Raw genomic sequence first — 109,949 nt, forward strand, 5'->3', positions numbered from 1 at the left:
CGGCCAGCTGAGCGCCGACCCGCTGCTCGCGCCCCTCGTGGCCAAGGCACCGGGCCGCCGCGTGCCGCGCACCGTCGACGAGGCGGAGTTCGCGGCACCCGCCCACCACCGGGATCCGTGCCTATGCGGTGGAACGCCGCCGGTAGGACAGGCCGGACCCGCGCAGCGCCGTGAGGAGCAAAGGCGCTGCGGCCAGGGCCAGTTCGAGCTCCTGTGGGCGGCACACGAGCACGACGCCCGCGAAGAGCACCGCGAGGAAGGGCCCGAGCTGCATGGTGACTGCCGTGTCACACAACCGTCGTGGTTTACCCCGCCCCCAATGAGGGATGCTAGCTTCGGGCCACTTCGGCAGGGCGCCATATGGCGGCAGGCCGGAGAAAGGGTTGGGAGGCATACGCCCTCCTGATCTGTGCGGTCAACGAATGCGAGGCAGTCCTGGTTCAGATGTGGAGTCCGGGCTGGGACTGCACTTGCGTTCGCCGAAAGTACCGTTCACTCATCCGAGACACCATCAATACAGTCCGTTAATGCGACAGTTGCGGTTCTCGCGCGAGCACCTTTGCCCAAGTGATCGCAATGTGTTCATCTCCGGTCGCATCTTGTCGCAATAGGGCGCATATATGCGGCACTTGGTGGCGCAGTCGGCGCACACCTATCCGGGGTGACTGTCGATGGTGACCTGCGGCCGACGGTCAGGACGGCGTCTGCGTCTGCGGCTGCTGGAGGCCCCGAAGGAGTAGGGCGACCAGGCGGCGGGGGTCGTAGCGGGGGTCGGTGTCGGGGCCGATGCAGAGGTTGCCGATGCCGCGCATCAACTCGTAGGGCTGCGTGCCGGGCCTGATCTCGCCTGCGGCGGCCGCGGCGTCCAGCAGCTGCTCGGCGACGGGCAGCAGGCGGTCGAGGAAGTAGGTGTGGAGCGCGGTGAAGCCGCTGCTGTCCGGCTGCACGGTGTTGGCAAGGCCGTGCTTGGTGACCAGGAAGTCGACGAAGACGTCGATCCACTGACGTAGCGCCTCGAGCGGCGAGTCGGTCTCGGCCAGCAGACGCGGACCGGCTTCGGCGCACGCCTCGACCTGGTGGCGGAAGACGGCGACGACGAGATCCGCCCGCGTCGGGAAGTGGCGGTAGATCGTGCCCATCCCGACACCCGCCTTGGCGGCGATCTCGCGGATCGGCGCATCGACGCCGGAGGTGGTGAACACCTCGGCAGCGGCGGCGAGCAGCTTCTGCTGGTTGCGCACCGCGTCGGCCCGCTTGCTCGGGGCCGGCACCTCTCCGGACTGGCCTGCAGTGGGCACTGCGCTCTCCTTTCCCTGGCCGCTGACGAGGCGGAACGGCGTACCGCTTGCGAAGCGGAACAGTGTTCCGTATCGTAAGCGGAGCAACGTTCCGGTTCAGTCTAGCCGAATCCGGCACTTCCTCCCTGCCTCATGCGCCACACCCGTACCGGGGAGATGCGCCACGCCCGGACGCGGGTGTCGGCGACGGCGGAGGCCCCAGAGGGAGAAATCCAAAGGGAAACTCGAAGGGAAAGACTCATCGTGAGTGCATCGACCTCCATGACCGACGCCACCCTCTCGCCCGTCCCCGTGCTTTCGTACGGCCCGGTGGTGCTGCCCGTCGCCGGGCGCCCCGCAGACCTGCAGGTACGCGTCACCCTGCCCGCGACCGGAGTCGATCTGCCGGTCATTCTCCTCTCCCACGGGCATGGCGGCTCGAACAACCTCTCCTCGCTCAACGGCTACGCCCCGCTCGCCAACCTGTGGGCCGCCCGGGGCTTCGTCGTCATCCAGCCCACCCATCTCAGCTCCAGGACGCTCGGCCACCTGCACGAAAGCACGCCAGGGGGACCCCTGTTCTGGCGCTCGCGCGCCGAGGACATGACGCACATACTCGACCGGCTCGACGAGATCGAGGCCACCGTGCCGCAGCTCGCCGGGCGCATGGACCGCGACAGCGTCGCCGTGGCCGGACACTCCCTCGGCGGCTTCACCGCCGCCCTCCTGCTGGGTGCCAGGGTCACCGAGGACGGGCAGGAGGCGGACCTCGCCGAGCCGCGCATCAAGCAGGGTGTGCTGCTCGCCGCACCCGGCAGGGGAGGGGACATCCTGACCGGCGTCATGGCCCAGCAGTTCCCGGTCTTCCGCAGCATGGACTTCTCCGCCATGACCACGCCCGCGCTGGTGGTCGCCGGGGAGAAGGACGACTCCCGGCACTTCACGGAGATGGGCCCGGACTGGCACGCCGATCCCTACCACCTCGCCCCCGGCAGCAAGACACTGCTCACCCTGTTCGGTGCGGAGCATCTGCTCGGCGGGATCAGCGGGTACGACGCCGCCGAGACCACCGACGAGAACCCCGGCCGCGTCGCCGCCCTCGGACGGCTCACCGCGGCCTACCTCCGCACCCAGTTCCACCCGGGCGACAACGCGTGGCAGGAGGCCAAGGAGGCGTTGGCCACCGGGCCCGACGCGTTCGGGCGAGTCGAGTCCAAGCGGTAGACCCGGACTGTCAACTGGGTTGGCGGGGCGGGCGTTTGATCGCCTGCCCCGCTTCGGGCTTCGGGCCCGGCGCCCCCTCGGTAGGGCTGCCCCGCCGCCCCTCAGTAAGGCAGGCCCTCCGACGCCGCGTGCAGGGCCGCGAGGAGGCACGCGGTGATTTCCTCTCCCGACGCCTCGGGGTCATTCGCGTACCGCTGGGCGAAGTCCTCCGCCGCCGCGCGCAGTGCGCCGTTGAGGGCTGCCGCGTGCACCTTCACCCTCAGGTCGTCGGCGTGGCTGCCGGAGCGCCGGGCGAGGAGTTGGGCGAGGACCGGCAGGGCGTCGTCGTGGGCCTGGAGCCACACGGAGCGCAGGGCCGGATCGGTGGACGTCATGCGGATCAGGTCGAGTATGACGGGGGTGTCGGCGGGCAACTCGCCGATCCGGCAGGTCTCGGTGAAGAAGTCGAGGAGGGGCATCTCCGTTGGCCAGCGGCGCATTTCGTCCATGACGAAATCGAGCCCCGCCGACAGAAGCGGCAGCACGCAGCTCTCCTTGGTGGGGAAGTGGCGCCACATGGTGCGCGCGGAGATCCCCACGGCCTGAGCGATCTGTTCGCCCGTCGTCGCGGCCACCCCCTGCGAGGTGAACAGGCGGACCGCCTCGCGGGCTATCTCGACGCGCAGAGCCGCCTTTCGCCGCTGGACGAGCGACGGCCTGACGGTCGCTTCCGCCCACTTTCCTCGTTCCGTGGATGGCGCCTCGCGCACTCTCGCTCCACCGCCCTCCGTCTCGATCACGGCAGCATAGCGAGCCGCCGAAATGGCGTACGCAGACGGCCAGATGACGCACGCAGACGTCTTGTCACAGACTGACACCCAGCCCTACTCTCCCGTAAGTGACCAGCGGGTAACCATGGCCGCCCCCTTGTCGGGGTTGCACTGTCATGCCCCTGACAAGTTGATGCCGATCCCTGCTCCCTCACTGATAAATCGCCCCCGCGAGCCCCCGAAGACCCGAAATCTCTAGGCCCGAGCCCCGCAAACCCCCTCGACTTCCGCCCCCCGCACCCGCCAAGGAGCCGTTCATGCCCCCACCCAGCAGACGCGCCCTGCTGACCGGCGCCGCAGGAATCGCGGCCGCGAGCGCCCTCACGCCGCCGGCCACTGCCTCCGCCACGGCCGCCTCCGCCGCGCCTGCCCGCGTACGCCTGAGCCGGGAGGAACACCGGGTCGTCATCATCGGATCCGGCTTCGGAGGCGGCGTCGCCGCGCTGCGTCTGGCCCGGGCCGGCGTTCCGGTGACCGTGCTCGAACGCGGCCGGCGCTGGCCGACCGGGCCGAACGCGGAGACCTTCCCCCGCGTATCGGGCCTCGACAAACGGATGCTCTGGTACGGCACTCTCCCGGCGGCCCTCAGGCCGCTGGCCAAGCTCATCGGCACCCCGCTGAACTTCGCGCCCTACGCCGGACTCCTGGAGCCCGTGCTCGGCGAGAACATCCTGAGCGTCTGCGCGGCCGGGGTCGGCGGCGGATCGCTCGTCTACCAGGGGATGACCCTCCAGCCGTCGGAGGCGGTGTTCAACACCTGGCTGCCCGAACAGCTCGACTACCGGCGCATGGACCGGATCCACTATCCGCGCGTCGCCAGGATGCTCCGGGTGGCCACGGCGCCCGCGGAACTGGTCGGATCGCCCCACTACTTGGCGGCCCGTGTGTTCGCCGAGCGGGTCCGCAAGGCCGGGTACGGCGTCGAGAAGATCCCCATGCCGATCGACTGGGACTACGCCCTGGCCGAACTGCGCGGTGAGATGAAACCGTCGTACACCAACGGCGACTGCGCCCTCGGCGTCAACAACGGCGGCAAGCACTCCGTCGACGTGACCTACCTTCACCGGGCCGAGGCCACCGGCAAGGTCACCGTCGCCACCCACCACAACGTCACGTCCGTGGCCCGCGACCGCGGCGGACGCTGGGAGGTGCGGGTCGACCGCACCGACGACACGGGCCGCGTCCTCGAGCAGAAGATCCTCTCGACCCGGGCCCTGGTCATGGCGGCCGGGAGCGTCAACACCAGCAAGCTGCTCGTCCGCGCGGCGGCCACCGGCGCCATCCCCGATCTGCCCGACGGGCTCGGCGAAGGCTGGGGCACCAACGGCGACCGCATCTACGCCTGGACGAACCTCCGGGAGGACTTCGGGGCCGAGCAGGGCGGCCCCGTGGTCTTCGGCAGCAAGGCGTGGGACGACCCGGCCACCGCGAACACGATCATCCAGGCGTCGCTGCCGCCGCTGGGCCCGGACACCAGGACGACCATGCTGGTCGGCTTCGGGGTCAGCCCCGATCGCGGTCGCCTGCGCTACGACGCCTCCACCGACTCCGTCTCGCTGCACTGGCCACGGGACGGCGACACCGCGAGCCACCGGCACATCCACCGACGGGTCACGGCGGTCTCCAAGGGCCTCGGCGTGCTCACGGACACCAACTCCCTGGTCAACAGCACCTGGCACCCGCTGGGCGGGGCAGCGATGGGCGCCGTGTGCGACCTCGACGGCCGCGTGCGGGGACAACGAGGGCTCTACGTACTCGACGGCGCGCTGATCCCGGGCACGACGGGAGCGTGCAACCCCTCCATGACCATCGCCGCCGTGGCCGAACGGGCGCTGGACGCCATCACCGCCCACGACATCGACACGATCATCTGAATCACGAGCGAGGAGCACATCATGAGCCGCACAAGACTCCCTTCGCGTTCTGCCCTGATGGCCGGCGTCGTCGCCGGCACCGTATGCGTGGGGCTTTCCGGAACCTCGACCGCATCGACCGCATCGACCGCATCGACCGCATCGGCAGCACCGGCCGCACCGGTCTCGGCCGCCGACGGAGAGCCCGTCGTCTCCCGCGGGGTCACCATCCCCGCCTTCTACAACCCGCCCGCCGAACTGCCCGCCGCCAACGGCGCGTTGATCCGCACCGAGGCCATGCCGCTCGGGCTGAGCATCCCCGGCCTGGACGGCCGCCCGATGCCGGGCACCGCGACCCGCCTGATGTACAAGTCCACCGACTCGGCGGGAAAGCCCGTCGCGGTGACCGGCGCCTACATCGAGCCCACGGCCGCCTGGACGAAGCCGGGGCCGCGCCCGCTGGTGGCCGTGGCCTCGGGCACCATGGGCCAGGGCGACCAGTGCGCCCCCTCGTTCGCCCTGCAGCACCCGCTGACCCTCAACGGCGAGACGGTGTCGGTCGGTTACGAAGCGCTGGCCATCTACCGCATCCTGGCGACCGGAGCGGCCGTCGTCCTCACCGACTACGTGGGCCTGGGCGCCACCGACCGCCTGCACACCTACGTCGACCGCCTCGACCAGGGGCACGCCCTGCTTGACGCGGCCCGCGCGGCGCGCGCCGTGCAGGGAGCCTCAATCACCGCCGAGTCCCGCACCGGCCTGTACGGCTACAGCCAGGGCGGCGGAGCCAGCGCGTCGGCCGCCGAACTCCACTCCTCCTACGCGCCCGACGTCAAGCTCGCGGGCACCTACGCGGGCGCGCCGCCGGCGGATCTGACGTCGGTCATGAAGGGCATCGACGGCAGCGCCCTGGCCGGCGCGCTCGCCTGGTCGATCAGCGGCTTCGCCCAGTCCGACCCCGACCTGCGCGCGGTCGTCGACGCGCACGTCAACGCCGCGGGGAAGGCGGCCCTGAAGGACGCCTCGACCATGTGTGTCGGCGACGCGCTGTTCGGCTACGGCTTCACCAAGAGCAACAAATGGACCAACGACGGCAAGTCCATCGGGGACATCATCGCCGCTGACCCCCGGGCGCAGGCCGCCCTGGACAAGCAGCGCATCGGCAGGCTCAAGCCCAGCGGCCCGGTACGTCTGGCGACCGGCGTCCACGACGACATCGTTCCGCATGCGCAGGCCAGGCAACTGGCCGCGGACTGGTGCGACAAGGGAGCCGACGTCACCTACGAAGCGCTCGCGCTGCCGAACCTCGGCGACAAGATCCTCACCAACCACCTCGTGCCCCTCATCACCGACCAGGGCGATGCCGTCTCCTGGCTGGCCGACCGGCTCTCGGGCAAACCGGCCCCCTCCAAGTGCTGGAAGATGCCGCTCCAGCCCTGACCTCCACCGACCCCGTTCCCGCTGCTCCGGGCGGGCAGGACACGGGGCGCACCACGAAGCCGGGCACGCCGCCAAGAAGGGAGAGCGGCGTGCCCGGCTTCGTTGTGCGGCCTGCTACTTGCTGGCGCAGTTGTTGCCCTGCGCCGGGTTGAGCAGCGCGAGGACGTTCGCGCTGACGCCGCACACGTTGATCGGGACGTGGACGGGGACCTGAACGGTGTTGCCGGAGAGGACGCCGGGCGAGTTGGTGGCGGCGCCTTCCGCGCCGGCGTCGGCGGCAGCGGCCCCGGCTGCGCCCAGGATCGCGGTGGCGGCCAGTGCGGCGGCGGCAAAGGCAGTACGAACACGCATGGTTGTGCTCCTTCAGGTGGAAGCGAACACTCCACTCGTTCTCCGGCCGGCGACCGCCGTAACGGCCGTGCCCCGAAGGAACCAGCCACATCACCCGCTCAGGCCAAGCGTCCCCGGGCCACCCGGCGCACCCCCGGGAGCGGTCGGCGCCGCTGTTAGCCTGCGCCCATGATCAAGGGGAGATCGTCCGGCCGGACAGGCCGGATAGCGGGGGGCAACCGAGCAGAGCGTGTGCTGATCGTGGCCAGCTTCGTGAACCGGGTCGGCAACGGACTCTTCAACTCGGCGTCGGCGCTCTACTTCACCTTGGTCGTGGGTCTGCCGGCCGTGCACGTGGGAGCCGCCCTCACAATTGCCGGCCTGATCGGACTGCTCGCGGGGATACCGGGAGGGCACCTGGCCGACCGGCGCGGGCCGCGCACGATCATGATGCTCGCTCTGGCTGTCCAGGCAGCGGCGATGTCGGCTCTCATGCTCGTCGAGAGCTGGGGTGCCCTCGCGGTCATCGCCGCCGTTGACCAGCTGGCCGCTGCCGCCGGCGGCGCGGCCTGGGGCGCCCTCGTGGTGCGGGTCGGCACCGACCGCCCGGCGCTGTTCCGGGCACGGCTTCGTACGTACGTCAATCTGGGCGTCGTCCTGGGGACCGTGGGCGCCGGCTTCGCGGTGGCCGCGAACACCCGTACCGCCTATACCGTGCTGATCCTCGGCAACGCGGCCAGCTTCGCCCTGTGCGCCCTGCTCCTGTTCCTGCTGCCCAACTACCGGGCGCTGGCGGCGCCACCGGCGCAGCAGCGCCGCTGGATCGCTCTCACCGACCGCCCGTTCGTGACCTTCACGGCCCTCTTCGGCGCGATGGGACTGCAGTACCCGGTGGTGTCCCTGCTGCTGCCGATCTGGATCTCGGAGCACACGCACGCACCGCGCTGGACGGTGGCCGCGGTCTCCGCGATCAATGCCGGAGTCTGCGTCCTGTTGCAGACCCGCATCGGATCCCGCATCGAAACCCCGCGCGAGGGCGGCAGAGCGTTCCGTACGGCAGGACTGCTCTTCCTGCTCAGCTGCCCGATGATGGCCCTGAGCGCGCACGCTCCGGTGTGGGCGGCCGCCGGGCTCGTCGTCGCCGCGATCTTCGTACACAGCCTCGGGGAGATATGGGAGTCCTCGGCCGGTTTCGCCCTGGGCTTCGGCCTGGCACCGGACCATGCGCAGGGGCAGTACCAGGGGCTCCTCGGGCTCGGTTTCAGCGCGGGGCAGGCGCTGGCCCCCGCCGTGCTCACCACCGTCGTGCTCGGCCTGGGCACGGCCGGCTGGCTGCTCCTGGGCGCTTTCTTCGCGGCCGTGGGCGCCGCCGGGCCCTCGCTGGAGCGCTGGGGCGCGCGCACCCGGCCGCGACAGGAGGCCGCGGCCGCTATCGGCGGGCGTTGAGAGCGAGTTGGTGCAGGTCTTCCAGGGCGTCGAGCAGGACGGTGCGCTGGTGCCAGTTGATCCAGCTGCCGATGGTGCGGCCGGTGGCCTCCAGGGCGCGGAGCTGCGCCTGGGTGAAGCCCAGCAAGGGGCGGGCGTGGTGGGAGGAGATGACACCGAGGACGGAGCCCTCGTCGTCGACGAGCGGGATGCTGTGGCAGGCCCGGCTGCCGGCCGAGAGGATCACCTGGCGTGTTTCGTCGTCGAAGCCGGCCGACGAGGCCACCTCCTTGACGGTGACCTGATGGCGGGCGGCGGCGGCGCGGGCGCACGCGGTGTTCCCGTCGACGAACGCGAAGTAGTCGGTGAACTGCCGGGACAGACCGGCGTGTTTCGTCATGCGCAGCACGCCGTCCTCGACCAGCTGCAGGTCTCCCATGTCCGTACCGGTGACGGCCAGGACGCGCTGCAGGGCGGCGCCCAGGACTTCGCCCTGGTTGGCCGCGTCGAGCGTGCCGGCCCCGAGCGCGGCCAGGTCGGGTATCGGATGGCTGGCCCGGCCGCCGAGCCACACCCGGGCGCCCGGCACCGGTCCGGGTGTCCTGGCCACCGCCGCGGCCAGCTGGTGCAGCTTGATGTTGGCCCGCTGGGATGCCTGGCGCAGCAGCGAGAACGCCGCCTCGGGGTTCGCCAGGCGATAGCGCTCGACCAAGACGCCCTCGGCCAGGGCGATTCTGGTGCGTGTCCGCGCCTGCACCTCCAGCTCGGACACCTGCTCGCGCAGGCGCTTGGCCGTCTCCCTCAGCTGTTCCGACTCGTCGGCGGGAAGGAGGGGCTGCCGGGAGGAGGGCCGGTCGTCGGGGGAGGGCACGGAGGGCATGTTCGTCACGTTGTCTCCCATGGCTGCACCCGCACCGTCTTTCTCATCGATTCCCTGGCAGCGCATCCGGCGCCGCGGCCACCTCCGGCTCGGTCCGCCGGATGGACCGCTGCTCTCGCACAGGGCGACCTTAACCCGGCGTGTCGCCGATGTGATGACCCCCCTGAAAGCCCGGCACCCGACGGAGCGGTGGCAGGTCGCGGGCGTGGCCGCGACGGTGCTCAGGGAGAAGCCGGTCACAATTCCGACGTACGTGGCCCTTGAGCGAGAGGTGTCTCTTGAGCGGGGTAGGCAGGAGAGAAAGCGAACGACGAGGGCTCTGTGATCGCCTCGCGGAGCGACTTTGGAGGGCACATGGCGAGGTACAGCTTTATCGCGGAGGCGGGACACCAGCTCGAGGTACCCCTGGCGACCGAGCCGGACAAGGCGGCCGCCCAGCTCAAGGGACGCCTGGAAGACCTGGGGCTGACGCATGACCACTTCCAGGTGAGCGTCAAGGGATCCAAGGTCACCGTCGCCGGGGACGCCGCGCTGCAGGAGCAGAAGGAGAAGATCCTGCTCGCACTGGGCAACGTCATCGGCGTCACGGAGGTCGAGGACCGGGTGGAAGCCGGGCAAGAAGGGCTTGCCCCGCGCTTCGTCACCGTCCACGAAGGCGAAACACTGGGCGACGTGGCCCTGCGCGTCTACGACGACCCCGCCGCCGCCAAGCGGCTCCTGGCCGAGAACCACCCCGTCGTGACCGACGCGAACGGCATTTACCCCGGTCTGGTCCTACGCGCCCCGGCGTAGGGGCGCTGCGGAGGCGACAAGCGTCGCGGCGGCGAGCGTGCCCCACAGCGCGGTGGCGCCGTGCGGGGCAAGAGCGGTGATGACGGCGGGAGAGACGGCGAGACCGAAGCCGCTGGAGAGCTCGAAGCGGGCGAGGGTACGGCCCGGGGCGTGCGGCGGGGCGAGGGCCGTGACCAGTGCCGTGGCGCTGCCGGCGTAGATGATCTCGCCGAGGGTGCACAGTACGGACACCGCGGCGATGGCGGGCGCGGCCCAGCCGCCCGTCAGCGAGGCGGCGACGAGGAAGCCGAGGTACGACACGGTCAGGACCACGCCGGCAAGCGCGAGGACGGAGCGCCGGGAGTAGCGCGACAGCAGCACGGTGAGCGGCACTTGCAGGGTGACCACCAGGACCGTGTTGGCGACGAAGATGCCGGCCGACCACGCCGGGGACGCGTGCAGTTGGGTCATCAGGATCAACGGGAGCGCGATTTCGGGGACGTTGAGGCAGAACACGTAGATCACGTTGGCGGCGAGCAGGGCGCGCATGCCGGTCGCGGGCTCCCCGTCCTCCTTCTCGCCGTCCTCGTTGCGGGCAGGGCCTGCGCTCGGGGCCCCGGCCGGATCCGCGCGCAGCCGAACCGACCAGGCCAGGCCCGCCGCGGCGAGGTAGCTGCAGCCCGTGACCGCGGCGAGAGCCTGCAACACCGGGGTGCCGCCCGCCAGCGCGGCGGTGGCGACGAGCGCGCCGACGCCCATGCCGGCGTTGCGCAGGGCGCGGCCCGCCGCCAGCGCCGCATCCCGCTGCCGGCCGCGGGAGACGGTGGCCACCAGGGCGGCGTGAGCGGCGGGCCAGGCCTGGTTGCCGACGCCGAGGAAGAGCGCCGCCGACCCGAACAGCCAGACATTGCCGACCGGGGCGGCCAGCAGGAGCACCGTGCCCGCCACCCGCACCAGCATCGACGCCGCGACCGGCGTGCTGCGCGCGCCCCGGTCCAGCCAGCTGCCCAGCGCGGGCATGCACACCAGACCGGCGACGACCCCGGCCGTCATGGCGCTGCCGGCCAGCGGTGCCGACAGGTGCAGCACGCTCACCCCGTACAGCAGCAGGAAGGGCCGCAGCAGGCCGGTGCCGAGCGCGTCCACGGCCAGGGCCACGGCGTAGCGGGGGCCTCCGGAGTCCCGGACGAGGGTGCGGGGTCTGATCTTGAGAGGGGTCGGCATGGGCTTACCGTGCGGCGCTCCGCCCGGAGGCGTCCCGTGGGTTGACGGACCCCGTCAGCCGACGTCCTGACCGGCGGCCCGGTCGGCGATGATGAAGGGATGACCTTGCGCATCGACATCACCGGCCTGCCGTCCGACGGGGTGCGCTTCGCCGCGTCGCCGCTGGCCGAGCTGACCGCGATGCTGCATGTCCTCGCCGCCCCCGCGCATCATCCGCAGCACGCAGGCTGGGCCGCGGACGTGCGCTCCGCGCTGCCGCCGGAGCTGGCCGAGCGGTTGCAGGAGGCGGAATTCCTCTGGCGCTCCTCGCAGGCCGACTTCCTGCTCCCCGCCCGCCCGCGGCCGACCCTGGCCGGGGAGCTGGACGACGTGGACCGCATCGACGACGACACGTATGCGACCGCCGCGCTGGTCACCACGTGCGGCAGCACCCGGGTCCGCAGCGCCGCGCGCTCACCGCTCACGGATACGGCCGCACGCGAGCGCGCCCTGGATCTGGCCCAGGCCCGCGGCGCGCGCCAAGAGGCCTTCGCCGAACGGCTGCTGGCGGATCCGGCCGCGGTGCGGGCGCGGGTGCGCCACACCCTCGAACAGTGCGCCGAGGCCTTCTTCGACGCCGCCTGGACCGGCGCCGCCGCACGGCTCGCCGCCGACCTGCGCCTGAAGAACGACCTGCTCAGGCACCAGGGCATCGGGGCGGCGCTCGCCTCGGTCTCCGGCGCGCTCGCCCTGGCACCGGACGGCGCGTGCATCGTCGTGGACAAACTGCAGGACAAGGCGACCGCCGCCCATCCCGGCGGGATCACCCTCATCCCCAGCGTCTTCAACAGCCCGCACCTGGTGGTGGTCCACGCCCCCGGCTGGCAACCGGTGGTGCAATACCCCGTGGCCGAGCCGGACCCGCCGCAGCCGGTGTCCCTGGAGACCGTCGAACTACGCCTTGAGGCCCTCTCCCATCCGCTGAGGCTGCGCCTGCTGCGCACCCTGGCCCGCGGCCCGCACACCACCGGCGAACTGGCCCACGCCTGGGAGCTGACCTCCCCCGAGGTCTCGCGCCACCTGGCCGTGATGCGCCGAGCGGGCCTGCTGACCGCCGAGCGCCGGGGCCGCTACATCCACTACGCCCTCAACCTGCCCGCGCTGACGGCCCTGGGCACGGATTTGCTGGCGGCGGTGCTGCGATAGGGGCGGCCCGCCGGAGTTCGAACCGGAAGCGCTGCACAAGACCGCGATGATCTGGAACTGTTCATCAAGGAGGTCATGCCGGCCTTCCAGTGAGCCTCAGCGCTGGGCCGCTGGTGAGCCTCAGCGCCGGGCCACCGAGGAAGCGGGCCACGCCACGTCATCCACCTCCAGCCACGGCGCGACGGCCACGCCCGCGGGCGTGAGCCCCGCGAACTCCCGTACCTCGCGGTGGAGATGGGACTGATCGACGTAGCCGCACTCGGCTGCGACGCCGACCGGGGAGCGTCCGGCGGCCAGCAGGTGGGCGGCGTGGTCGAACCGGACCAGGCGGGCGGCGCGTTTGGGCGGGATGCCGAGCTGGGAGTGGAAGCGGGCGGAGAGGCGTTTGCGGCTCCAGCCGACCTCGTGCGCCAGGCCCTCGACCCGCACCCGCCCCCTGCTGGCGTACGTCCGCCGCCAGGAGTGGGCGACCTCCGGATCGATCCGCGGCCGCTCGCCGAGCCGCCGGCCCAGGATGTCCGCCACGACGGTGAACCTCGCGTCCCACGACCCGGCGGCGCGCAGCCTGTCCTCGACGTGCTCCGCGTCGCGGCCCCAGACGTCCTCCAAAGACACCACCGTGCCGCTGAGTCCGGCCGACGCGCCGAGCACCGCCGCTGCCACCGTCGGCTCCAGCCGGATCTGGAGGCACGCGCCCCTGCGGGCACTGGCCCGCAGGGCACCGGGAAGCAGCCCGATGACGACACTGCCGCGGCCGGGCCGGCCACCGGCGTCGTAGAGGAGTTCTTCGTCCTCGCCCAGGTCGACGAGCACGGTGACGGACGGGTGCGCGACCATGGCGATCTCCATGTGTTCGGGCACCCGGTAGCGGAACCCGGCCATGGTGACCCCCGGCAGCCGAACTGCCGGGGGCGGCACCGCGATGTCGAACAACGCTCCGTCGAATGCTCTCGTCCCGGTCGCCGCCATCCAGCCAGCCTAGGCCTCGGAGGACGGGGCGTCAGCGCCCGCCGCCGTGAACTCCAGCAGCAGTCGGCCGGTCGTCTCCGGCGCTTCGAGTAGCGGGATGTGCCCGATCCCCGGCAGCAGTTCGACCCGCGCGCCGGGGACCGTCTCGTAGCGGTGCGCCGACGAAGGATCCCAGCGGGGGTCGGCACCGCCGGAGATCACGAGCACCGGGACATCGAGGGCGGCAAGCCGCTCGGGCACGCTCCGCTCGGCGAGGTAGGCGGCGTTCCCGCGCAGCACCGCACGGAACGCGCCGTACGTGATGCCCCGCACCCCGGCGACCAACTCGTCCGGGACCTCCACCGCGCGAGCGGTCGTCGCCCTGATCCCGCTGCGGATCCACGCGTCCGAACGCGCCGACCAGACAAGCCGCCCGACGGGCGGACCCAGCAGCACCCGGAGGATCCACGGCTGCGGCAGGAGCGCGTCCAGACTCGGCCCGGTGCTGATCAGCGTCAGTGAACTCACCAGGTCGGGGCGCTGCTCGGCAAGCGCGGTCGCGACATAACCCCCGCTGGAATGCCCGGCCACGGCCATGTGCCGCAGGCCGATGCCGTCGAGCAGCGCCGCCAGACGATCGACTATGGCGGGTACGTCGTACGACGTCGCGGGCGGGGACTGGCCGCAGCCCGGAAGGTCGATCCGGACGACGTGATGGCGTGCGGCCAGCGCCGGGATCATCGGGAGCCAGGAGCCGCCCGAGGCCCCTGAGCCGTGGATGAGCAGCAGCGGCGGCGCCTGCCGCGGACCGTCGTGCACCACGTGCATCCCGTGCGAGAGCTCAGCTTCATACGCATTCATGCCAGGGATGGTGCACTCCCCGCCGAGCGCCGGTCTTGTAGAAATGTCGCCCTCACCGCCGTCGGACGCGCGGCACGCCGGTCAGCGGCCGGTGGAGCCGTCGATCTGTTCGCGCAGGATGTCGGCGTGACCGGCGTGCCGGCCGGTCTCCTCGATCATGTGCACCAGGACCCAGCGCATCGAGGGTGCCTGGCCCCGGCGCGGGGCGCGCGGTGCGGGCAGGGCCAGATCCGGGCAGGCCTCGATGACCTGGTTGGCGCGCTCGACGGCGTCCTGGTAGCCGGCGAGCACGCTGTCGACGGTGTCCTGCGCGGACGGCCGCAGCGTGGCACGCCAGTCACCGGCGTCCTCACCCAGGAAGTAGAACCGCTCCACGTACGTCACATGCTTCAGCAGGCCGAGGAGGCTGGTGCCCGAAGGCACCCCGCCTGTGCGCACCTGCGGCTCCGGCGCGCCCGCCACCTTCTCCGCGATCGCGTTGCGCAGATAGTCGAGGAACCCCAGCAGAGTGGCCTTCTCGTCGGCGCCGGTCGGGGGAGGGCCGGTGTCCGTGGCCCGGGTCCGGGTTTGCTGCGTACGGGGGCGGGGGGCGCTCATGCCGTGATCCGCTGGACGAGCAGGACGTTGTCGGTGACGGTGGCCGTCTCACCGCCGGGTCCGGTGGCCCGGCGGCGGTGCATGTCGGCGCGCAGGACGGACCAGCGCCCGGGGTCGAGGGCGAGTCCGGCGGCGATCTCGGCGGGCGTGGGGTAGTGGATGTCGGGGTCCTGGTTCCATGACCAGGGCGCGGTGGAGCCGTGGTCGACGATCAGCAGGAGCCCGCCGGGTCGCAGGGCTGCCGCGGCGGTGCGCAGGACGTGGCTGCGGGGCAGTGCGAACGGGGTCTGGAAGTACTGCGCGGAGACGAGATCGAACTGGCCGCCCGGGAAGCCGACCGCCAGATCGTGCTGCTCCGCGGCGACCCGGTCCGCGATGCCGAGAGCGCGGGCGCGATCCCGTATCCGCTCGACGGCGGTGGTGGAGATGTCCACGGCGGTGACCTGCCAGCCCTGCTCGGCGAGCCAGAGGGCGTCACCGCCTGCGCCGCAGCCCAGGTCCAGGGCGGCGCCGGGACGCAGCGGGGCAGCGGTTTCGGCGAGCAGCGGGTTGACGCGGGCGGTTGCGGCGGGCCGGGCGCGGTAGTGCTGCTCCCAGAACCGCTCGGCGTCCGTGCCCGCCGTGCCCGTGTTGCCTCCGGTGCCCGGAGTGGGGCGTGGGCGTCGGGTGGAGTCCATGTACGTTGTCCCCTCGTCGGATGTACCCACAGCATCGGCAGCACGGTTTCGCCCTTGCAAGAAAAGTTGCGGATCCGCATGATCGGGGGCATGGGCAACCCCGCAGACCCCGTACATGCCGCAGACCCGGCACACCCGACCGACGCCGCGCACCCCGCAGACCCCACGGGAGACGTCCTGGCCGGCGTCGGAGCGCGGCTGCGCGCCCTGCGCCAGTCGCGCGGCGCCACGCTGGCAGCACTGGCAGAGGAGACCGGCCTCACCGCGAGCACGCTGTCCCGTCTGGAGAACGGCAAGCTCCGCCCCACGCTGGAGCAGCTGCTTCCGCTGGCCAGGGCACACGGCGTCCCGCTCGATGATCTCGTCGCAGCGCCGCCCACCGGCGACCCCCGCGTCCACCTGCGCCCCGTGCGCCGCTCCGGCCTCGTGATGGTGCCGCTGACTCCGCGGGCCGGCGGCATCCAGGCCTACAAGGTCATCTATCCGCCCGCGGGCCGGGCACCCACGAGGAGCCTGCAGACCCACGAGGGATACGAGTGGTTCTACGTCCTGGACGGACACGTCAGGTTCATCCTCGGCGAGCGCGAGTTCCGCCTCGGACCCGGCGAGGCCGCGGAGTTCGACACCCGCGTACCGCACTGGATCGGCAGCGCCGACAGCCAACCGGCCGAGCTGCTCGCCCTGTTCGGCGCGCAGGGCGAGCGCGCACACCTGGCCCCGTCCGGACACTGACCCGGCCCGGCCGCCGCTTCAGCCTGCCCACTTCCCCTCGTGCACGCCCCCTGCCTGCTTTTGCAGGACCCCCGCCCGCACGCACGACGTCATCACCGCGAAGTTGCGTCGCACTTCCTGCTCGCCGATCACGAACGGGCTCGGGCGGGTGCCCCGCTCACGCAGTGCGTCGATGTTGCGGGTGCCCATGACCAGGAACGGATGGGTGCTCAGCACGGAGTCGACGTGCTGCTTCCCTGCCGCCGTACGGAAGGCGGCCAGTGACGCGGCCATCTGCCTGCGTCCTTCGAGCGCGGCGGGCTGGGCCGTGCCGCCCCAGATCCCGGCGACATGCCGACGGCCGTCGAAGTCCCTGACCGTCACGGTGATCGACACCGTGCCCGGTGTGTGCCCCGGCGTGGGCAGCAGACGCATCCGCGTGGAGCCGAAGGAGAGTGTCGTCGGCCCGGAGACCGCGCGGTCGAGCGGCTTCAGCGCCGCCGGCAGACCTGCCTCGCCCGCCGCGCCTGCCACGATCTTCGCGCCGTACGTCTTCTTGAGGTAGGTCGCGCCGCCGTAGTGGTCCTCGTGCTCGTGGGTGAGGACGATGTGCGTGATGTCCTTCGGGTCGAGGCCCGCCGCGGTCAGGCCGGGGACGATGACGTTTCGCGCGTCGGAGTCGTTCCACAGGGCGTCGACGAGGACGATACCCTCGGTCGTCTTGATCGCGTACGCGCTCGTGCCCGGGTAGCCGAGGAACACGACGTTCTCGAAGATGTGCTCGCCGTTGTATCCGGTGTCCCGGTCGGCCAACTGCGCCACCCACTCGGGCGGGTTGCCCGTCGGTGACACCGTTTCGATCTGCCTGCACCACTCGACGCGGGCGTTCTGGAGGAAGGGCGTGGTGCGCGTCGCGCGGGTGGCGTCGTCGAGGGCCCGTCGTACCTCCGCCGTGGGCTCCCGCTCAGCGGAGGCCGCGCTGCCTGCCGCCGTGGTCGTGCCGGGCGGGGCCGCCGCACCGGCCAAGCCTATGACGACGCCCGCCATGACCGCGGCCGCGGTTCTCGATGCGTGACGAGCGCGACGAGTCGTACGTGCCGGACCCCTGGCTCTTCCTGGCCCCATCGCTGCCACTCCTTCGCCGGTCGGGGAAACCGCAGGAACCTGCGGTCGTCCGGACGCTAGTGAGGTGCGTGGGCCCTTTGGCATGGACGGTTTCTCCATCGATGCCCGCCGAGGCGGGAGAACTTCTCCCTGTCCCTGCCGCGGTGGCCTGCCTACGGTGAGCGGGCTCACCTGGCAAAACGGTGGTTCACCCAGCACCGGGACATGAGGAGTCGTCGATGACGGAAGCCGGGACACTGCGCCGCAGCGCACTGCGCAAGGTCGCTCGGAGGTTCATCCCCTTCCTGGGCCTCGTGTACTTCGTCAACTATCTGGACCGCACGAATATCGGCTTCGCCAAGCTGACGATGAGCGCGGACCTCGGGCTCACGGAGACCATGTTCGGACTGGCCTCGGGCCTGTTCTTCATCGGCTACCTGCTGTTCGAGGTGCCCAGCAACCTCGCCCTGCACCGCTTCGGCGCACGACGCTGGATCGCCCGCATCATGGTGACGTGGGGGCTGTGCGCGATGCTCCTCGCCTTCGTGCAGTCCTCCGGGCAGCTGTACGCGGTGCGGGTGCTGCTCGGCATCGCGGAAGCGGGCTTCTTTCCGGGAATCATGCTGTTCTTGACCTGGTGGCTGCCGCGGGCCGAACGGGTGCGGCTGATCGGCGTGTTCCTCGTCGCCATCCCCCTGTCCAGCGCGGTGGGAGCGCCGCTGTCCACCGCGATCATCACGTACCTCGACGGGTTCCTGGGACTCGAGGGCTGGCGGGTGATGTTCCTGCTGGAGGGTGTGCCGGCCGTCGTGCTCGGCGTGATCTGCTGGTTCTACCTCACCGACCGGCCGCAGGACGCCGCCTGGCTCACGCCCGACGAACGCCGTGCCCTCACCGCCGCCCTGGAAGCCGAACGGGCCGAGCTCGCACCCGCGGCGGAAGGCTCGCCCTGGCGCGCCCTGCTCAGCGGCAAGGTGCTCGCCCTGGGCGGCATCTACTTCGGGGTCGTGTACGGCCTCTACGCCCTGTCGTTCTTCGGGCCGACGATGGTCGCCGGATTCTCCGAGCGCTTCGACACCGAGTTCAGCCTGGTACAGACCGGCGCCATCGTGGCCGTCCCCTTCGTGGCCGGAGCGATCGCGATGGTCCTGTGGAGCCGCCACTCGGACCGCACGGGGGAGCGGCGCTGGCACCTGGCGGGACCGGCCGTCGCGGGCGGCCTCACGATCCCTGTCGCCCTGTACGTGGATTCGCCGTACGCGGTCATGCTCCTGGTCACCGTCACGGCCATCGGCATCTTCTGCGCGCTGCCGGTCTTCTGGCACTTCCCGCCCACGGTCCTGACGAGCGCCGGAGCGGCGGCGGGAATCGCGCTGATCAACACCCTCGGCAATGCTTCGGGCTTCCTCGCGCCGTATGTGACGGGGTGGGCCCGCGACGCGACCGGGGACCTCGACACCGGGCTGTGGATCGTCGGCATCGTGATGGTGGCGTCCGGCGTGAGCGCGGCCGTGCTGCGCGAGGGGCCGCGGGCAAAGGGCGGCGATACGGCGGCACTTGCGCCCTCGGCTAGCGAGGGAGCCGTCGGTTCGTGACCGGGCCCCGCAGCTGATGGGGTGAGGCCGCCCGTGCGCTACTAGGTCAGCCGTCCCGCCAAGTCGTGCAGTCGCAGGGCGAGTTGGATGTCCAGGGCCCGATCCGCTCCGCGCCAGCCCTCGCCGAGCAGGTCGTCGGCCCGATTGAGGCGCTGGTAGAGCGTGTTGGCGTGGATGTGCAGGTCCGCGCAGGTGCGGGCGTGGTGCTGCGCGTTGGCCAGGTAGACCGTGACCGTGGCCGCCAGGTCGCCGCCCCGCCCCCGTTCCCGGTCGTGGTCGAGCAGCGGGCCCACGGTCGCGCGGACGAACAGCCGGGCCTCGTCGGTGCCCGCCTGGGTGAACAGGGAACGGTAGGCGCCCAGTTCGGCGGGCTCGGCCACCGCGCCGTGCCGGCCCAGGGCCCGCAGCATCGTCGCCGTCTGGCGTGCCTCCCGGTGCGCCCGGCGGATCTCGCCGACGCCGGGCCCGCACGCGGCCACGCCCACAGGCCCGGAAAGACCGCGCGGCTCCACCAGCGCCCGGAGCGCGGCCAGGTCCAGGCCCGGCACCAGGAACGTGATGTGGTCGCCGAGCTGGGCGCTCCACCCCGACGTCTCCTGGGCCAGCCTGGCGATCTGGTCGGCCGTGTGGTCGGTGTCGCGGGCCTCCACGACAGCGACGGCCGCGATGGAGTCGACGTCCATGCCCGCGCCCAGCGCGCGCCGCCGTACACCGGCCTCGTCGGCCTCCGCGGAGAGCAGCGAGGTCAGCACCTCGCCGCGGGTGCGCAACTGCGTCTCCAGGACCGAGCGTTCCAGCGCGGCCACCAGCGCCACGGTGAGCGCGCCGATCGAAAGCAGCCGTACGTCCTCGTCGCCGAACTCCCGCTCCCCGGTGGCGACCAGTGAGCCGGCATGCCCGCCGCGTACGACGACCGGCAGCGCCACGCCGTGCTGTCCCTCGTGCCGGAAGGGGCGCGGGGCCTGCGGCTCGTCACCCGTCCAGGGCGCCGGGCGCACACACTCCGGCCCGGCGAGCAGAGCGCCGTGCGCGTCCAGGACCGACACGGTGAGACCGGTCGCACCGGTGATGGTCCGCGCTACCTCGCGATAGCCGCCCCCGCCGACCACCACGTCCGTGAGCCGGTCGCGCAGTTCCGCCTCCGTACGGCGCAGGGAGTCGCTGCGGCGCAGCGTCAGATTCGCCTCCCGCAGATCCGCGATGAGCGCGGCATTGCGCAGGGCCACCGCCGCGTGGGCCGCCAGGGCGGCGAGCAGCTCCACCTCGCGGTCGGTGAACCTGCGCGGGCTGCGGTCGGCGGCCAGGAGCACCCCGACCGGCTCGTCGTCGACGATCATCGGGACGCCCAGGATCCCGCCGAGCTGCTCGGCCGCCGCGGCCCGGTCGACGGCACCGGTGCGGGTGAGGGCCGGGTCCTCGCGGTAGCAGGTGGTGGACCTCGGCGCGCCGCTGAGCAGGACGAGCCCGCCGAGGCCCTCGCCCGGTTCGAGTTCGATGCCCCGCAGCGTCGAGCCCATCGAGCCGTCGACGGTCTCGATCCGCAGCCGCCGGTCGTCGTGGAGCACCATGATGTAGGCGAGGTCGACCGAGAGCAGCCGCCGCGCGTGCGCGGCCACTTCCCGCAGTACTCCACTGGACGCGGTCAGCGCCCCCAGACGACGGGCCAGATCGTTGAGCGCCGCCAGTTCGGCGGACTCCCGCTGCTGCCGTGTCATGCGCCGCAGGATCTCGCGGGCGTGCGCGGCGGAGTCCTCGACCTCCTCGGCGGGCCGGCCCTCGGCGACGAGCGCGAGGCGCAGCGCGTCGATCTCGTCGGGCGACGGAGCTTCGGACAGCAGCCGCAGCCAGCGGTTCTCGGTCATGTGCACCCCCTCATCATGCAGCGGATCCCGGGAGCCTACGGTGGAGAGTCTCTCCGTGGCGGGAGCAGGAGGGTGGAGATTGTCTCCGTACGGATCGCCACGCCGCCGTGTTTCGATCGACATCAGCAGCACCGCCCGCGCCGGCCCGGCAGTACTGCGCAAAGGAGACGGATACAGGTATGCATGCCACCGGAATGCCCGCCTCGGGGCGAACCCACCGAGAGGACACACGATGAGCGCCACGGTCGTTCGAGAGATCCTCGAACACATTCCCGCCGACCGGGTGCTCACCGATCCGGACAGCGTCGAGGCCTTCCGCAGTGACCAGGCGGCATGGGCGCCCAGCGGTCGCCCGGCGGCCGTCGTCCGCGCGACGTCCACCCAAGACGTCGCCGACACGGTCCGCGCCTGTATCCGTCACCGCACCCCCGTCGTCGCCCGCGGCGCGGGCACCGGCCTGTCCGGGGGCGCCAACTCCGGTGAGGGGCACGTGGTCGTGGCGCTGGAGGCCATGGACCGGATCGTCGACGTGAACCCCCTGGAGCGGTTCGCGGTCGTCCAGCCCGGCGTGATCAACGACCATCTGCGGGAGCGGGCCGCCGAGCACGGGCTCTGGTACCCGCCCGACCCCGCGAGCTCCCCGTGGTCGACCATCGGCGGCAACGTGGCCACCAACGCCGGCGGGGTCTGCTGCGTCAAGTACGGCGTCACCGGCGACTACGTCCTCGCCCTGGAGATGGTCAACGGCCTCGGCGAGATCGTGCGGCTTGGCCGGCGTACGGCCAAGGGCGTCGCCGGGCTCGACCTGACGGGGCTCGTCGTCGGCTCGGAAGGAACCCTCGGCATCGTCACCGAGGTGACCGTCCGCCTGAGGCCGCTGCCCCCGCCCGCGCTCACGGTCGCAGGCCACTTCGGCTCCGTCGTCGACGCGGGAGCCGCCGTACGCGCCGTCGCCGCGGCGGGACTCACCCCCTCGGCACTGGAACTGATCGACCGGCACTGCCTGCGTGCCGTGGACGCGTGGAAGAACATGGGCCTCTCGCTCGACGCCGACGTGGTGCTCCTCGGCCGGATCGACGAGCCGGGCGAGACCGGCGCCGCGCAGGCCGAGCGCATGGTCGAGTGCTTCCGCGGGGCCGGTGCCTCCTGGGCCGAGCGGTCCACCGACGAACACGAGGCCGACGCCCTGTTCGCGGCCCGCAGGCTCGCCTACCCCGCCCTCGAACGCCTGGGCCCGGTCCTGACCGAGGACGTCTGCGTGCCCAAGGAGCACATTCCCGAGATGCTGGGCCGCATCGAGAAGACCGCCAACCGGCACGACATCCTCATCGCCAACATCGCGCACGTCGGTGACGGCAACCTGCACCCCCTGCTGATCACGCAGCCCGGCGACGACGCCGCACGCACCCGCGCCCAGGCGGCCTTCGACGAGATCATCGCCGACGCCATCGCCCTGGGCGGCACGGTCACCGGCGAACACGGGGTGGGCCTGCTCAAGCGCCCGGGGCTCGCCGCGGAGATCACGCCGGAGGTCATGGCCATGCAGCGGGCCGTGAAGCAGGCGCTCGATCCGCACGGCGTGCTGAACCCCGGAAAGGTGCTGTCCTGAACCCGGCTCCGAACGACGCGACCCGCACCCCTGGGGACTCTGCGGATTTGGCTCCTGACGTGTTGACGGTGCGCCGGTAAGAGGGTTGCCTCTCGCGGAGGATGAGGTGCGGGAAGGTCCCGCACCAGAAGGGAAGACATCACCTCATGTCATCTCAGCGAGGACTCGGCGTGGCCGTCATCGGCACCGGGAAGATGGGCGCGGACCACGTACGCCGGCTCCATGAGGTCGTCAGCGGAGCGCGGGTGACGGCTGTCGTCGACATCGAGGCGGACCGGGCGAAGTCCCTCGCCGACGGGATCGACGGGTGCACGGCCTACACCGAAGCGGCGGCCGCGCTGGCGGCGCAGGACGTGGACGCCGTCCTCATCGCCTCTCCCGGCCCGGCCCACGAGTCGGCCCTGATCGAAGCCCTCGGCCGCGATCTGCCGGTGCTGTGCGAGAAGCCGATGACCCCGGACACGGCCTCCGCGCTGCGGATCCTGGAGGCGGAGCAGCGGCTGGGACGCCGACGCGTCCAGGTGGGCTTCATGCGGCGTTACGACGTCGAGTACGCGAAGCTCAAAAGGCTCCTCGACGGCGGCGAGTTGGGCAGGGCGCTGATGCTGCACCAGCGGCACCGCAACCTGGACATGCCGCCGGGGTTCACCGACGAGATGCTCATCAGCAGCTCGGTCTCGCACGAGGTGGATGCGACCCGCTGGCTGCTCGGCCAGGAGATCACGGCGGTCACCGTGCACAAGCCGACACCCACTTCGCACGCCCCGGCCGGCATGAACGACCCCCAGTTCATCCTCTTCGAGACGGCGTCGGGCGCCCTCGTCGACGTCGAGATCTTCGGCCACTGCGGCTACGGCTACCAGGTACAGGCCGAGGCGGTCTGCGAACTGGGCACCGTACGCATCGGAGACGAACCAGGTCCCCGCGTCAGCGCCGCCGGCCGCTGGGGAGGCCACGTCCCGCCGGACTACATCGAACGTTTCGAGGACGCCTACGACCGCGAGGTACAGGCCTGGGTGGACGCCACCCGCAGAGGCGAAATCACCGGCCCGAGCACCTGGGACGGCTATGCGGCATCGGCGGTGTGCGAGGCGGGCGTGAGGTCGCAGCGGGAAGGGGGTCGCGTCGCGGTCGAGATGGTGGGGCGGCCCCGGTTCTACCAGTAGCGGGACCTGGTTCCGCGGGCCGGAAGGCGGCAGGCATGACAGGTGGTCATGTGCGCCACCTGCCCGTTGAGTTCAGCCATCTGGACCCCCTGGCCGCAGATCCCGACGAGAAGGCTCCCCACCATGGACTTGGACGAGATGTTCGGCGAAGGCTGGTGCGTAACCCTCGCCCCCTACCCGCTCACCGAAACACTCCAGCGCATGGGCGTCGCCGACCCCGTCCCCTGCCCGGGCGACCTGGACCACACCGCGGAATTCCGCCGGGGCGACGGCGCCTTCGTCTTCGGCCGCGACATGCCCGGCGACTGGGCCCTCACCATCGAATTCGACAGCTGGAACGGCTGCGAACACGATGTCCTGCGTGCTCTCACCGTGGACGGCCGCACCGCCATCAGCGCCTACCGCGACCCCGACACGAGGACGGCCACCATCGCCCACGACGGCGCCGTCCTGGGCTGCCTCGACCTGTCCGGCGGCTACTTCGAGGGCCCCTCTGGCAACGTGGACACCGCCCACCCCGTGGTCAGGTTGCTCACGGCGGCCGGTTTCGACTCCTCCGATGCCTGCGAACCCACCGGCGAAGCCGCCACCGAAGAACTTGACGGCTGCCTCGTCCTCGCCGTGCGCGTCCTGACCGGCATCACCCTCACCGCAGCCGACTTCGCACCTCCCTGGAGCGGCGGCCTCTCCCGAGCCACTTATTGATCAGCTTCTCAGCGGTTGGGGGTGTCGATGTCAGCCCTCCATTTCGCTTCCTCCACGCACTTCTTGATGTGGTCTTTGATGCGGCGGTCCGCCTTGAGTTCTTTGGGGAGTTTCGTGTTGTCGTAGAGCCGTGAGTGGAGAAGCTGCTCGACCGACAGCCCCTCTGCCCTGCTGAGGTCCGCGTTCCTGAGATCCGCCCTCACGAGGTGCGCCAGTCCGAGATTGGCGCCCCGGAAGTCAGCGGCGCTGAGGACCGAGTCCGTAAGGTCCAGAGCCGTGAGGTTCGCTCTCATGAGAAGCGCCCCCGAGAAGTTGGACTCCCTGAGGTGGGCGGCTCGCAGATCCGCTCCTCTGAGGTCCGTCTTCTTGAGCTGGGCGCCGGTGAGGTCCACCATGCCCAGACGCATCTCCCTGAGGTTCGCTCCTCCCAGATTCACCCCTCTGAGCTTCACCTCCCTGAGATTCACGCCTCGCAGGTCTACCTCCATGAGGTGTGCCTCCCCGAAGTCCGCTCCCGTGAGGCGTGCCCCCGCCAGGACCGTTCCTCGCAAGTCGGCTCTTCTGAGGTCCGCGCCTCGGAGGTCGGCCCCCGTGAGGTCCACGTGTTGGAGGTTGGCGTGTTCCAGATCGGTGTTCCGCCAGTCAATGCGTCTGAGGTCGGCGATCGGCGTTCCATAGGGGTCCGGGCGGCGGCCGAGGACGGTCAGAGCGGCCAGGACGTCAATGGCCAGGACGGCCGGCTCGTCGTCTTCGCTCTCCGGTCCGGCGTCCGGCGCGGGTGTCTTCGCGTCCTGGTCCGACGCAGGGGTACGGATGAACGCTGCAAGGACTTCGACGATGGTTGCCTGGTCCTTTTCGCTGTCCTTCATGATGCGTTCGAGGCTGTAGATGCCTCCGAGGCGTTCGTGGAGGTTCTCGGAGCCGAGGAGTTTGATGCCTTCCACGTAGCGGCCGGTGACTTGTTCTTCCCGGCTGAGTTCGTGGTTCTTGTGGGTGTACCAAAGGCCCAGGCCACCGATGGCGCCGGCGGCGATGGCGAGCAGGGCGGTGCGGAGCCCGGTGATGATGATGCCGGCCGAGGAGACGAGGTTGCCGTTCTTGTCGCGGATGTGGTGGCCTTCGAGGAACCAGGGCCCCCAGATCAACCCGGCGACGAAGAGGGCGCCGCCCACCGCTCCTGCTGCCCAGGCCGCTCTCCGCTTGGTCTCCGGACTCATGGCTGCATGATGTCCCGGCTGCGAGGTGCCGGATACGGGGAACGGCTCTCTTCGTGACCGGAGTTGAGGCGGCGCGGGCAACAGAAGGGTGGTCTTCGGCCAGGGGCCCTGTCGAGGGCCGGCTACGGGCGGATCTCGAGGACCAGCTTGCCCGTGACGCGGCCCGTTTCGCCCTCCGCGTGGGCCTTGGCCGCGTCGGCGAGCGGGTACGTGTCCGAGACGTGGACCCGCAGCTTGCCCGACTCGACGAGCGCCGCGATCGCCGCCATGCCCGCCTGGTCGTGCTCCACCAGCATGTCCGTGGCCCGTACTCCCAACTCGTCGGCACGCGCGGCTACTTCGCCGAAGTTGCCCGGCAGGATCGACACCAGGATGCCGCCCGGCTTCAGCACCTCCAGGGAACGCAGCCGGTCGTCGCCGCCCAGCGGGTCGAGGACCACGTCGATGTCGCGGGCCTCCTTGACGAAGTCGGCGCTGCGGTAGTCGATGACCTCGTTCGCGCCCAGGCCGCGCACGAAGTCGTGCTTGGCGGCGGAGGCCGTGCCGATGACGTACGCGCCGCGCGCCTTGGCGATCTGCACCGCGACATGGCCCACTCCGCCCGCCGCCGCGTGCACCAGCACCCGCTGTCCCGCCTCCACCCGGGCGTTGTCGACCAGCGCCTGCCAGGCGGTCAGCGCGACCAGCGGCAGCGCGCCCGCCTCGACGTGGCTCAGCCCGGCGGGCCTGGGCACGAAGGCGCGGGTGGGGCCGGTCACGTACTCGGCGTGCGAGCCGGCGCCGTAGGGGTAGGGCAGCATGCCGAACACCTCGTCGCCCGGCTCGAACAGCGATACGCCGATGCCGACCGCCTCGACGACGCCCGACACGTCCCACCCGAGCGTGAAGGGCGGCTGTCCCAGGAAGGCGCCGAACCTGCGGTGCTTCCAGTCGGTCGGGTTGATGCCCGCCGCGTGCACGGCGACGAGGATCTGGCCGACGCCGGGCTTGGGGCGTGCGACCTCGACCTCCTTGAGTACGTCGGGGTCACCCAGGACGTCCTGGGTGATCGCCTTCATGGTGGGCTCTGCGTCTGCGGTCTGGGGTGTGGCGTTCGTGGTCATGGACTCAGCCTGCGGCAACGGCCTGACCTCGGCAATGGCAAGATTGCCATTAAGCGATAGGATCGTGCCATGGCTTCGATGGACTTCCTCCCCGACCGCCCGCACCGGGTGGTCGTCCTCGCGCTCGACGGCGTCTACCCCTTCGAGCTGGGCATCCCGAACCGGGTCTTCACGATGGTTCCCGGCGCGTACGAGGTGGTGACCTGCGCGGTGACGGAGGATCGCACGGTGGCCACCAACGCCGACTTCACCGTCACCGTCGGGCACGGCCCCGAGGCCCTGGACAGCGCGGACACGGTGATCGTGCCGCCCTACGACATGCAGCGCATCACCGCCGAACTGCCGGAGCCGGTGCGCGACGCCCTCGCCCGGATCAGGCCCGGCACGCGGATCGTGTCCATCTGCACGGGTGCTTTCACGCTCGCCGCGGCCGGTCTGCTCGACGGGCGGCCCGCGACGACGCACTGGGCCCTGGCGGATCATTTCCGGCGGATGTTCCCCCACCTCGACCTGGATCCCGATGTGCTCTTCGTCGACGACGGCGACGTGCTCACCTCGGCGGGCGCCGCGTCCGGGGTCGACGTATGCCTGCACGTCGTGCGCTCCGATCACGGCAGCGCGGTCGCCAACCGGGTCGCCCGGCACTGCGTCGTCCCGCCGTGGCGGGAGGGCGGCCAGGCCCAGTACATCGAGCAGCCCGTCCCGGACGAGGGTGTCACCGGCACCGCCGCCACCCGGGCCTGGGCCCTGGAGCACCTCGACCGGCCGCTCGCCCTGCGGGAGTTGGCCGCGCATGCCCGGATGAGCCCGCGCACCTTCGCGCGCCGCTTCCAGGAGGAGACGGGCACGAGCCCCGGCCGGTGGCTGATCCAGCAGCGCGTGCACCGGGCCCGGCATCTCCTGGAGGCGAGTGACCTGCCGGTGGACCGGATCGCGGCGGAGGTCGGCTTCGCCACCGGGACATCACTGCGCCAGCACCTGCACGCGGCCATCGGGGTGTCGCCGCAGATGTACCGCAAGACGTTCCAGGCGGGTGCCGCGATCAGCGGTGCTTAGGCGTGCCGAGGCGGTCTCGTCGCCGCATCGCGGCACGCAGAGTTACATGCATCGGCCAGCTATCCGGGACGGGGTTGCACTGGATTCGTTACTGCACGCAAAGGTGCGTGCACTGAAAGTAAGGAAGCACCATGGGTAACCGTCAGTCCCCGCAGGACAAGGCCCGCGCCCGCCGCGAGCAGGAGCGCAGCAAGCAGCAGCCCCGTCGGCAGGACGAGCAGAACGAGGTCGACAGGGTCGAGGAGAGCCGGCGCCCCGAGCCCGGCCGGAAGCCCGGCGGCGACATGGACTTCTAGGCTGACGGCCTGACCGCGGCGCCTCACCCGACTCCTTGCGGGGCGGTGGGGCGCCGCAGTCGTACCCCACCCGAACAGCCGGGGGAGTCTGCCCCTCGCCGAGGGGCCGGTAAATGATCCACCGGCCGACTTCACTTCGACGGCTGCACCTGCCGTGCACCGGCAAGGTGGCGACGGAACCACCCGACGAGACCGGCCTCCACCTCGCGGGCCACAGGCAGTTGCGGCGCGGGCTCGATGCCGGGTTCTTCGGCGAGCGGATGCGCGAGGCCGGGGATCGACAGCAGTTCGGATCGCTTGCCGAGCGCCTCGACCAGGTCCGACGCGTCGGCACGCAGCCCCGGATGATCCAGCTCGCCGCTCACGACCAGCAGCGGAGCGCGAGCGGCGATGGCATCCGCCCTGGCGACGAAATCCAGACCGTCCACGGCCTGTTCGGATGCCGGGTCGTACGGATAGTCGCCCGGGAACAAGTCGACGACGGACCGCATCCGGATGGCGGCGTTGACCACCGCACCGGCGAACACGGGAATGCCGGTATCGGCGAGGACCCGCAGCGCGACTGCCCCGCCCAGCGAACCGCCCAGGACGCCGATCGGGCCTTCGTCGAGGGGCAGTTGGGCACGGAGCGACGCCAGCGCGGCCGGGAACTCCTCCGTCGCCTGCCGCACGAACGGCTCCAGATAGGACATCAGGACGTCCTCGCGGACCAGCTCCAGACCGGCGTCCATGCTGCCGTCGACCATCCGCGCCCCGCACATCGGCATCCCGAGGTGCACCCGCCATACGGGCAGGCCGTTCATCGGAAGCGCGGCGGCGAACGCGGCGTCCGACCTCGGCGCGTCCAGCATGTGCCAGGTGACCAGCAGCGGCGCGGGCCCGCCGCCGCTCGGCGGCAGCGCGGTGAACGGCACACCGGCGGCTGTGCCCGTGATCGCTGAATCCATGCGGCCACGCTAGGGCTGCGGCCGCCGGCCGGAGGGCTGTATCTGCTACCAGCGAAGCCGGTTGTCGCCGGTGAAGCCGGTGGGCCCGGGGGAGGGGATCAGTTCAGGATGCCGACGTCGTAGAAGAAGCGGTAGCGGTCGGGGTCGTCGGGCAGGAACCAGTGGAAGCCCTCCAGGAGGAAGACCGCGACCAGGTTCACCGCGATCACCAGGGCGAGGAAGCCGAGCACGACCGGGCCCGCCGCCCAGTACACGCCCGATGTCGGCAGCGTGGTGTCGGCCGTGGAGTGGGCGAAGGCCAGCACGATGCCGATCGCCACCACCGAGGCCATGAACAGGATCCAGGCCCATACATACAGGTGCAGGCCGAGCACCGGCGCCCCGTAGCCCTTGTCGCCCGGCAGGATGTGCAGCATCGTCTGCCGCCAGGACGCGAAGGCCCCGCACATCACCGCGACCAGAGCGAGCCCCCAGCCCATCATGTAGTCGCGGCCCGTGATCGTGCCGGTCATGCCACGGCGCACGATGTACGCGGCGCCCAGCGCGGCGAGCAGCATGAACATGCGTTGCACCATGCACAACGGGCAGGGATAGTCCCAGGAGAGGAACTGCACGCCGAGCCCGCCGCAGACCACGCCGGTCCAGCCGACGGCGAAGAAGCAGGCGAACCAGTACTGGACCTTGCCCAGGACGTGCAGACGCTCGGTGCCCGGCAGCGGGGCCCTCAGGGCGCTCATCAGTAGCTCAGCCCCAGCCCCAGGCCGCTGGTGATGTGATGGGCGAGGAGGATGATCGTCAGGACCAGCACGATCCACCAGCCGCCGAGCAGCGCGGCACGTGAGCGCTGGCGGTGCAGCGCGTACAAGGTGGCCAGGAGGCCGCCGAAGATGAGGGTGTCCATGGGCGCGGAAGGTATCCGGGCCGATGACCTCACCGCGGCAGGGCGGCCGGGACGCGCCACCGGTCCACGAAAAGAGACCAACCCGGGCCCCGTGCGGCCCGATGTGCCGGAGCCCCCGGGCCGGTCAGGCGGTCAGGCGGTCAGTGCCGCGAGTTCCGCGTCGGCGCGCTCGGTGACCAGGGCGAGGACACGGCCGGCGGCGGCCAGGTCCTCGGCGGGGATCCCGCCCCAGATGCGCGCGGAGACGGGGCCGACCTCCGCACCGATGGCGGCGAACAGCTCGCGGCCGGCCTCGGTGGGGCGAAGGTGCGCACCGTCGGCGACGAGCAGCTCCTTGGCCAGCAACGCGTCGAGCGTGGCGCGGATGTCGGACGGGTCGGCCTTGAGGGACCCCAGGATCTGAGCGAGGAGATCTTCCGGTGTGAGCGGGGTGTCGGAGGTGAGGGCGGCGCGCAGCGTGACCTGCTCCTGGAACGTGACGCCGTGCCGGGCCAGGACGTGCTCCAGGACGCCGCGGGCGGCGTAGTGGGCCAGGGCCAGGTCGCGGGCGTTGGCGGCGGGCGCGGCAGCGGTCGATGTGGCGCTGGTTGATGCGGTGGTGGTCATGGTGAGGTCCCCTAGGTTCTCTCGTCGTTCGGTACGGATGGAGTCATCGGTACGGATGGAGCCAGAGGTGTGTCGAGCAGGGCCGTCAGCTCGTCGGTGAACGCGCGCGTGCGCGGGGTGTCGAGGCCGCCGAGGGGTTCCAGGAGCTGCTGCAGCAGTTCCTGGACGACCTCGATGGCCTGCCGCGTGATGGCCTCGCCCTGCTCGGTGAGCGCGAGTTGCACGGCGCGCGGGTCCCGCGGATCGCGGGTGCGCTCGATCAGGCCGCTCGACTCCAGGGCGCGCGCCAGCTTCGAGACATACAGCGCCTCCAGGCCGGTGTGGTCGGCGAGTTGGCGCTGACTTGGCCGTTCGCCGGTGCGCCGCATGCCGTACAGCGACGCGACCAGCGAGTACTGCGCGTGCGTGAGACCCAGGGGGGTCAGCGCGCGATCGACCGCGACGCGCCACTTGTTGGCGAGCCGCCATACCAGGAAGCCGGGCGTGGGGCCCGAAGAAGCCTTGCTCATGACGGATAGAGTACATGGCTACTATATCCATGGCTACTAAATACCGGAGCCCGGACCGCATGCTCAGGACGGGTGTGCCTCGCGCCAGGCCGCCATCGACAGATTCCACTCCTCGCCGTCGAGTGCCGTCAGCGAGGCGGGAAACAGGCCGTCCTCCTCCTTGGCGATGTGCCGGTGCAGTTCCTCGACGGCTTCCACGAGGGTGCGCACATCGGCGGGATCGGCCAGGTCCAGGGCGGGCAACAGGGCCGCGAGCTCCCGGTGTTCGAGCTCCAGGCTCGCGATGTAATCCTCGTACTCGGGATCCTTGCGCATCACATGGAACAGGCCGTTCTCCTCGCCGCGCCAATGCGATTCCAGCTCGCGGGCCATGACGTCCACGAGCGCCCGGGCGCGCTCCGTGTCACCGCGCTCCAGGGCGCGCACCGCATCGCCCGCGGCGTCGGTGACCCGCTCGTGCTCGGCGATGAACTCCTTGATCAGAGGGATCTCTCGGCAACCGCAGTAGTGGCACATGCAGTGTTTCTAGGCGAGGCCCGAGGACTTGGGCAGCACGCCACGCACGCGGGCGGCCGGTGTCACCCTCCGCTCGCGTGCGCACGTCTGCTCGGTTGTTCGTGGCCGGTGCGTCAGGTCCGATCGATGTGCACGTTGGTCGACTTCACGCGGGCGGTGGCCTCCATGCCGACCTCCAGGCCCAACTCCTCGACGGCCTCCCTGGTCAGCAGTGAGACCAGCCGGTGCGGACCGGCCTGGATCTCCACCTGGGCCGCGACGTCGCCGAGCTTGACGGCGGTCACGATGCCCGGAAAGGCGTTGCGGACCGAGGTGTAGGAGGCGTCTTCGTCCTCACTGCCGCTCTTGGCGAGCTCGACCGAGAAGGCGGCCAGATCCCGCCCGTCGACAAGTCGGCGTCCGCCCTCGTCACGATGGGTGTTCACTCGCCCGGCATCGGCCCACCGTCGCGCGGTATCCGGACTCACGCCCAGCAGACGAGCCGCCTGCCCGATTGTGTAACGCTGCATGCGCGCAAGGCTAGGCGGTGCGGCCGGTGCGCGCCTTGCCGGGGCGCCCGGAGAGCGATGTTCCCGAACGGCTCGCGGCCTTCGGCGGCTTGCTTTCGGGGACATCGGATCTGCCAGGCGCACCGGGCCGATGGGGTGGCGGATGCCACGCCTTCCATTGCGGGCCCGTTTCGGGGCATTAACGTGTGAATCGCCACAGGCCCGCAGCCTGACGGAGCATCACCGGCACAGCAGCACCGAACTCACCAGTGAGGCGTTTCTTCATGAGTCTGAGCATCCGCAACCAGATCGCCGGAACCGTCACCTCTGTCACCCCCGGCGAGGTGATGGCAACCGTCAAGGTCCGTCTCGACGGCGGTCAGTACGTCACCGCCGCGATCACCCTGGAGGCCGTCAAGGAGCTCGGTCTCGCCGAGGGGTCCGCGGTCAGGGCCCTCGTGAAGTCCACCGAGGTCTCCCTGGCGACGGGACCGGTCGACGGCCTGTCCATCCGCAACCAGATCCCCGGCACCATCACCGACGTCGCCACCGGCGGTGCCATGGCTGCCGTGAAGGTCTCCGTCCGGGGCGGCGAACTGACCGCCGCCATCACCAAGGACGCCGTCGCCGACCTGCGGCTGGCCTCTGGCTCCTCCGTCGTCGCCCTGATCAAGTCGACCGAGATCTCCCTCGCCGTCTGAGCTGTCGGAGCCCCCTGAGCCATCAGGGCCATCAGAGCCGCCCGAGCCTGTCCGAGTGGGCTGCGAACCGGAGAACCGGGTCCTGTTCTTCATCGACGTGGTGGTCGGGGTCCTGCTCCACCGGATGGGCATGACCGGCGAGCCGATGGCCGCCGCCGACCGACCCGATAAGCTGCCCGCTCGCCGATGAGCAACAAGGGGGAGCGATCATCCGCAGGGCTACGGGAATCAGGCACAGGGGAGTGGCGGCCGCCGCCGTGCTGGCCACCGCGTTCACGGCTGCGGGATGCGGCACGGAGTCCGGGGACTCCGCCGCCGAGGACGACCGGCCCAAGAGCTCCGCGACCGCCCTGACGTGGGAGTTCGAGCACATCGCGGACTTCAGCGGAGAGCTCACCGATGTCGCCGTGCTCGCCGGGGACGACATCTGGGCGGTCGGCACCGAGAACAACGGCAAGTCCACCGCCCGCCTGCTGCACTACGACGGTACGGAGTGGAAGCGCGAGCCCCTTCCCGAAGCCCTGGGGCCCACCGCCTACCCGCCCAAGCTCGAAGAGATCGGCGACGACGAGCTGTGGCTGCGGCCGCAGGGTTCGCAGGACCCCGCCGCCGTGAACCGCTGGGCCACGTGGGACGGCACCCGCTGGTCCGCCGTGCCGAACCCCCCGCCGGGCAATCCGGGGGACTTCGAGGCGGCGAGCGCGGACGACGTCTGGGCCCTCACCGGCGAGATGACCGCCCAGCACTGGGACGGCACCCGCTGGACCGCTACCCGGCTGCCGTACGAACCCGCCGACCTCGCCGTGGTGGGACCGGACGACGTCTGGGCGGTCGGCAGCCGCTCGACCGGGCCGGGCACCGAGATGAAGGGCGGCGGCGAGACGTACGGCCAGCCCGCATCGATGCACTGGGACGGCAGGTCCTGGAAGGCGGTGGACACACCGCAGGCCCGCTTCGAGGAGCCGCTGCCGCCCGAGCCCGACGCCGGCCTCGGCCAGGTCTTCGCGCTCGATGACGGTGAGGTGCGCGCCTACGGCACCAATTCCTTCAACCACGGCGAGGTCGAGCCCGAACCCGACGACGAGTTCCTCCGGCTGCGCTGGGACGGCTCGAAGTGGGCCGAGCAGAAGGAGGCGCCCGGCGGCTGCGCGCTGCGGACCCCGGTGGGCCAGGACGACAAGGGGCTGTTCCTCGACGGCAACTGGTACCTGACCGACGACGGCAAGTGCGTGAAGATCAAACGCCACCGCCTGCCCGTGTCGACCGGCGCCCGCAAGGCATCGAACCAGTCGCTGTGGCTGGAGGAGATCCACCGGGTGCCCGGCACCGACCAGTGGCTCGGCGCCGGGCACGTCCAGGTCAACCAGTCCGGTGACCCCTTCGGCGCCCCCGTCGTCGTACGCCTGAAGCGGGGCGGCTGATCCCCGGGCCGGTCCTGCCGGCCGGTCGGCTCGCCTACGCGCCGCCTCCGTACGTCCCGTACCGCGGAAGCCCCGTCGATTCGTAGACGTGGATCGCCAGGCCGCCCGGCGTCGTCTCGTTGCTCAGGAGCCGCAGCCCGGCGGGCGCGCCGCCGTCCGGGAGCAGGCGGCGGCCCTCGCCCACGATCACGGGGGCGATCGCGAGCCGCAGCTCGTCGATCAGGCCCGCGGCCAGCAGGGACTGAGCCAGCTTGCCGCTGCCGTGGATCTGCAGCTCGCGCCCTGGCTGCTCCTTCAGCTCGGCGATCTGCGCGGGGATGTCGCGGGACAGGATCGTGGTCGGGTCCCAGTCGGCCGTGGCCAGGCTGCGGGAGGCCACATATTTCGGCAGGCCGTTCATGGCGCGGGCAAACGGGTGATCGGTCATCTTCGGCCAGTCCCGCGCGAAATTCAGATACGTACGACGGCCGAACAGAAGAGCGTCCGCCTGGCCGAGCCAGGTGCCGGCGAGCCGCTCGAAAGCCTCGTCCAAGTGCGGCACGAACCAGCCGCCCCGCTCGAAGCCGTCACTGGTGTCCTCGTCCGGCGCCCCCGGCCCCTGGTAGACGCCGTCCAGCGACAGAAACTGCTGCAGTACCAACCTCATCGCGTACCACCTTCCTGACGGGGGACGTGGGTGTCCCTGCCCCCTTCAGACATCGTGGCGCACGAAGACTCATCGGTCCGGGCGCCCCCGTTTGCCCTGTGATGACTGGATCGAAGGAGCTTGGTATCTCTACGTACCGTCCGTCCGGCAGCGTCGTTGAACGAGGGCGGGGTACTCCTCCCTTTGCCAGGTCCACGGTCCATACTGGTCGGGCCCCGACCACTCACAGAACGACTCCATGTCAAAGAAAAACACCTCAACGACCACCGTCCCCGACACCGCGTGGCTGGGGCGCGGGCGCCACCTCGGGCCCGAGCCCGAGCAAGATGTCCGGCGCAACCTGATCGCCCTCAAGGCGGCCGGGGTGCTCGACGACTTCCTGGACCTCAACCCCCTCGAGGCGGCCCGCTCCACCGTCCTGCACCCGCGGGACGAGTCCGCCGACCCCGGCCCGTCGGCCCGCCGCCTCTTCGAGGCGCGCTGGCGCGTGGCCGACGACGTCACGGTGCGCGCACAGCTGACCCTGTACGACGCCGGAGCCCGTCGTAAGGAAGGCGAAGGCGTCACCTGGGTGCTCGCCGCCGAGGCGGAGCAGGTGTGGGACGCGCGCTGGCCCTCGCCCGCCCTGATGTTCTGGCCCGACAGCGACCGGGTTCCCTGGGACCACGACACGGCGGCCGACGTCCGGCTGCGCACGGTGAACTACTTGCCCAAGGACGACGACGAGCTGCGCCACCTGCTGCGGGACTGCACCCGGCAGAGCTGGTTCATCCATGTCGTGGTGCACGAGGCGATGACGCCGGACGTGAAGGGGTTGCAGCCGGTCACGGCGTTTCTGCCGCCGGGCCTGCGGCACCGGGTGATCGAGCACCGGGCCACGCCGGAGCAGGCGCAGATCGCCGATTTCGCGATGAAGCGTGAGCTGAGCGTGCGAATGCCGCGCGGCGGCGCCGTCGTGCTGCCCCCGGCGCCGCAGCCTTCGGGCTATGACGCGGAACGTTTCACCGTGCGCAGTGTCTTCCTCGACGGCTCGGAGCCGACCGAACTCCTCGACAGGATTAAGGAGTTCGCGGTGCTGCCCCGGCCGCTGCAGGCCGAGGCCGAGCGGGCCCTGACGCAGTTGCGCCAGGGCTGGCACCTGCTCACCGCGGACGAGGAGCTGACCCACGCGCAGGGCATGGTCACCAAGTACGCGGAGGCGCTGGAGGCCATGACCAAGTCCCGCGACCTGTACCAGCAGGCGGCCGAGGCGGCGCAGGCCGCGCTGGCCGAGGTGAGCGGCGGCGACGGCGTGCCCCGGTCGCAGTCGGCGGGGGCGGCCAAGGCGGACGGCTCGCCGCTGAGCGCCTTCACGAAGGCGTTCGGCCGCTTCCGGGACCCGAACAAGTAGAGGACGGGCGGCGGCGGAGATCTCCGCCGCCGTCGCCGTGACGCTCTAGGCGGCAGCGTTTCGGACAGAAGGGTGTCTTGGTCTATACCAGCCACCCCTGTCCCCGTATCCTCATCCGTGGCCAGTAGCACACCATCCCCCCACCCAGGTTGCGTGCTGGCGCGGGCCGCACCCCTTTACCTCTGCCCCCAGCAGCCGGGTGACCTCCCCCTTCGCCGCCTCCAGGAGGATCACGGTGAACGTTCGCACCAGAAGCTCGGCGATCATCGGCACCCTGTGCCTCGTCGCCTCCCTCGCCCTGACCACCGCGTCCGCCGACGAGTCCGCCGCCTCGCGCAAGGCCCCGAAGGTCGCGCTCACGAAAGTGACGACGGCCGCGCACCCCTCCGCCGGCGCCGCGGGCCCCGGCGGCACGGTTTGGATAGCCGAACGCGCAGGCACCGTAAGGGTGTTGAACAGTCAGGGGCTCAGCGAGCCCGTCCTCGACATATCCAAGGAGACCACCACCGACGGTGAACGCGGCCTCCTGGGCATCGCGTTCGACAAGAAGTTCGCGCACTTCTACATCTCGTTCACGAACCTCGAAGGCACCAGCACCATCGACGAGTTCGCCGTGAGCAAGGGCAAGATCCGTCCGGAGACCCGGCGTACGGTCCTCACCCAGACGCAGCCCTACGCGAACCACAACGGCGGCGACATCAAGTTCGGCCCCGACGGCTACCTCTACATCGCCCTCGGCGACGGCGGCTCGGGCGGCGACCCGCACGGCAACGGGCAGAACCTCGACACGCTGCTCGGAAAGCTCCTGCGGATCGACCCGCGCGGCGCCAAGCCGTACGCGATCCCGTCGGACAACCCCTTCGTGGGCGACCCGAAGGCGAAGGACGAGATCTGGGCCTACGGACTGCGCAACCCGTGGCGGTTCTCCTTCGACGCGGGCACCGGCGACCTGTTCATCGGTGATGTCGGCCAGAGCGCCTGGGAGGAGATCGACCGGGCCCCGGCCAGCAGCAAGGGCGGCGAGAACTACGGCTGGTCCCAGATGGAGGGCAACCATCCCTTCCGGGACGGCACCGAGCCCGCGAACCACGTCCCTCCGGTGTACGAGTACGACCGCACCGGGCTTGGCTGCTCGGTGACCGGCGGATACGTCTACCGGGGCAAGGCGATCCCGGACCTCAGGGGCCAGTACGTCTTCAGCGACTACTGCGACGGCACCATCCGCGCCCTGCAGATGAAGGACGGCAAGGTGACCGGCGCCGGCGACCTCGGAGTCAACGGCGGCGAGGTCATCTCGTTCGTGCAGGGCGGCAAGGGTGAGCTGTACGTGCTCGACATCGGCGGCAGTGTCTACCGCATCGACCCGGCGTGACGCTCATGAACTGCGGATGACGGACGCCGCACGACGATCACCGTATGACGCAGTCGCACGGGCCGTGCCCGCCTCCGGTGCGGGGGGAGGCGGGCACGGCGTGGTTCTCCGGGTACGCGGGGTCAGTTGCGTGACTCCGTCACGAGCTCCTGAGCCCCCGCGGGCGCGGGCTCAGGTGCGGGCGCGCCCTCGCTGAGGCCGAAGCGCCCGTGGAACCTGCGCAGGAAGCCGGGCGCGTACCAGGCCGAGCGGCCGAGCAGACGCATCGCGGCGGGTACGAGGATGCCGCGGACGGCGACGGCGTCGATGAGGATGGCGAGGCCGCTGCCCAGGCCGAACATCTGCATGAAGCTGAGCTCGGCCGTGCCGAAGGCGAAGAAGCTCACCGCCAGCAGGCAGGCCGCCGCGGTGACGATGCGCCCGGTGTGGCCGAGGCCGTTGGTGACGGCGGATTCGTTGTCCTCGCCCAGGTCGTGGAGTTCCTTGATGCGGCTGGTGACGAAGACCTCGTAGTCCATCGAGAGGCCGAAGGCGATGCAGAACATCAGCACGGTCATGGACACCTCCATGGGCTGTGCCGTGAAGCCGAGCAGCGAGGAGAGGTTGCCGTCCTGGAAGATCCAGGTCATGACGCCGAGGGTCGCTCCCAGGCTGATCATGTTGAGGAGCAGTGCGCGCAGCGGCTGCACGATGCTGCCGGTGAACAGGAACAGCAGGAGGAAGGTGGTCAGGGCGACCAGGGCCACGGCGAGGGGCAGCCGGCTTCCGATGGAGTCCTTGGAGTCGACCAGCTCGGCGTCCACGCCGCCCACCAGGGGGTGGGTTCCGGCGGGCGGGGCGAGCTCCCTGACCTTCTTGACCAGGCTCTGGGCGGCGTCCGACTTCGGGGACAGCGTGCTCACCACGCTGAGCTGCTGCGCGTCGGGGCGGCCGAGGGCCTTGTTGCCGGGGTCGGCCGCCGTCGAGCGTCCGCCGGTGTAGGTGCCCGCGCTGGTCTCGACGCGGACGACTCCTCCGAGCCCGGACAGGTCGGCCGCGTAGGCCCGGAGCGGGGCCTTGCCCAGGGGCTGGTCGATGACGACGTGGAGGGCCGCGTCGTCGTTGCCGTCGAACTTCTCCCGCAGGACCGATGAGACCTGGCGGCTCTGGGCGTCCTCGGGCAGCACGCGGTCGTCCGGGGTGCCGAAGGTGATGCCGAGGAGCGGGCTCGCCGCCAGGAGCAGGACCGCGAGCACGGGCAGCGCGGTGAGCGCGGGGCGCCGCATGACCGTTCCGGCCAGGCGTCCCCAGAAGGGCGGCCGGGAGGTGGCGCGGCCACGCCCGGCCCACGGCAGACGCCCGCTGTTGACCCGGCGCCCCAGGACGACGAGCAGGGCCGGCATGACGAACAGGGTGCTGACGGCCGCGACGGCGACGACGCCGACCCCGGCATAGCCGAACGAGCGCAGGAAGTACTGCGGGAACACCAGGAGGGCCGAGAGCGCCGCCGCGACCGTCGCCGCGGAGAACGCGACCGTGCGGCCCGCGGTGCTCACCGTCCGGCGCACGGCGTCCTCCACGCTTGCCCCGGCCGCGAGTTGCTCCCTGAAGCGGCTGACCATGAGCAGGGCGTAGTCGATGCCGAGACCGAGTCCCAGAGCGGTGGTCAGATTGACGGCGAAGACGGAGACATCGGTGACGCTGCCCAGGAGGAAGAGCTCCGCGAAGGTGCCCGCGATGGCGAAGAGTCCGATGGCCAGCGGCAGCAGGGCGGCGACCAGGCTGCCGAAGACGAGCAGGAGCAGGATGAGGGTCAGCGGCACGGCGATGGCCTCGGCCAGGACGAGGTCCTTGCCCGACTGCGTGCCCATCTCGCTGGTCACGGCGGCCCCGCCGCCGGACCGGACGGTCAGCGTGTCCTCGTAGGTGCCGGTGTAGGCGTCGATGACGCTCTTCGTGTTCTCGTCCCGCTCCAGGTCGTCGCCCTGCACGTGGGCGAGCACCATGGCGTGGCGGCCGTCCTTGGAGCGGAGATCGGGGCTGGCCGTGTCCCAGTACGAGACCACGTTCTCCAGGTTCTTCTCCTTCTTGAGGTCGGCCGCCAGGGCCCGGCCGCTCTGCCGGGCGGCCGGGTCATCGATGTCGCCTCGTGAGGCGCGCACCAGCAGGACCAGGTTGGTCTCCCCGCCGAACTTCTTGTCGATGACCTCTCCGGCCCGGGCTGACTGGGAGGCCGGGTCGTCGTAGCCGCCTCCCAGCAACTTGCCGAACGCGCCGGCGCCCAGGGCGCCCATGAGGGCCAGCGCCACGACGGCGACGACGAGTATCAGCCGGGATCGACGGATGGCCAGTTCGGCTATGCGTTCAAACACGCACGCTCTCCTTTGGTGTCCATGCGGTGAAAGCGACGCGCAACAGCCGGAGTTGACCACCGAGGGGCACTCTTCGTCGCCGAGGACGACGCTAGTGAGGCGGTACGAAATTTGGCAGTGTTAGATTTTCTTCACACCCCGTTCTCTTCACACCCCGCACAGGAAGCAGAGGAACATGCGATGACCCCGCCCTCCCTGCGCGAGCGCCGCCGGACCGCCGCCACGCAGGAGATCCTGGACGCCGCCGAGCGCCAGATCACCGAACACGGGCCCGTGGCCCTGTCCCTGCGCGCAGTCGCCCGCGACCTCCAGATGACCGTGCAGGCGCTCTACCACTACTTCCCCAGCCGCGACGCCCTCGTCACGGCGCTCGTCACCAAGGCGTACGACGACCTGGCCGACGCGGTGCAGGCCGCCGTGGACGGGGCGGCGGACGAGGCGAACCTGCCGCGCCTGGTGGTGGCGGCCGAGGGGTACCGCGGGTGGGCCATCGCCCATCCCGAGCGCTTCCAGCTCCTGTACGGAACGCCGTTGCGGGACTACGCGGCACCCGCCGAGGGGCCGACCACCCGGGCGTCGCGCCGGATGAGCGCGATCTTCGAGCGCGAGCTGTTCGCCGGGTTCAGCACGGCCCAACTCGCCGCGGCCGAGGGCCCCGTGTTGTCCTCCTCGCTCCGCGCGTACCTGGAACAGCTGCCGCACTTCGGGATGGGCCGTCTGCCGCCGCCCGCGACGGCCCTCTTCCTGAGCGCGTGGGGCCATCTGCACGGCCTCGTGACCCTGGAGGTGTTCGGGCACACCGCATTCCTCGACGGCCACCAGGACGAACTGTTCCGCAGGGCCATCCGGAACCTGCTGGAGGACATCCACCGCCGGATCCCGGCAGATGTGACCTCCGGACGAGGCCGCTAGGGGGCCTCTCCGGTCGTCGTGGCGAACCCCGGATCGACGTCGCCCAGCCAGGCGTCCTGAGCGTCGGCCAGCGGTCGGTCGAGGGGCAGCGGGACGAACCGGCACGCGAAGGCCAGGCCCGCGTCGGCTCCGTCGCCGCGGACGTGGTGCACCCAGGCATCGGGGGTGTCAGCCGCTACTTGCAGCAGGAAGAACGTGGTGCGGCGCGGCTGTCCCGTGTCGGGATGAGGCTTGTCCTCGACGGCGATCGGCCGGACCACGGCAGCTGTCAGCAGCCCGGTCTCCTCGGCGACTTCACGCAGCACCGCGTCCTGCGGTCCTTCGCCCGGCCTGACCCCTCCGGCCGGGATCTGGGTACCGGCGTCCGGCATGCCGACGTGGTCGAACACCAGGACCTCGGGGGCGGCACGGTGCCGGATCACGTAGGCGGCGACGCGGATCCGGGGTAACGGCACCGGTGTCACGACGGCGTGCCGGTCGGGGCGCGTTCGTCCAGGAGGTTCTGGGCGTGCAGGTCGGACCAGAGTTGTGCCGGGATGTGCGCGTCGAACGCGGTGAGGTTGCGTCGTACTTCTTCCGCCGTGCGCATGCCGACCACGACTCCGGCGACGGCGGGGTGGTGCAGCGGGTACGCCATGGCCGCCTGGGGGAGCGTCACGCCGTGCGCCTGGCATACGTCCGCGATCCGGTTCGCCCGTTCCAGCAGTTCCGGCGCGGCCGGAGCGTAGTCGTAGAACGCGCCCGCGTCGGGCCGGTCGGTGGCCAGCAGGCCGGAGTTGAAGACGGAAGCGGCCACTACGGACACGCCGCGTTCGGTGCAGGCGGGCAGCAGCGAGTCGAGCGCGCTGGAGTCCATCAGGGTGTAGCGCCCGGACAGCATGACCACGTCCGGGTCGGCCTCCTGGACAAGGCGGGTCAGTTTGCCGGGGTGGTACATGCCCGCGCCGATCGCGCCGACCACGCCCTCGGCACGGAGTTCGGCCAGGGCCGGGAAGCCGCTGTGCAGCGCGTCCTCGAAGTGCTGCTCGGCGTCGTGCAGATAGAGCACGTCGATGCGGTCGGTGCCCATGCGCGTCAGGGAGTCCTCGACGCTGCGCCGGATGCCGTCGCGGCTGAAGTCCCACACCCGGCGGTGGGTGGCCGGCACGGCGAAGCTCTCGTCCATCCGGCCGGCGGGATCCTGCGGGACCAGCAGCCGGCCGACCTTGGTCGAGAGCGTGAACTCCGTCCGGGGTTTCTCGCGCAGCAACTGCCCGATACGGCGCTCGGAGTGGCCGATGCCGTAGTGCGGTGAGGTGTCGTAGTAGCGGATCCCGCCCGCCCAGGCCGTGTCCAGGGCCTGCGCGGCGGTGGCGTCGTCCAGCGGCGCGAACAGGCCGCCGAGCGGCCCGCCGCCGAAGCCCAGTTCGGTGACCTTCACCTTGCTGCGGCCGAGCCGGTGGGTACGAGTCGTGTCCATGTTCCGTCCCGGTGTCGTGGAATGAGAGGTGCGGTCGGTGAAGACTCCGCCCGGCCCGAAGCGGCGGGAGGGGCCGGTCGTCACGCCAGCGCCTGTGTGATCTGGTACGTGGTCGCCTTGGCCACATGGGGGTTGACGTGGGCGTAGGCGGTGTAGGCGTTCAGCCCCGTGGCCAGGGCCCAGCCGCGGCCCCGGATCCAGGTCGCCTCGTCGATGGCCAGGGCCTCGCGGAAGGCCGGGCGGGTCTTCTCGCCCAGCAGGGTGTAGGCGATCACCAGGTCGCAGGACGGGTCGCCCACCCCGAGGCCCCCGAAGTCGATGACGGCGCTGAGACGCCCCTCGACGGTCAGCAGGTTGCCGACATGGAGATCGCCGTGGAACCAGATGGGGTCGCGGTCCCAGTCGGGCGCCTCCATCGCCGCGTCCCACGCCGCGGTGAGCGCCTGCCGGTCGAACACCCCGTCAACGGACCTGATGGCGGCGCGGGTCGAGGCGTCCCTGGCCCGCAGGCCCTCGGACTCCAGATCGGGGTGCGGGCCGGGGAGCAGCTCTGACGGTGGCGGCAGATGCTGGAGGGCGGAGAGGAACCCGGCCATCTCCACCGCCGTTCCCACCGAATCCGCCAGGCTGTCGTGACGGGCGGCATTTCCGGGCAGCCAGCGGGTGACCGACCACCGCCAGGGGTAGCCGAAGGCGGGTTCCCCGACGGCGACCGGTGAGGGGATCGGCAGGGGCAGGTGTTCGGCGATCCTGGGCAGCCACCGCTGGTCCTTCTCCGCCTGGCCCGCTGCCCAGTCCCCGCGCGGCAGCCGCACCTGCAATTCCTCGCCCAGCCGGAACAGGGCGTGGTCCGAGCCGCCCGGCACGACCGGGGTGAGGGGAAGGCCGGCCCACTGCGGGAACTGATCGGCCAGAAGGCGGCCGGCGAGGTCGGCGTCGGTGGCGGGCGGGGCGGTCATCGGGCTCTCCCTGAAAGGCGGGGGGCTGCTTCGGGCCGTGGTGCTGCGTCCGGGCAGATGCGGGGCGGCGGTTCGCTGGGGACCAACGGGCTCAACGGGCTCAACGGGCCCGACGGGCTCAACGGGCCCGACGGGCTTGACGGGTGCAAGGCGCTCGACGGGCTTGGCGTGGCCTGAGAGAGGTGCGCGGCGCTCATGTCTGCGGGCTCACGGAGTGGGTCCCCGGCCCCGGGAAGTGCGGTGGTCATTGCGACAGGGCATCGCGCACGCCCTCACCGCGCTGCCGGTGATGATGGCATCGCCTGCACAACTCCCTTTCCGGAGCGGGTTGTTCGACAACGAACCGCACCAAACGACACGTAGCGTCTCCCTGCGCCGGGAAGCCTGCCCAACCGCATCGCCGCTGTCAATACGCGCCGTGTCGTTTCCCCTAGGGTGAGCGCATGCCCGAACCCGCCGAAGCCCCCTCGCCCGCCCCCCGGCGCCGCGGCGAGAAGAGCCGCCGCGCCATCCTCGACGCCGCCCTGGACCTCTGCCAGGAGCAGGGCTACGGCCCGGTGACGGTGGATGCCATCGCAGCCAGGGCCGGGGTGAGCAAGAAGACCTTCTACCGCTGGTGGCCCTCGAAGGGCGCGGTCGTCCTGGCGGCCCTCGACGGGAGCGCGGGTTTCGCGCCCGACCTTCCCGACACCGGGGATCTGCGCGCGGACCTGCTGACGCAGATGAACGCACTGCTGCACGACCTGCTGGGGGACCGGCGCTTCGGCCGCGCCCTGATCGGGCTGATCGCCGACACCCACCGCAACACCGAACTCGCGCACGGACTCAAGGAAGTGCTGTTCCAGCCGCGCGTCGAAGCCGGTCGCGCGCGGCTGGCAGCGGCCCGCGACGCCGGACAGCTCCGCCCCGACGCCGATGTCGGCCTGGCCCTGGAGCTCCTCTACGGGCCCGTCTACTACCGGCTGCTGCTCCACCAGGGCGACCTGCACAGCACCTCCGAGCTCAAGGTGCTCGTCGACCATGTCCTGCGCGCGCTGGCACCACCTGACGGGCCCTGAAAGCGACATGCCGGCGGAAGGGACTCACCTGCGGGCGATCCCCCGTGCTCCATGGTCACCATCTGGTTACCCAGTCACCGAAAAGTGCGTTCTTCCACGTCAGCCGCCGCTCTCCTACGGTTTCCGGTAACCCCCGAAGACCACAAGGGTCTTGCCCGGGTGCACCGCGAGCCCGTGCGGGCGTCCACGACAACGGACGTCCACGACAACGGGCCTCCACGACAAGGAGACAGGCAGCATGGCCATCACCCTGGTGAATCCCGACGGGTTGCCGAAGATCGATGCCTACCGGCAGGTGTCCATCGCCACCGGGTCGAAGCTGGTGTTCATCGCCGGGCAGGTCGCCTGGGACGCCGACGGAGTCACGGTCGGCGCGGGTGACCTCGCCGCTCAGGTCGAGCAGTGCTACCTCAACGTCGCCACAGCCCTGGCGGCGGCCGGAGGCTCCTTCGCCGACGTCGCCAAGCTGACCGTGTACGTCGTCGACTGGACCCCCGACAAGATGCCCCTCTTCGGCGAGGGAGTCGCCCGGGCCGCCGCCAGGCTGGGGGCGACCCCCGTGCCGCCGGGCACGCTGGTGGGAGTGGCGGCACTTGATGTGCCCGAGCATCTGGTGGAGGTCGAGGCGACCGCGGTGATCGACTGATCCTCCCGTCGTCCCGGGGCCGTAACAAAATGATCTAGAGCCTTGGAACCGGTCGAACACTTCCGTTGTAGTGGCCATATGAAGTACGGATCGGCAGGCGAACGCAGGAGCGGCTTCCGGCGGCGAGGAGGGCTCAGCCTCCTTGCCGCCGTACTGGTGCTGGGCACCGTCACGGGCGCCCGGAACCACGAGGTCAGCTCGCTGATCCCGGACAGCGCCTGCCGCCCGACGGCGCAGGACGGCACGTCGGACCCCGCCGGCCGCGTGGGTCTGCCCGCCGCCGACTTCGACGACGACGGCCACCCCGATCTCGCACTGGACGTACCGGCCGACAACGGCGACGTGTCCGAGACGGGCCAGATCGCCCTGGTGCGCGGCTCGGCGCACGGCCCGCAGCCCGAACACCGGACGGTGTTCACCCCCAAGGATTTCCGGCTGCCCGAACACGACAGCATGGTCGGCGGCCTGTACGTCCCGATCGTCGCCGACCTCGACGGCGACGGCCACCCCGATCTCCTCGCGGGTGCCAGTGCCCATGTGCAGTGGGGCGGCCCCGACGGCCCAAGCCCCGACAACCCACCCGCCCGGGTCCGGCTGCCGCACATCGGCAAGGGCCAAACGGCGCTCGACAACAAGGCGGACGGCTTCTACACGGACCCGCCGGTGGCCGGGGACTTCGACGGTGACGGCCACACCGATCTGGCCACCTACCGCACGCGGGGCGAAAAGCGGCGGCTGATCGTGCTGCACGGCCCGTTCACCCGCACCGGAGAGCCCGCCCGGACCAGTGAGCGCGCCGACCCGGACCCGCGGGGGCGCGGCAGGGTGGTCGAGCTCCAGTTGATCGCGGCGCAGGTCACCGGCGACCGCGCCACCGATCTGCTCGTGCACGAGCCCGGAGAACCGGGCACGCCGCTGCTCCTCACCGGCGGCGCCGACACCGCGACCGGCCTGAGCAAGGAGCCCGAAAAGCTGCCAGAGGGCGAGAACATCGCCGTCGGCGACTTCGACGGTGACAACAGGACCGACATCGCCGTCGGCGACAGCGGCATCCCGGCCGACGAGGAACTGGAACCGGCCGACCGCAAGGGCAGGGTGGCCATCCGCTACGGCAAGGCGCCCGGGACTCCCGTCATCATCGAGGGCGGCGCCCGCAAGGGCGGCTTCGGCATCGGCCTGCTCGCCGCGGACCTGAACGGCGACGGCTGCGACGACCTCGCCGTCCAGAGCGCGGGCGACCACTGGGGAGCGGACGACAGCGTCGACATCCTGCGCGGCGGCTCCGCACCCGGCCTCGGCTCCGAGCCGTGGCGGCATCTGCAGCGTCTGCGCCAAGCGCCCGACCCCGACCCCTACGATCCGCAGCACTGGTCGGGCCAGCCCGTGGGCGCGGCCGATGTCGACGGCGACAAGAGCGACGAACTCATCCTGGCCACCGCCTTCCAGGAGGACCACGGCCGGGACTGGTGGTTCATCGACGATGCGGGAAACAACGTGGCATCCTTCGACGCTTCCGACCTGGCACGCTAGCCGTGCCGTTCGTACACGTGGGTGACGCGGCCGAGGAGACGAGCTGTTGATGACATTCCGACTGCACATGGAGCAGGCGGTCCTGCGCACCCTGGCCGACTTTCCCCGGGAACTGGCCTCCGAGATCTACGCGGTCACGTTCCGGATCGACAGCGTCGACCAGGACCCGCGGTTCCCGTACCTGGCGATCGGCTACAACACCGAGACCGAGGCGGCCCGGGCGCTCGCGCAGGGAGGCGGGTCCGAGCCGTGGGAGTCCCGCTGGCACTACGCCCACTTCCCGCCGTCAGGACTGGAAGGCATCCGTGTCGTCGGCCACGACCCCGCGCACGACCCGGTCGGTGCCGAGCTGCACCGGAGCGAAGCGATGGCCCGGGGCCTCTGGTACGAGGATGAGGACGAGGACGCAGACACGGGCGACAACCCGGAAAGCAGCCTCTCCGAGGAGGAGCAGGACGAGCGCGGCGAACAACTCACCGAGCAGTTCAGCGAGCTCTGTGTCGACCTCGCGCGCCAACTCCACACGGACGGGCGGCTCGTCGGCATCTTCGGGCGACCCCTGCCCGTGATCCTCTACGACATGTTCGACCCCGAGGCGATGTTCGCGACGACCCGGGCCGCCAACCCGCCCGAACTGGTCACGGAGTTCCTCAGCGAGGACCCGGAAGGACAGCCGCTGGGCTGAGCCCGCTCACGCCCTGCCGCGGCACCTCACCTCACGGCGCCGCGTCCAGGTCCACGCCGAGATCGTCCGTCTCCGTCCAGAAACCCTCGTCCGCGTCCTGGAGGCGGGACGCGGCGTGCTTCATGTGACGGCGTACGGCACTGCGGGCCGCCTCCGCGTCACCCGCCTCGATGGCCGCCAGGATCGCGTGGTGTTCCACGCGGACCGCCTCGATGAAGTCGCCGCGCCGCGCCTCGTTGGCCCGCGTGACGCGGATGCCGCTGCGCATGACCTCGCCCAGGTACCGCACGGTCGAGACCATCACCGCGTTGCCGATCGACTCCGCGATCGACTGATGGAACGCCAGGTCCTCGTCCACGCCGTCGCCGCCGGCCGCCACCGCCTCGTCGATCGCGGACAGCGCCTGCCGCATCCGGGCGATGTCCTCCGGCGTGGCGCGGGTGGCCGCGAGCGAGGCCGCCTCGCCCTCCATGGCGCGGCGGACCTCCACGATCTGCAGGACCTTGGACTTGGTGCCCGAGGCCTCGGCCTCCAGGTCGAGCGGCCGGGTGCGCCGGGGCATGACGAACACGCCCCGGCCCTGTCGCGGTTCGACCAGGCCCGCGCTGCGCAGCCGGGAGACCGCCTCGCGGATCACGGTGCGGCTGACGCCCAGTTGCTTGACCAACTCGACCTCGGTCGGCAGCTTGTCGCCCGCTGCCAGACGTCCGGACTCGATCTCCTCCGAGAGGATCGCGGCGACCCGGTCCGCGAGCCGTATGGGGCCACTCACCTTGGAGAACATGCTCGTCAGTCTATCCGTCAGGGCTTGCTCGCCCCGGCTGCGGGCAGGGCGGCGGCCGTGACCGCGTCGGGGTGGTCCTCGACGTACGCCCGCACGACCGACTCGAAGCTCTCGTCGGGCCGCAGGCCGAGCGCCGTGGCGCGCGCGTTGTCGAAGGCGGCGGGCCAGGAGCCCACGATGGCCTCGATGGCGGGATCGGGCGCCAGTGTCACCAGGTCGGCGACGGCGTTACCGGCCACCTTGCGCAGCGTGGCGAGCATCTCGGCGACCGTGACCGTCAGCGCCGGCAGATTGACCGGAAGCGCGCCTTCGAGCCCGCCGGGACCGCGCTCGGCCTCGGTGACGCGCAGGATGCCCTCGACGGTGCGCCGCGGCGAGGCCAGGGCGACCCGCAGACCGGGGCTGACCGGGCAGGTGGCGGGCAGCCCCGCGAGGGGTTCGCGGACGATGCCGGACAGGAAGCCGGAGGCGGCCGCGTTGGGCTTGCCGGGACGCACCGCGACGGTCATCAGGCGCGCCACGCGGCCGTCGACGAAGCCGCGGCGCGTGTACTCGGCGACCAGCTGCTCGCAGATGCGCTTCTGCGTGCCGTAGCTGGACTGCGGGGTGGGCAGCGTCGACTCGCTGACCACGGGCGGCAGCGGCAGCGCCGCGTCCGAGCCGTAGACCGCGACGCTGCTGGAGAAGACCAAGCGGACCAGCGGTCCGCCGGAGGCCGCCTGTGCGCGGGCGGCATCGAGCAGTGCGCGGGTGGTGTCCAGGTTGGCGCTCATGCCGAGGTCGAAGTCGGCTTCGCACTCGGAGGAGACGGCCGACGCCAGGTGGATCAGGACGTCCACCGGCTGCGCGAAGATCTCGTCGAGGCGCTCGCGCAGATCGCCCCGGACGACGTCGACCAGCGGGTCGGCCGTCACGGGCGCCTGGTCGGGCACGAACCGGTCGGCGAGGACCAGCCGGTCGACGGGTGCTCCGCACAGGGTGCGCTGATTCAGCAGGGCGTCGGCGACCTGCCGTCCCAGGAAGCCGAAGCCTCCGGTGATGACGATCCTCATGCCCGTTCTCCTCGGTAGTTCTTGAGCCAGCCGAGCCCCTCGCTCGTACCGGCACGGGGGATGTACTCGCAGCCGATCCACCCGTCGAAGCCCAGCTCGTCGATGACGTCGAAGAGGTGGCCGATGTCGAGTTCGCCCCGGTCGGGCTCGTGGCGGTCGGGCACGCCCGCGATCTGCAGATGCCCCACGCGGCCGGTGGGAAGGTCGCGGCGCAGGGTCGTGGTGAGGTCGCCCTCCACGATCTGGCAGTGGTACAGGTCGAGTTGCACCTTGAGGTTCGGGGCGCCGATCTCCTGCACGATCGCGTGCGCCTCGGCCTGCCGGTGCAGGAAGTAGCCCGGCATGTCACGGCCGTTGATCGGCTCGATCAGGAGGTCGACGCCGGCCCTCGCGGCCCGCTCTGCGGCCCGGGCCAGGTTCGCCAGGTAGGTGTCGCGGTGCGCGGCCTTTCGGGCGGGTGTCGTCTCCGGCGGCAGGAGACCGGCCATCACATGGACCTGTCCGCAGCCGAGCGCGGCGGCGTACTCCAGGGCCTGCTCGATCCCGGAGCGGAACTCGGCCTCGCGGCCCGGCAGCGAGGCGATGCCCCGCTCGCCGGACTCCCAGTCGCCGGGCGGCGCGTTGAACAGCACCTGCCGCAGGCCGTGGTCGTCGAGGCGGCGGCGCAGGCCGGCTGCTTCGTGGGCGTAGGGGAAGAGGTACTCGACGGCGTCGAAGCCGTCCGCCGACGCCGCGGCGAAGCGGTCGGGGAAGTCGTGCTCGGTGTACATCATGGACAGGTTCGCGGCGAACCTCGGCATGCTTGCTCCTGTGGTGGGGTCGGGACCGGCCCCGGTCATCGGTTGACGACGTCCTTCTTGGTGGTCAGCACGGCGGCCGCGCCGATCACCAGGCTGAGGGCCAGGACGTACATCGGGATGGAGGTGGAGCCGGTGGCGTCCTTGAGGCCGCCGATCATGTACGGGCTGACGAACCCGGCGAGGTTCCCCACCGAGTTGATCAGGGCGAGCCCGGCCGCCGCTGCGGTGCCGCCCAGGAACGCGGTGGGCAGCGACCAGAACAGCGGGGCGCAGGTCAGCACGCCGGCCGCGGCGAAGGACAGGGCGATCAGGGACAAGACGGTCGATCCGCTCCAGCCGGCGGCCAGGGAGAAGCCGACGGCGCCCATGAGGCTGGGAACGACCAGGTGCCAGCGGCGTTCGCGGCGCTTGTCCGCGGAGCGTCCGAAGAGGTTCATCGCGATCAGGGCGGCCAGGAACGGCACGGCGCTGAGCACGCCGATGGTGAGGTTGTCGTCGATGCCGGTGGACTTGACGAAGGTCGGCATCCAGAAGGTCAGCGCGTACTGGCCCATCACGAAGCAGAAGTAGATGAGACACATCAGCCACACCTTGGGGTCGCGGAAGCCGTCCCAGACCCGGCCGTGCTTCTGGTGCGCGGTGTCCTTGGCGATCGCCGCCTCGACGATGTCCTTCTCCTCCTCGGAGAGCCACTTGGCGCCGCGTACCCCATTGTCGAGGTAGAACAGCGTGGCGACACCGATGAGGAGCGCCGGAATCGCTTCGAGCAGGAACATCCACTGCCAGCCCTGCCATCCGCTGACCCCGTCGAAGCTGTCCATGATCCAGCCTGAGAGCGGGTTGCCGAAGATGCCGGCCACGGGGATCGCCGACATGAACATCGCGATGACGCGGGCCCGTCGGTGCGAGGGGAACCAGTAGGTGCAGTAGAGGATCACACCCGGGTAGAAGCCGGCCTCCGCGGCGCCGAGCAGGAAGCGCAGGACGTAGAACATCGTCTCGTTGGTGACGAACGAGAAGGCGGCCGAGACCAGACCCCAGGTGATCATGATGCGGGCGATCCAGGTGCGCGCGCCGACGCGCTGCAGCATCAGGTTCGAGGGGACCTCGAAGAGGAAGTAGCCGATGAAGAACAGTCCGGCGCCGAGGCCGTAGGCCGCCTCGCTCAGGCCCAGGTCGTCGGACATCTGCAGCTTGGCGAAGCCGACGTTGACGCGGTCCAGATAGGAGAAGACGTAGCAGAGGATCAGGAAGGGGACGATGCGGCGAACGACCTTGCGGAACACGGCGTTCTCGCGGGCGAGGCCCCGGGCCTCGGCCGTCTCGGTGGACGTGGACATGCGGAATCCTTACTGCGGCTCAGGGGATTCTCCGACGGGCGGGGCGCGGTCACCAGGAGGCGCCGAACACGGCCTTGAGTTCGTCGAGAGCGGGGGAGGGGAGCGGCTCGGGGCGACGGTCGGTCAGGAGCCAGAGGCGTGCCGTTTCCTCGAGTTCTTCGAGGACGGCGAGAGCGGATGCGGCGTCCGGGCCCCAGACCACCGGGCCCAGACGGTCGAGCAGGACGGCCCGGATGGGGGTGCGGTGCGCGGCACGGTCAGCGATGCGAGCGGTCACCAGGTCGGCCACGCGGGGATCACCCGGCCGGTGGTAGGGGATGAGCGGGACGTGCCCGACCTTCATGACGTAGTACGGCGTGAGGGGCGGAAGCACGTCGTCCTGGCTCCACACGCCGGCCAGGGTGAGCGCGACCAGATGCGTGGAGTGGGTGTGGATGACGAAGCGCGCCGTGGGGTCGGCGGCGTAGATACGGCGGTGCAGGGTGAGGGTCTTGCTGGCGCGGTCGCCCGCGATCTGCTCGCCCCCGGCGTCGACCAGGGCCAGGCGTCCGGGGGTCAGGAAGCCCAGGGCGGCGTCGGTGGGCGTGATCAGGTGGGAGTCGCCGATCCGCGCGCTGATGTTGCCGGCGCTGGCGTGGACGTAGCCGCGGTCGAAGAGGCTGGTGCCCACACGGACGATCTGGGCGCGGGCCGCGTCCACGGCGTGCGCGGGGTTCGCGTCGTCCACGGCCGGGGTCAGAAGGTTGCTCATGCGGTCTCCCCGTCGAGGCGGTCGAAGGACGTGGTGAAGAAGCCGGGTCCGCCGAAGTTGCCGGACTTCAGCGTGATGTGCAGCGTGTCCCCGCCGGGCAGGGCCGCCGCGCACCAGGGCACACCGGGGTCGATCTGCGGCCCGATGCGAAGTCCCGTCACGCCGAGGGCCTGGACGACCGCGCCGGAGGTCTCGCCGCCGGCGACCACGAGCTGACGCACGCCCAGCTCCACGAGCCCTCGGGCTACGCGGGCCAGCGTCTGCTCGACCAGCTCACCGGCCTCGGCGACCCCCAGATGCCCCTGGACGTCCTTGACCGCGTCGGGCGCCTCGGTGGAGTAGACGAGCACCGGTCCCTCGGCCAGCTGCGCGGCGGCGAAGGCCAGGGCCTGTCCGGCCACGTCCTCGCCGGCGGCGACCCGCAGCGGATCCACGCGGAACGCGGGCCGGCCGCCGCGCAGGAACTCCCGCACCTGACCGTTGGTGGCGCTGGACACCGACCCGGAGATGACGGCCTGGTGGCCGCCGGGCGCGGGCAGTTCGGCGGCGGCGGGGGACGGCTCGAAGCCCCAGTTCGCGGGCAGGCCGATCGCCAGGCCCGATCCCGCGGTCACCAGCGGCAGCCCCTTGACCGCCGCGCCGAGCCGTACGAGATCGTCGTTCGACACGGCGTCGACGATCGCGGCGCCGACACCCTGTGCGCGCAGCGTCTCGACGCGCCGCGCGATCTCGTCGGCGCCGGCGGCGACCACGCTGTGGTCGATGAGGCCCACCGGCCGCTTGGTCTGCGCGCCGAGCACGGACACCAGGTTGGAGTCGGTCATCGGCGTCAGCGGGTGATGGCGCATGCCGCTCTCGCTCAACAGGACGTCACCGACGAAGAGATGGCCCTTGAAGACGGTGCGCCCGTTGTCGGGAAACGCCGGGGTCGCGACCGTGAAGTCGGTGCCGAGCGCGTCCATCAGGGCCTCGGTGACGGGACCGATGTTGCCGGCGCGCGTCGAGTCGAAGGTCGAGCAGTACTTGAAGTAGATCTGCTCGGCGCCCGCCGCGCGCAGCCACTCAAGGGCCCGCAGCGAGGCCGCGACGGCGTCGGAGGCCGGGGTGGTGCGCGACTTGAGCGCGATGACCACGGCATCCGCGTCGAGCGGCTGTTCGGCGCCGCCCTGCGGTACGTCGATCAGCTGGATCACGCGCATGCCCGCGCGCACGAGGTTGTTCGCCAGGTCCGTGGCGCCGGTGAAGTCGTCGGCGATGCAGCCGAGTCGGACGGCCATGTCAGATCTCCCGCTGCTCGGCCCGTGCGGGCAGGTCGATACCGGGGAAGATTTTGATCACCGCGCTGTCGTCCTCACCGCCCAGACCGGAGGCCGATGCCTGGAGGAACATCTGATGGGCGGTGGCGGCCAGGGGCAGCGGGAACTTCTCCGGCCGGGCCGCATCGAGCACCAGGCCCAGGTCCTTGACGAAGATGTCGACCGCGGACAGCGGCGTGTAGTCCCCGGCGAGCACATGCGCCATGCGGTTCTCGAACATCCACGAGTTGCCGGCGCTGTGCGTGATGACCTCGTAGAGCGCCTCCGCGGGCACACCCGCCTTGATGCCGAGCGCCATCGCCTCGGCCGCCGCGGCGATGTGCACGCCCGCAAGGAGCTGGTTGACAATCTTGACCTTCGAGCCGGTCCCGGCCTCGTGGCCCAGGCGGTAGACCGTGCTGCTCATGGCATCGAGGACCGGATCGGCGATCGCGTACGCGGTGGGGGCGCCCGAGGTCATCATGGTCAGCTCACCGCTGGCGGCCCGTGCGGCGCCACCGGATATGGGGGCGTCCAGGTAGAGCACGCCGCGCTCGGCGAGGCGCCGCTCGAGATCGGCGGACCAGGCGGGGTCGGCCGTGGAGCACATGACGTAGACGGAGCCCGGGTGCAGCCGATCGGCCGCGCCGTCGGCGCCGAACAGGACCGACTCGACCTGCGCCGCGTTGACCACGACGCCGACCAGGACGTCGACGGAGGCCGCCAGCTCACCGGCGGTCGCGAAGGCGGTGCCGCCGTCGTCGGCGAAGGCCGCGGCGACCTCCGGGCGCAGATCGTGGACGCCCACGTCGAAGCCCGCGGTGCGCAGCCTGCGCGCCATGCCGAGGCCCATGGCCCCCAGTCCCACCACGCCCACGCGCGGTCGCGCCGGCCTGTCCCGGTCGTTCATGCCCATCCTCGTCTCGCTGTGAATCCGTGCGGCGATCGGGTCATATGATGACCTGAGGATGTGGGATAGCGCACTGTGATGCCGGTCACGCCGGTTGGTGAGGCGTGAGAGTGGGGCGCGGTTGGCCGAGGGGCGGAAGGGCGAGCCGAGCGCGGCTTGGCGGCGCGTGCTGAAGTGCGCCTGTGTGAAGGGCTCTTGACGCGTCGTCGGGCGCGGGCGAGGTGGGTCAGGCGCGGTCGGCCGCGCCGGGGAGGGGCCGTGCTGCGAGCCCTCCCCGGCGCGTGGCCGCGTCGCCGGGCAGGCTCAGATCGGCGACTGCCCCATCCCGGCGAACCACCGGGCCGCCACGGAGGCGACCTCGTCCAGCGCGCCCGGTTCCTCGAAAAGGTGCGTGGCATAGGGGATCACGCGCAGCCGGTTGAGGACACGCAGCCGATTGGCCGTTTCCCGGTTGAGTCGCAGTATCTCGGTGTCCAGCCCTCCCACGAGGAGCAGGACCGGGGCGTGCACACGGCCGAGCACATGATCTCCGGCCAGGTCGGGGCGGCCGTCGGGGCAGACCACCGTGTCCACGAGGCCGGGCCTCGCGGCCGCGGCGCCGAGGGCGGCCGCCGCTCCCGTGCTCGCGCCGAACAGGCCTACCGGCAGGTCGGAGACTTGCGGGGCGAGCCAGTCGATGGATGCGGTCAGCCGGTGCGTCAGCAGATCGACGTCGCGGTGCCGGTGGCCCGTGGCCCGGTCGGCGGCCGCTTCGTCGGCGGTGAGCAGGTCGATGACCAGTGTCCCGGTTGCGGCGTCGTGCAGCGTGTCGGCCAGGGCCCGGCTGCGGGGGCTGTGCAGGGAACTTCCGCCGCTGCGGGCGAGAACCGCGACGCCGAACACCGTGTCCGGCACCGTCAGTTCGCCGATGAGTGCCCCCTCGCCGTTGGGCACGGTGACAGTCTCGGACAGCATGGGGACCTCCGAATTCCGGGGACGGGTATCGCGCCGGGTACCCCGCGCGGCTTTCACTACGCTGCAGCGCCACTGAGCGCGCTGGGCCCCACTTGTATCTGGCCGACGCGCCCGTGAGCGGAATGTGTGCCGGCCCGGGTGTCGGCAGGAGTGTCGGCAGGTGTGACGGCAGGTGTGACGGCGGAAATGTCAGTCCGTTGCGTCGCGCCGTTGCGCTGCCGGGCCAGTGCGATGGCGCAGGATCGAGTCCCGGGCCGGTTTCCGGGGGTCTTGAAGGACCGCTCTCCCGGGCACCCGGATCTCACGGGCGCCGCAGGCCCGGAGCAGACGCGACAGGCAGAGACAGGCAGACAGGCAGAGCAGAGGCGACAGATCGGGAGCGAGAAGATGACCGACCGAAGCGGCAGGGAACCCGGATGACGGGGGACAGCGGGCAGCGCGGACGCAAGCGGACCACACGGACGCTTGTCCGAGAACTGCTGGACACCCACGGGCGGACCTTTGCCGAGGAAGCCGGGATCCGGCTGCGGGACACCCCACAGCCGCTCTACCAACTCCTGGTGCTCTCCGACCTGTTGAGCGCGCGCATCCGCAGCGCCATCGCCGTGGCCGCGGCACGCGAGCTGTTCGACGCCGGGCTGCGCAACCCGCGCCACATGGCCCGCGCCTCGTGGCAGACGCGGGTCGACGCACTCGGCCGCGGAGGCTACCGGCGCTACGACGAGCGCACCAGCACCCAGCTCGGGGAAGGCGCTGAGCTCATCCAGCGGGACTACGGGGGCGACCTGCGGCGCCTGCGCGACGAAGCCGACGGAGACGAGGCCGCGCTGCGCCGGAGCCTGCGCAAGGTGCCGGGCCTCGGGCCGGTGGGCGCCGACATCTTCCTGCGCGAAGTGCAGCGGGTGTGGCCGCAGGTCGCGCCCTGCTTCGGCGACAAGGCCATGCAAGGAGCACGGCGGCTGGACCTGCCGGAGGACCCGGAGAAGCTGGTACGGCTCGCAGGCGACGCGGATCCCGCGGCCCTGTCGGCGGCGCTCATCCGGGTGGCCCTGGACAAGCACGCGGCCGAGGAGCTGCTTGCGTCGTAGGCGCCCACGCCCACATCGCCGCTCCGCCCCTGCCCGCGTACGCGACACCGCACGCAGGCCGCTCTCGTACAGCCATGACATCGCAAGCCGCCACACACCACGAATGGAGTCCCCGTGACGCGTGCCGCCCTGTTCGACGTCGACGGAACGCTCGTCGACACCAACTACCTCCACGTCACCGCCTGGTGGGAGGCCTTCCGGCAGGCGGGCCACCGGGTGCCGATGCGCGCCGTGCACCACGCGATCGGCCTGGGCGGCAGCGACCTGATCGCGCACCTCCTGGGCGACGAGCGCGATCAGGACCAGGACGCCACCATCAGCGCCGCGCACAAGACGCTCTACGCCACCCACTTCGACCGGCTCGAAGCGTTCGAGAACGCCGGGCAGTTGCTGCGTTCCCTGGCGGGGGAGGGGTGGACCATCGTCCTCGCCACGTCCGCGGGCGGCGGCGAACTCGACGCTCTGCGTGCCGCCGTCGACGCGGACGACGTCATCACCGCGACGGCAAGCGCCGACGACGTCGACGAGGGCAAACCCGCCGCGGAGCCCGTCGCCCACGCCCTCGAACTGGCCGGGGCGAACGCGCGGGACAGCGTGTTCGTCGGCGACTCGGTGTGGGACATGCAGTCCGCACGCCGCGCGGGTGTCACACCGCTGGCCCTGCTCAGCGGCGGCATCCCCCGCGAAGACCTCTCCGCGGCCGGGGCGACGGAGGTGTACGACGACACCGCCCACCTGCTGTCCTCGCTGGGGAGCAGCGCGTTCGCCCGCTAGCCCGCAGCTCGTTAGCCCGCTAGACCTTCCAGGACCTGATCTGATCGGCGACGGCGTAGACGCTGATGCGGCTGTCGCGGATCTTCAGGATGAGGTCGGACAGTGCTCCGTAGGGCGGATCGATGCCCTCGCCCGACTGGTCCATGTACTGGGCCGCCACGAACGCCGCGTACAGGCTGTTGCGGTAGGGCAGGGGTTCCAGGCGGACGATCGTGTGCAGCAGGGCGGCCGCCCGCCAGGCGGCGTCCGGGTCGGCGGACTCCAGGGTCGGCAGCTTCGTCCTGTGCCGGGCCACCGCGGAGACCAGCGCGGAGTAGTCCGACACGGTCATGTCCTCGGGGGTGACGGCGAACTCCTGGACGTCCAGGAGCCAGGAGACGTCTACATACAGAACCATCAGGCGGCCGCGGACCCCTCGTGACGCGCGGAAGGCGGAACCTCGTCAGGGTTGGCCGCGTCGAACTCGGCCCGCAGCCGGTCGGCCCAGGCGGAGGCGCCGGCGACGAACTTCTGGCGCTCCATCTCGCGGACCCCGAGATCGTGCAGGTACTGCTTGAGGCTCTTGCCCTCGGCTGCCGCGGCCGCGCGGACACCCTTGAGCTCCTCATCGGTGAAAGTCACGTTCAGAGACGGCATACCACCAAGGTACCAACTAGGTACCTGACGGGGGAACGTCTTCTCCCTCCGCTTCCCCCTCCGTACCGGAACCGGACTGCGGCAGCAGCGGAAACAGCCGGGTGATCAGAGCCACCGGGCGGGCGCCGTCCGGGCGGGCCAGAGGGCGTTGTTCGCGGTCCTGGTAGGGGGCCAGCGCCCGGCGGACGGTGTCCGCGACCCGGCTCATCTCCTCGGGCGTCAGATAGGCGATGGCGCTGAAGGCCTCGTCGCGGCGCCAGTCGCCCGGCGCCCGGTCGCGCTGGGCGAGCCAGCGCTGCCAGCTCTCGTCCTCGAGCCCCCGGGCCAGATCGCCGAACTGCTCCCGCTCGGACCCGCCCTCGTCGCGCCCCTGCTGCCTCAGGCGCCAGGGGCGCGCGCGTCCACCGTGGTGAGGGGCCTCCTCGATGTGGCCGTGGCGTGCGAGCTGGCGCAGGTGGAACGAGCAGAGCCCAGAGCTGTGGCCGAGCCGGGCGGCGGCCTCGGTCGCCGTGACCGTGCCGACCTCGGCCAGCAGCTTCATGAGGGCCGTACGCACCTCGTGCGGGGGCAGTGCGTCGCCGGTGTCCCGCGCCGGGCCGTTCGAGGTGTCCCGCGCCGGGCCGTGCGCGGGGTCGTACGCCGGGCCGTGCGCGAGGCCGGAAGCGTTGAGGTCATCTTCAGTCACTTTGCAAAGTCTGCTACTTTGCAAAGCCCTTGCCAAGGGAGTCTTGCCCGGAAGGAGACAGCGATGCCCGTGCGTCACGACCCCATGTCACTGCCCCCGGAGGCGGCACGCGGTTCCGTGCGGCGGATCACGGTGGTGGGGGAGGAGATCCTGAGCCGTCCGTGCCAGGAGGTGACGGAGTTCGGCACGGCGGAGCTGTCAGCCCTCATCGACGACATGTTCCTGACGATGTACGTGGCCGACGGAGCGGGCCTCGCCGCCAACCAGGTGGACGTCGACCTGCGTCTCTTCGTCTACGACTGCCCGGACGACGACGGCGTCCGGCACATCGGCCACATCATCAACCCCGTACTGGACCTGCCCGATCCCGGAAGCCGCCGGCTCGTCGAGGATTCCGAGGGCTGCCTGTCCGTGCCGGGTGCCACCATGACGGTCCCCCGCACCGACCGGGCCGTCGTCCGTGGGTTCGACAAGGACGGCGACCCGCTCGTCATCGAGGGCACGGGCTACTTCGCCCGGTGCCTGCAGCACGAGACCGACCACCTCATCGGCCACACCTATCTCGACCGGCTCTCCAAGCGGGACCGCAAGGACGCCCTGCGGCAGATGGAGGACCGCCGGGAGGACGTCTTCGCGCGACGGGAGAGGAAGGCCGGCAGCCTGGCGCGGCAGGACGGAGGCACACCCGGGCCGTGACGTTCTTCGGCCCGCTGCAGTAGCCGCCCCTGCGGTAGCCGCCCCTTGCGGTAGCCCGCTGCGGGCGGCTCAGAGCGTGGCGGAGGCGTCAGTGATCGCCTGGTCCAGGATCGACAGACCGAGTGAGAGCTCCTCCTCGGTGGCGGTCAGCGGCGGGGCCATCCGCAGGACCCCGCCCATGCCGGGGAGTTGGACGATGTTCATGTGCAGGCCGAGTTCGAGGCAGCGGCGGGTGACTTGCGCCCCCAGTTCGTTCGAGTGCTCCTTCGTCTCGCGGTCGGCGACGAGTTCGAGCCCGGCCAGCAGGCCACGGCCGCGGATGTCGCCGACGACCGGGTGCCGCATGGCGAGGCCCGTCAGCCCCTGGTGGAGGAACGCGCCGAGCGACCGCGCACGCTCGTCGAGCTTTTCGTCGCTCAGGACGTCGAGGACGGTGTTGCCGACCGCGGCCACCAGCGGGTCGGCGACGTGCGTCGTGAAGAACAGATAGCCGCGCTCGTACGCCTCCTGCTCGATCTCGGCGCTGGTCACCACGGCCGCCAGCGGCAGCCCCGCACCCAGGGTCTTGGACAGCGTGAGGATGTCGGGGACGACGCCGTCGCGCTCGAACGCGTACCAGGTCCCGGTGCGGCACAGGCCGGTCTGGGCCTCGTCGAGGATCAGCAGCATGCCGCGCTCGCGGCACTTGTCCTTCAGGGCCGCGAAGTAACCGACCGGGGGTTCGATGATGCCGCCCGAGCTGAGGATCGGCTCCACCAGGCACGCGGCCAGGCTGCCGGTCGACTGGGCGTCGATCAGGTCGAACGCGCAGTCCAGCTGGCGGCGCCAGTCAAGGGAGCCGTCCTGCGTGGTGAAGTCGGGCCGGTAGGAGTTCGGCACGGGGATGGCGAAGTTGCCGGGCGCGCCAGGACCGTAGCCCTTGCGCCCCGCGCTGTAGGTGGCCGACGCGGCGGCCTGCGTCATGCCGTGCCAGGACCGCGCGAACGACACGATCTCGTGCCCGCCGGTGACGAGCTTGGCCATCCGGATCGCGGCCTCGTTGGACTCGGCGCCGGTCGTCAGGAGCAGAGCCTTCTCCAGCGGCGCAGGCAGCGTCTCGGCCAGACGCCGGGCGAGGTCGACCACCGGGCGGCTGAGCATGCCGCTGAAGAGATGGTCGAGGGAGGCGACCTGTCGCTGAACGGTCGCGACGATCTCCGGGTGCGAGTGGCCGAGGATCGCGCTCATCTGGCCGGAGGTGAAGTCCAGGATCTTCCGGCCGTCCGCGGTGTAGACGAAACTCCCGGCGGCCCGCTCGATGATCTCCGGGGTGAACTCGGGTCCGTAGCGTACGAGATGCCTCTCGGCGTCTGACCAGAAGGCTGCGGCGGACGGTGCGGCGACAGTGGATGCGGCAGTGGAAGCGGTCATGCCGCCGACGGTAGGGGGCCGCCGAGCGACACGTCCATCTCACGATTCCGGCTTTCCTGTTCGGAAATCCCGCACAACAATGGGGGCGTGATGAATCCCTGGAGGCTGCGGCTGCTGAGCCAGCTCGACACGCTCGGCACGGTGCGGGCCGTCGCCCAGGCCGCCAATCTGAGCCCGTCGAGCGTGTCCCAGCAGCTCGCCGTGCTCGAAACCGAAACACGCACCCAGCTGATCGAGCGGACGGGACGCCGGGTGCGGCTGACCCCGGCCGGGCTGATCCTCGCCCGCCGGGCACGGGCGATCCTCGACCACATGAACAGCGTCGAGGCGGAGCTGCGCGGCTTCGGCGAGGAACCGGCAGGACTGGTGCGCCTGGGGGCGTTCCAGAGCGCGATCCACACCATGGCCGTACCTGCGGTCAGCCGCCTGGCACGCGAGCATCCGCACCTCGACGTCGAACTGCTCGAACTGGAGCCGCACGCCAGCATGCCCGCGCTGCGCGGCGGCGACGCGGACATCATCATCACGACCACGGACTTCGACGAACTGCCGCTGGGACCCGACATCGACCTCGTTCCGCTGGCCACGGAGCCGGTCGTCCTGGTGGTCCCGCCCGAGCACCCCGCGGCCGGGCGCGGCGCGGTGGACCTCGCCGCCTACGCCGACGAGGCGTGGGCCTTCGACATCCCGCAGTCGTACATGGCCAACCTCGCGCTGCGCCTGTGCCGTCAGTCTGGCTTCGAGCCGCGCGTGGTGTGCCGGTTCAGCAACTACATGATGACCCTGCAGCACGTGGAGGCCGGACTGTCGATCGCGCTGCTGCCCGGTCTCGCGGTCGACCACCGCTACCACGTCGCCACCAGGGAACTGGTCACGCCGGTCACCCGCACCATCACGGCAGTGATCCGCCGCGGCTCCCCGCCCCGCGCGGCGGTGCGCGCCGTCCTCGAGGCACTGCGGCACCACCCGGAACTGCCGTTGCCGCTGACGGGCGGCGAGTGAAGACGGCAGACGCCGCCGCTCGCGGCCGCCGACCGCAGGGCGGGGCCGATTGTCAGTGGCGGCTGAGAGTGTGGACGCATGGACAGGGACGAGGAGTTGCTGCGCGGCCGGATCTACGGCCAGGACCATGACGACCCCCGGCAGGGCCCGCAACCGGGTCGGGACTACGCCGAACTGGTCGGCGGGCCGCTGGACGGCCTGCTGCTCGACGTCACCGGCTGGACGAAGGGCGAGATAGACACCGGCGTCGCCCTGCCCACGGAGCTGGGACACTTCGGCGCCGGCGGACGGGCGTTGTACGACCCGCGCCCCGGCGACCGGCGGCGCTGGGACTGGGCCGGAGACACGCCCTGACCGGTGACACGCCCTGACCGGTTGCGGACTCCGGCGCGTACGGGCAGCCCGCGTCCGCACGCGCGTGTCGCTCATTGGGTCCGCCCGGCTCCTGGCTCGACGTCTTCTACGCCACGGTCGCCTGCAGCCAGTAGGCCCGCGCCGACCGGTGGTGGCAGGTGCCGCTGGAGATCCTGCGCCAGTACGTCACCCCGCCGCAGCCGCCCCTTCCCACCTGTCTGCCCACCTGTCCGCTCGGCTGTCCGTTCAACTGTCTGCTGCACCGCGAACGCATCGAGGAGATGCCCGCCCTCCTGACGTCCCGTGCCTCCGGCAGCAGTGGGGCCGGCCGGCGCTTGGTTAACCTGCACGGGTGACCACCGACCTGACCCTGCTGCCGCGTGTCGCCTATCGCGGGCAGGAGGTCACCGCGCCCCGGCTGCGCGGCCTCCTCGCGCTGCTCGCGGGCGACGTGCGCACGGGCCGCAGCACCGGGCGGCTCGTGGCGGGGCTGTGGCCGAACGCGCTGCCGGAGCGTCCGGCAAAGGCCCTGCAGGTCCTCGTCTCCAGGGCGCGGGCGCAACTGGGCGCCGACCTCATCGCCGGGACCCCCACCGGCTACCGGCTCACCCTCGCCGAGGAGCAGATCGACAGCTCCGCCCTGCTGATGCACGCCGCCGCCAGCGCGGAACGCGCCAGGGCCGGGGACCACGCGGCAGCGCTGTCGGAGGCCGAGGCAGGACTCGCACTGTGGGAAGGCGACCGCGACGAAGACGGCGACACCGACGACCCCGTAGCGGCCCTGCGCCGCGAACGCGCCCCTGTGCGCGGCACGCTCGTGCGCGCGCAGGCGCTCGCCCTCGCCGGTCTGGGACGGCACGCGGAGGCGGCAGGCCCGCTGGCCGTGGCCGCCGCAGAGCATCCGCGCGACGAGGAGGTGCTCGCCGGGCTGCTGCGCGGGGAGGCGGCGACGGCCGGCCCGTCCGCCGCACTGACCCGCTACGAGGCCTACCGGCGCGAGCTTCGCCAGGCGCTCGGCACGGAGCCGGGCGCCGGACTCAAGGCCCTCCAGGCGGAGTTGCTGCGCGGCGAGGCACCCGTGGTCAGGCACGGCGTGCCGCACGAGCCGAACCCGCTGCTCGGCCGGGAGGAGGACATCGCAGCGGTGGAAGAGCTGTTGGGCCACTCGCGCGCCGTCACCGTCATCGGCCCCGGCGGGCTCGGCAAGACCCGTCTCGCGCACGCCGTCAGCCGCCGGGCCGAGGAGCGCGTGGTGTACTTCGTGCCGCTCGCCGCCATCACCGCGGACCAGGACGTGGCCACAGAGGTGGCCTCCGCGCTCGGTGCGGGCGAGGGGCGGCACGGCGTCGTGAGCGGCCACGGCCCCGCCGACCCGGTCTCCGCCGCCCTGGGCGTGCTCGGCTCCGGGCCCGCTCTGCTGGTGCTCGACAACTGCGAGCAGGTCATCCGGGGCGCCGCCGGCCTCGTACAGGCCCTGGTCGCCGCGTCGAAGGAACTGCGGGTGCTCGTCACCAGCCGGGCACCGCTGGAGCTCACGTCGGAGACGGTGTACGCGCTGCCGGAGCTGGGTCTCGCCACTTCGGTCGAGCTGTTCACGCAGCGGGCCAGGGCCGCAAGGAGCGGCGTGGAGCTGACGCCGGACGCGGTGGAGGGGCTGTGCCGCCACCTCGACGGGCTGCCGCTCGCCGTGGAGTTGGCCGCGGCGCGGGTGCGGGCCCTTTCCGTACCGGAGATCGCCCGCCGCCTCGGCGACCGGTTCGCGCTGCTCCGCGGCGGGGCGCGGGACGTACCGGAGCGCCATCGCACCCTGCACGCGGTCGTGGAGTGGAGCTGGAACCTGCTCGGGGAAGACGCTCGCGCGGCGCTGCGCACGCTGTCCGTCTTCCCCGGCGGCTTCTGTGGCGAAGCGGCGGAGCAGGTACTCGGCGACAAAGCGCTGTTCCTCCTGGAGCAGTTGAGCGGCCAGTCGCTGCTCACCGTCGCCGACACCCCGGCCGGTGTGCGCTTCCGGATGCTGGAGACCGTACGGGAGTTCAGCGCGGCCCGCCGCGCGGAGGCCGGCGAGGAGGACGAAGCCGTCGGCCGGTTCCTCGCCTGGGCGCGGGACTTCGGGGTCGCCCACCACCACGTGCTCGTCGGTTCGCAGCCGCTGGCGGCCCGCGAGCGGATCCGGGCCGAGCAGGACAACCTCGTACCGGCCCTGCGGCACGCCCTGGCCCGCTCGGACGGCCCCGCCACCGCGGCCCTCACCGCCGTCCTCGCCGCCCTGTGGTCCACCGACTCCAACTACCCCCGCCTCGCGAGCCTCGCCACGGACACGGGGCCGCTCCTTTCGCACTACCGCCCCGCCCCCGAGTACGTCGAAGTCGCCCGCGCGGCGGCGGTGTTGTGCGCGGCGGGCCAGATCATGAACCTCGGCCCGCATGCCGTACGCCAGCTCGTCACCCTGCGGCGGCTTCCTCCGGCCCCGCCCGACACGCTGCCGCGCGCCATCGCCGTCGTACTGAACGCCCTGCCCGCGATGCGGCCTCCCGGCTACGACATGCTGCACACCCTCTGCGCGAGCGAGGAGCCCCTGGTCGCGGGCGTCGCCGCATGCGTGGCCAGCTACGTCTGGGAGTACGAGCACGACATCGACCGGGCGCTCGCCTCGGCCCGCGGGATGATCACCGCGCTGGGTCCGGTCGACAACCCGTCCCTGCAGCTCATGGGCCATTCCCGGCTGAGCGAGCTGAGCTTGCGCACGGGACAGGGGCAGGTCGCCTACGACAACCTCAGGGCGGCGCTGCGAACGCTGCCGCGGCTCGGCGACGAGCACGACTACATCGGCATCCGCTCGGCCCTCGTCCTCGCCTGCCTGCAGCGCGGCGAGCCCGACGAAGCCGAGTTCTGGCTGCGGGAGGCGGAGGGGGCCAACACCCCGCGGGACGACGCCTTCTACAGCCCCGACCTCGGTGCCCGCGCCGAGATCGCGCTCGCCCGCGGGCTGACGGAGACCGGGCTCGGCCTGTGGCGCAGCGCCCTGGAGCGGATGCCCGAGGCCGGGTCGCTGCACAGCGGCGACCCCTGGCTCGACCCGTGGGCGCTCCAGGTCCAGTCTGCGGCCGTGACGGCACACGCGCAGGCCGGCCGCCTCGAACTCGTCGCGGCCCCGGCCGACCGGCTCCGCCGACGACTGCGGACCCTGCTCACCGAACCGCCCCGATCACCGGTCGAGCTCCCGGTGATCGGAACGGTCCTTCACGCGCTCGGCATGGCGGGACTCACGTCCGGCGATCCCACTACCGCCGTACGAATGATCGCGCTGGCCGAACGGCTGCGGGTGCTGCGCGAATTCCAGCCCACGATGTCGGCGGAGAGCGCCCGGCAGGCGGCACAGAACACCGACGGAGCGACGTACGCCACCGCGGTGTCGCAGTACGCCGCCCTGACACGGGACGACTTGTGGCAGGCGGCGCGCACGCTGGGCGGATGCCCGGACGAGGTGGCGCGGAGAGTTGCCACGACCGAGACAGCCGCCCGTGCCTGAATTGCCAGCCGGGCGACGTACTGCGCTGGGTTCCCGATGGCGCCGATCAGGGCTAGTGCTGTGACCGTCAGTTATGCGGCCGTGAGACCGTCGTGCTCGTGAGCGAGACATGGATGGTCGTTGGCAGGCAGGGTGCGTTGGTGATGCTGCTCGACGGGGAAGGCGGTCCCGGTGAGCACGCCGTGGAGTCGGGGGTGCCGGGATCCAGTGAGGGCTTCGTTCTCTCCAACGGGCAGCACGACACGTATCCGAATGAGGACACCGTGCCCATCGGTGAGGCGTTCGCCATCGTGGGCCACATCATTGGCCGGGGATCGTGGCCCTCGGACGCGCGGTGGGTGGCCGATCGCTGACCGCGAGCCGCCGTTACGTGCTCTCGGGAGGGATCGGTGTGGCCTGGTGGTAGTACATCTGCCAGGGGGCGTTCGAGTCCTGCTTGCGCCACAGGGAACTGCGCCGGGCCCGCCTTTCGCCCTGCGTGGTCTCGTAGGTGAGGTGTACGAGGCCGGGTGCCAGGAGGACGCCGGTGAAGGCTGAGGGCTCGTAGCGCGGCCCGTCTCCGTCCGCGCCGTCCAGCTCCGGGAGCGCGTCCAGCATCTCCTCGTACGTCCACCGGCGTCCTGAAGCGCCGACCTCCGTGAACTCCGGGTCCAGCAGCTGCCGGGCACGTGCGCGCGAGGTACGCACGCCGGGGTCCATCAGGCGCAGCTCGCCTGCGATCGCCTCGCGTATCTCGTCCGTTTCCTGGCTCATGCGGGCATCCTCGCCCGGGCTGCCCGCCTCCTCGCAACCAGCCCGGGCGCAACCAGCCCGTCGGGCACCTATTCCGGGTCGCGGTTGAACAGCGACGTGGACCAGCGGTAGCCGAGCGCCGCCAGGCCCACGCACCACGCGATGGTGAGCCAGCCGCTGTTGCCGATCTCTGTGCCGAGCAGGAGGCCGCGGAGGGTTTCGATGGCCGGGGTGAAGGGCTGGTACTCGGCGATCGGCTGGAACCAGCCCGGCATCGCGTCGACCGGGACGAAGGCGCTGGAGACGAGCGGCAGGATCATCAGCGGCAGCGCGTTGTTGCTGGCCGCCTCGGGATTCGGGCTTGCCATGCCCATCCCCACCGCGATCCAGGTGAACGCCAGGGCGACCAGCGCCAGCAGCCCGAATGCCGCCAGCCACTCCACGACCGTGGCGTCGGTGGACCGGAAGCCGATGGCCACGGCGACGGCGCCGACGAGCAGCACACTGAGGATCGCCTGCAGCACGCTCCCGACGACATGTCCGATGAGCACAGAGCCGCGGTGGATGGCCATCGTGCGGAAGCGGGCGATGATCCCCTCGGTCATGTCCATGGACACGGACACCGCGGTCCCGGCTGGCGTGGCCCCGATGGTCATCAGCAGGATGCCGGGGACGAGGTAGGCGATGTAGTCGGAGCGATCGGCTCCGCCGCCTGCGATACCCACGCTCATCACGTCGCCGAAGACGTAGACGAACAACAGCAGCAGGACGATCGGCGTCAGCAGGATGTTGAGCGTGAGGGAGGGATAGCGCCGCGCGTGCAGGAGGTTGCGGCGCAGCATGGTGGAGGAGTCGCGTACGGCGAGGGGGAGGGAGCTCATCGGACCGTCTCCTTGGGCTGGTCGGCGGGCTGCTTGGAGGGCTGCTTGGTGGGACGGTCGGTGCCTCCGGTCAGGGCGAAGAAGACGTCGTCGAGGTCGGGGGTGTGCAGGGTCAGTTCGTCGGCCTCGATGCCCTCGGAGTCCAGCCAGTCGAGGATGGCGCGCAGCTCGCGCTGGGTGCCGTCGCTGGGGATCCGCAGGGAGAGGGATTGGCTGTCGCGGGTGGCCTCGCGCACGGCCAGGGCGGCGGACTGGTAGGCGGCGGGGTCGGCGAAGCGGAGGCGGACGTGTCCGCCGGGGATCAGCCGCTTGAGTTCTTCCGCGGTGCCTTCGGCGGCGATCTTTCCTTCGTTCAACACCGAGATCCGGTCGGCGAGTTGGTCGGCTTCTTCCAGGTACTGGGTGGTGAGGAAGACGGTCACTCCGCCGGTGACGAGTTCGCGGATGATGCCCCACATGTTGTGCCGTGAGCGCGGGTCCAGGCCGGTGGTCGGTTCGTCCAGGAAGATGATGCGGGGGTTGCCGACCAGGGTCATGGCGATGTCCAGGCGGCGCTTCATGCCGCCGGAGTAGGTGACGGCCGGCTTCTTGGCGGCCTCGGCGAGGTCGAAGCGCTCCAGCAACTCGGCTGCCGCCTGACGCCCTTCGCGGCGGGAGAGGTGGTGCAGATCCGCCATGAGGAGCATGTTCTCCTCACCGGTGATCAGGCCGTCGACGGCGGAGAACTGCCCGGTCACACCGATAGCGGCGCGTACGGATTGCGGGTCGGCGGCCAGGTCGTGGCCGCCGACCCGCAGATCCCCGGCGTCGGCGGTGACGAGTGTGGAGAGGATCTTGACGGCGGTTGTCTTGCCGGCGCCGTTCGGGCCGAGCATGGAGAAGACCGTTCCTTCGGGGACGGCCAGGTCGATGCCGTCGAGGACCGTCTTGTCCCCGTACGCCTTGCGCAGCCCCTTGGCCGTGATGGCGAGTGAGGGTTTCGTTGTCGTCATGTCGCAGAGGCTGCGGCAAGGCGCATTCAGCGGGGTTTCACCGCGGTTTCAGCGGGCTGGGACCGGGCCGGGCACAGGGAGAGTCCGCGGCCGAGCCGGTCACGGGTCCAGTGTTCGGCCTCTTCCAGTGGCCGGGCGCACCGTGAAGTCTGTGGTCATGGGGTGAGTCTCGCGTCTGCGTCCCGGTTCGCATGACGCTGGTACACGTAAGGCCGCCCTGCGAATCGCCCTACGACCGCCTTACGGCTCGCCCTACGACCGCGCCAAGTCGCGTACCAGGTCCGCCGCTTGATCCAGGAGGCCCAGCTCTTGCGCGCTCAGGTTTGGATCGGCGGCCCTCCTCGTCTTGGCCTGTACGAGGTGCGCGCCCGGCACGTCACGCAGCTCTCCGGCGTAGTCGAGACTGCCCAAGAGGACGGTCAGCATGGACCGGGCTCCTGCCGCGATCGGGATCGACGGGTCCACCGCGACCTGCGCGAGGATCAGAGCCGACATCGCCCAGTCCAGCCCCGGAGGCCCCTCCGCCGCGGTGGTCCAGTCGATCACGACGGGGCCCTGCGGCGTCAGCATCACGTTCTCCGGATGCAGATCAAGGTGAAGGATCCGGTCCTCGGGACGGACCGAGAAGCGGGCGGGTATCGCATGCAACTGGTGCAGCAGTCGCGCCAGGACGGCCGCCGCGTCCTCTTCCGTGATCGCACCGTCCATCCACGCCTGCAGCATCGTCACCCCGGACAACCGCTGCATCACCAGCTCGGAGGGTGACCGCACCGGGCGTCGTACGACCGGGACCGGGAAACCGTTCGTCTACAGGTGCGCCATCACGGCCGCCTCCGCCTCGGTGTCGCCGCCGCGGCGATAGCGGCGCAGGACCCAGTCGTCGTCGAGCGCGAACACCTCAGTGCTGCGCCCCGAACCCATCAGCTGACCTATCTGCATCGGGCGAACCTATGCCCGGCGCATGACGCAGCGCGACTGGCCGCTCCGGAGAGGCGTCAGAAATAGCGCCTGGAGCACTGCGCGGCAAGGCGCCAGGAAACCGCCTGGGCGGCCCTCTGTCGCATTTTCAGTGAACTTGCGCAGGGGGGATTGTCTTGCGGGGAGTGGAGCGCGCACAGCGACGTATGGAGGCCTTCTGGCCCCTGCGGTGAGAGGTGCCTCCGGTATTCTGGACAGCGTTCCGTCAGTCAATGGTCCCGAGGTTCGCGAGCCTCCTGGGTTCTATTTGGGCTGCCCGCCCCCTTCTTCCTCCGCCTTCCCCTCCCGTCTTCCTTCGTCTCCGTCAAGCTGTCCGGCCGCTTCCGCACCGAGGTGCGGGAGCGCGGTCCGCCATGCCCGAAAGAGAGCATCTGTGACCACTTTCGACACTCGCACCGCCGCCGATCTCCCCGGATCCCAGCAGCCCGGGCAGGTGGACGCGGTGGCGTACGACGCCAACACGATCGCTGTTCTGGACGGCCTGGACGCCGTGCGCAAGCGGCCGGGGATGTACATCGGGTCCACGGGGGAGCAGGGGCTGCACCACCTCGTGCAGGAGCTCGTGGACAACTCCGTGGACGAGGCTCTCGCGGGGGTGGCCGACCGGATCGACGTGACGATCCTGGCCGACGGCGGCGTACGCGTCGTCGACAACGGCCGCGGCATCCCGGTGGGGTTGCACCCGGTGGAGAAGCGGCCCGCCGTCGAGGTGGTGCTGACCGTGCTGCACGCGGGCGGGAAGTTCGGGGGCGGCGGATATGCGGTCTCCGGCGGCCTGCACGGGGTGGGCCTTTCGGTGGTCAACGCCCTGTCGACCCGCCTTTCGGCGGAGATCTGGACCGACGGCCACCGCTGGACGCAGGACTACAGCAACGGCGCTCCCGCCGCCCCGCTCGCCCGCCACGAGGCCACCACCCGGACGGGCACCTCGCTGACGTTCTGGGCGGACGGCGACATCTTCGAAACGACCACCTACTCCTTCGAGACGCTGTCCAGGCGCTTCCAGGAGATGGCCTTCCTCAACCGCGGGCTCACCCTGACCCTGACCGACGAACGGCCCTTCGCGCGCGCGACGGCCGCGGCCGACGAAGCCGGCGCCGACCCGGCAGCGAAGACGGTCTCCTACCGCTACGACGGCGGCATCAGCGACTTCGTCGCCTACCTCAACTCCCGCAAGGGCGAGCCCGTCCATCCCTCGGTCATCACCATCGCCGCCCGCGACGGCGAACGGCTGCTGTCGGCCGAGGTCGCGCTGCAGTGGAACGGCCAGTACACCGACAGCGTCTACTCGTACGCCAACGCCATCCACACCCACGAGGGCGGCACCCACGAGGAAGGCTTCCGCACGGCCCTGACCACCGTGGTCAACCGGTACGCGCGGGAGAAGAAGCTGCTGCGGGAGAAGGACGCCAACCTCTCCGGCGAGGACATCCGCGAGGGCCTGACCGCGATCATCTCGGTCAAGCTCGGCGAGCCGCAGTTCGAGGGCCAGACCAAGACCAAGCTCGGCAACACCGAGGCGCGCAGCTTCGTACAGAAGGTCGTCCACGAGCATCTGACCGACTGGTTCGACCGCAATCCGAACGAAGTCGCGGACATCGTGCGCAAGACCATCCAGGCGGCCACGGCCCGCGTCGCGGCCCGCAAGGCGCGCGACCTGACCCGTCGCAAGGGCCTGCTCGAAACGGCGGCGCTGCCCGGCAAGCTCTCCGACTGCCAGTCGAACGATCCGGCGATGTCGGAGATCTTCATCGTGGAAGGCGACTCAGCCGGCGGTTCGGCCAAGTCCGGCCGCAACCCGCAGTATCAGGCGATCCTGCCGATCCGCGGCAAGATCCTCAACGTGGAGAAGGCCAGGATCGACAGGATCCTGCACAACCAGGAGATCCAGGCGATCATCTCCGCGTTCGGTACGGGCGTGCACGAGGACTTCGACATCGCCAAGCTCCGCTACCAAAAGATCATCTTGATGGCGGACGCCGACGTCGACGGCCAGCACATCAACACCCTGCTGCTGACCTTCCTGTTCCGCTTCATGCGGCCCCTGATCGAGGAAGGCCACGTCTACCTCTCCCGCCCCCCGCTGTACAAGATCAAGTGGAGCCGGGACCACGTCGAGTACGCCTACTCCGACCGCGAACGAAATCTGCTCCTGGAACGGGCGCGGCAGGAGGGCCGTCGTATCAAGGACGATTCCATCCAGCGCTTCAAGGGACTGGGAGAGATGAACGCCGAGGAACTGCGCGTGACCACCATGGACCCCGACCACCGGGTCCTCGGCCAGGTCTCCCTCGCTGACGCGGCCGTCGCCGACGACCTCTTCTCCGTTCTGATGGGCGAGGACGTCGAAGCCCGCCGCCACTTCATCCAGCGCAATGCCAAGGACGTCCGCTTCCTCGACATCTGACTGACCCCCGGCCCGCCCGTACCCCTGTTGGACAGGAGAGCACCGCGTGAGCACCCGCCCCGTTCCGTCCGTCGGCAGCCGCCCGCAGGACGGCTCCGACTACACCGCACGCCACCTGATGGTCCTCGAAGGACTCGAAGCCGTACGCAAACGCCCCGGCATGTACATCGGATCCAGCGACAGCCGCGGCCTGATGCACTGCCTCTGGGAGATCATCGACAACTCCGTCGACGAGGCCCTGGCCGGGGCCTGCGACCGCATCGAGGTTGTTCTCCACGGCGACGGTTCCGTGGAGGTCGCCGACAACGGCCGCGGTATCCCCGTGGACGCCGAACCCCGCACCGGCCTGTCCGGAGTGGAGATCGCCTACACCAAACTCCACGCCGGGGGAAAATTCGGCGGCGGCTCCTACGCGGCCTCCGGCGGTCTGCACGGCGTCGGCGCCTCCGTGGTCAACGCGCTGTCCGCCCGCCTTGACATCGAGGTCGACCGGCACGGCCGCACCCACGCCGTCAGCTTCCGCCGCGGGGCGCCCGGCGCCTTCACCGGCCCCGGACCCGATGCCCCCTTCACTCCGGCCCGGGGCCTGCGCAAGGCCAAGAAGATCCCCAAGACGCGCACCGGCACGCGCGTGCGCTACTGGGCCGATCGCCAGATCTTCCTCAAGGACGCCAAGCTCAATCTCGACACGCTGCACCAGCGCGCCCGGCAGACCGCGTTCCTGGTGCCGGGCCTGACCATCGTCGTACGCGACGAGTACGGCCTCGGCGAGGGCGGCACCAAGGGCGAGGAGACCTTCCGCTACGACGGCGGCATCAGCGAGTTCTGCGAGTACCTGGCGGACGACAAGCCGGTCTGCGACGTGCTCCGCTTCACCGGCCAGGGCAGCTTCAAGGAGACGGTCCCGGTCCTGGACGAGCACGGCCAGATGACGCCCACCGAGGTCACCCGGGAACTCGGCGTGGATGTGGCGCTGCGCTGGGGCACCGGATACGACACCACGCTGCGGTCCTTCGTCAACATCATCGCCACCCCCAAGGGCGGCACCCACGTCGCCGGTTTCGAGCAGGCCGTCGCAAGAACGGTGAACGAGGTTCTGCGGGCCAAGAAGCTCCTGCGCGTCGCCGAGGACGACATCGTCAAGGACGACGCCCTGGAAGGCCTCACCGCGGTCGTCACGGTCCGCCTGGCCGAGCCGCAGTTCGACGGGCAGACCAAGGAGGTGCTCGGTACCTCGGCGGCCCGCCGCATCGTCAACACCGTGATCAGCAAGGAACTCAAGGCGTTCCTGACCTCCGCCAAGCGTGACGCGGCCCAGCAGGCGCGTGCGGTCCTGGAGAAGACCGTCGCCGCCGCCCGTACGCGTATCGAGGCCCGCCGGCACAAGGACACGCAGCGCCGCAAGACGGCCCTGGAGTCCTCGTCCCTGCCCGCCAAGCTCGCGGACTGCCGCAGTGACGACGTGGAGCGCAGCGAACTGTTCATCGTCGAGGGCGACTCCGCGCTCGGCACGGCCAAGCTCGCCCGGAACTCCGAGTTCCAGGCCCTGCTGCCGATCCGCGGAAAGATCCTCAACGTCCAGAAGTCGTCCGTCGCGGACGTGCTGAAGAACGCCGAGTGCGGCGCGATCATCCAGGTGGCGGGAGCCGGTTCCGGGCGTACCTTCGATCTGGACGCGGCCCGCTACGGCAAGATCATCATGATGACCGACGCCGATGTGGACGGCTCCCACATCCGCACCCTGCTCCTGACCCTCTTCCACCGCTACATGCGGCCGATGGTCGAGGCCGGCCGCGTATTCGCCGCGGTGCCGCCGCTGCACCGGGTCGAGCTGATCCAGCCGAAGAGGGGGCAGGGCAAGTACGTCTACACGTACTCGGACCGGGAGTTGCGCGACAAGCTGCTGGAGTTCGAGAGCGCGAACATCCGCTACAAGGACTCGATCCAGCGCTACAAGGGCCTCGGCGAGATGGACGCCGACCAGTTGGCCGAGACCACCATGGACCCCCGCCACCGCACCCTGCGCCGCATCAACCTCTCCGACCTGGAGGCGGCGGAAGACGTCTTCAACCTGCTCATGGGCAACGACGTGGCTCCCCGCAAGGAATTCATCACCGGCTCCGCCGCCACGCTCGACCGGTCCAGGATCGACGTCTGAGCAGCACCCGGTTCGTGCTGCACCAAGCTGCCGCCCATGCTCATGCTCATGCGCATGCCCCGGCGCCGCCGCGGCCGGTGAGCGGGGCGGTGGTCAGATCACGCGGAAGAGGTCGGCGGCGGCGTGGACGTCGGTGAGGTCTTCGACGGAGCGGAGGTTGTCGCACAGGGCCTCCAGGGCCGAGCCGGTGCCGGCCGCGTCCGGGGCTCCGATGGCCACGCCGAAGACCCGGAAGCCCAGCAGCCGCTTGGCCTCGTTCCAGCCGCGCGTCCATTCCTCGGTGACATCGCATTCGTCGTCGGTGAGCATCACGATGTCACCGCGCATACGAGCGGTGTCGTTGAACTCCTCCTTCAACAGCTCCGCGGCTGCGCTCAGCGGCCGCTGGTAGCTGGTGCCGCCGCCGAGGAAGGTCTCCGCGAAGTCGAGCATCTGCGTGACGCCCGCGGGCCGGTCGGCGGGGAAGCGGAAGACCTGGAGCTTGTCGGCGGCCGCGAACAGGATGCCGACGAAGTCACGCTTGGCACGGCGGGCCTGGTCGAGCAGTGCCAGGGCACACGCCTTGGCCCATGCCTCGCGGGTGATGCCGCCGGGCCCTGCCACGTACATGGAGTGCGAGGTGTCCACGCACGCGATGACGGCGCCCTTGCCGGTGCTCTGCTCTCCCTGGACGTCGTAGAGCATCAGCTCCCCGGCGGCGTAACGCGCGGCGAACACCGCACGCAGCCCGGGCAGCCCGAGGTTGGCCAGCTCGGAGGGGATGACGCGGGAGAGATCGTTGCCCAGCGTGACGCCGACCAGCTCGCCTGTGGCGTTCTCCACCTTGCGGGCGCGCTCACCGGCCGCCATCTGCCGGAAGCGGCCGATCAGTTCGGCCCATTGGGCGAGACGGCCGGTGCGCAGCCGCTCGGCGAGGCGGGCGCGCTGGTCGAACGGCATCCGTTCCAGCTCGCCGGGTCCCACGCCCCACGCCTTCATCAGCGCGGCTTCCTCCCGTACGGTCGCGGCGGCCTTGGCCGCGGCCTTGCGTGCGCCGGTACGGATGGCGGGGGCTGCCGCGGACAGTGCCTGCGCCGCCTCCAGGGCTGCCTGCCGGGCAGCTGCCTCACCGGCTTCGGCGTCAGCGATCGCCCGGTGGACGGCGTCCGTGGCCGCGGCCGGTACGGTGCCGTCCTCACCGGCGGCATCGGCGGCCTGCTGGAGTGCCTCGCCCACGGCGGTCGCCGCGCCTTCGGCCCCCCGCTGGGCCTGATCGGCCCGCTCGGCCTGCTCCCCGGCATCACGCAAACGCTCCAGCATTCCGCGCAGGGCGGCGGCCTGGGCGAGCACGGCCATGGCGGCGGCATAGGGGTCGCCGACCGTCTCCCGGTGCAGCTCGGCGAAGTCCGGTGACTCCATGAGCGCGGCGGCTATCCGGTGGTTGAGCAGCCGGGAAGGGGCCATGTCCGCGCGCTCGCGCAGCCGCGGGCTGACCTTGTAGGCGGCCAGGAACACGTCGGTCAGGAGATCGGTGGCGCAGGCGTGGTGCGTGCTCAACTCCTCGGCCAGCTCGCGCAGTCCGGCCGACTGCGCGTAGGTGTCGCGCCAGGTGATCTGCTCGAACCGATCGGCGACCACGGCCGCGGTGTGTTGGTCGGAAGCGGCAGGGGCAGCGGCAGGGGCAGGGGCAGGGGCAGGGGCAGCGGGCAGGCCGAGCCACTTCGCGCCCCGGCTCGCCAGCTCCTCGAGCCTGCTCGGTGATGTCTCGGCCATGGTCTCGATTCCTCGGCGCTCAGAGTTGGGCCTGCACCATGCTCGCGTCCAGGCCCAGAGCCTCGGTGAGCACGCGGGCGCGGACGGCGCGCTGGCGCCCGGTGACCCGGTCGATGGCGGCGGTGGAGCGGCCGGCCCCTGCCGCCTCTTCGCGCAGCTTCTCCAGGCGCTTGCCCGCCATGGCCAGCTTGTTGTGGGCCTGCTTGATGACCCAGTCGCTCAGCGCTTCGCGGGACTGCCCCGCCATGGCGTCGAGCTGGGCCTCCAGCTCCTCGATGGTGTCGGCCAGGTCGAGCGCTTCCTTGGCGTCCGGGTTGACGAGCTGCAACACCTCGCGCTCAACGGCGGGACGCTCGGCGGGGGAGTCCCACAGCACATGGGTCAGCACCGACAGATCGGTCTCGGCGACTGCCGACCGGCCGTCGAGGTAGGCGGACGCCTGGAGCAGCCTCACCGCCTGCCGCCAGCGGCGGTCGGAGGCGACGAGCTCCTTGCGGCGCAGGGCCGCCCGCAGCGTGCACACCGCGTCCACGATCACGTCGGGCACGTCGACGGCGGGGACGGAGTCGCTCACGGCTTGCTGCAACGCGGCGAGCTCCACGGTGGTCCGGTGCTGTGCCGCCGGGCGTCCGACGGCGGAGCGGACCAGCGCGGCGAAGTTCGAGGGGTCTTCCAGATAGCCGACCTCGATCCGTACGAGCAGCCGGTCGTAGATCGCGGCCGCGTCCTGCTCGGCGGGCAGTTCGTTGCTCGCCGTGATGGCCCCGATCAGCGGGCAGTGGATCGGCTCACCGCCGCTCTCGGGGTGGTAGATCCGTTCGTTGAGGTAGCCCAGCGTTTCGTTCAGGGCGGCCGTGGAGCACTTGAATATCTCGTCGATGAACGCGACATGCGCGGTGGTGGCGCGGCCGTCGTAGACCTGGCGGTACTCGCCGCGGGCCAGCGCGGCGACGTCGATGGGGCCGAACATCTTCGTTGGCGCGGTGAACTTCGACAGGAGGATCTCCCAGTACGAAGCCCCCTCGACCCTGCCCGTGAGCTCACGGGCCATCTCGGACTTCGCGGTGCCGGGCGGGCCGAGCACCAGCGAGTGCTGTCCGGCCAGCAGCGTGACCACCAGCGTGCGCACCACGTCGGCCCGCTCGTAGAAACGGTCCGCCAACTCGCCGCTGATCGCCCGTAGTCGCCGGGCGGTGTCGTGCGCGTCCGATGTCTCCTGCGGCTCTTGTCTGTCTTGCGGGTCCTGCGGGTCCCCCGGATTCTCTGTGCTCTGTGTGCTCTGTGTGCTCTGTGTGTCCTGTGCGCCCGTCGTCATCTTCAGCTCCCTGGAACAGCCTTCGCCCGAGCAAGATAACTCGAAGACCGGGACGGCTCGGGCGCCCCTGGGGTCCTTGATCCGTTCCTGTGATCGGTGACGACGATCTGCCTATGCTGGGCCGGTGAACGACGCCGTCATACTGCGGGTCAACGCGACCCCGTCCGCTCCCGCCCTCGTGCTTCGCCCCTGGGCTCACCAGGACGCTCCCGCGCTGATCAACGCATATCGGGACCCGTACTTGCGCCAGTGGACGAGCTCTCCCGTCGACAACGTCGCCGATGCCGCGCGGTGGGTGCATTCCCAACAAGCGGGGTGGGCCACGGGGATACGGCTCGACTTCGCCGTCCTCGAGGAACAACCGGACGCGCCCGAGGGACAGTTGGCCGGGAGTGTGGTCCTCAAGGAAGCCACGCCCGGTAAGTCGACCGCCGAGGTGGGCTATTGGACCGCCGCGCACGCACGCGGGCGGGGCGTCGCCGTCCGGGCACTGGAGGCACTGACCGGCTGGGCCTTCGACACCTTCGCGGCCACCGGGCTGGGGCGCTTGGAGCTCCTCCACCAGGAGGACAACCTGGCCTCGTGCCGGGTGGCGCAGAAGACGCGATACGAGTTCGCCGGAATCCTGCCCGCGTCACCGCCGGCTTTCCCCCGCGACGGCCACCTGCACGTACGGCACGCGGGCTGAGGAAGCAGGGCGCAGCGCGCCTCGCGACCCGGTTCAGCCGCCTTCCCCGTGGTTCATGAACCGGTGCGTGTCGACGCGACGGGCCATGGAGTACGGGTGATACCGGTCCACGAGGATGCGGCAGACGAACTCCGCGGTCCGGCTGTCGAAAGCGGCGTCTTCGCCGTCGAGGGCGCCCTCGCCTAACGTCTCGACCATGCGCTTGTAGTCACCGGGCAGCGCGATGCCCAGACGCGACTCCACCTCCGCCCAGTCCGTGTCCGGCCGCTGGGCGGGCTGTGCCCAGCAGGTGATCCGCCTGAGCCGCTCCACCCAGTCGACGTCCTCGCCCGGAGCGATCACCAAGGGCGTCGGCAGCTGCCGGTGAGCGATGGCCAGCACCGGACGCTCGGCGCCCTCTCCGTCCCGTCCCGTGCCGTGCCTGTAGCCGTCCGCCGGACCGAGCCGGGCCAGCAGATCGTCCACGGTCCTCTGGGTGAGCTTCATGGCAGGGCGTCCAAGAATCACAGCTCCCAGAAGTCGCAGCTCCCGGCGCGTACGGCGGTGGATATTGCGGAGTAGCGCTCGACGCGGGTAGGAGAAGAATGATGTGTGTCGATGAGAGGAGACGGTGTGGCGTCGGACGACAGGGACGTGGAGGGTTTGCTTGACGGGCTGTCGGTGGATGAGGCCCGGCCGGAGCGTCCGGTGCTGCTCGACGGGCAGGGAGAACCGCTGCGGACCTGGCGGGAGAACTATCCCTATAGCGAGAAGCTGAGGCGCAAGGCTTATGAGCGCCGGAAGCGGATCCTGCAGATCGAGCTGCTGAAGCTGCAGAAGTCGGTGCGCGATCAGGGGCAGCGTGTCGTGGTCGTGTGCGAGGGGCGGGACGCGGCGGGCAAGGGCGGCACGATCAAACGCTTCACCGAGCGCCTCAACCCCCGAGGCGCCCGCATCGTGGCGCTGGACAAGCCCACCGAGCGGGAAGCGGGCGAGTGGTACTTCCAGCGGTACGTCGCACAGCTCCCCGCCGCCGGGGAGATCGTCTTCTTCGACCGCTCCTGGTACAACCGTGCCGGCGTCGAGCCCGTCATGGGCTTCTGCACTCCACGACAGCACGAGGAATTCCTACGGCAGGCCCCGCTGTTCGAGAAGATGATCACCGATGACGGCATCGTGCTGGTCAAGTTCTGGTTCTCCGTGTCCCGCGCGGAGCAGCGCACGCGCTTCGCGATCCGCCAGGTGGATCCCGTACGTCAGTGGAAGCTCTCGCCCACGGACCTGGCCTCGCTGGATCTGTGGGACGCCTACACCCACGCCAAGGTGGAGATGTTCCGCGCCACGGACACCGTCCACGCCCCGTGGTCGGTGATCAAGTTCAACGACAAACGCCGCGGCCGCCTCGAAGCCATGCGGCACCTGCTGCTGCGTGTCGACTACGAATCGATGGACAAAGACGCGGTGGGGGAGGCGGACCCGCTCATCATCGGCCCGGCCGACACACTCCTTGAAGCGGACGAGGACCCGACGGACCTCTCCCCCAGCAGGCTCGCGGGGAACGACCGGGGGCCGGGGCAGCATCCGTGAAGGCAGTGGCGCCCGTGGCGAGCCTGCTCGGTGTTTTCGCCCATCCGGACGACGAAGCACTGTCAGCTGGTAGACTGCTCGCCCGCCACGCAACCGAGGGTGCCCGCACCGCAGTTGTGACGGCGACCTGGGCGGCAGGCACGGCGCGTGCCGCAGAACTCGCCCGGGCGCTTCAGATCCTCGGCGCCGGCCAGCCACGGATGCTCGGCTACGCCGACGCGCGCGTACCGCAGTCGGCCCCGGGCGCGCTGCGGTTCTGCGATGCGCCGATCGACGAGACGGTCGGGGAACTGGTCGCGCACATAAGGGAGTTCCGCCCGGAGATCGTGATCACGCATGATGCGTACGGAGGGCTGACCGGACACCCGGACCATGTGCACACCCACCGCGTGACCATGCTTGCGTTCCAGGCGGCCGGACTCGAGCGGCTCTACCCCGACGCTGGTGTGCCCTGGCAGCCGAGCGCCCTGTATCTGGCCACGCACCCTGACTCGGCCATGCGGGTGTGGGGCGGACATCTGGCCGCTATGGGCAAGGCCATGCACAGTGTTCCGGACGCGTGGGTCACCGAGACCGTCGACGTCAGGCCCTGGCTGAAGCGGAAGGTCGACGCGGTGCTGGCTCACCGCACCGAGGTGGAACGGGGAGCCGCCCCTGGTCTGATCGCCGGCCTCCCGGCTGCGGAGCGGGAACGGATGCTCGGCACCGAGTGGTACACCCGCCACGACCCCCTCCACCGCAGGGGAGCGTGACGCGGCCCGGCGGAGTGCAGCCGCCGGGCCGGGATGGTTGGCCAGTGAAAGGGCTCTAGCGTGCGGCGAGAGCCGCCAGCACCTGAGCGGCCGGCTTCGGGTGGACCAGCCAGTGCAGGTGGCTTCCCTGCAGGGTTTCTACGTCGAAGGGGTTGTCGGGGGTGAGGGCGTTGGCCTCGCGGATCATGCGGTCCTGCATGGCGAGGGGGATGCTGGTGTCGTCGGTCAGACGGACGTAGGTCTTGGGGATGCGGCCCCAGGTCGCGGCCTGGGTCCGGTCGGCGGACGTGCCGGCGTCGAGGTTCTCGTCGGGCTGGAAGGTGTTGAGGAAGTTCCGGAACTCGTCGTCGGTGAGGTCGGCGGCGAAGGCCTGCTTCATCCCGGCGAGCGGCTCCGGCGCGGCGGTGCGGAAGTTGACCCGGAGCAGGCCTAGTTCGGCCGGATTGCCGACGAGCGCCGCGGCGAAGGTGCCCGGGTCCACGCTCGCCATCTCCGGCTCCGCGTAGTAGTCGCCCACATTCAGGTCGACGGGACACCAGGCGGAGACGTAAGCGATCCGGTCGATCAGGTCGGGGCGGGCGTTGCCGACCGCCGTGATCGTGGCGCCGCCCCTGCTGTGGGCGACGAGGATCGTCGGGCCGTTCTCCTTCGCCCGCTCCAGGACGTCGATCACGCGGGCGGCATTGTCGGCCAGGGTGACCCCCTTGATGCTGCCCGGTTCGCCGGCAAGCGCGTCGAGATCCTGAGGAGCCTGGTAGGACGCGGGGTAGGTCGCCTCGAAACCGTGGCCCGGAAGGTCGACCGCCACGGAGCGGTGCCCGAGCAGGCCGAGTTCGGCCTGAAGCGGCGCGAACGAGAAGGAGTTCGCGAAAGCGCCATGAACAAATACGAATGTCGGCTGATTTGGCATGCCCGTAGCCTCCAATGGAACGATCTTCGGGACAAGCACAAATTGGATACTTGTGTACCGCAGCCCCCGGCGCGCCCGCGTGTGCTCGTTGGGGCCCCGCGCGGTGACCGGCGTGCTTAGCATGGGCGTCATGACCGTAGATCTGTTCGCGGGCATTCCCGTCCGCGACTACAACACGGCAGTGGCCTGGTACGGGCGACTCCTCGGCACGCCGCCGTCCTTCCTGCCCAATGACACCGAGGCGGTGTGGGAGGTCGACGAACACCGCTACGTCTTCGTCGAGGTGCGCCCCGATCACGCCGGACACGCCTTCCACACCCTCTTCGTCAGCGACTACGACTCCCGTCTCGAGCAGATCGCCGAGCGGGGCCTGAAACCGGAGACCCGCGAGACCTACGCCAACGGCGTGCGCAAGGCCACCTTCCGCGACCCGGACGGCAACGAGATCGGGTTCGGCGGGGGACCGCTGGACTGAGGTGGAGTGAGGTGGACTGAGGTGGAGTGATCGGGAGGCTGCGGTCGGGGCAGTACCGAGCAGCGCCGAGCAGGGCGGAACCTCAGCCCTCCGCACGTCCCGCCGGTGCCTTGGCGCAGAGATACGGGCGGGCCAGGAGCAGGCCCGTGGCGGTCAGGATGATGCCGAAGTAGACCGGCGCGAGGTGGAGCAGGTCGGTGTAGTGGATCGAACCGTGCACCACGACAACCGGCAGGAAGCCGGCCGCCGCCGCGGCGGCCAGGGTCCAGAACACCCAGGCCTCGCCCCGCCGCCAGCCCCACGCGCTGAGCAGCACGATGGCCACCGCGGCGGACATCAGGGCGCCGCCGAAGCCCGCGCGGTCGTGGGCGATGAACGGTACGAGCCGGGGGTTCACGGCTTCGAGGGTGTGCGCGTCGGTGCCCAGGAAGGTCAGGTCGCTGGGGACGAAGACATCGGTCAGGCCGGTCACGGAGATCACCGCGCCGCCGACGAACAGTCCCGCTCCCGTGAGGATCATCAGGAGCTGTCCGACCAGTGCCCGTCGGCGCTCCCGTTCCGGGCCCTCGGGTGCCAGGCGCCACCTGGGTCGGTCGGGGGCGCGGCGCACCCCCAGCACGAACATCGGGAACAGCACGAGGGCTGCCGCCGTGTGCAGCGGCTCCACGAAGCCGATGACCAGGAAGTAGAACAGGGTGGGGAAACCGATCGCCCCCGAGAGCAGGAAGGCCTGGCGGGCCCAGGGCCAGCCGCGTCTGATCCCGCCCGCGGCGAGGCCGGTGTAGAGCGCGCCGATCGACACCATCGTGCCGGCCATGGTGATCCGGTCGTGCTGGAGGAAGTGCACCAAGTGGTGGTTGGCCGCGTGCAGTTCGTGCAGCGTCATGCCGAGGTAGTCGTGGTCGTACCAGAGCAGCACCGGACCCAGCGTGATCGCCGCGGCGCCCAGTCCCGCGACCGTCATGCCGAGCCCGACCAGCAGGGCCCACCACCAGGCGGGCCAGCGGAGGGGTGAACGGCCGACGTCCCGCAGTGCCGGGGCGGGCTCCGTGGGTGTGGCGGCCTCGGTGACCCGCGCGAACCAGCCGGGTCCGGCGGCCACCAGGACTTCAGGCCGGGCGAGTACGACGGTGCCTGCTCCCGCTTCGAGCACGGTTGCCGCGGCGGTGACCGATGGGTCGGACACATGCATGACGTGGGGATCGTCGCTCGTCGTGAACCCGTCGACATGGGGCTTGAGCGCGGCCTCGGTCTCCGGGTCGCAGGTGCGGACGACCACCGGGATCGAGCGCCCGGCGGCGGCCTCGCGTACGGTCCGGGCGTCTTCGGCCGTAACGGGAGCCACCTCGACGACCCCGGCGCCCAGCGGGGCCAGGGCGCGGATCGTGTCGCGGGCGAGCGACGGCGGGACGGATATGCCGAGGCGGACGGTCACGGGCGTCCCGGCTATCTCACCGGCGAGTACCTCCGGCGGATGCCGGTGCCCGAACCCGCGGGCGATCAGTCGCGCCCCGGCGGGGCGGGCACCCACCGAGGCCAGCAGCCGCAGGGCAGTGCGCTGCGAACGGCGCAGGCCGAGTACGGCAGCGGCGGCGCCGCGCAGCGGGTGGTACGTCCAGTCCGGCATCAGCGTCTCTCGTTCCCCGTCGCGGTCACCCGGCTGCCCGGCACGGTCCAGCCGAGCACCGGAGTCATCGAACGCAGCGTGGCGCGGGCCGGCATCAGCCGGGCGGCGGTGTCACGCAGCAGAACGGCGGGCGGCCACGACAGCTGGCCGATCGCGCCGAGCCGGGCGGAGCGGCGCGTGATGGCCCGGGTCCGCGGGCGGCGCAGCAGGTCGTACGAGCGCAGCGCGGCGGTCATGTCCGTGGTGTCGTCCAGGCAGTGGGCGAGAGTGACCGCGTCCTCCAGCGCCTGGCACGCGCCCTGGCCCAGGTTCGGGGTCATGGCATGGGCCGCGTCGCCGAGCAGCGCGACCCGGCCGTGGACGAAGGAGGGCAGCGGCGGCAGGTCGTACAGGTCGTGCCGGAGTACCGCGTGCTCGGGCACGGCGGCCAGCAGGGCGGGGATGGGGTCCGGCCAGGCGCCGAAGCGGCGCAGGAGTTCGGCGTACTCGGCGGAGCCGTCGGTCGAAGTCCCTGCCGGAAGTGGCGGAGTCCCTGCCGGAAGTGCCGCGGTCCCCGCCGAATGTGCCGAAGCCCCCGCCGGTAGCGAGGCCGTCGCGAAGCAGTACATCCGCCCGCCCGACAGCACCGTGTAGCCGAACCTCTCCCCGCGCCCCCAGGTCACCGCGCCCTGCGAGGGCGGTTCGGCGAGCGGCTCGGTGATCATGCGCCAGCCGGTGTACCCGGCGTACCGAGGCCCTGCCGCGTCGGGCCACAGCGCACCGCGGACCGCACTGCGCAGCCCGTCGGCGCCGACCACCAGGTCGGGCCGTGACTCGCCACCGGCATGCACGACGACCGGACGCTCTTCGCCGCCCTCACCCTCGCCCTCGCAGTCGTCGCGGACGGCGGACACCTCACTGCCCGGGCGCAGACTGTCGGCGGGCAGCGCATCGGCGAGCACCCGCAGCAGGTCCGCGCGGTGCAGGACCACGAGGGGGTGGCCGAAGCGACGGGTGAGTTCCGCATTGTCCGTACGAGACATCCAGCGGCCCCGGCGGTTACGTACGCCGCCGGTGGCCTCGACGGCGCCGAGCTCAAGGACCGCGTCGGCAAGGCCGAGCGCCTCAAGTGCCCGCAGCGCGTTCGGCCACAGGGAGATGCCGGCGCCGATCTCGGTGAACTCCGGGGCGCGTTCGAGCACTTCGACGTGCCATCCCCGGCGGTGCAGGGCGATGGCCGCCGCGAGACCGCCGATCCCACCGCCGACGATGGCGGCGGCGCGCTGCGGCATGGTTCCTCACTCTGCCTTCGGGGGCACCACCCCTGGTCAAGTGGCTGTCGCTCCGGTGTTCGGCAGCATACGACGTGCGCAGATGCGGCCGAGCGGCGCCGCCCGCTTTGCCGCGCTGTCCAGTGCTTGATCCAGTGACCGGCCATGAACCCTAGCCTTACGGCATGGGAGTGGGCATCGAAGTTCTGATCGTCGACTGGCGCCGGGTCGAGGCGGAACCGGCGGGTGAGCGACGCGTGCTGCTGGAGGAAGCCGCCTTCGGCGACGAGGGCGACCTCGACGAAGAGGGATGGATCTGGCCCCCGGCAGCCGACGCCGACTGGTACGGCCGGTACGCCTTCCGCCGCACCCTGGGCTCCTACAAGCCGCACTTCTGGGCGGGCGAGCGGTGGGAGCACGTCAGGGACTTCGCCGCCCCCGGCCTGCGCACGGCCCTGGATCACTTCACGGCTGCACTGTTCTGGGAGGGGCTGGATTACATGACTGACGGCACCGCCACACCCCTTCCCGAGCGGGAGGCCCCCTGGGACGCCGATCTGCTGATGTGGCAGCCGCCGCGCGACATCGCGGCAATCAAGGCCTTCTGGACCCGCGCGGCCCCTGACCTGGACACACTGCGCGAGCCGTTCGCACAGCACGCCGCCGAACCGGGCGGCTGGATCGGCGACTTCGAGTCATTTGCCGAGTTCCTCAGGGGCTGGGCCGAGGTGGTCACGGAAGCCGACCGCCGCGGCTGGGGCGTGATCGGGCTCCGCTGCTGACCCGCGCCCGGAGGCGAATCCGGTGGTGCCTGCGTTGACGCGGGCCTCTACCGAGAAGGAGGTCTGGCAGGCGGGGCAGGTGGCCTGGCCGAAGAGGTGGGTCAATGCTCGGGCTACCGTCTGTTGTTCGTCGGTGCGGGCGAGGTCGTGGAGGCGTCGGCCGATGCCCGTCAGGTCGGCCGGGTTCGCGGGGCGCAAGGGCCTGGTCTCGACGGCGGTGGTGTCGTCCGACAGCGCGTAGTCCCCGGTGCAGGAGAAGAAGCCGGGCTCTCCCAGGACGAGGAACAGCTCAGCTGCGCACTGCGGGCAGGTGACCTCGTACTCCTCGTTCATGAGCACCTGGGCGAGGGTTTCCCGCCAGCCCGCCACGCCCTCGAAACTCAGCACGGCTTCCAGGAGGTAGGCGTATTCGGCGGGGTCCTCCGCCGTCCGGAGTCGCGCGTCGGCCAGTGAGGCGAGAGCCGCGATGTCGGCTGCGTGTTCCGCGCGGACATCACCGGCCCCGTGCGGCTGGTCGACTCCTGCCGTGATCGCGCCCGCCAGGGCCAACGCGTTGCCGGCCTGTTCGCGGTCCTGCCCGCCGGCCACTCCGGCCAGCCACGGAAGTGCGGCGAAGCTGGCCGGGTAGACACTGCCTTGGTGGCACAGCGCCGACCACAAGGCGTTCCAGCTCTCGGGGGTGGGAGCCGATGCCAGGCGCTCCAGCTGGGCGGGCAAGTCCGCCGCGGGGCCGTAGGCGTGGCTGAGCTGCGGCCAGTTCGTCATGCGGAGATCCAATCAGGGAGAGGGGGTCGGGGGGCGGTCATGATGCGGCCGTCGTCCAGGGTGAGGATCTGGTCGGCTGCGGTGAGGCCCGTGGGGTCGTGGGTGATCAGGAGGGTCGTGCGGCCGTGGGTGGCGCGCAGGATGTCCGTGAGGACGGCCGCGGCGGTGTCGGGGTCGAGCCCTTCGGTGGGTTCGTCCAGGACGAGTACGGGCGGATCGGCGAGCAGGGCGCGGGCCAGGAGCAGGCGTTGGCGCTGGCCGCCGGACATGGCGGAGCCGTTCTCGCCGAGGAGGGTGTGCCAGCGATCGGGCAGGGACTCGATCCAGTCGAGGAGTTGTGCCTGGCGGGCGGCTTCGCGCAGGTCGGCGTCGGTGGCGTCGGGGCGGGCCAGCAGGAGGTTGGCGCGGATGGTGGTGTGGAAGACGTGGGCGTCCTGCGTCATGCCGGTGATCGCGCGGCGGGCGTCGGCACCCGCGTAGTCGCGCAGTTCGCGTCCGCCCAGACGGATGCTTCCGGCCTCGTACGGGATGAACCGCATGAGCGCGGCTATGAGTGTCGACTTGCCGGAGCCGCTGGCGCCCAGGAGCACCGTGCGGCGGCCGGGCGGCAGGCGCAGGCTCACTCCGTCCAGAGCCGGGAGACCGTCGGGGCGGTGGCGTACGCGTAGGTCGGTGATGTCCACACCGAGGGGTTCGTGCATGGCGAGCGTGGCCGGTGAAGGCGGTTCGGTGACGGGCGCCGGTGTGTCGAGGAGGTCGGCGAGACGGCCCGCGCTGACGCGTACGTCGGCGAGATGGCGGGCCGCGGCAGGCAGGGGAGTCAGTGCCTCGAAGGAGACCAGGGCGAGGACCGTGAGGACGGTGAGGTGCACGGCGGGCAGCCGTCCCGCCGCGTGGGCGCTGAGCCCGAGCCAGGTCACGCCGACCGTCGCCGCGGCCTGGAGGAGCAGGATCGTGGCGGAGGCGAGCGAGGTGGTCCAGGCCGCCCTGCGCTCCACGGCCGCGATCCGGGCCGAGGCCTGGCGTGTCTGGTAGAGGGCGCGTCCCCGTGCTCCGCATGCGGCGAGATCTGCCGCGCCCTGGATCAAGTCCAGTGTGAGGGCGGATAGTTCGGTGCGCGCGGCCTTCTCTGCGTGGCTCGTACGGCGGGAGAGCGTGAGCACCAGGGCCGGTACGAGGAGGCCCGCCGTCGCCAGGACCAGTCCGAGCAGCACACCTGCCTGCGGCAACAGCGCCGCGGCCAGGACGGTGGCTCCGGCGGCGACCGTGCAGGCCGACGCGGCCGGGATCAGCACCCGCAGCAGCAGGTTCTGCGCGGCGTCGACGTCGTCGACAAGTCGGGCGAGCAGGTCAGCGCTGCGGAAGGCGGGCGTGCCCGCGGGAGCGAGCGGCACAAGCGCCTCGTACACCCGCCTGCGGAAGCCCGCGACGGCCCGCAGCACGCCGTCATGGCCGAGCAGCCGGTCGGTGTAGCGCAGTGCTCCGCGCCCCAGGGCCAGAGCGCGGACCGCGACGATGGCCAGGCTCACCGAGGCGAGCGGGGGCTGCTCGGCGGCGCGGGTGATCAGCCAGGCGGCGGTGGCCATCAGCGCGGCGGCGGCGAGTTCGCTGCCGGCCGATGCGAGCACGGCGGGCAGCAGGCGGCGCCAGTACGGCAGGAGGCTGCGCAGGAGGCGGAGGGTGGCGCGGGGTGTGGGTGGGGGTGAGGCGGCTGCGGTTGCGGTTCCGGTTGCGGTCGCGGTTGCGGTGGCTTCGGCGGGGAGGGTCATTTGGCCACCGGGCTTTCTGCGGGGGAAGGTTGGGAGAGGGGGTGGTGGTGTGCTCGGGTGAGTGGGGCCGGGGTGGCGGCGTGCGGCAGCGGATCGGGTGCGGACGAGAAGAGCGGCTCGCGGGAGCCGGTGCCGGCCCCTTCGCATCCAGGCGCCCTGTGTCCGGCCAGCCGCAGACGTGGGGCCCGGTGCAGTCGCAGCCGCAGGTGTGGGCCCCCGCGCAGCCGCAGCTGTAGCCGCAGAGGCAGGCCCCCGCGCAGCCGCAGTCGCAGAGGCGGGCCCAGCCGCAGATCCAAGCACTGCGTTCCCGTTCCCGTCCCGCCGTGACGCCGCGCCCCCGGCACGTCCTGAGCGGAGGCCATCCGCGCGGTCACGGGGCCATCAGTCCCTCAGCAGCAAGAGCGGGCGGCATCGTCGGCGCCGAAGAACAAGCCGTGGTGATGCGGCCCGCGTCGACGGTGACGATCCGGTCGGCGTGCGGCAGCAGCCCGGTGCGGTGGGCGACCACGATCGAGGTCTTGCCGCGCATGAGGCGGACCGTGGCGCGGGTGACCGCGGCCTCGCTCCGGGGATCGAGGTGGGCGGTCGGCTCGTCCAGGAGCAGTACGGGCGCGTCCTTGAGGAAGGCGCGGGCCAGGGCGATCCGCTGGCGCTGGCCCGCCGAGAGCCCGGCGCCGTGCTCGCCGAGCTGCGTCTCGTACGCCCGGGGGAGTTCCTCGATGAAGAGGTCGGCGAAGGCGGCGCGTGCCGCCCGGCGGACCTCGGCGTCGCTCGCATCGGAGCGGGCGAGGCGGATGTTGTCCGCGACGGTGGCGGCGAACAGGTGTGGGCGCTGGGGCACCCACGCCACCTGAGCGCGCCATGTGTCGGGGTCGAGGTCGGCGAGATCGGTGCCGTCGACCGTGACCCGTCCCGACGCGGGAGCCGTGAAGCCGAGGAGCAGCGCAAGGAGCGTGGACTTGCCCGCGCCGCTCGGCCCGACCAGAGCGATGTGTTCGCCGGGGCGCAGGGTGAGGGAGACGCCTCGCAGGGCGGGCGTGGCGTGGTTCGGGTAGTGGACCGTGACCCCGTCCAGACGCAGGTGCGCGGCGTGGACGTCGGGCATCGGGGTGTGGGTGTCGGGCATCGCGGCGCGGGCGTCGGGCATCGGGGCACGGGCCTCGGGCATCGGGGCCCGGCAAGCGGGGCGCGCCGCAGGCAGGACCGAGCGGTCACCCCCGGCGGCTTCGTCGAGGACGGCGAACACCCGCTCGGCCACGGCGATCCCCTCGGCGCTGTCGTGGAAGGCCGCACCCGCCGCGCGCAACGGGAGATAGGCCTCGGGGGCCAGGAACAGGACGACCAGCGCCGTCCGCAGGTCCAACTCGCCGCCCAGCAGCCGCAACCCGACCGGCACTGCCACCAGCGCGACGGAGAGCGTGGCGACGGTTTCCAGGACGAAGGAGGAGAGGAACGCCACGCGCAGCGTACGCATCGTGGCCCGCCGATGAGCGTCGGCCATCTCGCCAAGCACCTCGGCCTGACGCCGCTCGCGGCCGAACGCGCGCAGGGTCGGCAGTCCCGCCACCACGTCCAGGAAGTGCCCGCCCAGGCGGGACAGCAACTGCCACTGCCGCGCGGTGCGCCGGGCGGTATGGGCGCCCACCAGCGCACCGAACACCGGGATGAGCGGCAGCGTCACGACGATGATCAGCGCCGAGGTCCAGTCGGTCCACGCCAGCCAGGCGATCACCGTCAGGGGCACCACCGCGGTGGCCGTCATGGTGGGCAGATAGCCGACGACGTACGCATCCAGGGCGTCGAGGCCCCGGGTGAGCAGGGTGACCGTCTCGCCGTGGCGCCGGGACGCGAGCCGCAAGGGGTTGGTGTGCCGCAGCCTGCCGGTGATCCTCTCGCGCAGCACGCGCTTGGCGTCGGCCGCAGCGCGCTGCGCGAGCACCCCGCGGACCCAGGTCAGCAGCGCCCGCAGCATCATGACGGCGGCCAGGGCGGTCAGGGCGGCAAGCGGTGCGCCGGGGAAGAAGGGGAAGGTGAAGGGGAAGGGGTGTCCGGCGAAGCCGTCCGCCAGGACCGCCGCCAGCAGGGTCGCCTGGGCGACGATGAGCCCGGCGGAGAGGAGCGCAAGCGCCGAGGAGTACGTCATGTGGCGCCGCAGCGCCGGGAGTTCGCGCATCAGGCGTCGCTCGACGGGCTTCATGACTGCATCCCTCTCAGAAGTAGCTGGGGTGACGTTGGCCCGTCCGGCCGCGGAAGGCCCACCAACTCCACGACTGGTAGGCGAGGACCACCGGGACCACCAGGACCCCGAACGCGCTCAGGATCTGCAACGTTGCGCCGTCCGTGACGGCGTGGTCGACGGTCAGTCCTGTCCCCGCCGAGCTGATCAGGAGGTACGGATAGTGCCCGGCCCCCACGAGCAGTACGGGCAGTGCCGTGGCGCAGCAGGTGGCCGCGAACGCCGGGACGGAGTGCCCGTGGGTCATGAACCACCAGGCGCCGGCGAGCGCCGCCGCGAACAGGGCGGCGATGACCGCCGAGGTCGCGCGGTTCGTCATCGAGGCGCCCGCTCCGAAGAGCGTGAGGAGCAGCGCGAGGGCACCCACTGCGGCAGCCCCGCGCAGCAGAAGGGCCCCCAAGTGCCGCGATCGGGAGGCGAGTTCAGGTCCCGAGCGCAATGCCACGAACGCCGTTCCGTGCGCCGCGAAGAGCAGCGCGGTGGTGACGCCGCAGGCCAGGGTGAACGGCGAAAACACATCGCCGGGCCCGATGTGGAAGCTCCCGCCCGCGCGGCGGGGCACGCCGTGCAGCAGCAGGCCCACGACGAGCCCCCAGCACACGGCGGGCAGGGCCCCGCCGCACACGATCAGTACGTCCCACCGGCGCCGCCCGCGTGCGGTGCTAGCGCGGCGCCGCAGTTGGATCGCGGCATTGCCGAGGACCAGGCCGACGAGGATCGCCACGATCAGCGGGTACAGGCCCGACAGGAGGGTGCCTTCCAGGTGCGGGAAGGCGCCGAACAGGACACCGGCGAAGGCGACAAGCCAGACCTCGTTGCCCAGGAAGAACGGGGCGATGGCATCCAGAGCGGCATTACGATTTGTGCCGTCGCCGTCGCCGTCGCCGTCGCCGTCGCGATCGCTCTCCCCGTCTCGCCCGCCGAGGAAGGGATGCAGCATCTGTACGCCGTAGTCGTAGCCGCCGAGCACGAAGTACCCGGCGAGCAGCAGGCCGAGGAGGGCCAGCCAGGCGGTCTCCAGAGTCATTTCGCTCAACTTTCCGTGATGGCAGGGGAGTAGTGCCGGTCGGCAGGCGGGGTCAGCAGGCGAGGTCAGAAGACGGGGTCAGAAGGCAGGCACCGACTGTGTCTCGTCGGAGCCGTCCCCCGCCCGCCCGGGCAGATCCTCGGGGAGCGGTTCGGTGGTGCCGAGTTGGGTGGCGTCCGGGCCCCGGAGGGCGAAGCGCGTGATCAGGGTCCAGTTCGTCACCGCGAGGGCGAGGAAGACGGCGATGAACACGGTGCAGGACACGGCCAGGGCGGCCGTGCTGACGTGGGAGAGCGCGTCCTCGACTGTCAACTCGCCGTATACGAGCCATGGTTGGCGCCCGACCTCCCGTACGACCCAGCCGCCCGCGGAGGCGATGAAGGGGAACGGGACGCTGGCCACCAGCACCCACAGGGCGGGGCGCCAGCGCACGAGGCGGTTCTTCCACAGCAGGATGACGGCGATGAACGTGATGCTGGAGACGGTGTTGCCGATGATCGTCATCACGTCCATGGAGATCCGCATGGTGTCCTGCCAGGGCACGTAGTCGCCGGGCCCGTGCTCCCTGACGAGCTGCGCCTGCACCTCGGCGACGCCGCTGTTCTCCAGGACCGCGTCCTTCATGGGCTGGGTGCGTTCGATCACCGGCCGCTGCATCTCGCCGACGATGACGACGAAGAAGGAGGTGACCGTCGCCACCCACAGCCCCAGGCGCAGGGAGCCGCCGAACAGTTCGGTCTCCTTCGTGCGCCGGAGGAAGTGATAGGCGCTGACCCCCGCGACGAACACGCCGCCCGTCGTCAGCGCGGCCAGGGCGATGTGGAAGAGCGCGATGAGTGCGCTGGAGTTGGTGAGCAGCGCCCCGAAGTCGGTCAAGTAGGCCGCACCGTCCCGTACTTCGTAGCCGACGGGATGCTGCATGAAGCCGTTGGCGACCATGATCCAGTACCCGGAGGCGTACGCGGTCAGGGCCACCAGCCAGATGAGCGTGACGTGTACGCCCCGGCGCATCCGGCCCCAGCCGAAGATCCACATGCCGAGGAAGGTGGACTCGGCGAAGAAGGCAATGAGGGTTTCCAGTGCCAGCGGGGCGCCGAAGACGTTGCCCGCGAACTTGCTCAGACCGCTCCAGCTGAGCCCGAACTGGAACTCCATGACCAGGCCGGTGACGATGCCGACCGCGTAGTTGATGACGTAGAGCTGGCCCCAGAAGCGGGTCATGCGCTCCCGGACGGCCTTCTTGGCGGGATCACGGGTGAACGCGGCCCGGGTATGCATGATCGCCACGAGGGGGACGAGCCCCATGGTGAGGATCACGAACAGCCAGTGGATGCCGGTCGTGGCCGCGAACTGGAGTCGGGCCAGATCCGCAGCGCTCATGGCGGAGCCTTCCTGGAGCAAGGGGGCCGGTCGGAGGGCCGGCGGAGGCGTGGTGCCTCGATGAAGACCGTAGGGAGATCCGCTTATGCATTCCAAGACCGGTTTTGCCATGTGAAGATGACCGGGAAGGCATAAGTGAAGGTGGATCATGGATCTTCTGCAGTTGCGCTACTTCCAGGCCGTCGCCCGTTACGAGCACATCAGCCGCGCCGCACAGGAGCTGCGTGTCGCCCAGCCCTCGCTCAGCCGCACCATCGCGCGCCTGGAGTCCGAGCTCGGCTCCCCGCTCTTCGACCGGCAGGGCCGCCGCATCCGGCTCAACCCGTACGGCGCGATGTTCCTGCGGCACGTGGAGCGGGCCCTGAGCGAGCTCGACGACGGTCGCAGGGCCGTGCGCGAGGCCCGTGACACGGGGCTCGGGCGCGTGAGTGTCGCCTCAGAAACCCTTCTGACGATCACTCACCTGCTCGGCAGTTTCCGGGCCGATCATCCCCGTGCCGATGTACGGCTTTTCCAGTCGACGGCGCAGGAGATGGACCGCCGGCTGCGCACCAGGGAGGTCGATTTCTGCGTGGCCTCGCAGCCGTTGACCGGCACGAACCTGGAGTCGGTGGAGCTCGCGCGCGAAGAGGTGCTGCTGGCGGTGCCGCCCGGGCACTGGCTCGACGGGCGGGAGAGCGTGACGATCCCCGAAATCGCCGACGAGCCCTTCGTGTCCACGCGCCCGGGCCACTGGCAGCGCGCCCTCCTGGACCGGCTGTTCGCGGCCGAAGGGCTCACGCCGCTGCTGTCCTGCGAGGGCGACGAGCCGGGCGCGAGCCAGGACATGATCAGCGCGGGCCTCGGCATCGGTCTGATCCCGGCGATCTCCCGCAGGGCGGGCACGGAATCCACCGTCCCGGTCGCCTGGGTCCATGTGGACGCGCCCGACTGCGAGCGCCTGCTGACCCTCGTATGGAACCGCGAGGGCTATCTGTCGGAAGCCGCCCTGAAATTCCGGGAGTTCATCACCAGCACTCCCTTCATGGACCACCGCCTGCCCGGCACGCGCCGCGACGGCGCCCAACGCCGGGCCTAGCGCGCCGGGCCTAGCGCTTCGGGCGGCATGCCGCGCCGGGCGAGCGTATGGTCAGCCGATGGGCTGCGGCAGGGGCACCACCCGGTAGGCGAGGCGGATCGTGTTGCCGGTGGTGGGGTCGCCCAGTTCCACGCGCCAGCCGTCGGCGAACTGGTCCACGCCGTGGGCCATGGGGATGGTGCCGGAGATCAGGACGGTGCCGGGGGTCAGGCCGCCGCGTTCGCGCAGTACGTCCGTCCAGTAGCCGGGCGTGAGGAGTTCGGCGAGCGTGCCGTGCTGGATCTCGTTCTCCCTGCCGTCGTCGTAGGTGACCCAGGCGCGCAGGGTCAGCTCGTCGATACGGTCCTCGACGTCGGCCAGGAGCCAGGCCTGGCGGGCCAGGACATCGGGTGCCGCGTTCTTGCTCCAGGCCACGCCGTGGACCTCGAGGTCGCGGTCGGTGTGGTCGCAGGCGGCCGTCAGGAGCAGTTCGCCGCCGTCCGCGACGACCAAAGCCCACTCCGCCTCCCCTGATGTGTGCGCGTGCGGCGCGGCGACCGTGTCGGTCTGCTGGGCCAGGTAGGGGGAGACGGGGTAGAGCGCCGGGGTCACCGACGGTGCGGGCACCCCGAGCAGGGCGAGCTCGGCGACGTGCGCGGCGACGTCGGCCTGCTCCCGCCCGGCGTATCCGGCGTTGAGCAGCTGCACGACATCGACGTCGCGGGTGGAGCCGTCGGGGAGTTCGAAGGTCAGCACGGCCATGGGGCACTCCAAGAAAAGGCGGATCTCGACACGGTTAACTTCCGGCGCGGGGGTTGCGCATACGACCTGTATACAAGAAGTATGCCGGAAGGTCGATGTCCAGGTCGATGTCCCCTCGACGCAAGGATCGGGAAGCATGCAGCACACCCCCAAGGGCCCGCCGGCGGTCTCGCCGGACCGCTCCGGCATCCGCCGGGCCTTCTTCGCCAGCCTCACCGGGACCGCTCTGGAGTGGTACGACTTCGCGGTCTACTCCGCCGCCGCGGCACTGGTCTTCGGCGACCTCTTCTTCCCCTCGGAGGACCCCCTCACCGGCACCCTCCTGGCGTTCTCCACCTACGCCGTCGGCTACGTCTCACGCCCTCTCGGCGGCTTCGTCTTCGGCCGGCTCGGCGACGTGATCGGCCGCAAGAAGGTCCTCATCGCCACGCTGGTCCTCATCGGCGCGGCCACGTTCCTCATCGGGGTCCTGCCCACCTACGCCACCGCGGGCGTCACCGCCCCCATCGCCCTGGTCCTGCTGCGCTTCGCGCAGGGCGTCGGGGTCGGCGGCGAATGGGGCGGCGCGGTCCTGCTGTCCAGCGAGTTCGGCGACCCGCGCCGCCGCGGTTTCTACGCATCCGCCGCACAGATCGGACCGCCCGCGGGAAACCTCCTGGCCAACGGCGTCCTCGCGGCTCTGGGCGTGCTCCTGACCGAGGAGCAGTTCCTGTCCTGGGGCTGGCGCGTGGCCTTCCTGCTGTCCGGCGCCCTGGTCGCCTTCGGCCTGTGGATTCGGGCCAAGTTGGAGGAGACACCGGTCTTCAAGGCCATGGAAGCCGAGGAATCGCAGCCTCAGGCGCCGATCCGCGAGGTCTTCACCACCCAGCCCCGCGCCCTGTGCGCGGCCATACTCAGCCGGGTCGCCCCCGACGTGCTGTACGCGATGTTCACCGTGTTCGTGCTCACCTACGCCACCGACGAACTGGGCATGACCCGCGGTTCGGCCCTGACGGCCGTCCTGCTCGGATCCTTCCTGCAGATCTTCCTCATCCCCCTGGCCGGCGCCCTGTCCGACCGGGTCAACCGCCGTGTGCTGTACGGCTGTTCCGCCCTGGCCGCAGGGGTCTGGCCGTTCGTGTTCTTCCTCGTGGTCGACGGCGGCAGCTGGATCCTCCTCGTGTGCGGCGTCGTCGTGGCGCTGGCCATCCACTCCTTCATGTACGGCCCGCAGGCGGCCTTCGTCGCCGAGCAGTTCTCACCCCGGCTGCGCTACACCGGCTCCTCCCTCGCCTACACCCTGGCGGGCCTCATCGGCGGAGCGGTCGCCCCGCTGCTGTTCACCGCCCTGCTCAGTTCCTTCGACAGCTGGGTTCCGCTGGCGCTCTATCTCGCAGCGGCGGCGGCCGTGACCCTCGTCGGACTCGTCCTGGGCAGGGACTCCGACCACGCCGAGGAGGAGGACGCGCTGCTCGGCGGCGCCGCAGCGGAGGCCGAGTCCGCCGCCCGCGTCCCGTGAGCGCCCGCCCCGCCCGTTAGGTTCGCCCTATCCGGCCCACCCGACACCACCCCGAACCGACCCCACCCGAACCGACACCACCCGAAAGGCGGTCCACCGTGCGCATCGCGCTGAGCCAGCTCACCACCGGTCCCGAACCCGGCAAGAACCTCGCCCTCATCGAGGAATGGACCTCACGCGCGGCGGACGCCGGCGCGGACGTCGTCGTGTTCCCCGAGGCGTCGATGGCCTGCTTCGGCACCTCCTTGGCGCCGCTCGCCGAACCCCTGGACGGCCCGTGGGCCGACAAGGTCCGCGCCATCGCCGAGGCCGCGGGCGTCACCGTCGTGGCGGGCATGTTCACCCCGGCTTCGGACGGCCGGGTGACCAACACGCTGCTGGCCACGGGGCGCGGCGTCGAAGCGACGTACGACAAGATCCATCTCTACGACGCGTTCGGCTTCGCGGAGTCCGACACCGTCGCCGCCGGATCGCAGGTCGTCACCATCGACGTGCAGGGCGTACGTCTGGGCCTGGCCACGTGCTACGACGTGCGCTTTCCCGAGCTGTTCCGGGCGCACGCCGACGCCGGGGCCACCGCGACGCTGCTGGCAGCCTCGTGGGGCGCGGGCCCCGGCAAGGTCGATCAGTGGGAGCTGCTGGTGCGCGCCCGCGCCCTGGACGCCACGCTGTGGGTGGCCGCCGTCGGCCAGGCCGACCCGGCCGCAGGGGGAGTGGCGGCTGCGGGCACGGCGCCCACCGGAGTGGGACACAGCATGATCGTCGGCCCCGACGGGACCGTACGCAGCCGTCTGGGGGCCGGGCCCGAGCTGCTGATGACGGAGGTCGACGCCGATGAGGTCGCGGAGGTCCGCGCGAAGATCCCGGTCCTTGCCAACCGGCGGCTGGGGAACTGAACCGGGCGGGCCGCGGCCCGCAACACCCCTGCCCCGCCGGGCCGGTGGGCTCCCGCCAGAGCTCTCCGGCCCGGTCTGCGTCTACTGCCTACCCGGCGAGCAGCACCTTCAGCGTCGACTCCAGGTGACTGTCGATCGCGGCGCACGCGGCCTGCGCGTCGCCGGCTTCCAGCGCGTCCACGATCGTCCGGTGCTCGTCGAGGACCGCGTCCTGACGGCCTTGCTGGTTGTAGAGGGCCACGACACCGGCCCGCACCTGGCGGCTGCGCAGTCCCTCGTAATGCCGGTCCAGCAGGGCGTTGCCCACGGCCGACACGAGCGTCGAGTGGAACTGGTGGTCCACGTCGATGAATTCCTTGGCCTGGTCGGGGCCGCTCAGCGTGCGCTGGCGCTCCAGGAAGTCGCCCAACTCCCGCACCGGGGCCTGGCCCGTGCCGATGACGTGCTGCGCCGCGTACCGCTCGACGATGCCGCGCAGCTGCATCAGCTCGGTGATCTCACGCCCCGACAGCGGGGCGACGCGGGCCCCGCGCTTGGGCACCAGTTCGACCAGATCCTCGGCGGCGAGAAGAAGCAACGCCTCGCGGATCGGGGTGCGCGAGACGCCGATCCGATCGGCGATGTCCTGCTCGGAGAGGAACTCCCCCTGCATCGCGGGGTCCGTCAGCACCGTGTCCTTGAGATACGCGTACGCCTTCTCCCGACCCGACGCCACCGCTACCCCCAGAGATCGCATACACCTTGTATACGGAAGTTACCACGCGACCCGCGCTCCTGGCCCGGTCTCGGCACGCAGTGCGGGGCTGACGCCGCACGCACCGTCAGGCGTCCGCTTCCGCCGCGCGGTCCAGCCAGTGGGCGAGCAGTCTCCGCGTGCCCCGCAGGGACGGGTGGCTGGCTGGCAGCGTGAGTTCCTGAGCGGCCAGCAGTTCCGCGAAACCCGCTGCCGCTCCCGCGGCGTCTCCCGCCTGCCCGCGCCAGGAGGCCAGGGTGCCGAGGACTTCCAGGGTGTCGGGATGGGCGTGGCCCAGCGCCCGGCGCCGCCCCTCCAGCACGGTGTGGCACTCCTCTTGTGCGTGATGCGTCTGTCCCAGCTGCCACAGGGCGATGGCGAGGGAGAAGCGCGAGGTCAGGGTCGCATAGTGGCCGGGGCCCAGGTCCGGGTCGGCGACGCGGGCATCGGTGTCCGCCCGCAGGCGCGCCGCTGCCGTGTGCGGCGACTCCTGACGGTCTTGCATGGAGGTCAGGGCGATACGGCTCTCCAACGTCTCGGGTGCCTCCTCGCCGAGCAGCTCGATCCGCCGCGCGAGGACACTTTCACACTCGGCCACGGCGGCCTCCGGCCGGCCCTTCTCGAACAGCAGCAGAGCCAGCTGCTGACGGCTGGCCAGAGCACTGGGATGACCGGCGCCCAGCGTCTGCTCCTGCACGCGAAGGACCGCACGGACGACCTCCTCGGCTTCGGTGAAGGCGCCGATGACGTGCAGCCAGCGGGCGAACCCGAACCGGGCGGCCAGTGTCCGTTCGTCCTCGGGGCTGTGCCGGCGGGAGTACTGCGCGATGGCATGAGCGAAGGCGCGGCGCACGGTGGTGTAGCGCCCGTAGCTGTGGGCGGTCGAGGCAATGGCCTCGGCCTCATGGGGGGCGGCGAGAGCAAGGACGCTCGTGCAGATGTCATCGGGCACCCACTCGGGTCCCGTGGCACGTTCGCTGTCCTCGCGTTCTCTGGCGTCCACCAGATACCGGAACACGTCCAGCGGCGCGCTGTCGCTGTGCGGCGTGGCCGGCATCAGCAGGGAGAGGGTTCCTTCATGCTGCTGCAGGGCCCAGTCCCACGCCTCGGGGACGGGCTCGGGACGCAGGCGCGGGCGATGGGCCAGGTAGAGGGTGTGCAGGTCCTCCAGCATCGCGCGGGCCAGCGGGCGGGTCAGGCCCAGACGGCGGCAGTCGACGGCGGCACTGACCAGCGACGCTCCGCGGGGATAGGCCCCCGTGCCCGAGGCGTTGCGCCAGCGGTCGAAGAGGGGCAGGCCGGCGCCGATGTACTCGGCAAGACCGAACTCCCGGGGCGGGCGCAGCGCGGCGCCGATGCGCTCGTCGGCCGACAGGGCCCGCGCGCGGTCCAGTTCGCTTCCTGTCAGCCTGCATTCGAGCGGTACCGGCTTGGGGTCCCGCAGGACGCGCCTGGCTTCCTGAGCTTCCGAAGAGGCATCGCTCTGCAACTGGTTCAGGTTGCTGATCTTTATCGTTGCCATGATGGCGCGGTGGTGGCCGCCGCCGACCAGATGCCGGACATCCTGGAAGGTGAGGCCGCCCGGCACCAGGTACTGATCCAGGTCGTCCAGCCACACCACTGCACGGGGCAGGTTCTTGGCGTGCTCGATGACGGCGCGCAGTTTGTCCACGCCGGGGCTGCTGGGCGCGATCAGTGTGTGTCCCGGAACAGCCGCACGCACCGCCTCGTACGCAGTCCGTGTCGTACCCGACAACCGGTCGCCGACCAGCAGGACGAACTTGCCGGCCTGCAACTGCGCCACCAGGCCCTCGTGCACGTCTCGCCGCACGTACGGCGGTGACGGCGGCCCGGTGTCGACCGGCCAGGTGGGTCTGACGCCGACGAGGGTCGGGTCGTCGATGTCGGCCACCAGCGGGAGCCGCTTGTCGCCGGGGAGCCGGATGCACCCGTCGAGAGCGACCTCCCGGCCGTTGGCGGTGCGCTGGAGTCTCTGCTTGACCAGGTCCGTGCAGATTCCTCCCGCACTGGCGACGACCACTCCGGTGGCCAGCATCCACGGCGTGCTGACATCGGTGGACTGCAGCACTCCGGGCACGGCGAGCAGGACAGCGAGGCCGCCCACCGAAATGACGGCGCCGAGAATCGACACTCCCCGCCGTGACCGCGCCATCACACCCCCGCTGATGCGCACCCCGTGCCGCCTGTCGGAGGCCATGGTCATCACCGGCGGCTCCGCGGTCAACCGTGCGCGGTACGCCAACTCCGTTCCTGTGATGAGATGTCGGCCACCAGGCGGGCGCCTTGAGGGGTTTCCTCGCGGTCAGGCCTCCGGGTGGCCGGCGTCGGCCTCGCTGCCCAGTACGTACAGCTCCGGCAGGTTCACCACGATGGCCTCCTGGGTGCTGCGGGCGATGACCACGACGGCCTCGTCGTCGGGGCTGGGGTTTTCTTCGCGGTGCGGGACGTAGGGCGGGACGAAGATGTAGTCGCCCGGTGCCGTGCGGATCCGGATCTCCTCGGGGGTGCCGCCGGAGTCGTCCAGGAAGACGAACTCCGGGTGCCCCTTGATGACATGGATGGCCGTCTCGGAGGCTCCGTGGTGGTGGTTGGAGGAGGCGGTGTCCGGGGCGACGTGGGTCTGGCCCATCCAGATGCGCTCCGATCCGACGCTCGCGCCGCTGATCGCCGCGAAGCGCCGCATGCCGCCCGTCTGGGCGGTGTCGCCGTCCAGGGCATCGGCGCGGATGTGGTGGAGGCGGGCGCTCAGCGGCAGTGCGGCGCCGTCGTGGCCGGGAAGGTCCGGGTGGAAGGCGTCGTGAGGGGCGGCGGACGGCTCGTCGTCGGACGGCGTGGGCGCGGTGTGCGGGGCCATGGGAATCCTGCTCGTCGGGGCGGGCCGTGACGGCCGGGCCGGAATGGGGCGGGCGCACGCCGCTGTTGGCCACCGATAGCGGCCCGCGGCGAGGCGGTGGCGGGCGCTCGGCCGGCGGACGGCGTACCCAAGATCCTTGGGCGACCGTAGAGAGCCGGGCGAATGGATGTCAAGATGTGTCCATTGTCGTCGGGGCGGCCGTTCGGCGCCGTGCCCCCGGGGGCGGTCGGTACGTACGGATGCTTCGGGAAGACGGTGCACATGCAGATCTCTGCCAAGGCGGACTACGCGGTGCGGGCGCTGGTCGAGCTGGCGGCCGACAGCGCGCGGCCACTGACGTGCGAGGCCATCGCCTCCGTGCAGGACATTCCGTTCCGCTTCCTCAAGTCGGTCTTCAGGGACCTGCGTTCGGCCGGTCTGGTGCGCAGTCAGCGCGGCTGCGAGGGCGGCTACTGGATCGCACGGGACGCGCACTCGATCACGGTCGGCGAGGTGATGACCGCCGTCGACGGCGAGTTCTTCACCGTGCGGGGCGAGCGCCCCGAAGGGCTCGGCTACCCCGCCGCGGCCGGCGGGTTGCCGGACCTGTGGCGTGCGACCGAGGCGGCCGCACGGGCGGTCCTGGACGGCACGAGCATCGCGGCGCTCGCCGAGCGCGCAACGGAGACCGCGGGCATCGAAGGCGGCGGGAGCGCGCACGAGATCTCCGCGGCCGTACCGGCATGAGCGCCGCACCGCCCCCGGACGCCCGTGTCCCCGCGGCTCTCGTCGAGGTAACCGAGTTCACCGACGCGGCCTGCCCGTGGGCCTGGGGATCCGACCCCGTCTTCCGGCTGCTGCGGCACAGTCTGCGGCCGCAGCTGCGGTGGCGCCGGGTGTTCGGGATCCTCTTCGACGAGGACGACGATCCGGCGCCCGACCCCGATGCCGAGGCCCGTTGGTACGAAGGCTTCATCAAGGACGTCAGCGCGCACACCCGCGCCCCTTATGCCGCCCGGCTGCACTGGCTGACCCGTACGAGCTGGCCCGCGTCCCTGGCCGCCAAGGCCGCCGAGGCGCAGGGCGAGCAGGTCGCCGAACGGGTGCTGCGCAGGCTGCGCGAGACGACCTTTGTCCTGGGCGAACCGGCCGACACGCCCGAGGCGGCGGCCGACGCCGTGGACGGCGTGCCCGGGCTCGACCGGGACAGGCTGCTCGCCGATCTGACGCACCCCGACACCCTCGCCGCGGTCCGCGCGGACTGGGCAGCAACGCGCAGGCCGCTGCCCGAGGTGCGGGATCTGCAAGGGCCGGGACCGCATCCGGGGCGGGCCAAGGAAGTGGGGGAGGAGCGGTACCGCTTCGCGCTGCCGACCCTGCTGTTCGACGGGCCCGGCGGGCGCGTCTGCGTGCCGGGATGGCGCCCGCCGGAGACCTACCTCGCGGCGGCGACGACAGCCGCCGGGCAGCCGGCGCCTTTCGCCGTGCCCGAACCCCTCGCGGCCGACGCGGCGTTGGCGCAGTGGCGCAGTCTCACCCGGCGGGAGCTGGAACTGCTTGCGGGTACGTCCGTCGTGCCGCGCGATGCGGTGCGCGTCGAGACGGGCAACGGCCCGCTGTGGCTGCACCCGGAGGAGGCGGCCACGCACCCCGCGACACGGACGCACGGCTGACGTCGAACACCCCCTGACGGCTCACGGATTGAGGGAAGGCGCAGGTCGTCGGGGTCTCGGACAATGAGACACCTAAAGGTGTCCATTGACAGGGCGGGGCCGCGGCCGTGAGGATGCAGGGCATGCCTTCGATGCACCCCGGCGTGGTCTGCCGCTACGTGGACTATCTGCGCACCTCCAGCGCGCTCTGTCGCTGACCCGGTCGACCGGCCGCCCCTGGCGAAGCTCCGGTCCCGGCGTCCCTGCTCTTTGCCGGGCGGTGCGGCACAGCCTCCGTCCGGTGGCCGTGCCGCAGCACGGCTTCCCTGAGCTGCGGGGACAGTCGACTTCCCGTTGCGTCGGCACGTACTGAATGCCTCACGGCGCACGTACTCCGCCGACACGAGCCCGCGTCGATCCTCCTCGCTTCCTCGCCGCGATCCTTTCTCCCGCTGACGGCCCTTGCCCGACCCGGTGCGACGGCCCGACGGCAGGCCGGTGCGAGTGACGCCGCGACCCGCCGCGCAACACCCCTCTCCTCCCCACCTCCTTCGCCCGTGCCCCCGCACACCGGGCGACCCATGGCTTCGTCCGTCCGCACAGGCGGTCCGGCACGGCCCAGAAAGGTGCGCACCCATGCCGAAGTCCGGCACACCCTTCCCCTCCGGAGCATCGGCCGACGCCGGCGCTCCGCCCCCTGCCCGGCTGCCCGCCCCCGGCCGCCGCGCCTTCCTGGGCATGTCGCTCGGCGCCGGTGCGGCCCTTGCCCTGTCGGCCTGCGGGGGTGAGTCCACGGCAGGCGGAGCCGGCGGGGGAGGGGTCCTCAAGTGGGGCTGGGACCTGCCGACTTCATGGGATCCGGTCACCTCGTCGGCCGGATGGGACGTGCACTCGCTCTCCCTGGTCTACGCGGGCCTCACCAAGCTCGACGAGAAGGGCGAAGCCGTCCCCGCCCTGGCCCGCTCCTGGACGTACGACGACGAGGGCACGGTCGTTACCTTCACCCTCCGCAAAAACCTGAAGTTCAGCGACGGAAGCCCCATCGACGCCACCGCGGTGAAGAAGAGCATCGAGCGGGGCCGCGACTACAAGAAGTCGCTCATCGCCGCCCAGCTCATCGGGGTCAAGACGGTCACCGCCGTCGACGAACACACCGTCGAACTGCACCTGAAAGAACCGGACTTCCAGATCCCCGCACTCCTCGCGGGAAAGACCGGCATGGTCGTCAACCCGAAGGCCTTCGAGAAGAACGCGGCGAGACTGGCCACCAAGCCCGCGGGCGCCGGGCCCTACACCCTGGCCTCCTACGTCGAGAACTCCAAGGCCGTGCTGCGCGCCAACCCCGCCTACTGGGACGCCGGACACATCACGACGCAGAACTTCGAGCTCTACCCGCTCCCCGAGCCCTCCACGGTCGTCGCCTCCCTCAAGTCGGGGCAGTACAACGTCGCGCAGATACCCGGCAGCCAGGTCAAGGCGGCCAAGGCCGCGGGCCTGAAGGTCCAGGTCATCCCGTCCATGGTGGTGGCCGTACTGGATGTGCACATCGGCAGGGAGCCCTTCACCGACCCCGATGTGGCACTCGCGCTGAAGTACGCCATCGACCGCGAAGAGCTCCTGAAGACAGCGTCGTTCGGCTACGGCCAGGCCACCCGCCAGCCCTTCCCGCACGGCTACGCCGGTCACGACGAAACACTCGACAAGCTCTTCCCCTACGACCCCGGGAAGGCCAGGGAACTCCTCGCCAAGGCGGGCCACGCCGACGGACTCAAGATCACGCTGTCCGCCCAGAACGGCGAGGGCGTACCCGAGTTGATCCAGGCCCAGCTCAAGAAAGTCGGCATCACCGCCGAAATCGAGACGATCCCCGCCGACCAGTCGACACAGATCGTGTACATCCAGCGGGCCAAGGCCCTGTACGTCGACCAGTTCGCCGGGCGGGACTCCGCCGTCCAGGGCTTCCAGGTCCTCTTCGGCAAGGAAGGCCTGATGAACCCCGGCCGGACCGTCGCACCCGAACTGGAAAAGGCCCTCGACGCCGTGCGCCGCACCCCGCTCGACGACCCGAAGTACCCCGAGGTGCTCCAGAAGGCCACCGGCATCGCCGTACGGACCATGCCCAACGTGTTCCTGTACACCGTGCCGCGCATTCTCGCCCGCAGCCCCAAGGTCTCCGAGATCCCCTCCTACACGGTCGTCCAGCGATTCGAGGGGGTCACCGTCTCGTGAGCACCTCAGCACTCCCGGACGCGAAACCGCCCTCCGCGCTCCCGGACAAGAAACCGTCCTCCGCCACCGGCCGCCGCACGTGGGCCCCGCTCTCCCGCCGCCTGGCCGCCGCGCCCCGCCCCCTGGGCCGGGTGCTCGCCACCACCGCCACCGTCTTCGTCCTCGCCTCGCTGCTGACCTTTGCCCTGGGCGCGCTGTCCGACGCCAACCCGGCGGCCGCCGTCCTCGGTGATACGGCGACCCCGGCGGACATCGCCCGCATGGAGGCCGAGTTCGGCCTCGACCGGCCGCTGTACGTGCAGTACTTCACCTGGCTCGGCGGCGCGTTCACCGGCGACCTGGGCGTCTCGTGGTTCACCGGCGTCCCCGTGGCCGACAGCATCGGCCAGGCCCTGCCCGTGGACCTGTCCATCGCCGGGCTCGCGCTGCTGCTCGCCGTGGTGATCGGGGGCGGCGCGGGCATCGCTGCCGCGCTCGACAACGGCGGCCGCATCGACCGCGCCGTGACGCTCGTCTGCTCGGCCCTCGCCACCCTGCCGCCCTTTCTGATCGGCATCGTGCTCATCGTCGTCTTCGCCGTCCAGTTCGGTGCGCTGCCCACCGGCGGCTACGAACCGCTGGGCTCCGGACTCGGCCCCTGGCTGCGCTACGCGATCCTGCCCGCCTTCGCGCTGAGCCTGGACGCCGCCGCCTCCATCGCCCGGCAACTGCGCACCTCCCTCGTCGGCGCGCTGCGGGAGAACTACGTGACCGGCGCCGAGATGCGGGGCTTCTCCGCCCGGCGTGTCCTGTTCGGGCACGTGCTGCGCAACGCGGCGGGGCCCGCGCTGACCGTCCTGGGCGTGAGCGTGCCCGTCATCCTGGGCGGCGCGGTCGTCACCGAGAAGATCTTCAACCTGCCCGGTATCGCCCAACTCTCCCTCCAGGCCGCCGAGCGCCACGACATCCCCGTCATCCAGGGCACCCTCCTGGTCACCGTCGCCGTGGTGCTCGCCGCGAACGTCGCGGTCAACGCGGCGCTCGCCGCCCTCAACCCGGCCGCCCGCCGGAGCACCACGCGCCGTCGAGGCGCCGGCACGGCAGGGGGCACGGCATGAGGGTTCTCCGCCGTACCTGGCGCAGGAGTTCGGCCCGCGTCGCGCTCGCCGTCCTCGTCCTGGTGGCCCTGCTGGCCGTGGCGGGCGGCACGCTGGCCCCGCACGATCCGCTGGGCCAGAATCCCTCGGACATGCTGCAAGGGCCCAGCGGCAGCCACCTCCTGGGCACCGACTACCTGGGCCGCGACGTACTCAGCCGCCTCCTCGACGGCACCGGCCTCTCCCTGGTCGGAGCCCTTGAAGCCGTCGCCACCGCGATGCTGCTAGGTATCGTGCCCGGAGTCGCGTCCGTATGGCTGGGCCGGACCTTCGAATGGACCGCGCAGCGTGCCGCCGACACCTTGATGATCATGCCGTTCACGGTCTTCGCGATCGCCGTGGTCGGCGCCCTGGGCAACGGCATGCACCAGGCGATGGCGGCCCTCGGCGTGCTGTTCGCTCCCCTGTACTTCCGCGTCACCCGGGCCGCGGCGCTCGGCCTCAAGCAGGCGCAGTACGTGGAGGCGGCCGAGCTGATGGGTGCCTCGCGGTGGTGGATCCTGCGCACCCATGTCTGGGGCAAGATCCTGCCGACGGTCGCGGTGACCACGGCCCAGATGGTCGGCCAGGCACTCCTCGTCGTCTCCTCGCTGACCTTCCTCGGGCTCGGCGTCCAGCCGCCCGCGCCCACCTGGGGCGGCATGCTCGCCTCTGACCTGGGCTACCTCGCCCAGCAGCCCTGGGCGCCCCTTATTCCGGGCGCCGCGATCATGATCACCGTCGGATCGCTCAACCTCCTGGCCGACGCGATCCGCGACAGCGGTGTACCGGATGCCGGTGACCTCGCGGCACCCGCACCCGCAGCCGCCGCACCGGTCACCGCCCCGGCGTCCCGGACCGTCGCGGCCCAGCAACGCACCACGGCTCACGTGCACGGGAGTGCGCACACCACCCAGGACTTGAAGGAGGCCGAACACCATGTCACGGCCCGTTGAAGCCACCGACCGCACGGAACACCGGCCCGTCCTCGCCGTCGAGGGACTCGACGTGACCATCGGCGGCGCCGCACGCGCCGTACGCGACGTGTCTCTGAGCCTCGCACGCGGCGAATCCGTCGGCCTGGTGGGGGAGTCCGGCAGCGGAAAGAGCCTGACCTGCCGCGCCGTCCTGGGCGTACTGCCTCCCGGATGCGAGGTGGGCCAGGGGCGCATCACCCTCGCCGTCCGCGAGGGCGACGCCGACGCCACGACGGAGTTGACCGCGCTGACCCGCAAGGGCTGGAACGGCGTACGGGGCAGGCGGGTCGGAGCGGTCTTCCAGGAGCCCGCCTCCTACCTCAACCCCTCGCTCACCGTCGGACGGCAGCTCGCCGAGCAACTGCGCGTGGGCCGGGGCCTGTCGCGCCCGGCGGCGCACACCCGTGCCGTGGAGCTCTTCGCCGCCGTGGGACTGCACCGCCCGGAGGAGCTCTACCACCAGTACCCGCACGAACTCTCGGGCGGCATGCTGCAGCGCGTCCTCATCGCGATCGCCGTCTCCTGCGATCCGGAGCTCCTCATCGCCGACGAGGCGACGACGGCACTCGATGTCGTCATCCAGGCGGAAATCCTCGAATTGCTGGGGAGCCTCCGCAAGGAGCAGGGACTCGCGCTCCTGCTCGTCACGCACGACCTCGCGGTGGTCGCCGAGAGTTGCGACCGCGTCGTCGTGATGTACGCGGGCGAGATCGTCGAGGACGGCCCGACCCCACAGGTCCTCGAGGCGCCCGCGCACCCGTACACCGAGGCGCTTCTACGGGTGGCGTCCGTCGGCGACTGGGGGCGGCGCGAGCTCGACATCATTCCGGGACGCCCGCCCGAGACAGGCGCCGACCTGCCCGGATGCCGCTTCGCCGACCGATGCGCCTACGTCACCCCGCAGTGCACGGACGGCCCTGTCGCCCTGCGCACGCTCGACACCGGCAGGCGGGCACGCTGCCTGCGTCCGACCTGGTCAACGGAACCACCGGGCGCGGCAGATGACGGCGGCGCGACGGCAGCCGACCGTACCGCAGCAGTACAAGGAGCCGCCCTGTGAGCAGCGCCCCGACAACCCGACCGGGCCAGCAGCCCGACGCGGGCGCACCCGAAGCACCGCTCCTGCAGATCCAAGGGCTCGCCGTCTCCTACGGCCGGCGCGCCGCACGCGTCGTGGGCGGCGCCGCGAAGAGCGCCCGCGTGCTCAGCGACGTGCGACTGGACGTACGCGCAGGGGAGATCGTCGGCATCATCGGTGAGACCGGCTCCGGCAAGACCACCCTGGCCCGCGCCACCGTCGGCCTGGTCCGCCCCGACGCGGGCCGCATCGCGTTCGGCGGCCGCGACCTCACCACGCTGCGCAGAGGCGCACTGCGGGACTTCCGGCGCTCGGGCCGCGTCCAGTACATGTTCCAGGACCCGTTGCGCTCCCAGGATCCGGAGCTGACCGTCCGCCGCATCGTCGCCGAACCCCTCGCGGCGGTCGGCGCCCTGGACTGGCGGGAGCGCGCCGCGCGCGCCGACGAGGCCCTGACGCTCGTCGGCCTCGACCCGGACGTCTTCGGCTCACGCACCCCCGGCCAGATCTCCGGCGGCCAGCGCCAGCGGGTCTCCCTGGCCCGCGCCATCGTCACCCGCCCCCGGCTGCTCCTGACCGACGAGCCCGTCAGCGCCCTGGACGCCTCCAACCGCAACCTCGTCCTGAGCCTGCTCCAGCGGCTCCGCCGCGAACTGGGCCTGGCCGTCGTGGTCATCTCCCACGACCTCAGCTCCCTGGCCGGGATCGCCGACCGGGTGGCCGTCCTCTACCGCGGCAGACTCGTCGAACAGGGACCCATCGGCGACGTCCTCGCACACCCCCGGCACCCGTACACCGCCCTGCTCACCGCATCGGCACCCAGCGTGCGCCGCGAACACCGCCTGTTGCCCGCCCAGTTGCGCGCGTCCGCCGACCGCGCGCCGTGGCCGGACGACGAGGGTTGCGTCTTCGCGCCACGGTGCCGGTTCGCGGGCGCCGAGTGCCGCGAGGAGCCTGCCTCGGCGACGGTCGGGGGCGCGTCGGCCAGGACGGCTGACGGACCCGCGTCGCCGGGGGCGGCCCACGGACTCGCGTCGCCCGGGACGGATGACCGGCTCACGTCGCCCGAGACATCCCTCACCGTCGCCTGCCACCACGCCGCCACCTGGCGCGACCGCCTCCACTGAGTGCCCCCTCGCCCCACCCGGCCCCACCTCATCACTCACCCCCGGAGACCCCTCATGGCCATCGAGTTCATCGGCATAGCCGCCACCCAGGAGACCAGCGAGAGCGGCTCGGGCACCCCCGTCGCAGGGCGTGACGGCATCTCCGCACAGACCGAGTCGGGCCATGCCCGCGGCCCCGTGGTGCAGCCGGGCTACCTGCGCGACCTCGCCCGCGCCCACGAGACCTCGGGCTTCGACCGTGTCCTGGTCGCCCACTCCTCCGCGAGCCCGGACGGCTTCATCGTCGCCGACCAGATCCTCACCCACACCGACCGGCTCGGCGTCCTGCTCGCCCACCGGCCCGGCTTCGTGGCGCCGACCCTGGCCGCCCGCAAGTTCGCCACGCTCGACGCCTTCCACCCCGGACGGATCGCCCTGCACGTCATCACCGGCGGAGACGACGCGGACCAGGCCCGCGACGGCGACTTCACCGACAAGCCCACGCGCTATCGCCGTACGGACGACTTCCTGGACGTCGTCCGCAAGGAGTGGACGGCCAGCCGGCCCTTCGACCACGACGGCGAGTTCTACCGGGTCAGGGGAGGGCTGTCGGCGGTGCGGTCCCACACACCCATCCCCGTGTACTTCGGCGGCGCCTCCGCGGACGCGGTCCGGGTGGGCGGCAGGCACGCGGACGTCTACGCCTTCTGGGGCGAGCCACTGGACGGCATAGCCCAGCGCATCCGCGAAGTGCGCGACGCCGCCCGCCCCCACGGCCGCGACCCCCGCTTCAGCGTCAGCCTGCGACCCATCCCCGCCGCCACCGAGGCCGAGGCCTGGGAGAGGGCCCGCGAGATCCTGCGCCTGACCAAGGAGCGGGCGGGCGAGGCACGCAAGGCGTTCCCTCTCGACCACAGCGAACAGCGCGGCTCCCAGCGGCTCCTTGAGTACGCGGCCCGGGGCGAGGTGCACGACAAGCGGCTGTGGACGGCCATCGCCAAGACCACCGGCGCGGCGGGCAACTCCACGGCACTGGTGGGCAGTTACGAACAGGTCGCCGAGTCACTGCTCGACTATGTCGGCCTGGGTGTCTCCACCCTGCTCATCCGCGGCTTCTCGCCGCTGGCGGACGCACGCGACTACGGCACGCTCATCCGGCTGGTCCGCGACCAGGCCGAGGACGTCGCCCCTGCCGCCCTGGAAGACCCCGCGGTGCCCGCATGACCTCCGCCCCCGCCCGGCACACGAGCCCTGCCCCCGCCCGGCACCTGCCGACCACCTCGCACTGGGGCGCCTACGGCGTGCGGACCGCCGCCGACGGCTCGCTCGACCTGCGGCCCCACCCGCAAGACCCCTCGCCGTCACCGCTCCTGGGCAACGTGGCAGGAGCGCTGCGCCACCCCACCCGCGTGCGGCGGCCCGCCGTGCGGCGCGGCTGGCTCGAACACGGGCCCGGCACGGGCCGTGGCCGCGGACGTGAGCCGTTCGTCGAGGTCACCTGGGACGAGGCACTCGACCTTGTGGCGGCAGAGCTGGCCCGCGTACGCGACGAACACGGCCCGCAGGCGGTGTTCGGCGGCTCCTACGGCTGGGCATCGGCCGGCCGCTTCCACCACGCGCAGAGCCAACTGCACCGCTTTCTGGCCCAGTTCGGCGGCTACACCGCCTCCCGCAACTCCTACAGTCTGGGCGCCTCGCTCGTCCTGTTGCCCCACCTCGTGGGCCGGGCAGGCGCTCAGGCCGTCCTGCGGGCCGCATCCAGCTGGCCCACGCTGGCCGCACACACCGAGCTGATCGTGGCGTTCGGCGGCATCCCCGCCAAGAACGTGCACGTCACCCCCGGCGGAGTCACCCGCCACCGCACGCCGGGGCACCTCGCCGACCTCGCGCGAACCGGAACCCGTATCGCCCTGGTCAGCCCGTTGCGGGCCGACCTGCCCGAGAGCCTGGACACCACCTGGTACCCGGTGGCACCGGCCACCGACACCGCGCTCATGCTGGGCCTGGCGCACACCCTCCTCGCCGAGAACCTGCACGATCGGGCCTTCCTCGACCGCTGCACGGTCGGCTTCGACACCTTCGCCCGCTACCTCGTGGGCCGCGCGGCGGACGGCACGGTCAAGAGCGCCGCATGGGCGGCCCGGATCTGCGGCCTGGACGCCGAAGCCATCCGCGGGCTGGCCCGGCGCATGGCCGCCTCCCGCACCCTGATCACCGTCACCTGGTCGCTGCAACGCATCCAGCACGGCGAGCAGCCCGTGTGGGCGGGCCTCGCCCTGGCCGCCATGCTCGGCCAGATCGGCCTGCCCGGCGCGGGCTTCGGGCACGGCTACGGCTCCATGGGCGACGTCGGAGACCACGGACCCCCGATCCGCCTCCCACACCTGCCCCAAGACCCCAATCCCGTCGACGAGTTCATCCCCTGCGCCCGCATCGCCGACCTGCTGCTGAACCCCGGCGAAAGCTAC

The 109,949-nt window shown here is 71.2% G+C and carries 109 protein-coding genes (1 of these 109 running past the window's edge); 51 read left to right on the forward strand and 58 right to left on the reverse strand.

Annotated elements, in window-relative coordinates:
• Positions 1 to 121: 121 nt before the first annotated feature.
• Both ABZ906_RS18240 and ABZ906_RS18245 read right to left on the reverse strand, forming a co-directional pair.
• Positions 122 to 274, reverse strand: a complete 153-nt coding sequence (locus ABZ906_RS18240) for a hypothetical protein (RefSeq protein ID WP_361201331.1) — start codon at positions 272 to 274, stop codon at positions 122 to 124.
• Positions 275 to 692: 418 nt separating this feature from the next.
• On the reverse strand, positions 693 to 1,298 hold the full coding sequence (locus ABZ906_RS18245; RefSeq protein WP_361201333.1) for a TetR/AcrR family transcriptional regulator: 606 nt from the start codon (positions 1,296 to 1,298) through the stop codon (positions 693 to 695).
• Between the two features lie 243 nt (positions 1,299 to 1,541).
• Here ABZ906_RS18245 and ABZ906_RS18250 point away from each other — a divergent pair, with 243 nt between their 5' ends.
• Complete coding sequence (locus ABZ906_RS18250; protein ID WP_361383314.1) at positions 1,542 to 2,501, forward strand: alpha/beta fold hydrolase; 960 nt, start codon at positions 1,542 to 1,544, stop codon at positions 2,499 to 2,501.
• Between the two features lie 101 nt (positions 2,502 to 2,602).
• Here the strand turns inward: ABZ906_RS18250 and ABZ906_RS18255 are convergent, their stop codons facing one another.
• Positions 2,603 to 3,250, reverse strand: coding sequence for a TetR family transcriptional regulator (locus ABZ906_RS18255; protein WP_361383317.1), 648 nt, complete (start codon positions 3,248 to 3,250; stop codon positions 2,603 to 2,605).
• Positions 3,251 to 3,567: 317 nt separating this feature from the next.
• Between ABZ906_RS18255 and ABZ906_RS18260 the strand changes: the two genes are divergently transcribed.
• Together ABZ906_RS18260 and ABZ906_RS18265 are read left to right on the forward strand one after the other, a co-directional pair.
• Positions 3,568 to 5,184: a GMC oxidoreductase gene (locus ABZ906_RS18260; RefSeq protein ID WP_361383320.1), complete on the forward strand. Its 1,617-nt coding sequence runs from the start codon at positions 3,568 to 3,570 to the stop codon at positions 5,182 to 5,184.
• 57 nt (positions 5,185 to 5,241) lie between these two features.
• A complete protein-coding gene (locus tag ABZ906_RS18265; protein ID WP_361384812.1) occupies positions 5,242 to 6,603 on the forward strand; it encodes a lipase family protein in 1,362 nt (453 codons plus the stop codon).
• A gap of 114 nt (positions 6,604 to 6,717) precedes the next feature.
• On the opposite strand, the gene ABZ906_RS18270 is transcribed toward ABZ906_RS18265, so the two are convergent.
• Positions 6,718 to 6,954: a chaplin gene (locus ABZ906_RS18270; RefSeq protein WP_361187984.1), complete on the reverse strand. Its 237-nt coding sequence runs from the start codon at positions 6,952 to 6,954 to the stop codon at positions 6,718 to 6,720.
• Between the two features lie 231 nt (positions 6,955 to 7,185).
• On the opposite strand from ABZ906_RS18270, the gene ABZ906_RS18275 reads away from it, so the two are divergent.
• Entirely contained in the window at positions 7,186 to 8,379 is a 1,194-nt protein-coding gene (locus ABZ906_RS18275) for an MFS transporter (protein ID WP_361383323.1), read from the forward strand.
• On the opposite strand, the gene ABZ906_RS18280 is transcribed toward ABZ906_RS18275, so the two are convergent.
• On the reverse strand, positions 8,363 to 9,259 hold the full coding sequence (locus tag ABZ906_RS18280; RefSeq protein ID WP_361383325.1) for an ANTAR domain-containing protein: 897 nt from the start codon (positions 9,257 to 9,259) through the stop codon (positions 8,363 to 8,365). The genes ABZ906_RS18275 and ABZ906_RS18280 overlap by 17 nt on opposite strands.
• On the opposite strand from ABZ906_RS18280, the gene ABZ906_RS18285 reads away from it, so the two are divergent.
• On the forward strand, positions 9,258 to 9,563 hold the full coding sequence (locus tag ABZ906_RS18285; RefSeq protein ID WP_361383328.1) for a hypothetical protein: 306 nt from the start codon (positions 9,258 to 9,260) through the stop codon (positions 9,561 to 9,563). The two genes, ABZ906_RS18280 and ABZ906_RS18285, sit on opposite strands and share 2 nt — an antisense overlap.
• A 29-nt stretch (positions 9,564 to 9,592) precedes the next feature.
• Positions 9,593 to 10,030, forward strand: a complete 438-nt coding sequence (locus ABZ906_RS18290) for a BON domain-containing protein (protein ID WP_361383331.1) — start codon at positions 9,593 to 9,595, stop codon at positions 10,028 to 10,030.
• Here ABZ906_RS18290 and ABZ906_RS18295 read toward each other — a convergent pair.
• The gene (locus tag ABZ906_RS18295; RefSeq protein WP_361383334.1) at positions 10,013 to 11,233 is read right to left on the reverse strand and encodes an MFS transporter; all 1,221 of its coding nucleotides are present in this window, start codon (positions 11,231 to 11,233) and stop codon (positions 10,013 to 10,015) included. The two genes, ABZ906_RS18290 and ABZ906_RS18295, sit on opposite strands and share 18 nt — an antisense overlap.
• A 99-nt stretch (positions 11,234 to 11,332) precedes the next feature.
• Here ABZ906_RS18295 and ABZ906_RS18300 point away from each other — a divergent pair, with 99 nt between their 5' ends.
• The gene (locus ABZ906_RS18300) at positions 11,333 to 12,418 is read left to right on the forward strand and encodes a DUF5937 family protein (protein ID WP_361383337.1); all 1,086 of its coding nucleotides are present in this window, start codon (positions 11,333 to 11,335) and stop codon (positions 12,416 to 12,418) included.
• A 120-nt stretch (positions 12,419 to 12,538) separates the two neighbouring features.
• On the opposite strand, the gene ABZ906_RS18305 is transcribed toward ABZ906_RS18300, so the two are convergent.
• The 4 genes from ABZ906_RS18305 to ABZ906_RS18320 form a co-directional block, all read right to left on the reverse strand.
• Complete coding sequence (locus ABZ906_RS18305; RefSeq protein WP_361383339.1) at positions 12,539 to 13,387, reverse strand: helix-turn-helix domain-containing protein; 849 nt, start codon at positions 13,385 to 13,387, stop codon at positions 12,539 to 12,541.
• 9 nt (positions 13,388 to 13,396) lie between these two features.
• Entirely contained in the window at positions 13,397 to 14,227 is an 831-nt protein-coding gene (locus tag ABZ906_RS18310; protein ID WP_361383342.1) for an alpha/beta hydrolase, read from the reverse strand.
• An 81-nt stretch (positions 14,228 to 14,308) separates the two neighbouring features.
• Positions 14,309 to 14,824, reverse strand: coding sequence for a DinB family protein (locus ABZ906_RS18315; RefSeq protein WP_361383345.1), 516 nt, complete (start codon positions 14,822 to 14,824; stop codon positions 14,309 to 14,311).
• Entirely contained in the window at positions 14,821 to 15,501 is a 681-nt protein-coding gene (locus ABZ906_RS18320; RefSeq protein ID WP_361383348.1) for a class I SAM-dependent methyltransferase, read from the reverse strand. The genes ABZ906_RS18315 and ABZ906_RS18320 overlap by 4 nt, the downstream gene beginning before the upstream one ends.
• A gap of 90 nt (positions 15,502 to 15,591) precedes the next feature.
• Between ABZ906_RS18320 and ABZ906_RS18325 the strand changes: the two genes are divergently transcribed.
• Positions 15,592 to 16,233 carry an XRE family transcriptional regulator gene (locus ABZ906_RS18325; protein ID WP_361187961.1) on the forward strand — a complete coding sequence of 214 codons (642 nt, stop codon included), beginning with the start codon at positions 15,592 to 15,594 and terminating at the stop codon, positions 16,231 to 16,233.
• 18 nt (positions 16,234 to 16,251) lie between these two features.
• Here the strand turns inward: ABZ906_RS18325 and ABZ906_RS18330 are convergent, their stop codons facing one another.
• Positions 16,252 to 17,259 (reverse strand): MBL fold metallo-hydrolase, encoded by a 1,008-nt coding sequence (locus ABZ906_RS18330; protein WP_361383351.1) that lies wholly within the window; start codon positions 17,257 to 17,259, stop codon positions 16,252 to 16,254.
• 296 nt (positions 17,260 to 17,555) lie between these two features.
• Between ABZ906_RS18330 and ABZ906_RS18335 the strand changes: the two genes are divergently transcribed.
• Complete coding sequence (locus tag ABZ906_RS18335; protein ID WP_361383354.1) at positions 17,556 to 18,911, forward strand: MFS transporter; 1,356 nt, start codon at positions 17,556 to 17,558, stop codon at positions 18,909 to 18,911.
• Between the two features lie 41 nt (positions 18,912 to 18,952).
• Here the strand turns inward: ABZ906_RS18335 and ABZ906_RS18340 are convergent, their stop codons facing one another.
• Positions 18,953 to 20,773, reverse strand: a complete 1,821-nt coding sequence (locus tag ABZ906_RS18340) for a GAF domain-containing protein (RefSeq protein WP_361383357.1) — start codon at positions 20,771 to 20,773, stop codon at positions 18,953 to 18,955.
• Positions 20,774 to 21,005: 232 nt separating this feature from the next.
• On the opposite strand from ABZ906_RS18340, the gene ABZ906_RS18345 reads away from it, so the two are divergent.
• The 3 genes from ABZ906_RS18345 (at position 21,006) to ABZ906_RS18355 (ending at position 24,253) form a co-directional block, all read left to right on the forward strand.
• A complete protein-coding gene (locus ABZ906_RS18345) occupies positions 21,006 to 22,382 on the forward strand; it encodes an FAD-linked oxidase C-terminal domain-containing protein (protein WP_361383360.1) in 1,377 nt (458 codons plus the stop codon).
• A 146-nt stretch (positions 22,383 to 22,528) separates the two neighbouring features.
• The gene (locus ABZ906_RS18350) at positions 22,529 to 23,548 is read left to right on the forward strand and encodes a Gfo/Idh/MocA family oxidoreductase (RefSeq protein ID WP_361383363.1); all 1,020 of its coding nucleotides are present in this window, start codon (positions 22,529 to 22,531) and stop codon (positions 23,546 to 23,548) included.
• Positions 23,549 to 23,671: 123 nt separating this feature from the next.
• A complete protein-coding gene (locus ABZ906_RS18355; protein ID WP_361383366.1) occupies positions 23,672 to 24,253 on the forward strand; it encodes a DUF6461 domain-containing protein in 582 nt (193 codons plus the stop codon).
• An 8-nt stretch (positions 24,254 to 24,261) separates the two neighbouring features.
• On the opposite strand, the gene ABZ906_RS18360 is transcribed toward ABZ906_RS18355, so the two are convergent.
• Positions 24,262 to 25,470 carry a pentapeptide repeat-containing protein gene (locus ABZ906_RS18360; protein WP_361383369.1) on the reverse strand — a complete coding sequence of 403 codons (1,209 nt, stop codon included), beginning with the start codon at positions 25,468 to 25,470 and terminating at the stop codon, positions 24,262 to 24,264.
• Between the two features lie 122 nt (positions 25,471 to 25,592).
• A complete protein-coding gene (locus tag ABZ906_RS18365) occupies positions 25,593 to 26,573 on the reverse strand; it encodes an NADP-dependent oxidoreductase (protein WP_361187938.1) in 981 nt (326 codons plus the stop codon).
• Between the two features lie 78 nt (positions 26,574 to 26,651).
• Here ABZ906_RS18365 and ABZ906_RS18370 point away from each other — a divergent pair, with 78 nt between their 5' ends.
• Both ABZ906_RS18370 and ABZ906_RS18375 read left to right on the forward strand, forming a co-directional pair.
• Positions 26,652 to 27,629: a helix-turn-helix domain-containing protein gene (locus ABZ906_RS18370; protein ID WP_361384814.1), complete on the forward strand. Its 978-nt coding sequence runs from the start codon at positions 26,652 to 26,654 to the stop codon at positions 27,627 to 27,629.
• Between the two features lie 131 nt (positions 27,630 to 27,760).
• A complete protein-coding gene (locus tag ABZ906_RS18375) occupies positions 27,761 to 27,925 on the forward strand; it encodes a hypothetical protein (protein WP_361187936.1) in 165 nt (54 codons plus the stop codon).
• 131 nt (positions 27,926 to 28,056) lie between these two features.
• On the opposite strand, the gene ABZ906_RS18380 is transcribed toward ABZ906_RS18375, so the two are convergent.
• The 7 genes from ABZ906_RS18380 to ABZ906_RS18410 form a co-directional block, all read right to left on the reverse strand.
• The gene (locus tag ABZ906_RS18380) at positions 28,057 to 28,872 is read right to left on the reverse strand and encodes an alpha/beta hydrolase (protein WP_361383372.1); all 816 of its coding nucleotides are present in this window, start codon (positions 28,870 to 28,872) and stop codon (positions 28,057 to 28,059) included.
• A gap of 98 nt (positions 28,873 to 28,970) precedes the next feature.
• Complete coding sequence (locus ABZ906_RS18385) at positions 28,971 to 29,609, reverse strand: disulfide bond formation protein B (RefSeq protein WP_361187931.1); 639 nt, start codon at positions 29,607 to 29,609, stop codon at positions 28,971 to 28,973.
• Positions 29,609 to 29,773: a DUF5993 family protein gene (locus ABZ906_RS18390; RefSeq protein WP_361383375.1), complete on the reverse strand. Its 165-nt coding sequence runs from the start codon at positions 29,771 to 29,773 to the stop codon at positions 29,609 to 29,611. Before ABZ906_RS18390 ends, ABZ906_RS18385 begins: the two co-directional genes overlap by 1 nt.
• 132 nt (positions 29,774 to 29,905) lie before the next feature.
• Complete coding sequence (locus ABZ906_RS18395; RefSeq protein WP_361383378.1) at positions 29,906 to 30,379, reverse strand: MarR family transcriptional regulator; 474 nt, start codon at positions 30,377 to 30,379, stop codon at positions 29,906 to 29,908.
• Between the two features lie 11 nt (positions 30,380 to 30,390).
• Entirely contained in the window at positions 30,391 to 30,888 is a 498-nt protein-coding gene (locus ABZ906_RS18400; RefSeq protein WP_361383381.1) for a MarR family transcriptional regulator, read from the reverse strand.
• Between the two features lie 63 nt (positions 30,889 to 30,951).
• Positions 30,952 to 31,404: a hemerythrin domain-containing protein gene (locus ABZ906_RS18405; protein WP_361383384.1), complete on the reverse strand. Its 453-nt coding sequence runs from the start codon at positions 31,402 to 31,404 to the stop codon at positions 30,952 to 30,954.
• Positions 31,405 to 31,517: 113 nt separating this feature from the next.
• Positions 31,518 to 31,913: a helix-turn-helix transcriptional regulator gene (locus tag ABZ906_RS18410; protein ID WP_361187917.1), complete on the reverse strand. Its 396-nt coding sequence runs from the start codon at positions 31,911 to 31,913 to the stop codon at positions 31,518 to 31,520.
• A 263-nt stretch (positions 31,914 to 32,176) separates the two neighbouring features.
• Between ABZ906_RS18410 and ABZ906_RS18415 the strand changes: the two genes are divergently transcribed.
• From ABZ906_RS18415 to ABZ906_RS18425, 3 genes are read left to right on the forward strand one after another with little or no spacing between them, the layout of a single operon-like run.
• Complete coding sequence (locus ABZ906_RS18415) at positions 32,177 to 32,593, forward strand: TOBE domain-containing protein (RefSeq protein WP_361383386.1); 417 nt, start codon at positions 32,177 to 32,179, stop codon at positions 32,591 to 32,593.
• Positions 32,594 to 32,648: 55 nt separating this feature from the next.
• A complete protein-coding gene (locus ABZ906_RS18420) occupies positions 32,649 to 32,783 on the forward strand; it encodes a hypothetical protein (protein ID WP_361383389.1) in 135 nt (44 codons plus the stop codon).
• 52 nt (positions 32,784 to 32,835) lie between these two features.
• Complete coding sequence (locus ABZ906_RS18425) at positions 32,836 to 34,014, forward strand: hypothetical protein (protein ID WP_361383392.1); 1,179 nt, start codon at positions 32,836 to 32,838, stop codon at positions 34,012 to 34,014.
• A gap of 34 nt (positions 34,015 to 34,048) precedes the next feature.
• Here ABZ906_RS18425 and ABZ906_RS18430 read toward each other — a convergent pair whose 3' ends face one another.
• The gene (locus tag ABZ906_RS18430; protein WP_361383395.1) at positions 34,049 to 34,660 is read right to left on the reverse strand and encodes a dihydrofolate reductase family protein; all 612 of its coding nucleotides are present in this window, start codon (positions 34,658 to 34,660) and stop codon (positions 34,049 to 34,051) included.
• Positions 34,661 to 34,898: 238 nt separating this feature from the next.
• Between ABZ906_RS18430 and ABZ906_RS18435 the strand changes: the two genes are divergently transcribed.
• Positions 34,899 to 36,050 carry a hypothetical protein gene (locus ABZ906_RS18435; protein ID WP_361383398.1) on the forward strand — a complete coding sequence of 384 codons (1,152 nt, stop codon included), beginning with the start codon at positions 34,899 to 34,901 and terminating at the stop codon, positions 36,048 to 36,050.
• A 235-nt stretch (positions 36,051 to 36,285) separates the two neighbouring features.
• Complete coding sequence (locus ABZ906_RS18440) at positions 36,286 to 37,422, forward strand: PQQ-dependent sugar dehydrogenase (protein WP_361383401.1); 1,137 nt, start codon at positions 36,286 to 36,288, stop codon at positions 37,420 to 37,422.
• A gap of 122 nt (positions 37,423 to 37,544) precedes the next feature.
• Here ABZ906_RS18440 and ABZ906_RS18445 read toward each other — a convergent pair whose 3' ends face one another.
• The gene (locus ABZ906_RS18445) at positions 37,545 to 39,773 is read right to left on the reverse strand and encodes an MMPL family transporter (RefSeq protein WP_361383404.1); all 2,229 of its coding nucleotides are present in this window, start codon (positions 39,771 to 39,773) and stop codon (positions 37,545 to 37,547) included.
• A 180-nt stretch (positions 39,774 to 39,953) separates the two neighbouring features.
• Here ABZ906_RS18445 and ABZ906_RS18450 point away from each other — a divergent pair, with 180 nt between their 5' ends.
• Positions 39,954 to 40,685: a TetR/AcrR family transcriptional regulator gene (locus ABZ906_RS18450; RefSeq protein WP_361383407.1), complete on the forward strand. Its 732-nt coding sequence runs from the start codon at positions 39,954 to 39,956 to the stop codon at positions 40,683 to 40,685.
• On the opposite strand, the gene ABZ906_RS18455 is transcribed toward ABZ906_RS18450, so the two are convergent.
• From ABZ906_RS18455 to ABZ906_RS18465, 3 genes are all read right to left on the reverse strand, one after another.
• Positions 40,682 to 41,149, reverse strand: coding sequence for an NUDIX domain-containing protein (locus ABZ906_RS18455; protein WP_361383410.1), 468 nt, complete (start codon positions 41,147 to 41,149; stop codon positions 40,682 to 40,684). The two genes, ABZ906_RS18450 and ABZ906_RS18455, sit on opposite strands and share 4 nt — an antisense overlap.
• Positions 41,146 to 42,144: an aldo/keto reductase gene (locus ABZ906_RS18460; RefSeq protein ID WP_361383413.1), complete on the reverse strand. Its 999-nt coding sequence runs from the start codon at positions 42,142 to 42,144 to the stop codon at positions 41,146 to 41,148. The genes ABZ906_RS18455 and ABZ906_RS18460 overlap by 4 nt, the downstream gene beginning before the upstream one ends.
• Before the next feature lie 80 nt (positions 42,145 to 42,224).
• Positions 42,225 to 43,103: an aminoglycoside phosphotransferase family protein gene (locus ABZ906_RS18465; RefSeq protein WP_361383416.1), complete on the reverse strand. Its 879-nt coding sequence runs from the start codon at positions 43,101 to 43,103 to the stop codon at positions 42,225 to 42,227.
• Positions 43,104 to 43,546: 443 nt separating this feature from the next.
• On the opposite strand from ABZ906_RS18465, the gene ABZ906_RS18470 reads away from it, so the two are divergent.
• From ABZ906_RS18470 to ABZ906_RS18485, 4 genes are all read left to right on the forward strand, one after another.
• On the forward strand, positions 43,547 to 44,161 hold the full coding sequence (locus tag ABZ906_RS18470; protein ID WP_361383419.1) for a TetR/AcrR family transcriptional regulator: 615 nt from the start codon (positions 43,547 to 43,549) through the stop codon (positions 44,159 to 44,161).
• 238 nt (positions 44,162 to 44,399) lie between these two features.
• A complete protein-coding gene (locus tag ABZ906_RS18475) occupies positions 44,400 to 44,807 on the forward strand; it encodes a RidA family protein (protein ID WP_361383422.1) in 408 nt (135 codons plus the stop codon).
• 78 nt (positions 44,808 to 44,885) lie between these two features.
• Positions 44,886 to 46,337, forward strand: coding sequence for a VCBS repeat-containing protein (locus ABZ906_RS18480; RefSeq protein ID WP_361383425.1), 1,452 nt, complete (start codon positions 44,886 to 44,888; stop codon positions 46,335 to 46,337).
• A 49-nt stretch (positions 46,338 to 46,386) separates the two neighbouring features.
• Entirely contained in the window at positions 46,387 to 47,022 is a 636-nt protein-coding gene (locus ABZ906_RS18485) for a hypothetical protein (protein ID WP_361383428.1), read from the forward strand.
• A 31-nt stretch (positions 47,023 to 47,053) separates the two neighbouring features.
• On the opposite strand, the gene ABZ906_RS18490 is transcribed toward ABZ906_RS18485, so the two are convergent.
• From ABZ906_RS18490 to ABZ906_RS18525, 8 genes are all read right to left on the reverse strand, one after another.
• Positions 47,054 to 47,806 (reverse strand): FadR/GntR family transcriptional regulator, encoded by a 753-nt coding sequence (locus ABZ906_RS18490; RefSeq protein ID WP_361383431.1) that lies wholly within the window; start codon positions 47,804 to 47,806, stop codon positions 47,054 to 47,056.
• Between the two features lie 17 nt (positions 47,807 to 47,823).
• Entirely contained in the window at positions 47,824 to 48,858 is a 1,035-nt protein-coding gene (gene denD / locus ABZ906_RS18495) for a D-erythronate dehydrogenase (RefSeq protein WP_361383434.1), read from the reverse strand.
• Entirely contained in the window at positions 48,855 to 49,658 is an 804-nt protein-coding gene (otnI, locus tag ABZ906_RS18500; protein WP_361383436.1) for a 2-oxo-tetronate isomerase, read from the reverse strand. The genes denD and otnI overlap by 4 nt, the downstream gene beginning before the upstream one ends.
• A gap of 35 nt (positions 49,659 to 49,693) precedes the next feature.
• Positions 49,694 to 50,998: an MFS transporter gene (locus tag ABZ906_RS18505; protein ID WP_361383439.1), complete on the reverse strand. Its 1,305-nt coding sequence runs from the start codon at positions 50,996 to 50,998 to the stop codon at positions 49,694 to 49,696.
• Between the two features lie 49 nt (positions 50,999 to 51,047).
• Positions 51,048 to 51,749, reverse strand: coding sequence for an aldolase (locus ABZ906_RS18510; RefSeq protein WP_361187871.1), 702 nt, complete (start codon positions 51,747 to 51,749; stop codon positions 51,048 to 51,050).
• A complete protein-coding gene (gene otnK / locus ABZ906_RS18515) occupies positions 51,746 to 53,026 on the reverse strand; it encodes a 3-oxo-tetronate kinase (RefSeq protein ID WP_361383442.1) in 1,281 nt (426 codons plus the stop codon). Before otnK ends, ABZ906_RS18510 begins: the two co-directional genes overlap by 4 nt.
• Before the next feature lies 1 nt (position 53,027).
• Positions 53,028 to 53,954 (reverse strand): L-threonate dehydrogenase, encoded by a 927-nt coding sequence (gene ltnD, locus ABZ906_RS18520; RefSeq protein WP_361383445.1) that lies wholly within the window; start codon positions 53,952 to 53,954, stop codon positions 53,028 to 53,030.
• Positions 53,955 to 54,257: 303 nt separating this feature from the next.
• Positions 54,258 to 54,908 (reverse strand): hydrolase, encoded by a 651-nt coding sequence (locus tag ABZ906_RS18525; RefSeq protein ID WP_361187863.1) that lies wholly within the window; start codon positions 54,906 to 54,908, stop codon positions 54,258 to 54,260.
• A 416-nt stretch (positions 54,909 to 55,324) separates the two neighbouring features.
• On the opposite strand from ABZ906_RS18525, the gene ABZ906_RS18530 reads away from it, so the two are divergent.
• Both ABZ906_RS18530 and ABZ906_RS18535 read left to right on the forward strand, forming a co-directional pair.
• Positions 55,325 to 55,996 (forward strand): endonuclease, encoded by a 672-nt coding sequence (locus ABZ906_RS18530; RefSeq protein ID WP_361383448.1) that lies wholly within the window; start codon positions 55,325 to 55,327, stop codon positions 55,994 to 55,996.
• Between the two features lie 114 nt (positions 55,997 to 56,110).
• The gene (locus tag ABZ906_RS18535) at positions 56,111 to 56,770 is read left to right on the forward strand and encodes an HAD family hydrolase (RefSeq protein ID WP_361383451.1); all 660 of its coding nucleotides are present in this window, start codon (positions 56,111 to 56,113) and stop codon (positions 56,768 to 56,770) included.
• A 19-nt stretch (positions 56,771 to 56,789) separates the two neighbouring features.
• Here the strand turns inward: ABZ906_RS18535 and ABZ906_RS18540 are convergent, their stop codons facing one another.
• From ABZ906_RS18540 to ABZ906_RS18550, 3 genes are read right to left on the reverse strand one after another with little or no spacing between them, the layout of a single operon-like run.
• Positions 56,790 to 57,167, reverse strand: coding sequence for a toxin Doc (locus tag ABZ906_RS18540; RefSeq protein ID WP_361187854.1), 378 nt, complete (start codon positions 57,165 to 57,167; stop codon positions 56,790 to 56,792).
• A complete protein-coding gene (locus tag ABZ906_RS18545) occupies positions 57,167 to 57,406 on the reverse strand; it encodes a hypothetical protein (RefSeq protein ID WP_361187852.1) in 240 nt (79 codons plus the stop codon). Before ABZ906_RS18545 ends, ABZ906_RS18540 begins: the two co-directional genes overlap by 1 nt.
• 16 nt (positions 57,407 to 57,422) lie before the next feature.
• A complete protein-coding gene (locus ABZ906_RS18550; protein WP_361384817.1) occupies positions 57,423 to 57,947 on the reverse strand; it encodes an ArsR family transcriptional regulator in 525 nt (174 codons plus the stop codon).
• Between the two features lie 207 nt (positions 57,948 to 58,154).
• Here ABZ906_RS18550 and def point away from each other — a divergent pair, with 207 nt between their 5' ends.
• Positions 58,155 to 58,787, forward strand: coding sequence for a peptide deformylase (gene def / locus ABZ906_RS18555; protein ID WP_361383454.1), 633 nt, complete (start codon positions 58,155 to 58,157; stop codon positions 58,785 to 58,787).
• A gap of 69 nt (positions 58,788 to 58,856) precedes the next feature.
• On the opposite strand, the gene ABZ906_RS18560 is transcribed toward def, so the two are convergent.
• Entirely contained in the window at positions 58,857 to 60,197 is a 1,341-nt protein-coding gene (locus ABZ906_RS18560; protein ID WP_361383457.1) for an aspartate aminotransferase family protein, read from the reverse strand.
• An 87-nt stretch (positions 60,198 to 60,284) separates the two neighbouring features.
• On the opposite strand from ABZ906_RS18560, the gene ABZ906_RS18565 reads away from it, so the two are divergent.
• From ABZ906_RS18565 to ABZ906_RS18585, 5 genes are all read left to right on the forward strand, one after another.
• Complete coding sequence (locus tag ABZ906_RS18565; protein WP_361383460.1) at positions 60,285 to 61,199, forward strand: LysR family transcriptional regulator; 915 nt, start codon at positions 60,285 to 60,287, stop codon at positions 61,197 to 61,199.
• 78 nt (positions 61,200 to 61,277) lie between these two features.
• A complete protein-coding gene (locus tag ABZ906_RS18570) occupies positions 61,278 to 61,553 on the forward strand; it encodes a hypothetical protein (protein WP_361187841.1) in 276 nt (91 codons plus the stop codon).
• Between the two features lie 158 nt (positions 61,554 to 61,711).
• On the forward strand, positions 61,712 to 61,909 hold the full coding sequence (locus ABZ906_RS18575) for a hypothetical protein (protein WP_361383463.1): 198 nt from the start codon (positions 61,712 to 61,714) through the stop codon (positions 61,907 to 61,909).
• Positions 61,906 to 65,082 carry a BTAD domain-containing putative transcriptional regulator gene (locus tag ABZ906_RS18580; RefSeq protein ID WP_361383466.1) on the forward strand — a complete coding sequence of 1,059 codons (3,177 nt, stop codon included), beginning with the start codon at positions 61,906 to 61,908 and terminating at the stop codon, positions 65,080 to 65,082. The genes ABZ906_RS18575 and ABZ906_RS18580 overlap by 4 nt, the downstream gene beginning before the upstream one ends.
• Before the next feature lie 98 nt (positions 65,083 to 65,180).
• The gene (locus ABZ906_RS18585; protein WP_361383469.1) at positions 65,181 to 65,435 is read left to right on the forward strand and encodes a hypothetical protein; all 255 of its coding nucleotides are present in this window, start codon (positions 65,181 to 65,183) and stop codon (positions 65,433 to 65,435) included.
• Between the two features lie 13 nt (positions 65,436 to 65,448).
• Here the strand turns inward: ABZ906_RS18585 and ABZ906_RS18590 are convergent, their stop codons facing one another.
• The 5 genes from ABZ906_RS18590 to ABZ906_RS18610 form a co-directional block, all read right to left on the reverse strand.
• Positions 65,449 to 65,835: a DUF4440 domain-containing protein gene (locus ABZ906_RS18590; protein WP_361383472.1), complete on the reverse strand. Its 387-nt coding sequence runs from the start codon at positions 65,833 to 65,835 to the stop codon at positions 65,449 to 65,451.
• Positions 65,836 to 65,903: 68 nt separating this feature from the next.
• Positions 65,904 to 66,695, reverse strand: a complete 792-nt coding sequence (locus ABZ906_RS18595; protein ID WP_361383475.1) for an ABC transporter permease — start codon at positions 66,693 to 66,695, stop codon at positions 65,904 to 65,906.
• The gene (locus ABZ906_RS18600; RefSeq protein ID WP_361383478.1) at positions 66,692 to 67,687 is read right to left on the reverse strand and encodes an ATP-binding cassette domain-containing protein; all 996 of its coding nucleotides are present in this window, start codon (positions 67,685 to 67,687) and stop codon (positions 66,692 to 66,694) included. The genes ABZ906_RS18595 and ABZ906_RS18600 overlap by 4 nt, the downstream gene beginning before the upstream one ends.
• Positions 67,688 to 67,939: 252 nt before the next feature.
• Positions 67,940 to 68,434, reverse strand: a complete 495-nt coding sequence (locus ABZ906_RS18605; protein WP_361384820.1) for a phosphotransferase — start codon at positions 68,432 to 68,434, stop codon at positions 67,940 to 67,942.
• A 60-nt stretch (positions 68,435 to 68,494) separates the two neighbouring features.
• Complete coding sequence (locus ABZ906_RS18610) at positions 68,495 to 68,626, reverse strand: hypothetical protein (protein ID WP_361383481.1); 132 nt, start codon at positions 68,624 to 68,626, stop codon at positions 68,495 to 68,497.
• Positions 68,627 to 69,038: 412 nt separating this feature from the next.
• Here ABZ906_RS18610 and gyrB point away from each other — a divergent pair, with 412 nt between their 5' ends.
• Together gyrB and ABZ906_RS18620 are read left to right on the forward strand one after the other, a co-directional pair.
• The gene (gene gyrB, locus ABZ906_RS18615; RefSeq protein ID WP_361383484.1) at positions 69,039 to 71,072 is read left to right on the forward strand and encodes a DNA topoisomerase (ATP-hydrolyzing) subunit B; all 2,034 of its coding nucleotides are present in this window, start codon (positions 69,039 to 69,041) and stop codon (positions 71,070 to 71,072) included.
• A 46-nt stretch (positions 71,073 to 71,118) separates the two neighbouring features.
• The gene (locus ABZ906_RS18620; protein WP_361383487.1) at positions 71,119 to 73,230 is read left to right on the forward strand and encodes a DNA topoisomerase IV subunit B; all 2,112 of its coding nucleotides are present in this window, start codon (positions 71,119 to 71,121) and stop codon (positions 73,228 to 73,230) included.
• A gap of 93 nt (positions 73,231 to 73,323) precedes the next feature.
• Here the strand turns inward: ABZ906_RS18620 and ABZ906_RS18625 are convergent, their stop codons facing one another.
• On the reverse strand, positions 73,324 to 74,982 hold the full coding sequence (locus tag ABZ906_RS18625) for a VWA domain-containing protein (protein ID WP_361383490.1): 1,659 nt from the start codon (positions 74,980 to 74,982) through the stop codon (positions 73,324 to 73,326).
• Between the two features lie 19 nt (positions 74,983 to 75,001).
• Positions 75,002 to 76,297 carry an AAA family ATPase gene (locus tag ABZ906_RS18630; protein WP_361383493.1) on the reverse strand — a complete coding sequence of 432 codons (1,296 nt, stop codon included), beginning with the start codon at positions 76,295 to 76,297 and terminating at the stop codon, positions 75,002 to 75,004.
• Positions 76,298 to 76,421: 124 nt separating this feature from the next.
• Here ABZ906_RS18630 and ABZ906_RS18635 point away from each other — a divergent pair, with 124 nt between their 5' ends.
• Positions 76,422 to 76,985 (forward strand): GNAT family N-acetyltransferase, encoded by a 564-nt coding sequence (locus ABZ906_RS18635; protein WP_361383496.1) that lies wholly within the window; start codon positions 76,422 to 76,424, stop codon positions 76,983 to 76,985.
• A 33-nt stretch (positions 76,986 to 77,018) separates the two neighbouring features.
• On the opposite strand, the gene ABZ906_RS18640 is transcribed toward ABZ906_RS18635, so the two are convergent.
• A complete protein-coding gene (locus ABZ906_RS18640; protein ID WP_361383499.1) occupies positions 77,019 to 77,471 on the reverse strand; it encodes a hypothetical protein in 453 nt (150 codons plus the stop codon).
• 111 nt (positions 77,472 to 77,582) lie between these two features.
• Between ABZ906_RS18640 and ppk2 the strand changes: the two genes are divergently transcribed.
• Together ppk2 and ABZ906_RS18650 are read left to right on the forward strand one after the other, a co-directional pair.
• Positions 77,583 to 78,551, forward strand: a complete 969-nt coding sequence (gene ppk2, locus ABZ906_RS18645) for a polyphosphate kinase 2 (protein ID WP_361187809.1) — start codon at positions 77,583 to 77,585, stop codon at positions 78,549 to 78,551.
• Complete coding sequence (locus tag ABZ906_RS18650; protein WP_361383502.1) at positions 78,548 to 79,303, forward strand: PIG-L family deacetylase; 756 nt, start codon at positions 78,548 to 78,550, stop codon at positions 79,301 to 79,303. Before ppk2 ends, ABZ906_RS18650 begins: the two co-directional genes overlap by 4 nt.
• 55 nt (positions 79,304 to 79,358) lie before the next feature.
• Here the strand turns inward: ABZ906_RS18650 and ABZ906_RS18655 are convergent, their stop codons facing one another.
• A complete protein-coding gene (locus tag ABZ906_RS18655; RefSeq protein ID WP_361383505.1) occupies positions 79,359 to 80,213 on the reverse strand; it encodes an alpha/beta fold hydrolase in 855 nt (284 codons plus the stop codon).
• 130 nt (positions 80,214 to 80,343) lie between these two features.
• On the opposite strand from ABZ906_RS18655, the gene ABZ906_RS18660 reads away from it, so the two are divergent.
• A complete protein-coding gene (locus ABZ906_RS18660) occupies positions 80,344 to 80,688 on the forward strand; it encodes a VOC family protein (RefSeq protein WP_361187806.1) in 345 nt (114 codons plus the stop codon).
• 82 nt (positions 80,689 to 80,770) lie between these two features.
• Here ABZ906_RS18660 and ABZ906_RS18665 read toward each other — a convergent pair whose 3' ends face one another.
• Positions 80,771 to 82,315: a hypothetical protein gene (locus tag ABZ906_RS18665; RefSeq protein WP_361383508.1), complete on the reverse strand. Its 1,545-nt coding sequence runs from the start codon at positions 82,313 to 82,315 to the stop codon at positions 80,771 to 80,773.
• Entirely contained in the window at positions 82,315 to 83,586 is a 1,272-nt protein-coding gene (locus ABZ906_RS18670) for an FAD-dependent monooxygenase (RefSeq protein WP_361383511.1), read from the reverse strand. The genes ABZ906_RS18665 and ABZ906_RS18670 overlap by 1 nt, the downstream gene beginning before the upstream one ends.
• A 164-nt stretch (positions 83,587 to 83,750) precedes the next feature.
• Here ABZ906_RS18670 and ABZ906_RS18675 point away from each other — a divergent pair, with 164 nt between their 5' ends.
• Complete coding sequence (locus ABZ906_RS18675; RefSeq protein WP_361383514.1) at positions 83,751 to 84,347, forward strand: hypothetical protein; 597 nt, start codon at positions 83,751 to 83,753, stop codon at positions 84,345 to 84,347.
• Here the strand turns inward: ABZ906_RS18675 and ABZ906_RS18680 are convergent.
• The 5 genes from ABZ906_RS18680 to ABZ906_RS18700 form a co-directional block, all read right to left on the reverse strand.
• On the reverse strand, positions 84,261 to 85,112 hold the full coding sequence (locus ABZ906_RS18680; RefSeq protein WP_361383517.1) for a hypothetical protein: 852 nt from the start codon (positions 85,110 to 85,112) through the stop codon (positions 84,261 to 84,263). The genes ABZ906_RS18675 and ABZ906_RS18680 overlap by 87 nt on opposite strands.
• A complete protein-coding gene (cydC, locus tag ABZ906_RS18685) occupies positions 85,109 to 86,881 on the reverse strand; it encodes a thiol reductant ABC exporter subunit CydC (protein ID WP_361383520.1) in 1,773 nt (590 codons plus the stop codon). Before cydC ends, ABZ906_RS18680 begins: the two co-directional genes overlap by 4 nt.
• Before the next feature lie 370 nt (positions 86,882 to 87,251).
• Positions 87,252 to 89,078: a thiol reductant ABC exporter subunit CydD gene (gene cydD, locus ABZ906_RS18690; RefSeq protein ID WP_361383523.1), complete on the reverse strand. Its 1,827-nt coding sequence runs from the start codon at positions 89,076 to 89,078 to the stop codon at positions 87,252 to 87,254.
• Positions 89,079 to 89,091: 13 nt separating this feature from the next.
• Positions 89,092 to 90,144 (reverse strand): cytochrome d ubiquinol oxidase subunit II, encoded by a 1,053-nt coding sequence (locus ABZ906_RS18695; protein ID WP_361383526.1) that lies wholly within the window; start codon positions 90,142 to 90,144, stop codon positions 89,092 to 89,094.
• Between the two features lie 78 nt (positions 90,145 to 90,222).
• Complete coding sequence (locus ABZ906_RS18700; protein WP_361383529.1) at positions 90,223 to 91,524, reverse strand: cytochrome ubiquinol oxidase subunit I; 1,302 nt, start codon at positions 91,522 to 91,524, stop codon at positions 90,223 to 90,225.
• 148 nt (positions 91,525 to 91,672) lie between these two features.
• On the opposite strand from ABZ906_RS18700, the gene ABZ906_RS18705 reads away from it, so the two are divergent.
• Positions 91,673 to 92,602, forward strand: a complete 930-nt coding sequence (locus ABZ906_RS18705) for a LysR family transcriptional regulator (protein WP_361383532.1) — start codon at positions 91,673 to 91,675, stop codon at positions 92,600 to 92,602.
• Positions 92,603 to 92,653: 51 nt separating this feature from the next.
• Here ABZ906_RS18705 and ABZ906_RS18710 read toward each other — a convergent pair whose 3' ends face one another.
• Entirely contained in the window at positions 92,654 to 93,343 is a 690-nt protein-coding gene (locus ABZ906_RS18710; protein WP_361383535.1) for a DUF2848 domain-containing protein, read from the reverse strand.
• Positions 93,344 to 93,479: 136 nt separating this feature from the next.
• Between ABZ906_RS18710 and ABZ906_RS18715 the strand changes: the two genes are divergently transcribed.
• Positions 93,480 to 94,841 (forward strand): MFS transporter, encoded by a 1,362-nt coding sequence (locus ABZ906_RS18715; protein ID WP_361383538.1) that lies wholly within the window; start codon positions 93,480 to 93,482, stop codon positions 94,839 to 94,841.
• Positions 94,842 to 94,939: 98 nt separating this feature from the next.
• On the forward strand, positions 94,940 to 95,737 hold the full coding sequence (locus ABZ906_RS18720; protein ID WP_361187781.1) for a carbon-nitrogen hydrolase family protein: 798 nt from the start codon (positions 94,940 to 94,942) through the stop codon (positions 95,735 to 95,737).
• Between the two features lie 88 nt (positions 95,738 to 95,825).
• Here the strand turns inward: ABZ906_RS18720 and ABZ906_RS18725 are convergent, their stop codons facing one another.
• The 3 genes from ABZ906_RS18725 to ABZ906_RS18735 all read right to left on the reverse strand — a co-directional run bounded on the left by ABZ906_RS18725 (position 95,826) and on the right by ABZ906_RS18735 (position 99,345).
• Positions 95,826 to 96,452: a GntR family transcriptional regulator gene (locus ABZ906_RS18725; protein WP_361384823.1), complete on the reverse strand. Its 627-nt coding sequence runs from the start codon at positions 96,450 to 96,452 to the stop codon at positions 95,826 to 95,828.
• Positions 96,453 to 96,558: 106 nt separating this feature from the next.
• Positions 96,559 to 98,694 (reverse strand): tetratricopeptide repeat protein, encoded by a 2,136-nt coding sequence (locus ABZ906_RS18730; protein WP_361383541.1) that lies wholly within the window; start codon positions 98,692 to 98,694, stop codon positions 96,559 to 96,561.
• Positions 98,695 to 98,793: 99 nt separating this feature from the next.
• Positions 98,794 to 99,345 (reverse strand): cupin domain-containing protein, encoded by a 552-nt coding sequence (locus ABZ906_RS18735; RefSeq protein ID WP_361187776.1) that lies wholly within the window; start codon positions 99,343 to 99,345, stop codon positions 98,794 to 98,796.
• Positions 99,346 to 99,606: 261 nt separating this feature from the next.
• On the opposite strand from ABZ906_RS18735, the gene ABZ906_RS18740 reads away from it, so the two are divergent.
• The 9 genes from ABZ906_RS18740 to ABZ906_RS18780 all read left to right on the forward strand — a co-directional run.
• Positions 99,607 to 100,071, forward strand: a complete 465-nt coding sequence (locus tag ABZ906_RS18740) for an Rrf2 family transcriptional regulator (RefSeq protein WP_361187773.1) — start codon at positions 99,607 to 99,609, stop codon at positions 100,069 to 100,071.
• Positions 100,068 to 100,997: a DsbA family protein gene (locus tag ABZ906_RS18745; RefSeq protein WP_361383544.1), complete on the forward strand. Its 930-nt coding sequence runs from the start codon at positions 100,068 to 100,070 to the stop codon at positions 100,995 to 100,997. The genes ABZ906_RS18740 and ABZ906_RS18745 overlap by 4 nt, the downstream gene beginning before the upstream one ends.
• A 615-nt stretch (positions 100,998 to 101,612) precedes the next feature.
• Positions 101,613 to 103,205 carry an ABC transporter substrate-binding protein gene (locus ABZ906_RS18750; protein ID WP_361383547.1) on the forward strand — a complete coding sequence of 531 codons (1,593 nt, stop codon included), beginning with the start codon at positions 101,613 to 101,615 and terminating at the stop codon, positions 103,203 to 103,205.
• A complete protein-coding gene (locus ABZ906_RS18755) occupies positions 103,202 to 104,302 on the forward strand; it encodes an ABC transporter permease (RefSeq protein ID WP_361383550.1) in 1,101 nt (366 codons plus the stop codon). The genes ABZ906_RS18750 and ABZ906_RS18755 overlap by 4 nt, the downstream gene beginning before the upstream one ends.
• On the forward strand, positions 104,299 to 105,276 hold the full coding sequence (locus ABZ906_RS18760) for an ABC transporter permease (RefSeq protein WP_361383553.1): 978 nt from the start codon (positions 104,299 to 104,301) through the stop codon (positions 105,274 to 105,276). Before ABZ906_RS18755 ends, ABZ906_RS18760 begins: the two co-directional genes overlap by 4 nt.
• Entirely contained in the window at positions 105,260 to 106,357 is a 1,098-nt protein-coding gene (locus tag ABZ906_RS18765; protein ID WP_361383556.1) for an ABC transporter ATP-binding protein, read from the forward strand. The genes ABZ906_RS18760 and ABZ906_RS18765 overlap by 17 nt, the downstream gene beginning before the upstream one ends.
• Positions 106,354 to 107,502, forward strand: a complete 1,149-nt coding sequence (locus ABZ906_RS18770) for an ABC transporter ATP-binding protein (RefSeq protein ID WP_361383559.1) — start codon at positions 106,354 to 106,356, stop codon at positions 107,500 to 107,502. Before ABZ906_RS18765 ends, ABZ906_RS18770 begins: the two co-directional genes overlap by 4 nt.
• Before the next feature lie 54 nt (positions 107,503 to 107,556).
• Positions 107,557 to 108,705, forward strand: coding sequence for an LLM class flavin-dependent oxidoreductase (locus ABZ906_RS18775; protein WP_361383562.1), 1,149 nt, complete (start codon positions 107,557 to 107,559; stop codon positions 108,703 to 108,705).
• Positions 108,702 to 109,949: the 5' portion of a molybdopterin-dependent oxidoreductase gene (locus ABZ906_RS18780; RefSeq protein WP_361383565.1), read on the forward strand. 1,227 nt of this gene lie beyond the right edge of the window; the window shows 1,248 of its 2,475 coding nt (coding positions 1-1,248); it begins with the start codon at positions 108,702 to 108,704; its stop codon lies off the right edge, out of view. The genes ABZ906_RS18775 and ABZ906_RS18780 overlap by 4 nt, the downstream gene beginning before the upstream one ends.

The sequence above is a fragment of the Streptomyces sp. NPDC046925 genome, assembly GCF_040644915.1.
Lineage (GTDB): Bacteria > Actinomycetota > Actinomycetes > Streptomycetales > Streptomycetaceae > Streptomyces.

Bases quoted from the DNA above. Each gene is read 5' to 3' on its own strand.
- ABZ906_RS18315 (WP_361383345.1), bottom strand. From the start codon at position 14,824: ATGAGCGCCCCCCGCCCCCGTACGCAGCAAACCCGGACCCGGGCCACG.
- ABZ906_RS18350 (WP_361383363.1), top strand. From the start codon at position 22,529: ATGTCATCTCAGCGAGGACTCGGCGTGGCCGTCATCGGCACCGGGAAG.
- ABZ906_RS18600 (WP_361383478.1), bottom strand. From the start codon at position 67,687: ATGACGACAACGAAACCCTCACTCGCCATCACGGCCAAGGGGCTGCGC.
- ABZ906_RS18550 (WP_361384817.1), bottom strand. From the start codon at position 57,947: ATGAAGCTGCTGGCCGAGGTCGGCACGGTCACGGCGACCGAGGCCGCC.
- ABZ906_RS18710 (WP_361383535.1), bottom strand. From the start codon at position 93,343: ATGGCCGTGCTGACCTTCGAACTCCCCGACGGCTCCACCCGCGACGTC.
- ABZ906_RS18490 (WP_361383431.1), bottom strand. From the start codon at position 47,806: ATGTTCTCCAAGGTGAGTGGCCCCATACGGCTCGCGGACCGGGTCGCC.
- ABZ906_RS18300 (WP_361383337.1), top strand. From the start codon at position 11,333: ATGACCTTGCGCATCGACATCACCGGCCTGCCGTCCGACGGGGTGCGC.
- ABZ906_RS18270 (WP_361187984.1), bottom strand. From the start codon at position 6,954: ATGCGTGTTCGTACTGCCTTTGCCGCCGCCGCACTGGCCGCCACCGCG.
- ABZ906_RS18745 (WP_361383544.1), top strand. From the start codon at position 100,068: ATGAGCGCCGCACCGCCCCCGGACGCCCGTGTCCCCGCGGCTCTCGTC.
- ABZ906_RS18675 (WP_361383514.1), top strand. From the start codon at position 83,751: ATGGGAGTGGGCATCGAAGTTCTGATCGTCGACTGGCGCCGGGTCGAG.
- ABZ906_RS18680 (WP_361383517.1), bottom strand. From the start codon at position 85,112: ATGACGAACTGGCCGCAGCTCAGCCACGCCTACGGCCCCGCGGCGGAC.
- ABZ906_RS18410 (WP_361187917.1), bottom strand. From the start codon at position 31,913: ATGCAGCGTTACACAATCGGGCAGGCGGCTCGTCTGCTGGGCGTGAGT.
- otnI (WP_361383436.1), bottom strand. From the start codon at position 49,658: ATGCCGAGGTTCGCCGCGAACCTGTCCATGATGTACACCGAGCACGAC.
- ABZ906_RS18660 (WP_361187806.1), top strand. From the start codon at position 80,344: ATGACCGTAGATCTGTTCGCGGGCATTCCCGTCCGCGACTACAACACG.
- ABZ906_RS18470 (WP_361383419.1), top strand. From the start codon at position 43,547: ATGCCCGAACCCGCCGAAGCCCCCTCGCCCGCCCCCCGGCGCCGCGGC.
- ABZ906_RS18775 (WP_361383562.1), top strand. From the start codon at position 107,557: ATGGCCATCGAGTTCATCGGCATAGCCGCCACCCAGGAGACCAGCGAG.
- ABZ906_RS18240 (WP_361201331.1), bottom strand. From the start codon at position 274: ATGCAGCTCGGGCCCTTCCTCGCGGTGCTCTTCGCGGGCGTCGTGCTC.
- ABZ906_RS18715 (WP_361383538.1), top strand. From the start codon at position 93,480: ATGCAGCACACCCCCAAGGGCCCGCCGGCGGTCTCGCCGGACCGCTCC.
- ABZ906_RS18610 (WP_361383481.1), bottom strand. From the start codon at position 68,626: ATGCAGATAGGTCAGCTGATGGGTTCGGGGCGCAGCACTGAGGTGTTC.
- ABZ906_RS18480 (WP_361383425.1), top strand. From the start codon at position 44,886: ATGAAGTACGGATCGGCAGGCGAACGCAGGAGCGGCTTCCGGCGGCGA.
- ABZ906_RS18605 (WP_361384820.1), bottom strand. From the start codon at position 68,434: ATGCAGCGGTTGTCCGGGGTGACGATGCTGCAGGCGTGGATGGACGGT.
- ABZ906_RS18625 (WP_361383490.1), bottom strand. From the start codon at position 74,982: ATGGCCGAGACATCACCGAGCAGGCTCGAGGAGCTGGCGAGCCGGGGC.
- ABZ906_RS18540 (WP_361187854.1), bottom strand. From the start codon at position 57,167: ATGGTTCTGTATGTAGACGTCTCCTGGCTCCTGGACGTCCAGGAGTTC.
- ABZ906_RS18285 (WP_361383328.1), top strand. From the start codon at position 9,258: ATGGCTGCACCCGCACCGTCTTTCTCATCGATTCCCTGGCAGCGCATC.
- ABZ906_RS18295 (WP_361383334.1), bottom strand. From the start codon at position 11,233: ATGCCGACCCCTCTCAAGATCAGACCCCGCACCCTCGTCCGGGACTCC.
- ABZ906_RS18290 (WP_361383331.1), top strand. From the start codon at position 9,593: ATGGCGAGGTACAGCTTTATCGCGGAGGCGGGACACCAGCTCGAGGTA.
- ABZ906_RS18665 (WP_361383508.1), bottom strand. From the start codon at position 82,315: ATGCCGGACTGGACGTACCACCCGCTGCGCGGCGCCGCCGCTGCCGTA.
- ABZ906_RS18630 (WP_361383493.1), bottom strand. From the start codon at position 76,297: ATGACGACGGGCGCACAGGACACACAGAGCACACAGAGCACACAGAGC.
- ABZ906_RS18280 (WP_361383325.1), bottom strand. From the start codon at position 9,259: ATGGGAGACAACGTGACGAACATGCCCTCCGTGCCCTCCCCCGACGAC.
- ABZ906_RS18265 (WP_361384812.1), top strand. From the start codon at position 5,242: ATGGCCGGCGTCGTCGCCGGCACCGTATGCGTGGGGCTTTCCGGAACC.
- ABZ906_RS18640 (WP_361383499.1), bottom strand. From the start codon at position 77,471: ATGAAGCTCACCCAGAGGACCGTGGACGATCTGCTGGCCCGGCTCGGT.
- def (WP_361383454.1), top strand. From the start codon at position 58,155: ATGCCCGTGCGTCACGACCCCATGTCACTGCCCCCGGAGGCGGCACGC.
- ABZ906_RS18450 (WP_361383407.1), top strand. From the start codon at position 39,954: ATGACCCCGCCCTCCCTGCGCGAGCGCCGCCGGACCGCCGCCACGCAG.
- ABZ906_RS18400 (WP_361383381.1), bottom strand. From the start codon at position 30,888: ATGAGCAAGGCTTCTTCGGGCCCCACGCCCGGCTTCCTGGTATGGCGG.
- ABZ906_RS18700 (WP_361383529.1), bottom strand. From the start codon at position 91,524: ATGAGCGCTGCGGATCTGGCCCGACTCCAGTTCGCGGCCACGACCGGC.
- otnK (WP_361383442.1), bottom strand. From the start codon at position 53,026: ATGGCCGTCCGACTCGGCTGCATCGCCGACGACTTCACCGGCGCCACG.
- ABZ906_RS18530 (WP_361383448.1), top strand. From the start codon at position 55,325: ATGACGGGGGACAGCGGGCAGCGCGGACGCAAGCGGACCACACGGACG.
- ABZ906_RS18465 (WP_361383416.1), bottom strand. From the start codon at position 43,103: ATGACCGCCCCGCCCGCCACCGACGCCGACCTCGCCGGCCGCCTTCTG.
- ltnD (WP_361383445.1), bottom strand. From the start codon at position 53,954: ATGAACGACCGGGACAGGCCGGCGCGACCGCGCGTGGGCGTGGTGGGA.
- denD (WP_361383434.1), bottom strand. From the start codon at position 48,858: ATGAGGATCGTCATCACCGGAGGCTTCGGCTTCCTGGGACGGCAGGTC.
- ABZ906_RS18695 (WP_361383526.1), bottom strand. From the start codon at position 90,144: ATGACTCTGGAGACCGCCTGGCTGGCCCTCCTCGGCCTGCTGCTCGCC.
- cydD (WP_361383523.1), bottom strand. From the start codon at position 89,078: ATGAAGCCCGTCGAGCGACGCCTGATGCGCGAACTCCCGGCGCTGCGG.
- ABZ906_RS18380 (WP_361383372.1), bottom strand. From the start codon at position 28,872: ATGGATTCAGCGATCACGGGCACAGCCGCCGGTGTGCCGTTCACCGCG.
- ABZ906_RS18360 (WP_361383369.1), bottom strand. From the start codon at position 25,470: ATGAGTCCGGAGACCAAGCGGAGAGCGGCCTGGGCAGCAGGAGCGGTG.
- ABZ906_RS18395 (WP_361383378.1), bottom strand. From the start codon at position 30,379: ATGACCACCACCGCATCAACCAGCGCCACATCGACCGCTGCCGCGCCC.
- ABZ906_RS18765 (WP_361383556.1), top strand. From the start codon at position 105,260: ATGTCACGGCCCGTTGAAGCCACCGACCGCACGGAACACCGGCCCGTC.
- ABZ906_RS18735 (WP_361187776.1), bottom strand. From the start codon at position 99,345: ATGGCCCCGCACACCGCGCCCACGCCGTCCGACGACGAGCCGTCCGCC.
- ABZ906_RS18750 (WP_361383547.1), top strand. From the start codon at position 101,613: ATGCCGAAGTCCGGCACACCCTTCCCCTCCGGAGCATCGGCCGACGCC.
- ABZ906_RS18510 (WP_361187871.1), bottom strand. From the start codon at position 51,749: ATGAGCAACCTTCTGACCCCGGCCGTGGACGACGCGAACCCCGCGCAC.
- ABZ906_RS18525 (WP_361187863.1), bottom strand. From the start codon at position 54,908: ATGCTGTCCGAGACTGTCACCGTGCCCAACGGCGAGGGGGCACTCATC.
- ABZ906_RS18375 (WP_361187936.1), top strand. From the start codon at position 27,761: ATGGGTAACCGTCAGTCCCCGCAGGACAAGGCCCGCGCCCGCCGCGAG.
- ABZ906_RS18390 (WP_361383375.1), bottom strand. From the start codon at position 29,773: ATGGACACCCTCATCTTCGGCGGCCTCCTGGCCACCTTGTACGCGCTG.
- ABZ906_RS18325 (WP_361187961.1), top strand. From the start codon at position 15,592: ATGGGCAACCCCGCAGACCCCGTACATGCCGCAGACCCGGCACACCCG.
- ABZ906_RS18595 (WP_361383475.1), bottom strand. From the start codon at position 66,695: ATGAGCTCCCTCCCCCTCGCCGTACGCGACTCCTCCACCATGCTGCGC.
- ABZ906_RS18370 (WP_361384814.1), top strand. From the start codon at position 26,652: ATGGACTTCCTCCCCGACCGCCCGCACCGGGTGGTCGTCCTCGCGCTC.
- ABZ906_RS18570 (WP_361187841.1), top strand. From the start codon at position 61,278: ATGGACAGGGACGAGGAGTTGCTGCGCGGCCGGATCTACGGCCAGGAC.
- ABZ906_RS18590 (WP_361383472.1), bottom strand. From the start codon at position 65,835: ATGAGCCAGGAAACGGACGAGATACGCGAGGCGATCGCAGGCGAGCTG.
- ABZ906_RS18385 (WP_361187931.1), bottom strand. From the start codon at position 29,609: ATGAGCGCCCTGAGGGCCCCGCTGCCGGGCACCGAGCGTCTGCACGTC.
- ABZ906_RS18330 (WP_361383351.1), bottom strand. From the start codon at position 17,259: ATGGCGGGCGTCGTCATAGGCTTGGCCGGTGCGGCGGCCCCGCCCGGC.
- ABZ906_RS18560 (WP_361383457.1), bottom strand. From the start codon at position 60,197: ATGACCGCTTCCACTGCCGCATCCACTGTCGCCGCACCGTCCGCCGCA.
- ABZ906_RS18545 (WP_361187852.1), bottom strand. From the start codon at position 57,406: ATGCCGTCTCTGAACGTGACTTTCACCGATGAGGAGCTCAAGGGTGTC.
- ABZ906_RS18655 (WP_361383505.1), bottom strand. From the start codon at position 80,213: ATGCCAAATCAGCCGACATTCGTATTTGTTCATGGCGCTTTCGCGAAC.
- ABZ906_RS18760 (WP_361383553.1), top strand. From the start codon at position 104,299: ATGAGGGTTCTCCGCCGTACCTGGCGCAGGAGTTCGGCCCGCGTCGCG.
- ABZ906_RS18430 (WP_361383395.1), bottom strand. From the start codon at position 34,660: ATGAGGTTGGTACTGCAGCAGTTTCTGTCGCTGGACGGCGTCTACCAG.
- ABZ906_RS18320 (WP_361383348.1), bottom strand. From the start codon at position 15,501: ATGGACTCCACCCGACGCCCACGCCCCACTCCGGGCACCGGAGGCAAC.
- ABZ906_RS18485 (WP_361383428.1), top strand. From the start codon at position 46,387: ATGACATTCCGACTGCACATGGAGCAGGCGGTCCTGCGCACCCTGGCC.
- ABZ906_RS18340 (WP_361383357.1), bottom strand. From the start codon at position 20,773: ATGACCGAGAACCGCTGGCTGCGGCTGCTGTCCGAAGCTCCGTCGCCC.
- ABZ906_RS18670 (WP_361383511.1), bottom strand. From the start codon at position 83,586: ATGCCGCAGCGCGCCGCCGCCATCGTCGGCGGTGGGATCGGCGGTCTC.
- ABZ906_RS18260 (WP_361383320.1), top strand. From the start codon at position 3,568: ATGCCCCCACCCAGCAGACGCGCCCTGCTGACCGGCGCCGCAGGAATC.
- ABZ906_RS18415 (WP_361383386.1), top strand. From the start codon at position 32,177: ATGAGTCTGAGCATCCGCAACCAGATCGCCGGAACCGTCACCTCTGTC.
- ABZ906_RS18355 (WP_361383366.1), top strand. From the start codon at position 23,672: ATGGACTTGGACGAGATGTTCGGCGAAGGCTGGTGCGTAACCCTCGCC.
- ABZ906_RS18335 (WP_361383354.1), top strand. From the start codon at position 17,556: ATGACGGAAGCCGGGACACTGCGCCGCAGCGCACTGCGCAAGGTCGCT.
- ABZ906_RS18730 (WP_361383541.1), bottom strand. From the start codon at position 98,694: ATGACCATGGCCTCCGACAGGCGGCACGGGGTGCGCATCAGCGGGGGT.
- ABZ906_RS18705 (WP_361383532.1), top strand. From the start codon at position 91,673: ATGGATCTTCTGCAGTTGCGCTACTTCCAGGCCGTCGCCCGTTACGAG.
- ABZ906_RS18740 (WP_361187773.1), top strand. From the start codon at position 99,607: ATGCAGATCTCTGCCAAGGCGGACTACGCGGTGCGGGCGCTGGTCGAG.
- ABZ906_RS18505 (WP_361383439.1), bottom strand. From the start codon at position 50,998: ATGTCCACGTCCACCGAGACGGCCGAGGCCCGGGGCCTCGCCCGCGAG.
- ABZ906_RS18435 (WP_361383398.1), top strand. From the start codon at position 34,899: ATGTCAAAGAAAAACACCTCAACGACCACCGTCCCCGACACCGCGTGG.
- ABZ906_RS18310 (WP_361383342.1), bottom strand. From the start codon at position 14,227: ATGAATGCGTATGAAGCTGAGCTCTCGCACGGGATGCACGTGGTGCAC.
- ABZ906_RS18460 (WP_361383413.1), bottom strand. From the start codon at position 42,144: ATGGACACGACTCGTACCCACCGGCTCGGCCGCAGCAAGGTGAAGGTC.
- ABZ906_RS18345 (WP_361383360.1), top strand. From the start codon at position 21,006: ATGAGCGCCACGGTCGTTCGAGAGATCCTCGAACACATTCCCGCCGAC.
- ABZ906_RS18475 (WP_361383422.1), top strand. From the start codon at position 44,400: ATGGCCATCACCCTGGTGAATCCCGACGGGTTGCCGAAGATCGATGCC.
- ABZ906_RS18305 (WP_361383339.1), bottom strand. From the start codon at position 13,387: ATGGCGGCGACCGGGACGAGAGCATTCGACGGAGCGTTGTTCGACATC.
- ABZ906_RS18365 (WP_361187938.1), bottom strand. From the start codon at position 26,573: ATGACCACGAACGCCACACCCCAGACCGCAGACGCAGAGCCCACCATG.
- cydC (WP_361383520.1), bottom strand. From the start codon at position 86,881: ATGACCCTCCCCGCCGAAGCCACCGCAACCGCGACCGCAACCGGAACC.
- ppk2 (WP_361187809.1), top strand. From the start codon at position 77,583: ATGAGAGGAGACGGTGTGGCGTCGGACGACAGGGACGTGGAGGGTTTG.
- ABZ906_RS18405 (WP_361383384.1), bottom strand. From the start codon at position 31,404: ATGTGCCACTACTGCGGTTGCCGAGAGATCCCTCTGATCAAGGAGTTC.